General features: G+C 59.3%; 93 protein-coding genes, 2 tRNA genes, 1 pseudogene and 1 CRISPR repeat array (2 of these 97 cut by a window edge). Of the genes and pseudogenes, 33 read left to right on the top strand and 63 right to left on the bottom strand.

The genetic code is table 11. The features are described 5' to 3' along the window. The 4 genes from J5W70_RS12250 to J5W70_RS12235 form a co-directional block, all read right to left on the bottom strand. Positions 1-751, bottom strand: the 5' portion of a protein-coding gene (locus J5W70_RS12250) for a zinc-dependent alcohol dehydrogenase (protein ID WP_022397348.1). The gene continues 356 nt to the left of window position 1, outside the view; the window shows 751 of its 1,107 coding nt (coding positions 1-751); the start codon lies at positions 749-751; its stop codon lies off the left edge, out of view. A 547-nt stretch (positions 752-1,298) separates the two neighbouring features. Beyond that, entirely contained in the window at positions 1,299-2,264 is a 966-nt protein-coding gene (locus J5W70_RS12245; RefSeq protein WP_146019382.1) for a hypothetical protein, read from the bottom strand. A gap of 86 nt (positions 2,265-2,350) precedes the next feature. Beyond that, positions 2,351-2,515 (bottom strand): hypothetical protein, encoded by a 165-nt coding sequence (locus J5W70_RS12240; RefSeq protein WP_215832848.1) that lies wholly within the window; start codon positions 2,513-2,515, stop codon positions 2,351-2,353. After that, positions 2,512-2,955 (bottom strand): hypothetical protein, encoded by a 444-nt coding sequence (locus J5W70_RS12235; protein WP_146019383.1) that lies wholly within the window; start codon positions 2,953-2,955, stop codon positions 2,512-2,514. Before J5W70_RS12235 ends, J5W70_RS12240 begins: the two co-directional genes overlap by 4 nt. 156 nt (positions 2,956-3,111) lie before the next feature. On the opposite strand from J5W70_RS12235, the gene serS reads away from it, so the two are divergent. Together serS and J5W70_RS12225 are read left to right on the top strand one after the other, a co-directional pair. Continuing rightward, entirely contained in the window at positions 3,112-4,392 is a 1,281-nt protein-coding gene (serS, locus tag J5W70_RS12230) for a serine--tRNA ligase (protein ID WP_022397345.1), read from the top strand. Between the two features lie 36 nt (positions 4,393-4,428). Next, positions 4,429-5,208 carry a hypothetical protein gene (locus J5W70_RS12225; RefSeq protein WP_022397344.1) on the top strand — a complete coding sequence of 260 codons (780 nt, stop codon included), beginning with the start codon at positions 4,429-4,431 and terminating at the stop codon, positions 5,206-5,208. A gap of 242 nt (positions 5,209-5,450) precedes the next feature. Here J5W70_RS12225 and J5W70_RS12220 read toward each other — a convergent pair whose 3' ends face one another. The 4 genes from J5W70_RS12220 to J5W70_RS12205 all read right to left on the bottom strand — a co-directional run bounded on the left by J5W70_RS12220 (position 5,451) and on the right by J5W70_RS12205 (position 10,884). Continuing rightward, positions 5,451-5,786 carry an RNA recognition motif domain-containing protein gene (locus tag J5W70_RS12220; protein WP_022397343.1) on the bottom strand — a complete coding sequence of 112 codons (336 nt, stop codon included), beginning with the start codon at positions 5,784-5,786 and terminating at the stop codon, positions 5,451-5,453. Positions 5,787-6,005: 219 nt separating this feature from the next. Beyond that, positions 6,006-7,115, bottom strand: coding sequence for a radical SAM family heme chaperone HemW (gene hemW / locus J5W70_RS12215; RefSeq protein WP_022397342.1), 1,110 nt, complete (start codon positions 7,113-7,115; stop codon positions 6,006-6,008). Positions 7,116-7,130: 15 nt separating this feature from the next. Continuing rightward, entirely contained in the window at positions 7,131-10,046 is a 2,916-nt protein-coding gene (locus J5W70_RS12210) for a hypothetical protein (RefSeq protein WP_022397341.1), read from the bottom strand. Between the two features lie 190 nt (positions 10,047-10,236). After that, the gene (locus J5W70_RS12205) at positions 10,237-10,884 is read right to left on the bottom strand and encodes a L,D-transpeptidase (RefSeq protein ID WP_022397340.1); all 648 of its coding nucleotides are present in this window, start codon (positions 10,882-10,884) and stop codon (positions 10,237-10,239) included. 132 nt (positions 10,885-11,016) lie between these two features. Between J5W70_RS12205 and pyrE the strand changes: the two genes are divergently transcribed. Continuing rightward, positions 11,017-11,586, top strand: coding sequence for an orotate phosphoribosyltransferase (gene pyrE, locus J5W70_RS12200; RefSeq protein WP_022397339.1), 570 nt, complete (start codon positions 11,017-11,019; stop codon positions 11,584-11,586). Between the two features lie 13 nt (positions 11,587-11,599). After that, the gene (gene nagZ / locus J5W70_RS12195; protein ID WP_022397338.1) at positions 11,600-12,664 is read left to right on the top strand and encodes a beta-N-acetylhexosaminidase; all 1,065 of its coding nucleotides are present in this window, start codon (positions 11,600-11,602) and stop codon (positions 12,662-12,664) included. An 88-nt stretch (positions 12,665-12,752) separates the two neighbouring features. Here the strand turns inward: nagZ and J5W70_RS12190 are convergent, their stop codons facing one another. Together J5W70_RS12190 and J5W70_RS12185 are read right to left on the bottom strand one after the other, a co-directional pair. Continuing rightward, positions 12,753-13,718, bottom strand: a complete 966-nt coding sequence (locus J5W70_RS12190; protein ID WP_022397337.1) for a family 16 glycosylhydrolase — start codon at positions 13,716-13,718, stop codon at positions 12,753-12,755. A 208-nt stretch (positions 13,719-13,926) separates the two neighbouring features. Next, positions 13,927-18,309, bottom strand: coding sequence for a DUF6288 domain-containing protein (locus tag J5W70_RS12185; protein ID WP_022397336.1), 4,383 nt, complete (start codon positions 18,307-18,309; stop codon positions 13,927-13,929). A 174-nt stretch (positions 18,310-18,483) separates the two neighbouring features. Here J5W70_RS12185 and J5W70_RS12180 point away from each other — a divergent pair, with 174 nt between their 5' ends. Beyond that, complete coding sequence (locus J5W70_RS12180) at positions 18,484-19,794, top strand: malic enzyme-like NAD(P)-binding protein (RefSeq protein ID WP_102722480.1); 1,311 nt, start codon at positions 18,484-18,486, stop codon at positions 19,792-19,794. A gap of 309 nt (positions 19,795-20,103) precedes the next feature. Here the strand turns inward: J5W70_RS12180 and menD are convergent, their stop codons facing one another. The 33 genes and pseudogenes from menD to J5W70_RS12010 form a co-directional block, all read right to left on the bottom strand. After that, positions 20,104-21,699, bottom strand: coding sequence for a 2-succinyl-5-enolpyruvyl-6-hydroxy-3-cyclohexene-1-carboxylic-acid synthase (gene menD, locus J5W70_RS12175; RefSeq protein ID WP_215832847.1), 1,596 nt, complete (start codon positions 21,697-21,699; stop codon positions 20,104-20,106). Between the two features lie 5 nt (positions 21,700-21,704). Beyond that, positions 21,705-23,312, bottom strand: a complete 1,608-nt coding sequence (locus J5W70_RS12170) for a class I tRNA ligase family protein (RefSeq protein WP_257228293.1) — start codon at positions 23,310-23,312, stop codon at positions 21,705-21,707. A 391-nt stretch (positions 23,313-23,703) separates the two neighbouring features. Next, complete coding sequence (locus J5W70_RS12165; protein WP_215837075.1) at positions 23,704-24,828, bottom strand: hypothetical protein; 1,125 nt, start codon at positions 24,826-24,828, stop codon at positions 23,704-23,706. A 479-nt stretch (positions 24,829-25,307) separates the two neighbouring features. Then, positions 25,308-26,503 (bottom strand): annotated as a pseudogene (locus J5W70_RS12155) (MalY/PatB family protein). 27 nt (positions 26,504-26,530) lie between these two features. Then, on the bottom strand, positions 26,531-26,950 hold the full coding sequence (gene fucU / locus J5W70_RS12150; protein ID WP_022397329.1) for an L-fucose mutarotase: 420 nt from the start codon (positions 26,948-26,950) through the stop codon (positions 26,531-26,533). 71 nt (positions 26,951-27,021) lie between these two features. Beyond that, positions 27,022-28,170, bottom strand: coding sequence for a phosphotransferase enzyme family protein (locus J5W70_RS12145; RefSeq protein WP_102731389.1), 1,149 nt, complete (start codon positions 28,168-28,170; stop codon positions 27,022-27,024). Positions 28,171-28,242: 72 nt separating this feature from the next. Next, positions 28,243-29,163, bottom strand: coding sequence for a hypothetical protein (locus J5W70_RS12140; protein WP_022397327.1), 921 nt, complete (start codon positions 29,161-29,163; stop codon positions 28,243-28,245). Between the two features lie 89 nt (positions 29,164-29,252). Beyond that, on the bottom strand, positions 29,253-30,359 hold the full coding sequence (locus J5W70_RS12135) for an acyltransferase (RefSeq protein WP_022397326.1): 1,107 nt from the start codon (positions 30,357-30,359) through the stop codon (positions 29,253-29,255). A 79-nt stretch (positions 30,360-30,438) separates the two neighbouring features. Continuing rightward, on the bottom strand, positions 30,439-30,804 hold the full coding sequence (locus J5W70_RS12130) for a hypothetical protein (RefSeq protein WP_022397325.1): 366 nt from the start codon (positions 30,802-30,804) through the stop codon (positions 30,439-30,441). A 605-nt stretch (positions 30,805-31,409) separates the two neighbouring features. Next, positions 31,410-32,375 carry an acyltransferase family protein gene (locus tag J5W70_RS12125; RefSeq protein ID WP_215840653.1) on the bottom strand — a complete coding sequence of 322 codons (966 nt, stop codon included), beginning with the start codon at positions 32,373-32,375 and terminating at the stop codon, positions 31,410-31,412. Between the two features lie 128 nt (positions 32,376-32,503). Then, positions 32,504-34,813 carry a polysaccharide pyruvyl transferase family protein gene (locus J5W70_RS12120; RefSeq protein WP_022397323.1) on the bottom strand — a complete coding sequence of 770 codons (2,310 nt, stop codon included), beginning with the start codon at positions 34,811-34,813 and terminating at the stop codon, positions 32,504-32,506. Next, positions 34,800-36,335, bottom strand: a complete 1,536-nt coding sequence (locus tag J5W70_RS12115) for an oligosaccharide flippase family protein (RefSeq protein WP_022397322.1) — start codon at positions 36,333-36,335, stop codon at positions 34,800-34,802. Before J5W70_RS12115 ends, J5W70_RS12120 begins: the two co-directional genes overlap by 14 nt. Positions 36,336-36,342: 7 nt before the next feature. Then, complete coding sequence (locus tag J5W70_RS12110; RefSeq protein WP_022397321.1) at positions 36,343-37,365, bottom strand: glycosyltransferase family 2 protein; 1,023 nt, start codon at positions 37,363-37,365, stop codon at positions 36,343-36,345. Further along, complete coding sequence (locus J5W70_RS12105) at positions 37,362-38,399, bottom strand: acyltransferase family protein (RefSeq protein ID WP_022397320.1); 1,038 nt, start codon at positions 38,397-38,399, stop codon at positions 37,362-37,364. The genes J5W70_RS12110 and J5W70_RS12105 overlap by 4 nt, the downstream gene beginning before the upstream one ends. A gap of 49 nt (positions 38,400-38,448) precedes the next feature. Next, positions 38,449-39,453, bottom strand: a complete 1,005-nt coding sequence (locus J5W70_RS12100) for a glycosyltransferase family 2 protein (RefSeq protein ID WP_022397319.1) — start codon at positions 39,451-39,453, stop codon at positions 38,449-38,451. Between the two features lie 23 nt (positions 39,454-39,476). Then, positions 39,477-40,325: a glycosyltransferase family 2 protein gene (locus J5W70_RS12095; RefSeq protein WP_022397318.1), complete on the bottom strand. Its 849-nt coding sequence runs from the start codon at positions 40,323-40,325 to the stop codon at positions 39,477-39,479. 3 nt (positions 40,326-40,328) lie between these two features. After that, entirely contained in the window at positions 40,329-40,868 is a 540-nt protein-coding gene (locus J5W70_RS12090) for an LbetaH domain-containing protein (RefSeq protein WP_022397317.1), read from the bottom strand. A 34-nt stretch (positions 40,869-40,902) separates the two neighbouring features. Further along, positions 40,903-42,483, bottom strand: a complete 1,581-nt coding sequence (locus J5W70_RS12085; protein ID WP_022397316.1) for a hypothetical protein — start codon at positions 42,481-42,483, stop codon at positions 40,903-40,905. 22 nt (positions 42,484-42,505) lie between these two features. After that, positions 42,506-43,687 (bottom strand): glycosyltransferase, encoded by a 1,182-nt coding sequence (locus tag J5W70_RS12080; RefSeq protein ID WP_022397315.1) that lies wholly within the window; start codon positions 43,685-43,687, stop codon positions 42,506-42,508. After that, positions 43,684-44,820, bottom strand: a complete 1,137-nt coding sequence (locus J5W70_RS12075) for a glycosyltransferase (RefSeq protein WP_215832845.1) — start codon at positions 44,818-44,820, stop codon at positions 43,684-43,686. The genes J5W70_RS12080 and J5W70_RS12075 overlap by 4 nt, the downstream gene beginning before the upstream one ends. Further along, complete coding sequence (locus J5W70_RS12070; RefSeq protein ID WP_215833033.1) at positions 44,817-45,950, bottom strand: glycosyltransferase family 4 protein; 1,134 nt, start codon at positions 45,948-45,950, stop codon at positions 44,817-44,819. Before J5W70_RS12070 ends, J5W70_RS12075 begins: the two co-directional genes overlap by 4 nt. Positions 45,951-45,954: 4 nt before the next feature. After that, the gene (locus J5W70_RS12065; protein WP_022397311.1) at positions 45,955-47,166 is read right to left on the bottom strand and encodes an O-antigen ligase family protein; all 1,212 of its coding nucleotides are present in this window, start codon (positions 47,164-47,166) and stop codon (positions 45,955-45,957) included. 16 nt (positions 47,167-47,182) lie between these two features. Then, positions 47,183-48,166, bottom strand: a complete 984-nt coding sequence (locus tag J5W70_RS12060) for a hypothetical protein (protein ID WP_022397310.1) — start codon at positions 48,164-48,166, stop codon at positions 47,183-47,185. After that, positions 48,163-49,335: a glycosyltransferase gene (locus J5W70_RS12055; protein ID WP_022397309.1), complete on the bottom strand. Its 1,173-nt coding sequence runs from the start codon at positions 49,333-49,335 to the stop codon at positions 48,163-48,165. Before J5W70_RS12055 ends, J5W70_RS12060 begins: the two co-directional genes overlap by 4 nt. A 22-nt stretch (positions 49,336-49,357) precedes the next feature. Next, a complete protein-coding gene (locus J5W70_RS12050; RefSeq protein WP_022397308.1) occupies positions 49,358-50,497 on the bottom strand; it encodes a glycosyltransferase in 1,140 nt (379 codons plus the stop codon). 14 nt (positions 50,498-50,511) lie between these two features. Then, the gene (locus tag J5W70_RS12045; protein ID WP_215832842.1) at positions 50,512-51,717 is read right to left on the bottom strand and encodes a glycosyltransferase; all 1,206 of its coding nucleotides are present in this window, start codon (positions 51,715-51,717) and stop codon (positions 50,512-50,514) included. Beyond that, the gene (locus J5W70_RS12040) at positions 51,702-52,850 is read right to left on the bottom strand and encodes a glycosyltransferase (protein ID WP_022397306.1); all 1,149 of its coding nucleotides are present in this window, start codon (positions 52,848-52,850) and stop codon (positions 51,702-51,704) included. Before J5W70_RS12040 ends, J5W70_RS12045 begins: the two co-directional genes overlap by 16 nt. A gap of 42 nt (positions 52,851-52,892) precedes the next feature. Beyond that, positions 52,893-53,669, bottom strand: coding sequence for a glycosyltransferase family 2 protein (locus tag J5W70_RS12035; RefSeq protein WP_022397305.1), 777 nt, complete (start codon positions 53,667-53,669; stop codon positions 52,893-52,895). A gap of 54 nt (positions 53,670-53,723) precedes the next feature. After that, positions 53,724-54,329, bottom strand: coding sequence for a tyrosine-protein phosphatase (locus J5W70_RS12030; protein ID WP_022397304.1), 606 nt, complete (start codon positions 54,327-54,329; stop codon positions 53,724-53,726). Between the two features lie 66 nt (positions 54,330-54,395). Then, positions 54,396-55,121 carry a tyrosine-protein kinase family protein gene (locus J5W70_RS12025; RefSeq protein ID WP_215841922.1) on the bottom strand — a complete coding sequence of 242 codons (726 nt, stop codon included), beginning with the start codon at positions 55,119-55,121 and terminating at the stop codon, positions 54,396-54,398. Further along, entirely contained in the window at positions 55,075-56,766 is a 1,692-nt protein-coding gene (locus tag J5W70_RS12020) for a GumC family protein (protein ID WP_215841921.1), read from the bottom strand. Before J5W70_RS12020 ends, J5W70_RS12025 begins: the two co-directional genes overlap by 47 nt. Positions 56,767-56,837: 71 nt before the next feature. After that, the gene (locus J5W70_RS12015; protein WP_022397302.1) at positions 56,838-57,620 is read right to left on the bottom strand and encodes a polysaccharide biosynthesis/export family protein; all 783 of its coding nucleotides are present in this window, start codon (positions 57,618-57,620) and stop codon (positions 56,838-56,840) included. Beyond that, complete coding sequence (locus tag J5W70_RS12010) at positions 57,617-58,309, bottom strand: sugar transferase (RefSeq protein WP_022397301.1); 693 nt, start codon at positions 58,307-58,309, stop codon at positions 57,617-57,619. Before J5W70_RS12010 ends, J5W70_RS12015 begins: the two co-directional genes overlap by 4 nt. Before the next feature lie 537 nt (positions 58,310-58,846). Between J5W70_RS12010 and J5W70_RS12005 the strand changes: the two genes are divergently transcribed. The 5 genes from J5W70_RS12005 (at position 58,847) to J5W70_RS11985 (ending at position 65,571) form a co-directional block, all read left to right on the top strand. Beyond that, positions 58,847-61,372 (top strand): FtsK/SpoIIIE family DNA translocase, encoded by a 2,526-nt coding sequence (locus J5W70_RS12005; protein WP_215832840.1) that lies wholly within the window; start codon positions 58,847-58,849, stop codon positions 61,370-61,372. Between the two features lie 22 nt (positions 61,373-61,394). Then, the gene (locus J5W70_RS12000; protein ID WP_022397299.1) at positions 61,395-62,021 is read left to right on the top strand and encodes a hypothetical protein; all 627 of its coding nucleotides are present in this window, start codon (positions 61,395-61,397) and stop codon (positions 62,019-62,021) included. Between the two features lie 84 nt (positions 62,022-62,105). Beyond that, positions 62,106-62,681, top strand: a complete 576-nt coding sequence (gene rbr / locus J5W70_RS11995; protein ID WP_022397298.1) for a rubrerythrin — start codon at positions 62,106-62,108, stop codon at positions 62,679-62,681. Between the two features lie 50 nt (positions 62,682-62,731). Continuing rightward, positions 62,732-65,422, top strand: a complete 2,691-nt coding sequence (locus J5W70_RS11990) for a cytochrome c biogenesis protein CcsA (protein ID WP_146020063.1) — start codon at positions 62,732-62,734, stop codon at positions 65,420-65,422. A gap of 74 nt (positions 65,423-65,496) precedes the next feature. Next, positions 65,497-65,571, top strand: a tRNA-Val gene (locus J5W70_RS11985). A gap of 93 nt (positions 65,572-65,664) precedes the next feature. On the opposite strand, the gene J5W70_RS11980 is transcribed toward J5W70_RS11985, so the two are convergent. The 4 genes from J5W70_RS11980 to katE form a co-directional block, all read right to left on the bottom strand. Beyond that, the gene (locus J5W70_RS11980; RefSeq protein WP_022397296.1) at positions 65,665-65,853 is read right to left on the bottom strand and encodes a hypothetical protein; all 189 of its coding nucleotides are present in this window, start codon (positions 65,851-65,853) and stop codon (positions 65,665-65,667) included. 273 nt (positions 65,854-66,126) lie between these two features. Beyond that, the gene (locus J5W70_RS11975) at positions 66,127-66,360 is read right to left on the bottom strand and encodes a hypothetical protein (protein WP_022397295.1); all 234 of its coding nucleotides are present in this window, start codon (positions 66,358-66,360) and stop codon (positions 66,127-66,129) included. A 176-nt stretch (positions 66,361-66,536) separates the two neighbouring features. Continuing rightward, complete coding sequence (locus J5W70_RS11970) at positions 66,537-67,676, bottom strand: hypothetical protein (RefSeq protein ID WP_102731318.1); 1,140 nt, start codon at positions 67,674-67,676, stop codon at positions 66,537-66,539. A gap of 450 nt (positions 67,677-68,126) precedes the next feature. After that, on the bottom strand, positions 68,127-70,382 hold the full coding sequence (gene katE, locus J5W70_RS11965; protein WP_102722440.1) for a catalase HPII: 2,256 nt from the start codon (positions 70,380-70,382) through the stop codon (positions 68,127-68,129). 191 nt (positions 70,383-70,573) lie between these two features. Here katE and J5W70_RS11960 point away from each other — a divergent pair, with 191 nt between their 5' ends. The 5 genes from J5W70_RS11960 to J5W70_RS11940 all read left to right on the top strand — a co-directional run bounded on the left by J5W70_RS11960 (position 70,574) and on the right by J5W70_RS11940 (position 78,310). After that, positions 70,574-71,209, top strand: coding sequence for a hypothetical protein (locus tag J5W70_RS11960; RefSeq protein ID WP_102731317.1), 636 nt, complete (start codon positions 70,574-70,576; stop codon positions 71,207-71,209). 240 nt (positions 71,210-71,449) lie between these two features. Then, positions 71,450-71,899: a Jag family protein gene (locus tag J5W70_RS11955; protein WP_022395960.1), complete on the top strand. Its 450-nt coding sequence runs from the start codon at positions 71,450-71,452 to the stop codon at positions 71,897-71,899. A gap of 14 nt (positions 71,900-71,913) precedes the next feature. Continuing rightward, positions 71,914-72,903: a hypothetical protein gene (locus J5W70_RS11950; protein ID WP_022395959.1), complete on the top strand. Its 990-nt coding sequence runs from the start codon at positions 71,914-71,916 to the stop codon at positions 72,901-72,903. 159 nt (positions 72,904-73,062) lie between these two features. Further along, positions 73,063-76,644: a bifunctional proline dehydrogenase/L-glutamate gamma-semialdehyde dehydrogenase gene (locus J5W70_RS11945; RefSeq protein ID WP_022395958.1), complete on the top strand. Its 3,582-nt coding sequence runs from the start codon at positions 73,063-73,065 to the stop codon at positions 76,642-76,644. 511 nt (positions 76,645-77,155) lie between these two features. Continuing rightward, positions 77,156-78,310: an acyltransferase gene (locus J5W70_RS11940; RefSeq protein ID WP_022395957.1), complete on the top strand. Its 1,155-nt coding sequence runs from the start codon at positions 77,156-77,158 to the stop codon at positions 78,308-78,310. A gap of 398 nt (positions 78,311-78,708) precedes the next feature. Continuing rightward, positions 78,709-80,359: a CRISPR direct-repeat array (repeat unit 31 nt; unit sequence GTCGCACTCTCACGAGTGCGTGGATTGAAAC). A 178-nt stretch (positions 80,360-80,537) separates the two neighbouring features. Here J5W70_RS11940 and J5W70_RS11935 read toward each other — a convergent pair. Continuing rightward, complete coding sequence (locus J5W70_RS11935) at positions 80,538-81,488, bottom strand: AraC family transcriptional regulator (RefSeq protein WP_022397215.1); 951 nt, start codon at positions 81,486-81,488, stop codon at positions 80,538-80,540. Positions 81,489-81,658: 170 nt separating this feature from the next. On the opposite strand from J5W70_RS11935, the gene J5W70_RS11930 reads away from it, so the two are divergent. From J5W70_RS11930 to J5W70_RS11920, 3 genes are all read left to right on the top strand, one after another. Then, a complete protein-coding gene (locus tag J5W70_RS11930) occupies positions 81,659-82,723 on the top strand; it encodes an alpha/beta hydrolase (protein WP_022397216.1) in 1,065 nt (354 codons plus the stop codon). Positions 82,724-83,000: 277 nt separating this feature from the next. After that, positions 83,001-83,561 (top strand): sugar O-acetyltransferase, encoded by a 561-nt coding sequence (locus J5W70_RS11925; protein WP_022397217.1) that lies wholly within the window; start codon positions 83,001-83,003, stop codon positions 83,559-83,561. A 702-nt stretch (positions 83,562-84,263) separates the two neighbouring features. Next, positions 84,264-85,094, top strand: coding sequence for an aldo/keto reductase (locus J5W70_RS11920; RefSeq protein WP_022397218.1), 831 nt, complete (start codon positions 84,264-84,266; stop codon positions 85,092-85,094). Between the two features lie 450 nt (positions 85,095-85,544). On the opposite strand, the gene J5W70_RS11915 is transcribed toward J5W70_RS11920, so the two are convergent. From J5W70_RS11915 to J5W70_RS11870, 10 genes are all read right to left on the bottom strand, one after another. Beyond that, positions 85,545-87,962: a tetratricopeptide repeat protein gene (locus J5W70_RS11915; protein ID WP_215832839.1), complete on the bottom strand. Its 2,418-nt coding sequence runs from the start codon at positions 87,960-87,962 to the stop codon at positions 85,545-85,547. Positions 87,963-88,012: 50 nt separating this feature from the next. Then, complete coding sequence (locus J5W70_RS11910) at positions 88,013-90,454, bottom strand: vWA domain-containing protein (protein ID WP_215833032.1); 2,442 nt, start codon at positions 90,452-90,454, stop codon at positions 88,013-88,015. A gap of 18 nt (positions 90,455-90,472) precedes the next feature. After that, positions 90,473-91,459 carry a VWA domain-containing protein gene (locus J5W70_RS11905; protein ID WP_022397163.1) on the bottom strand — a complete coding sequence of 329 codons (987 nt, stop codon included), beginning with the start codon at positions 91,457-91,459 and terminating at the stop codon, positions 90,473-90,475. A 6-nt stretch (positions 91,460-91,465) separates the two neighbouring features. Continuing rightward, positions 91,466-92,080, bottom strand: a complete 615-nt coding sequence (locus J5W70_RS11900; RefSeq protein ID WP_022397162.1) for an MMPL family transporter — start codon at positions 92,078-92,080, stop codon at positions 91,466-91,468. 17 nt (positions 92,081-92,097) lie between these two features. Continuing rightward, entirely contained in the window at positions 92,098-92,988 is an 891-nt protein-coding gene (locus J5W70_RS11895; protein ID WP_022397161.1) for a DUF58 domain-containing protein, read from the bottom strand. Positions 92,989-93,083: 95 nt separating this feature from the next. Next, positions 93,084-94,067 (bottom strand): AAA family ATPase, encoded by a 984-nt coding sequence (locus J5W70_RS11890; RefSeq protein ID WP_012420813.1) that lies wholly within the window; start codon positions 94,065-94,067, stop codon positions 93,084-93,086. A 55-nt stretch (positions 94,068-94,122) separates the two neighbouring features. After that, entirely contained in the window at positions 94,123-95,535 is a 1,413-nt protein-coding gene (gatA, locus tag J5W70_RS11885) for an Asp-tRNA(Asn)/Glu-tRNA(Gln) amidotransferase subunit GatA (RefSeq protein ID WP_022397160.1), read from the bottom strand. Positions 95,536-95,590: 55 nt separating this feature from the next. Further along, complete coding sequence (gene gatC, locus J5W70_RS11880; protein WP_022397159.1) at positions 95,591-95,884, bottom strand: Asp-tRNA(Asn)/Glu-tRNA(Gln) amidotransferase subunit GatC; 294 nt, start codon at positions 95,882-95,884, stop codon at positions 95,591-95,593. Between the two features lie 43 nt (positions 95,885-95,927). Further along, positions 95,928-96,260, bottom strand: coding sequence for a hypothetical protein (locus tag J5W70_RS11875; RefSeq protein ID WP_022397158.1), 333 nt, complete (start codon positions 96,258-96,260; stop codon positions 95,928-95,930). After that, complete coding sequence (locus J5W70_RS11870) at positions 96,257-96,874, bottom strand: hypothetical protein (RefSeq protein WP_102733284.1); 618 nt, start codon at positions 96,872-96,874, stop codon at positions 96,257-96,259. Before J5W70_RS11870 ends, J5W70_RS11875 begins: the two co-directional genes overlap by 4 nt. Positions 96,875-97,233: 359 nt before the next feature. Here J5W70_RS11870 and J5W70_RS11865 point away from each other — a divergent pair, with 359 nt between their 5' ends. From J5W70_RS11865 to J5W70_RS11850, 4 genes are read left to right on the top strand one after another with little or no spacing between them, the layout of a single operon-like run. Continuing rightward, a complete protein-coding gene (locus tag J5W70_RS11865) occupies positions 97,234-98,007 on the top strand; it encodes a hypothetical protein (protein ID WP_215832836.1) in 774 nt (257 codons plus the stop codon). Next, entirely contained in the window at positions 98,004-99,218 is a 1,215-nt protein-coding gene (locus J5W70_RS11860; RefSeq protein ID WP_022397155.1) for a tetratricopeptide repeat protein, read from the top strand. Before J5W70_RS11865 ends, J5W70_RS11860 begins: the two co-directional genes overlap by 4 nt. Continuing rightward, complete coding sequence (locus J5W70_RS11855) at positions 99,218-100,753, top strand: SUMF1/EgtB/PvdO family nonheme iron enzyme (RefSeq protein WP_215832835.1); 1,536 nt, start codon at positions 99,218-99,220, stop codon at positions 100,751-100,753. The genes J5W70_RS11860 and J5W70_RS11855 overlap by 1 nt, the downstream gene beginning before the upstream one ends. A 35-nt stretch (positions 100,754-100,788) precedes the next feature. Then, positions 100,789-101,634 carry a hypothetical protein gene (locus tag J5W70_RS11850; RefSeq protein WP_022397153.1) on the top strand — a complete coding sequence of 282 codons (846 nt, stop codon included), beginning with the start codon at positions 100,789-100,791 and terminating at the stop codon, positions 101,632-101,634. A 92-nt stretch (positions 101,635-101,726) separates the two neighbouring features. Here J5W70_RS11850 and J5W70_RS11845 read toward each other — a convergent pair whose 3' ends face one another. Genes J5W70_RS11845 through J5W70_RS12865 form a run of 3 tightly spaced genes read right to left on the bottom strand, consistent with a single transcriptional unit; the run spans position 101,727 to position 103,664 of the window. Further along, positions 101,727-102,770 carry a S1C family serine protease gene (locus J5W70_RS11845; RefSeq protein WP_022397152.1) on the bottom strand — a complete coding sequence of 348 codons (1,044 nt, stop codon included), beginning with the start codon at positions 102,768-102,770 and terminating at the stop codon, positions 101,727-101,729. Between the two features lie 12 nt (positions 102,771-102,782). Next, positions 102,783-103,523 (bottom strand): S1C family serine protease, encoded by a 741-nt coding sequence (locus tag J5W70_RS11840; protein WP_022397151.1) that lies wholly within the window; start codon positions 103,521-103,523, stop codon positions 102,783-102,785. A gap of 12 nt (positions 103,524-103,535) precedes the next feature. Continuing rightward, the gene (locus tag J5W70_RS12865) at positions 103,536-103,664 is read right to left on the bottom strand and encodes a hypothetical protein (RefSeq protein ID WP_022397150.1); all 129 of its coding nucleotides are present in this window, start codon (positions 103,662-103,664) and stop codon (positions 103,536-103,538) included. A gap of 188 nt (positions 103,665-103,852) precedes the next feature. Here J5W70_RS12865 and J5W70_RS11835 point away from each other — a divergent pair. From J5W70_RS11835 to J5W70_RS11825, 3 genes are all read left to right on the top strand, one after another. Then, positions 103,853-103,927 (top strand) — tRNA-Gly (locus tag J5W70_RS11835). 238 nt (positions 103,928-104,165) lie between these two features. Then, complete coding sequence (locus tag J5W70_RS11830; RefSeq protein WP_180973612.1) at positions 104,166-104,327, top strand: hypothetical protein; 162 nt, start codon at positions 104,166-104,168, stop codon at positions 104,325-104,327. A 389-nt stretch (positions 104,328-104,716) separates the two neighbouring features. Further along, positions 104,717-105,697 (top strand): hypothetical protein, encoded by a 981-nt coding sequence (locus J5W70_RS11825; protein ID WP_215841920.1) that lies wholly within the window; start codon positions 104,717-104,719, stop codon positions 105,695-105,697. A 115-nt stretch (positions 105,698-105,812) separates the two neighbouring features. Here J5W70_RS11825 and J5W70_RS11820 read toward each other — a convergent pair whose 3' ends face one another. Together J5W70_RS11820 and J5W70_RS11815 are read right to left on the bottom strand one after the other, a co-directional pair. After that, positions 105,813-107,000: an acyltransferase family protein gene (locus J5W70_RS11820; RefSeq protein WP_022397148.1), complete on the bottom strand. Its 1,188-nt coding sequence runs from the start codon at positions 106,998-107,000 to the stop codon at positions 105,813-105,815. A gap of 371 nt (positions 107,001-107,371) precedes the next feature. Then, a complete protein-coding gene (locus tag J5W70_RS11815; protein ID WP_022397146.1) occupies positions 107,372-108,178 on the bottom strand; it encodes a LexA family protein in 807 nt (268 codons plus the stop codon). Between the two features lie 102 nt (positions 108,179-108,280). Here J5W70_RS11815 and J5W70_RS11810 point away from each other — a divergent pair, with 102 nt between their 5' ends. From J5W70_RS11810 to J5W70_RS11775, 8 genes are all read left to right on the top strand, one after another. Then, the gene (locus tag J5W70_RS11810; protein ID WP_022397145.1) at positions 108,281-108,607 is read left to right on the top strand and encodes a hypothetical protein; all 327 of its coding nucleotides are present in this window, start codon (positions 108,281-108,283) and stop codon (positions 108,605-108,607) included. Positions 108,608-109,031: 424 nt separating this feature from the next. Continuing rightward, positions 109,032-110,219 (top strand): iron-containing alcohol dehydrogenase, encoded by a 1,188-nt coding sequence (locus tag J5W70_RS11805; RefSeq protein WP_257228291.1) that lies wholly within the window; start codon positions 109,032-109,034, stop codon positions 110,217-110,219. A 17-nt stretch (positions 110,220-110,236) separates the two neighbouring features. Further along, positions 110,237-110,773 carry a flavodoxin family protein gene (locus J5W70_RS11800; protein WP_022397143.1) on the top strand — a complete coding sequence of 179 codons (537 nt, stop codon included), beginning with the start codon at positions 110,237-110,239 and terminating at the stop codon, positions 110,771-110,773. A gap of 402 nt (positions 110,774-111,175) precedes the next feature. Further along, on the top strand, positions 111,176-111,529 hold the full coding sequence (locus J5W70_RS11795; protein ID WP_022397142.1) for a cyclophilin-like fold protein: 354 nt from the start codon (positions 111,176-111,178) through the stop codon (positions 111,527-111,529). Positions 111,530-111,712: 183 nt separating this feature from the next. Next, positions 111,713-113,032: a DUF418 domain-containing protein gene (locus tag J5W70_RS11790; RefSeq protein WP_022397141.1), complete on the top strand. Its 1,320-nt coding sequence runs from the start codon at positions 111,713-111,715 to the stop codon at positions 113,030-113,032. Between the two features lie 21 nt (positions 113,033-113,053). Then, the gene (locus tag J5W70_RS11785; RefSeq protein WP_022397140.1) at positions 113,054-114,064 is read left to right on the top strand and encodes an EamA family transporter; all 1,011 of its coding nucleotides are present in this window, start codon (positions 113,054-113,056) and stop codon (positions 114,062-114,064) included. 275 nt (positions 114,065-114,339) lie between these two features. Then, positions 114,340-115,212 carry a DUF3737 family protein gene (locus J5W70_RS11780; protein WP_022397138.1) on the top strand — a complete coding sequence of 291 codons (873 nt, stop codon included), beginning with the start codon at positions 114,340-114,342 and terminating at the stop codon, positions 115,210-115,212. Next, positions 115,209-115,343: the 5' end (the start) of a MalY/PatB family protein gene (locus J5W70_RS11775; protein ID WP_102731870.1), read on the top strand. It continues 1,041 nt past the right edge of the window; the window shows 135 of its 1,176 coding nt (coding positions 1-135); the start codon lies at positions 115,209-115,211; its stop codon lies beyond the right edge, outside the window. Before J5W70_RS11780 ends, J5W70_RS11775 begins: the two co-directional genes overlap by 4 nt.

The following is a 115,343-nucleotide window of genomic DNA, read 5'->3' as shown; positions in this document are numbered from 1 at the left end:
CGCCGTTATCCTTCTTCACCGCGTCAAGGAGGCCGTCCAGGTCCGCGTAATGGGTGAAATTGTAGGTTCGGGAGGCGCCCATTTCCCTGGCCAGTTCCAGGCGGGAATCATTGCCGTCCACGGCGATGATGGTTTCAATGCCCAGCGTGCGCAGCGCGGCGATCTGGAGCAGGCCGATGGGGCCGCAGCCCTGCACAAGCACTACGGAATTGAACTTGAGCAGTCCGGTGGACTTGGCGCGTTCCAGGGAATGGACCACCACGGCGGCGGGTTCCACCAGAATGCGCTGGTCCAGCGTCATGCCGGAAACGTTGAAGAACGTGGAACCCTTGCGGATGACCAGGTACTCCCCGAAGTAGCCGTTCAAATGCACGTCATCGTCAGGCATCAGGCCGTACACGCCCACGTTCTCGCACAGGTTGGTGCGGGCCGGGGTATTCAGGCAGGCGTCACAGGTGCCGCAGGGAATGATGCAGGTGACGATCTTGTCCCCCAGGGCCAGGGGATTGCCCGCCGTGTCCTTCGTGATATTCTTGCCCATGGCCACGATTTCCCCCGTGCCTTCATGGCCCAGCACCACAGGGCAGAGGCCGAAGGGGTCCCGGTTGTACTCGTGGCCGTCCGTGCCGCAAACGCCGCAGGCTTCCACCTTGATCAGCATTTCATCATCCCCGATGGCGGGAATGGGATATTCACGGATTTCAAATTTCTTGGGAGCTGTCAGGACAGCGGCGCGTGCGGTCTGTTGCATAGTATATTCATATTACTATCCCTTCTCCGGCCCTTTCAAGTACAAATGTGAGTGGTCGTGGATTAGCGTGTTGCCTCATGATTCAGGACGCCGAGGAAAAGGGAAGCAAGAAGAAAAAAGCATTGCTTGCCTCAAAATACCCACCACATTTGGGACACGCTCCCTGAACGACACGACAGAGCAAAATGACGGGAAGAGAAACAAGAGAAGATCACGAACATAAATATCGCGACAGGAATGATTCAGGGTAGACTTATGACATTTTGGGCAGGAAAAACGACATCTCGCATCAATTCTAGGCTCGACTCGAATAGAGGAATTGTCAATCTTGGATTTCTTGACGATCTATTCCTTGCATTTTGCAACATAGGTTGTTGTTTGTAACGAGTGTTACAAGCCAGTGCTGGGAATGGGTCTCCTTGTTTGTTTTGAAGCTACGGTAGCCTTTTTCCTGCAGATTTGATGCAGAGCCCATGGAATGAAAAAAATGCCTTGTTCTAATTTGCGATACGAAAAAGAAGAATGATCAAAAGTATGATAACAATCCTTAGTCATTAGTACAAAGCTTCCAATCTAAAAATAGCGACGTTAATGGAGTCACCTTTTCTTCATTCATTCCGCCCCAATTACTAAATGTTTTCCTTTTCTCTTTGACATCATAAAAGAAGTACGAATAAACTAACTTATATGCATTAATGAAGTCCTTTTGATCAGCTATTTGGCAATAATACCAAACCATACTTCTTGTATATCGATCTGATATATTATTCACAAAATTGAAATTATAAATTTTATCTTCATCTGATAATTCAGAAGCATCTATATAAAGAAAAATTGATAAATACGAATAAACGAGCGATCTATAGTCATATACAAATAGTAGCATTCTCTCTATAATCAGTTTCGATATTAAATCAAGGTTCCATCTGTCATCGTCCTTTTTAAATAATTTGTATCGGTCAATATTTCCTATGCAATATTGCTCCTTGAGTGTTTGCAGCTCATTACTGTTTTTTGATAACGTGTAATCGTCCCCAATGCCGTCAACCATGCTATCTAGTAAAGTTTTTGCCTCATCAGTAATGTTTAGTTCCACATAAAAACAAAGGCATTGCTTCAAAAGAAGATTGATATCATTACACGTTTTCTCCAATTTTTTCCTACCCTGTTCTTTTTCTCTGAGAAAATTACTTAACCTTGGAGCAAAACCTGTTTCGAATTTCTGTCCTTTAATTTCATTTCTTGTTTGGATGAGTTCCTGTCGTTGATATTCAAGCTCCTTCCTCTGCATTTTGAGCGTGATAATCATCAAGGCAAAAGCCAACCCGGTAAACAAAGCCGACAGTGCTCCAAACATATCACCAAAAGAACTTCTGTTTTGGTCGTTAAGTAGCCATATGCAAAGGAACCCATAAGCAACACAGATCAGAGTCACACAAACACACCATAACGTAACTTCCATCGTCCTGCCTTCTTTTGCTTTTTCGAATATATCAGAATTCTTTGTATTCATGTTCATAACATGAACACCTATGCAATACTTGGTCAAACTAATTCGAAGAAACAGCGATTTTTTGGCAGATCTGACGTAGAACTGAATTAGTCTTCCGTGATGAAAAGGGAGCGGGTTTGATAGAGGCCGTCTTTCAGACGGAAGCGGTACTCGATCCTCCCCAGAGGCTTTCCGCTCCGTACGGATTCCACAGGAATAATGATGGAATCTGGCGTGAGCGCGGCCAGACGGGCGCGAATGGTCCGCCTCACGGCATGAAGGAATCATTCAGATCAACATGGAAAATTTTTCTCCATGAATCCGGGTTCTTCACCATCCTCTGGAAAAAGAAAATCTCTTCATGGTAAAGGCTGTCTCCGTAACGGTGGATGATGCAGGCTATCTCCGGAGCATCTTTGGGAAAATCCTTCGCTATGTTGAAACTGACGCCGTAATAAAATGAAGATTGCCATTGCCTCTCAGAATTTTCTCTCCTGCTTCCTGTTCTGTAAACGAGGAAGACTGGCGACATCAAATCGGGACGAAACTTGTTCGCCAGCTTTTCCTGTCCGGAGGGGGCCGTCATAATTTGTGCGGGAGGAAGTAGGAAAATGTAACTTTCCGGAACCGTTTCTGTTTCCTGAGAGGCAGAACCGGGTGTTCCGCACAAGGTGAAAGCTGTTAAACAAATGGGTAAAAGCCGTGAAATCATTCATTCAATATATCAAGGTTTGCGGGATAAAAAGTTACAAGCAGGTTACAAGTGCTGCACGTGTCTTGGCGGGGGATGGAAACGGGGAAATTTTTCCATAAGAGCCCGTTCATTTGGCTTGCGTGGCGGAGGGATGGAGTGCAAGCTGTGCGCGTTATGCTCGACATCCGTGTAATACGAGAAAATCCGGAAGGAGTGAAAGCGCGTTTGAAGCCCCGCAGCGGCGACGCGTGGAAGCTTGTTGATGACGTTCTGGCGTGCGATGAAGCGCGCCGCAATGCCGAAACGGAAAAGCAGGCCTTGCAGTCCGAGCGCAATGCCACCTCCAAGCAGATCGGCATGCTCAAGAAGAAGGGGGAGGACACCTCCTCCATTGAAGCGCGCGTGCGCGAAATCGGGGACCGCATCCGGGAGCTGGACCGCTTGGCGGAAGAGAATTCCGCCCAGCTCACCTCCCTGCTGATGAACATTCCCAACCTGCCGCATCCGGAATGCCCCGTTGGCGCGGATGAAACGGCCAACCCGGAGGTCAAGCTGTGGGGAGAGAAACCCGCCATTGAGAACCCGAAGGACCATGTGGAGCTGGCCGCGAACCTGGGCATGATTTCCTTTGAAGACGGCGCGCGGATCACGGGCTCCGGCTTTGTGGTATACCGTGGGGCGGGCGCGCGCCTGGAACGCGCCCTGATCAACTTCCTGCTGGACACGCAGACCGGGGAGAACGGCTATCAGGAAGTGGGCGTTCCCTTTGTGGTCAAGCGGGAGTGCATGGAAGGCACTGGGCAGCTCCCCAAATTTGAGGAAGACATGTACGGCACGGAAGACCAGCAGATGTTCCTGATTCCCACGGCGGAAGTGCCCGTGACCAACCTGTACCGGGACACCATTTTACAGGAAAGCGAGCTGCCCATCAAGATGGCCGCGTACACGCCCTGCTTCCGCCGGGAAGCCGGGAGCGCCGGACGCATCAACCGCGGCATGATCCGCGTCCACCAATTTGACAAGGTGGAGCTGGTCCAGATTCTGAAGCCGGAAGACTCCTTCCGGGAGCTGGAAGTGCTCCGCAGCCATGCGGAATCCATTCTTCAGAAGCTGGGGCTTCACTACCGCGTGATTGAACTTTGCACGGGCGACCTCGGCTTTTCCTCCGCCAAGACGTATGACATTGAAGTATGGGCTCCGGGCCAGGGGCAGTATCTGGAGGTTTCCTCCTGCTCCTGCTTTACGGACTACCAGGCGCGCCGCATGCGCCTGCGCTACAAGGACGCGGACGGCAAGAACCAGTTCTGCCACACCCTGAACGGTTCCGGCACGGCTCTGCCGCGCCTGTACGTAGCCCTGCTGGAAACCTGCCAGCAGCCGGACGGCTCCATCCGCATTCCGGAAGCGCTCGTGCCGTACTTCGGCGCGGACAGCATCCGCCCGGAACAGGGCTGAACCGGCATTTTCACGTCCCAACCCTGAATCAAGCCCATGCCTGACGAGGGCCCGCTGGAACACTACCTGACTGTTTCCCATGAGCCGGAGCCGGACGTTCCGGAACCGGCTCCGGAACGCAGTCCCGGACCGTGGCGGGAGAGGGGAATCATGCTGGGCCTGGGCTTTCTGCTGGGGTGCATCGGGGCGTATGCGCTGATTTATTCGGAAATGTCCGGCGGCATGCGGACGCTGAAAGAGTCGCTTTCAGAAGAACGCGATGCGAATGCTTCCCTGCAAAAGGAGCGTGCCCATTTGCTGGAAACGCTGGAGCAGATGCGCATGGACAGCCTGCTGACGGAACGTTCCCCCCTTTCCATGACGGGCAATGGCATTCCCGGGACGAGCCGTCGCCCCGTTCCCCAGCCTCCGCCGCTTACGCCGCTGCCTTCCCGCGGGCAGGCTCCCCCGGCTCCCGCGCCGGAACCCGGCTCCGTGGAGGACCGCCTGGTCAATCCCGGTCCGGAGGACTGGAAGGAACGCTACCAGTACGCCGCTTTGAAATACAACCGGGTGGTGGAGGATTACAACAGGCTGAGGAAGCTTTACATGAACCTGGTGGGCCAGGGGGGAGCCGCCAGCGGACTGGTAACGGGAGCCCAGTTTTACAAGGCCCTGCGGAAGGATACGCGGGTGGAGGCGCGCAAGCTGGATGAACGGTACATGAAGGGAGGGCTGCGCGGCAGCGAGCTCCGGGAACTGGAACGCAGCAGGGATGAAATGCGGCACCGGGACTGGTGGCTGAAAAAAATGGCGCGCCAGTTCCAGATAGATTGAACGGGGGGAAGACATTCCCGTTGTGAGGAATAATCCGGTGAAGCGGCTGGCTTGATGAAAGGCCGCACGGGGCAGGCAGCGCTCCGGGATTCCATGCAGCCATAAAAAGAGGCTTCCCGGAGAATGGCCTTTCCCGGGAAGCCTTGTATAAATAATAAGGCCAGGAGCATGAAAGCGCCGGGCCTTACTGGAAGTGTGGTGATCAGGAAGAAGCGAATGTTCTTCCCGCAATTTTACCGCTGTTAGCGGCGGTTGCGGCCATAGCCGTTATTGTCGCGTCTGCCGCCGCCATTGCCACGGTAACCGCCTCCACCGCCGCCGCCTGTGTTGGCCTGCGGTTTGGCTTCATTGACAACCAGGGGGCGACCCTGAAACTCATTTCCGTTCAGGGCGGAAATGGCATCGTTCATGGAATCGGTGGAATCCATGGTGACGAATGCGAAACCTCTGGGCCTTCCGGATTCACGGTCGGTTGGAATGAATACTTCAGTCACTTCGCCATGGGAACCAAACAAATCCCTCAGGTCCTGTTCGGTGGAATTGAAGGACAAATTCCCTACGTACATTTTTGTGTTCATATGATCAAAAGACAAGTGATCTGATTATTCTTAAATGCATTCCCGAAGAGCCGGGATTAGAAGTTAAAATCCGAATACGCAGACACCATTGTCTATAGGGCAGAATATCCTCTGGATATTGAAATGCCAAGAATAATATGGCTCATGCCTGATTATTTCAACATCCGGCTTCCATGGATGCCGGGAACCGCAGCCTTTTGAGAAGAAAAATTCCCCCCGTCAGCACAGTTCCGCCGCAATGGCGTCCACGAGCAGTCGGCCGCGGCCTTTCAGGATGAGCCTTTGTTCCGGGGAAATGTCCGCCAGGCCCAGTTCCCGGTATTGTTCCAGCAGGGGGCGGGATTCCGGAAGGATATATTTCAATGGCAGCCCTTCATCCGTCCGGAGCATCAGGGCAATGCGTTCCAGGCGGTAGTCTTCCGCGGTGACGGGTTCCTGTTCGGAGAGGGGGAGGCCGTTTTCCAGCGTGCTGCGTATGTAGGCGTCCGTGTCCCGCGTGTTGGAGTACCGTATGCCGTTGATGGTGCTGACTGCGCCGGGGCCTATGCCCACGTAGTCCTCACCCTTCCAGTACGCCATGTTGTGGGGGGAGCGGCAGCCCTCCCGGGCGTAGTTGGAGGTTTCATAGTGTTGCATGCCTGCCGCTTCCAGCATGTGTTCCGCCAATTCAAAGTAGGCTGCGTCTTCGTCCGGATCCTGCCTTTTTTCCTCCCGCAGCAGGCTCCGGAAGAATTCCGTGTCTTCCTCATAGGTGAGGTTGTAGGCGGAGACATGGTCCGTTCCGGCACGGACGGCTTCCCTGAGGGTGGCTTCCCAGGTGGAGAGGGTTTGCCCCGGAATGGCGAACATGAGGTCCATGTTGATATGGGGCATTCCCGCGTTTTTCAGCATTTCCACGGAGTGCAGGGCCTGTTCCGGGGTGTGTTCGCGTCCCAGCAGATGCAGAATGCCGGGGTCCAGGGATTGCACGCCCAGGGAGACGCGGTTCATGCCCAGGCTGCGCCAGAAGCGCACTTTTTTTTCCGTAAAGGTGGCGGGGTTGGCCTCAAAGGAGAATTCGTCCAGCCTGTCTACGGGCACGAGCCGGTCCAGGGTTTCCATGAGGCGTCCCAGGTGCGTGTCCGAGAGCATGGAAGGCGTTCCCCCCCCAAAGTAGAGCGTGGCCGTTTCCCCCCCGCGGTCCGTGGACAGGGCGGCGGCGCGGGATTCCGCCTCCCGCCCCAGCGCACGGATGAAGAGCTTCATGTCCGTGGAGGCCGGCGTGTGCTTGAAGAAGGCGCAGTACGGGCAGATGCGGTGGCAGAAGGGGATGTGGACGTAAAGATGCACGGGGTGCGGCGGGAATCAGCGTCTCCGGCGGCGTCCGGAGGTTCCTTCCCCGTCGCCCTTCTTGTTCTGGGAGAGCTCCAGAATCCTGTTGGAAGCCTCTTTCATTTCCGATTTGACGCGGGATTTTTCCGTGCCGTCCGCCAGGGACATGTAGTTCTTCGTCAGGGTGCTGTAGAAGGGGTGGATTTTCGTTTCCTTCTTGTTCTTGGGCTTGTATTTGAAGCCGTCCGGGCAGGTGTCCACCATGTTTTTCATCCAGGGTAGCAGCTCTTCCTTGGGAAGGGCCAGGCACAGGGCGTCCAGGGAGAAGGACATTTCCTGCTGGTCCACGTCCTTGGGCGCGTTCAGGGTGTTGTTTTCATCCCGGTAGAAGTTGAGGGCTTTCTTGAAGCCCCTGTCCACGGTCCTCTTGAGCCTGTCCGTGCCCTGGGCCTTGGCGTACGCTATCTGGTAGGCGGCCTGCGGTTCCGGGTAGGAGTTGCGCTTGGTCTCGGATTTGAGCCAGGACATGAGGTCCGCCCACTGGAAGGTTTTGTAGTCATGTTCCTGCTTCAGGGCGTTTTCCAGAATCACGGAACAGAGCACGTTGACGTATTCCTTGGCGTGGTTGGCCAGCATTTCCTTGCCGTTTTTGTCCCCGCGGCCTACGGAGGAGACGTATTTGCGCGTCTTCCAGAGTTTTCTGATGCCCATGCCGTCCGGAAGGGCTTCCCGCACTTCATCCACCATCTTGGTGGCCCCCATGAGGTCCTGGGGAGCCTGCTTGAAGAGCGTGTACCAGGCTTCCGTGTAGAACGGGTTGGCCTTGAGAACGGTTCTCATGGCGGTCTGCGTGAATTCCCTGGGCAGCGTGCCGGAGGGGTCTTGAGCCTCTTCCGTGGAAGAGTTCGCGCCCGCGAGCTTGTAGATATTCATGGCGAAGCGGCTGTCGATGAATTTCTCGTAGTCGATGTTCATGGACAGGGCCAGGCCGGACTGGTATTCCGCATTCCCGGTGCGCGGCGCCTTGGAGTCCCGGAAGTACCAGAATCCCGTGGTGGCTTTCAGGGTGTCTACGCTCTGGCCCACGCTCAGCCAGCAGCCGTTGCCGTTGAAGTTGGTGGTCATCAGGTTGCCGTGGCCGGGCTGTCCGGCAGGGGCGGCGGGGATGCCGCGGGCAATCTGGGAGTTGCGGGAGATGAGGGACATGGTGCCGCAAACGCCGCCTTCATGAAGCTTGCGTTCATTGGATTCCCGGGACCATTCCGGATCAGGGTCAAAGCTGAACAGGATGGGCGGCTCCTTGTCGTCATCCATGCGGTAGGGGCCGTACAGCCAGAGGCGCGTCGGGCCGCGCTGGCCCATGTAGCGTTCCCACACGCTGTCGCATTCCCGCAGGGGGCGCGTTTCCGAGAGGGCCATCATGGCCGGCCAGGGCGTTCCTTCCAGGGACACGCCGGTCCATTCCACGCGCTTGTGGTCCACGTCCCGCAGCTTGCTGCAGTTTTCATATTTGTCCACCAGGTAGGTGAAGAATTCCACCGGGGTGGGGAACGGGTCCCTCTTGCGCCTCAGCTGGCCGTGGCGGTACAGGTATTCATGCAGGAAGCCGGCCAGGTTGCCTTCCGTAATGGCGGTGTCCCCTATTTCCGAGACCGTGGGGTATTTGTTGATCCATGCCTGCTTGGGCGTGATTTTCTTGCGGTCCAGGTAGGCTTCCACCTTCTTGTAGCATTCTTCATCCACCGTGCGCGGAGCGTTTCCGTACCAGTTCACGGGGGGCTTGCCGGCGCAGTACAGGTCCGCGGGCGGAGGCATGACGCCGGAGGACCTCAAGCCGTTCAGCTTGCCCAGGGCGTCAATGTAGCGGCCCTGCTGGGTGAGGTCGAAGGCGCCCATGCCGAATTCGCGGCGTCCCACCGCAAAGGCCAGGACGAGCTGGTTGTATTTTTCCGTTGTTTCCAGGCCCAGTTCATCAATCATGAAGGCCACATTGGTGGCGACGCTGGGGTCCGGCGGGAAGAACATGGCGAAGACTTCACGGTTGTTCTTCGTGTTTTTCAGCCATTTTTCAAAGTCCGGGGAGAAGGTGCCGCCGCGCTTTTTCACGTAGTCGCGCACGTAGGCTTCCGCGTAAAGGGGGTATTTAGCCAGAAGCTTTTCAGAAAATTTGCCCTTGGAGGCCATGGCTTCCTCCCGCAGCGCCTTTTCCATGGCGATGACTTGCGGGGAGGGGGAAAGATCGGGCGCGACCGGTTCCGGCTCAGGCTCGGGCTCCGGTTCCGGAGCTACCACGATGGGTTCCGGTTCCGGGGCAACTACCACGGGTTCCGGCTTGGGCGGAGCGGGCTTGGGTTTGGGCTTGGGGGGAACCACCACCGGAGGCGCCACGGTTTTGGCGACGGGTTCCTTTTTGTCCTTGAGGATCTGGTATCCCAGGAAGCCGAAGAGGACGAGCATCCCGGTGATGATGACCGTGATGACGGGGAAGCCGCCGGAGCGCTTTACCTTGGGCAGCGGCGCGCCGGGCGTGACGGCGCCGATTACCGGCTTCCGGAGCTGGGGCTGCTGCGGCTTTTTGGCCGGGCGCAGGGCCTGGGCGTGGGCAACGGCCGGCTGGGGCTGTGCCGGAGCTTGAGCCTGCGGGTAAAGGAAGAGCACGGTGCCGAAGCCCCTCAGCTTGCCTTCCGCATTGGCGGAGTACTGGGTTTCAAAGGCTTCCTGCGCCTGGGAGAATTGAGCCCGGTTTTCCGGGGCCGCGGACAATTCCCCGGTAGCCAGGTCACGGGTGACGAGGCCCTGGGGGCAGAATTCACGTATCAGGACGGCCTGGCCTTCCGGGGAGATGGCCTGGTACAGGTTATAATCCGGACCGCTTTCTACAAGCGCCGTGATTCTATAGCCGCCTATGTTGAAATGGGACGGAAGGGCAGGGGTTTGAGGAACTGTCATGACGAATCAAAAGATCAAAGACTCATTTATTTAAGGAGGTCCGGAGCCTTTTGTCAATTCCGGAGTGTGGAAGCTGTGCCATGGCGTCCGCATAGCGCGGGCACCCGTCTGGAAGAAGGGGAAAACCTCGTTTCAAGGAAGCCGGAAGAGGGCCTTTTTCTCCCTGCGAGCAGGGAGCCGCCGGGAAGGGCTAGCGGATGGTGACCTTGGTTCCGAGAGGTGTGTGTTCAAAGAACGTCTTGGCCATGTCTGCCGGGAGACGCACGCAACCGTGGCTGACCGGGTATCCGGTGACAAAGCCCACGTGCATGCCGTAGCCGCCCGTAATCCGCATCCAGTAGGGCATGGGGGCGGGGTCGAAGTAGGTTCCTGCGGGCGCGCCGCCGGCCCTGGCGTTATAGTCCCCGTTGACGACGGCACCGGTGGATTTGCTGCGCAGAACGCCGTACGTGCCGGATTTGTAGTTGGCGTCCTTCTGGATAATCTTGTAGGTTCCCCTGGGCGTGCCGAAGCCTTCCTTGCCGGAGGACATGGGAGAGACGCCCACCAGCGTGGCCCCTACGTAGTAGAAGACTTTCTGCTGCTTGAGGTCAATAATGATGTGCTTTTCCCCCTGAATGCCCGAAGGCAGGTCCCAGTATCCCTGGCCCAGGCGGGCTTCCGGCGGCAGGTCCGTGTTCACGCCGGAGGTGGCGCCCACGCCGGACAGGTAGCTGTCCTGGCTGGACGCGCCCTGGATTTTCCCGGCGATTTTATCAAACAGGGGGGGCCTTCCATATGGATTGCAGGAAACGAGAATGGAACTGATAGAAGCTAATGCCAGTATGCCGGGTTTCATGGGAACGGGAGAATGACAGGCAGGTTATGGAGCCTGTCCGCCCTTTTGTCAAGATTTGCATGCTGTTATCCGTTGCTTATTCCGGGGGTATCTGTTATACACGGCGCAACCACCTCATCCATCCATATCTCCATGAGTGAACAATACGACCTTCTGAAAAGCATTCTTCTGGAAAAATCCGTGCGCACGGGAACCTTTACGCTGGCTTCCGGCAAGGTGTCAGACCTGTATGTGGACTGCCGCATGACCGCCCTGGACCCCGTGGGGGCCACGCTGGTGGGCGCGCTGGGCTGGAAGCTGGTGCAGGAGGAGATTCTGCCCCGTTTCCCGGAGGTGGCGGCCATTGGCGGAATGACCATGGGCGCAGACCCCATTTCCCTGGCCGTCGGCATGACCAGCGCTCTGGAAGGGGCTGAAAAGAAGCTCCAGGTGTTTACCGTGCGCAAGGAGCCGAAGGACCATGGCCGGGGACGCCGCATTGAGGGCAATTTCCAGGCCGGGGATACCGTGGTGGTGGTGGATGACGTCATTACGACGGGCGGCTCCACCCTGAAGGCGATTGACGCCATTGAGGCGGAAGGGGGCAAGGTAGCCGCCGCCCTGGTGCTGCTGGACCGCGAGGAAGGCGGCCGCCAGGCGATTGAGGAACGCGGCATTCCCGTTTATCCCCTGTACACCAGGACGTCCCTGCTGGGCAAATAATTTTTTTCCGTTCATGCTCCCCGCCCTGATCGGCATAAGCGGCCATGAAGTGGGCGCGGAAGAGGAGGCGGCCATCCTGCGTTTGCAGCCGGCCGGCTTCATCCTGTTTTCCCGGAATGTGGATTCCGTGGAGCAGGTGCGCAGCCTGACGGAAACGTTGCGGAAGCTCTGCCGCCACCATCCCGTCATTGCCGTGGACCAGGAGGGGGGCAGGGTGGTGCGCACCGCTTCCCTGGGCCTGAATTTGCCTTCTCCCGCTTCTCTGGCGCGGAGCGGCGGTTTTAACGGCATTGTGGAACTGGGCGCGGTGACGGCGATGGCGCTCCGGTACCTGGGGGTGAACCTGAATTTTGCCCCGGTACTGGATATTTGCCATGACCCGTCCGCGGCCAATGCGCTGCCCGGCCGCTGCTGGGGAGACAATCCCCAGGACGTGATTTCGCGCGGAGGCGTTTATTCCTCCAACTTGCGCCGAGGCGGCGTGCAAAGCTGCGGCAAGCATTTTCCCGGCATGGGGCGCGCCCAGGCGGACCCCCATTTCAGCCTTCCCGTGGTTGACCTGGATGAACGTGAGTTGTTCAAGACGGACCTGCTGCCCTTTCTGGCCCTGTGTCCGGAGCTTCCTTCCATCATGTCCGCCCATATCATGCTGCCGCAGATTGATCCCGATTATCCCGCCACCCTGTCCGAACGGGTGATCAGGGGGCTTCTGCGGGACAGGCTCGGCTTCCGGGGAGTGGTGTTTACGGATGATTTGTGCATGGGGGCGATTGCGGCGCGGCATGCTCCGGATGAAGCCGCCCTGCTTTCCCTGAAGGCCGGGTGCGATCTTCCCCTGATTTGCCATGACCCCCTCTCCTGGCTGGACGGCGTGGCTTCCCGCCTGGAAGGCCTGGACGCCTATGACCGGGATGATTCCTTCAAGCGGGTGGAGAAGCTGAGCGATTCCCTGTGCTTCCCGTTCCCGGAAAAGGCAGGACTGTGGGATTCCTGCCTGCGCCGCGCGGAGGCCTTGTGCCGCCTGGCGGAAGGGGAGGCGGATGAAGAGTCGCCTTCCTCTCCGGTTCAGAAGTATTGACGCGAATGCCGATGACGGCCTTATGCCGAAAGTGCGCCGGGAATGAAGCCGGGAGCTTTATCCCCGTGACAGGGGAGGAAGGGAGTGTTTAAAGTCTGCTCCTTTTGCGGCGAGTCAACAGGATGGCCGTTCCAACCAGGCTCAGCGCGGCTGTAGCCGGTTCCGGCACGAGGTGGTTGTATTTGCTTGATGAATAGACTTTAACGTAATCGATGTCGAACGCGGCTCCGGAGTTGGCCAGCGTATTCTGGTCAATTCCTTTATTGACCCCTGCATTTTCTACCCAGTTGCCTCCGATCTGCTGGTCGATGATCAGGTAAAATTCGTTTCCGTCTTTGTCAAAAGGCCAGTTTGCATTATTGGGCTTTTTAAAGGAGCCGGTTTCCTTTCCGTCCACATAAAAGGTGATGCCTTCTTCCGTCCATTCCATTCCGTAGGTGTGCCAGTTTGTTTTTTCAGCGCCGTCGCTCCAGCCGGGGGTGACCCCCTGGGATTTGTCTTGGTTTGGAACGCCGTTTTCAGACCAGTGGATCGTCTGGTAGACACGTCCTTCGTAATTCAAATGTTCCATGATGTCAATTTCCCCTCCTGCCGGCCATCCGATGCTGTCGGATTTGGGCATCATCCAGATAGCAGGCCAGACGCCCTGCACGCAATCGAATCTGGCGCGAACTTCTACGTAGCCGTATTGGAATTGGAAGGTTTTCAGAGAGTACACTCCTCCGCAGGCATAGGTCTGGGCTGGGGCGGTCTGATTGGTCTGGGTGGTGTAGTCTCCGTATTTTCCCCACAGGGTCATGGCGGAATTGCCGTCCTGTTCCCGGAATTCCACAAGGCTTTCGTCCTGGGATTGGTATTTGCGCCAATCCGGGGCGTTATGGTTTACGTAATCGATACGGCTCCAGTTGCGGGCATTCAGGGAGGGGCCGTCAAAGTCGTCTTCAAAAACAAGTTCCCAGTCTTTGCCGGAGACCCACGGGGTTGCCGCCAGGGCAGGCGGCCCGGCAAGGGAAGCGATGGGGAAAAGAAGAAGAAGCGTTGTTCTGATGGACATAACAGGGAGGGGTGGGACAGGAGGAAGAGGCGTCAATGGCCAAGAACCGGGCCTGCAGCCCGAATATCGTGTAAGGGGGCTTTTCCTCGCTGGAGAGGTAGAGCCCCTTTTCTTCACAGGGGCATAAGGAATGGATGCCCCTGTGAAGATTTCTTTATGGCAAGGATTGGTTTGTCATTGCAAGTTGGTTGTGGAAGGCTGCCCAATGTTAACGCGCAACGTTTCTGGCGGAATCCGCCTTGTACACGTGCAGTTCCGCCAGGCGGACTTTGCCCCCCTTCTGGAAGAGCTTGACGCGCAGCCTGTTGGTGGTGATAGGCTCAAACGTCCTCATGCACTTGATAAAGCCGTTGCCGGGGAGCTGGAGCATGCGCAGCACCTCCGGCTCATTGGCGTACATGGCTTTCTGCGCGTCGCTGACGCCGGCGGTAGCGGCTCCCAGGGAACCCCAGTGGATGGGAATCCACTTGCCGCCCTTGTTGGCTTCAATGACGAGGCGGTTGTACCCCTTTTCAATCTTGATGTCCACGGCGCGCAGGGAGGCGGCGTTTTTCAGGGAGAGTTCCAGCACCAGGGGATCGTCTTCCGTGGGGGAGGCGTCCAGTTCCTCGATGGTGGTGGCGTCCCGGTCCAGCAGCTTGGCGGTGTCCACATGGCCTCCGGTGGAGGCTTTCAGCTTGTAGTCCGTGACTTCCTCCGTGGCGCTGCCCAGCAGCTTCAGTTCTCGCACGCGGCATTCCAGGCCGTGCCAGTCCGTGGAAACGCGGAACAGGCAGCGGGAGCCTTGCGTCAGGCAGGAGTCGTTCGGGGAGACCCAGGTTTTCTCCTTCTTCTTGTCGGTTTCATCGTACACCTCTATCTGGTTGCCCTGGGAGGCGGCGGAGATGTAGGTGCCGTCCGGCAGGTGGAAGGAGCAGCCCCAGTTGCCGTGGTCGCGGATCAGGATGCCCGGCACCCACAGGTGGTTGCAGTTGGTGACCGGGTGGGCTTTTTCCCCGCAGCCCACTTCAAAGCCGCCTACGGCGATGGGGCGGTCATATTCCACGTCCAGGTCGTTCACGCGCCATTTGATTTTGGCGCTCATTTTCTGCACGCCCGGCTGGGTGGGGCCGCTGAGCTCCTTCTTGTAGGAGTACACGTTCCACTGGCCGCCGAATTTGGAGTCGGGGGTCCAGGAAATGGTTTCCATGGGGGAGAAGGTGGTGGCGTCACTGAATTGGACGGTGCCGGCAAAGTCGTACTTGTAGGCGGAATTGGCCTTTCCTTCCAGTTCCTTGTCACGCTGGAGCCCGAGGGCGCGGCCCCCCAGCGGCTGCTGGACGTCCACGTTCAGGGAGTATTCCCCGGGCTGGGGCTTGTCGTCCTTCCGCTTGGGTTCAAAGAAGATGCGCACGTCCATGCCCAGGATCATTTCCGCACAGGTGGCCTTGGTGAGCTGGTCCAGGCCGGGAATGGCCATGATGGCCTTGGCGACGGGAAGGGCCCGGGCATTGACGACGCTCATGAGCTTGAAGCGGCAGCCCTGTTCCACGGGGATGTTTTTCAGTTCCCGGATGGCGGATTTCAGGGAGCCGGGAGCCTTGGCGCCCAGCGCGGCGCTGACCATGGACCAGTTGCGCACATAGGTGTTCAGGAAGCGGGATTCCGTGTCAATGATGGGGGGAACCTTCCGGAAGGATTTGGCCTGGAATTCCGGCTTGCCCGTGATCGCCAGGTTCTGGCGTTCCGCGCACAGCGCCGTGATCCAGACGCTGGTGCGGATGTAGGTGCCGATGACCGGGTCTGCCGTCATCAGTTCCAGGCGGTTGGGGTTTTGCATCATGCCTCCGTCAAACGGGCGCAGGAGCGTCAGCTTCCAGCGGAACGCCTCCATGTTCTTGTAGTAGACTTCCGGGTTCGTCCGCCAGTAGGCGGGAAGGGCCCACATGATGGAGAGCGTCTCGGAGGAGTGGCCCTGGTCGCAGCCGCCGATGGGGCCTTCCCCGTACATGATGCGGCTGTTTTTAGTGTAGAGTTCCGGTCCCCCGCAGATGAGGGAGGCGATGTAGTACGGGCCGTGGCGGCCGGAGTAGGTGCCCCCGCATTCGCGGTTGGGTTCAAAGGTGAAGGCCTCCGTCATGCGGCCGTACGGGCCCATGCCGGTGGGGCAGATGGACTGGGCGTGGTCCATCATCTTGTCCAGCACGTCGTCTTCCGTGCGCGCCGGGGTCTTGCTGGCCAGCGCCAGGAACAGGCACATGTGGGAGCCGCCGATGCTGACGCCCGTGCCCGCATAGCCGGGGTGGATGCCGTGGCCGGTGACGAAGTCCCCGTAAAGAACCTCGTTTTTCATGCGCTGCACGCCGTTGCGGATGGCCGGCAGAACGGAGTTGTCCCGGTAGCGCAGCCAGTATTCGCACAGGAAGATGCCCGCGGAGGCCTGGGGGACGGCCCACCAGCACTGGGAGCCGGAGAAGGCGATGTACTGAGCCGCCTTTTTAATGACGGGATCATATTTCGGGTTGCCCGTGGCCATCAGGGCCAGCCCGGCCCAGCCCGTGTCGTAGTGGTTGCCGCAGTAGCCGCCCGGGCGTTCCCAGGAGCCGTCCTCGCGCTGCTGGGCCGCCAGCCATTCGCTCATCATGTGGACCACGGCCTTGCTCTTGGCGCAGTTTTTCGGGAAGCCGAGGGCATAGCTTCCCAGCTGGGGAATCTTGAACGTGACGTTTTTCACGTATTTCTTCACGGAGTCCGGCAGGGTGGCGGAACCGCCCACATGGACAGCCACGCCCACGGAGGCCGCCCCTCCGGGCGTTCCGGTGCCTTTCAGCTTCCAGTCTCCCTTGGGAATGTCAAAGACCAGGGAGGAGACGGCGTGAGCCAGCCACACCTTGCGCTCGGGGTCATATTTGGCCGCGCCGTAGCCCACGCTGTATTGCAGGGGCTTGAGCTTGGTCAGCGGAACGGGGCCACCGGGGCCTTCCAGCCTCAGGTCCGACCATTCGAAGCCGTCGCTGCCGATGCCGTTGCCGCCGTCATCCACATGAAGGCGCACCTGCTGGCCTCCCTTCACCGGAATGGAGAGGGAGACGGGCTTTTTGGCCCGTTCCTCCCGGAAGACTTCCTTCCAGAGCGGCTGGATGCCCTGGATTTTCTCCACATTTTCCGCAGGAATGAGGTTCAGGGTGATTTTTCCGGCGCCTTCCGCCTTGTCCACCAGCAGGCCCGCGTGCATGTCCAGGCCGCGCCTGTCCTGGTGCTGGTAGGGGCCGTAAAGCACATCCAGGCTTTGGGCCGTCTTGAAGGGCTGGCCGTCAATGCCCAGGATCAGGTCGCCCTCCTTCACGTATTTTTCAGCAGGGGAGCCTTCAATCACCTGGGTGACCATGTAGAGGTTCGCCACGGGTTCCCCATTGGGGTCCAGCAGGGTTTTTGGGAAAAAGCCCCGGAAGTTCGTGTCCGGCCAGGAGGCGTCCAGGCCGCGGGCGCGGAAGCCCAGAGGGCCGAAGGTGGTGATCCAGCCCTTGGCCACTTCCTCGGAGTTGCCGAACCAGCTCGTGTACAGGTTGGCGTACTGCTTCCTCCACTGGTTCAGCGTCATGGCCTTGGCGAATTTTTTCACGTAGGCGTTGACGTCTCCCATGTTGGTGGTCTGCCTGGCGGCTTTTCCGCGCGGACGGCCGGGGGAGGCGGGTTTGACGGCAGCTTGTGCCGCCAGGGCCGGAGCATCCTTCTGTTTGGTGGGAGTTTCCGGTTCCGGCTGTTCCGCAGACGTGGCGTCGTCTGCCGGAGCGTCCGCCTCTCCGGCAGGCTGTTCAGGTTCGGGAGCAGGTTCTTCCGCGGGAGTGGCGGAGCCGTCTTCGTCCTGTTCCTCAGGGGCACTGGCGGACGGCGTTTCTTCCGGCTGTTCCGCTGCTCCAGCCGGGGGGGCCTCCGCGGCGGCGCTTTCCTGTTCAAAGGGGTCTTCCACTTCCGCAGCAGGCAGGGCGGCTTTCTTTTCCGGTTTGGGTGCTTCCTTCTTCTCTTTTTTGGGCTGCGTACTGGACGGTTCCTGCGGGGTGGCGGGGTCCTCCGCAGGCTTCTGCGTGTAGTAATAAGCGGCGCAGGCGCCTCCCAGCAGAATCAGGATAAGGATCCAGATGCCGGCGGAGCTTTTCTTTTTCCGGGGCTGGGAAAGGGGTACCGCATGGACGGGGGGCGCTCCTGCTGCGGGAGTGGCCAGGGTTCTCTGGTCGCGCTGGAGGGGCTCCACGGGAGTAGCCGGAAGCGGGGACTGCTCCGCGGCGGGATGAACGCCGGGCAGGGCATAAACCAGGTACAGGGTGCCCAGGGCGGGGATTTCCCCCAGAGAGCCGATGCGGAACTGGGCTTCAAAATCGTTTTTCAGCGGAAGGACTTCCTGTTCGATGTCCGTAGTTTCCGGATAACGCAGTTTTCCGCTTTCCGGATCGCGCACGGCAAGGCCCTGCGGACAGAATTCACGGACCAGGTATTGCACGTGGTTGGCGTCCGACGCGTAATAGACATGGCAGAGGGCATCCGTCTGCTTCAGTGACTGGATAAGGTAGCCGTTGATATTAAATCCGGAAGGCAGTGGGGGAGTGGTTTCCATGGTCAGGAGGCAATTGATAATCCGGCTACTTATTACCACATCCGGAGAGCTCTTTCAATGTAAAAGGGCGCTTTCCGGCTGCGGCGTGTGACGCGATTAATTGATTATTTACTTGAATACATGGCTATTATGTGGTGCAAGCAAGGCTCGATTTTCCGTTTTTTCATTACGATCATGAGTTCCGACATTAGATTAGATGCCTTGCAGTACCATTCCCAGCCCCGCCCCGGCAAGGTGGAAACGCTGCCCTGCAAGCCCTGCTTTTCGCAACGGGATTTGACGCTTGCCTATTCCCCGGGCGTAGCCGAACCCTGCCTCCGCATCAAGGAGGATCCTTCCCAGAGCGCCCTGTACACAGGACGCTCCAACCTGGTGGGCGTGGTGACCAACGGCACCGCCGTTCTGGGCCTGGGCAACATCGGTCCGGATGCGGCCAAGCCGGTGATGGAAGGCAAGGGTGTTCTGTTCAAGGTGTTCGCGGACATTGACGTTTTTGACATTGAATTGAACGTCAAGGAGCCGGAAAAACTGATCGAGGTTATCAAGACCATGGAGCCCACCTTCGGAGCCATCAACCTGGAAGACATCAAGGCCCCGGAATGCTTCATGGTGGAGGAACGCCTCCGCGAGGAAATGAACATCCCCGTGTTCCATGACGACCAGCACGGAACGGCCGTCATCTCCGGCGCCGCCCTGCTGAACGCCGCAGAACTGACGGGACGCAAGCTGGAAGACATGAAGGTGGTCGTCGTAGGGGCTGGGGCCGCGGGCATTTCCTGCGCCAAGTTTTACATGACGCTGGGCGTCCGCCGCGAACATATCTACATGTTTGACTCCAAGGGGCTGATTCATACCGGGCGCATCGACCTGCACGCCACGAAGGCCCAGTTCTCCCAGTCGGAGGACTGCTCACTGGATGAAGCCCTCACCGGGGCGGACGTGTTCCTGGGGCTTTCCACCAAGGGGCTGCTCACGCAGGACATGGTGAAGCTCATGGCTCCTTCCCCCATCATCTTCGCCTGCGCTAATCCGGATCCGGAAATTACGTACCAGGACGCCAAGAAGGCGCGCCCGGACTGCATCATGGGTTCCGGCCGTTCCGACTGGCCCAACCAGGTGAACAACGTCTCCTGCTTCCCCTTCATTTTCCGCGCCGCCCTGGACGTGCACGCTTCCGTCATCAATGAACAGATGAAGATTGCCGCCGCCCGGGCGTTGGCGGATCTGGCGAAGGAACCCGTTCCGCAGGAGGTGGTTGACCTGTACGGGGGCGCTCCCCTCAGCTTCGGCATCGATTACGTGATTCCCAAGCCCATCGATCCCCGCATCATTGAATGGGAATGCCCGGCAGTGGCCCAGGCGGCCATGATTTCCGGCGTGGCCCAGTCCCCCATCCGGGACATGGAGGCTTACACGCTTGAACTGCGCAAGCGCATTGCCGCTGCCCGGGAGCGCGTTTCCGGCGTAGTGCGCAGTTATTTGTAAACGGCTCCGGCGTAAAGCCGGAAAATCCATGCCGCCGTGGTACGCGCCCGGCGGCTGCATTTGGCCGGGGGAGGTCCGTTCCCCCGGTTTTTTATGCCGGGTAGCGGTGAGGCGGTGTTGAGCCCTTCATTTGGAAAGAGGCCTTCAGGGGGGGGACGCCTCCGGCCTCTGCCGCTTCCGGATGAATAGGCGGTTGAAGGGCGCACTGGCTTTTCCAATGTTCGTTCGTCCGCGCTCCGTTTTTTCAGTTGCCGCAAGGGGTTGCGGCTCTCCATCCGGCTGATGGGAGGGGGCGTTGGGCGGAACGGTTCAGTGCTTAGCCAGCGCGTTTCTGACCTGTTCCGTCTGTTCCCGGTCCGGAATGAGTTCCGCGAGAACCTGGCTGTTTTCCTCCAGGGCGTCAAGCTGGTCGAAGTCTTCCGCCGTCCGGATAACCAGGTAGCGCATGCCCCATTGTTCCGCAATGGCCTTGAAGGAGTAGGCGTGGGGCTGCACAAGCAGGTTACGCATGGCTTCCGAATGGCTGGCCGCTCCGGGCAGGGCGCGGAAGATGCCGCCCCCGCCGTTGTTGATGACGCCGAGCACGCGGGTTCCCTTGTCCAGCTGGGGGAGGAGGGCCAGCGCGTTGGAGTCGTACATGGCGGTCAGGTCTCCTACGAGGGCCCAGGAACGGGAACACCGGGCGGAGACCCCCAGAAAGCCGGAGATTTGCCCGTCAATGCCGTTGGCCCCGCGGTTGGCGCGGACGTTTTCCGTGGGGACGGCCATCTGGGCGAAGCTGTTCCAGTACCGCACGGGCATGGAGTTGCCCAGGTAAATGCAGTCGCCGTCCGCGGCAAAGCAGGAGAAGGCGCGCACCATGGCCTGCTCGCTGTCCGGGCAGGTGATGAGCAGTTCCTCCATCAGGGCCTTCCTGCGCTTGTTCATGGCGCGCAGGCCGTTGACGTCCCCCACGGGGTCCACGTCGCCCAGAGCGTGCAGAATGGCTTCCAGGTCTCCGGTGACGACGGCGGAGGGCCGGGCCAGCCCGGAGAATCCGGTGCGGGTGACGGAGAAGACTTCCGTGGAAGGGATGTCCTCCAGGTCGCGCCAGAAGCGGGCCACGGGCACGTCCCCTATTCTGAGCAGGATGGCGGGCGGGTTTTCCCTCAGCAGGGCGTCCGCATCCGTCAGGGCCAGATGGGCCAGTTCCTCCCGGAGGCCGGAGGTGGCGTCCGCCACCACGGGGGCTTTCAGTTCATTCGCGAGCCACAGGGCAGGGGCCTGCTCCGTGGGGTCCAGTCCGCCGAGCATGACCACCAGCCCGCCGCGCGATTTGAAGCGCAGGGCTTGGGCCAGTTCCGCCAGGGAACCGCGGAATTCGCTGTCTTCCGGCGGTTCCGCCGGGTAAAGGTCGCAGTTGCCGGGATTCCAGGCGGGGTCCGGGTCCGGCAGGCAGACGTTGATGTGCAGGGGGGAGGCGTAATCCCAGTCTTCCAGAATGTCTTCCGGCAGGCTGTCCGGCGTTTCCAGATCAATCGTGGGCGCGTAAATGCCGAACAGGTCCGCCTGTTCGATGGCCTGCGGAGCGGCGGAGCCGCGGTAGTCCGCCGGGCGGTCCGCGGTGAGCAGGAGCAGGGGCCGGCGCTCATAGTACGCCTCCACTACGGCGGGGAGCAGTTCCGCCGCCGCCGTGCCGGACGTGGTGACCACGGCCACGGGAAGCCCCATGTCCTGAATGCGGCCCAGCGCGAAGAAGGCGGCGGACCGTTCGTCAAAGTGGGTCCATTTCACCAGGTCCTCCGCGGCGGCCAGCACCTGGAGCAGCGCCATGTTGCGCGCGCCGGGGCAGACCACCCATTCACAGATGCCGCCCAGGCAGCACTGGGCCAGCAGGGATTTGACGAAGGATGCGGAGGCACTCACGGGAATCAGCCTTGTTTTTTGGCCGTCCTGGCCGCTTTTTCAGCCAGCTTGGCCTTTTCCTCTTCCGAGAGAATGCGGGGGAAGACGGGGGCCGGATCATTGATGCGGTGCCCTGCGGGAAGGATTCCCCAGGCCAGCGTATCCGGCGTGCGGCCCCGGAACAGGTCCGCGGCGTTGAGCTGGTCCAGGATGCGGGCGGAAGCGTCCGGCAGGACGCAGCCGATGAGGTAGCCCGTCTGGGCGCAGCATTCCAGCAGGTGGCGCAGCACGCAGCGGAGGCGCGGCGCGGCGGCCTCATCCTTGGCAAGTTGCCAGGGCTGCTGCTGTTCAATATACGCGTTGCAGGCGGAAACCTGGGCGTTCAGGGCCGCCAGGGCGTCGGAGACCATGTTGTCATCCATGAATTTGGAGAACAGGGTGACGGCCTGGTCCATGGTGACGCGCAGGGCCTTGGAGGCTTCGTCATCGTATTCCTCCGCACCGGAGATGACGGAATCGCAGTAGCGGCGCGTCATGTTGATGGAACGGTTGCACAGGTTGCCGAGGTCATTGGCCAGCTCCGTGTTGTACAGCATGACCAGGCGGTCCGCGTCAAAGTTGGCGTCCTTTCCGGTGGTGATGTCTCGCACCAGGTAATAGCGCACGGGTTCCGGGCCGAACTGTTCCGCCAGCAGGTTGGGGTCCACCACGTTGCCGATGGACTTGGACATTTTTTCCCCGTTGATGTTCCACCAGCCGTGGACGAGCAGGGTGGGCATTTCCTCGTCGGAGAAGCCCATGGCATGCAGCATGGCGGGCCAGTACACGCCGTGGGCGGGCACCAGGATGTCCTTGCCGATCACTTCGCAGTCCGCGGGCCAGAGCTTGGAGAATTCCGGCAGTTCGCTGTCCGGTTCCGCCAGGTAACCGGCGAAGGAGACGTAGTTGATGAGAGCGTCAAACCAGACGTAAGTCACGAATTCCGGGTCAAACGGAAGTTCTATTCCCCAGGAAAGGCGGCTCTTGGGGCGGGAAATGCAGAGGTCCGAGTCAAAGTCAATGGCATTGAGCACCTCCGCCTTGCGGAAGGCCGGAAGAACGAAGCCGCTGCTCTTTTCCACGAACTTCTTCATCCACTCCACATGGTCGGTCAGGCGGAAGTACCAGTTTTCTTCCTCCAGTTCCACCACTTCCCCCCATTCCGGGCCGAAGCTGCCTTCCGCGTCCCTCTCCTTGTCCGTCAGGAATTGTTCCTGGCGCACGGAGTAGAATCCCTTGTAGGATTTTTTGTAAAGCTGCCCCCTGTCCTTCAGGTTCGTCAGGATTTTCTGCACGCAGGCCTTGTGGCGCGGGTCCGTGGTGGAGGCCCACCCGTCATTGCTGATGCCCAGGCGTTCCCACAGGGCCAGGAATTTGGCCGTGATGTTGTCCACATGCTCCTGCGGCGTAATGCCCAGTTTTTCCGCCGTCTGCTGTACTTTCTGCCCGTGCTGGTCCACCCCGGTCAGGAAATAGACTTCCTCCCCCTTCATCCGGTGCCAGCGCGCGAGAACGTCCGCAAGGACTTTTTCATAGGCGTGCCCGATGTGGGGCGGTCCGTTGGTGTAGTCAATGGCCGTGGTGATATAGTACATGCGGGGAACGATACTCCTTTCCTTCCGTTTTGCAAGCAAAGTCATGGCGGCGTCCAGCGAGTATTTTTAAAAGCATGAAATAGTAGAATAAGGAGTTGCAATGAATGAAGAAGGCGCACGGAAGTTCCTTTCCATGGAGTCAGGCGGCCTCTTTCTTTCTTGACATTCTGCATTCCGGACAGCGTGGAACGCGTCCCATGAAGATTCTGCGTCTTGGCGCTTTTCCCGGCGACGCATTCATGAGCGCTTGAATGGCATTGGCCAGATGCTGCTTGAGGTCTGGATGAAGCGGATGACGATTCTTCCGCACTAGTTGGCCACACAGGGAATGGCTGCATTTTCCCCATGGAACGTAGCCGGAAGCCCAATGAGCCTGAATGTCCGTGGTGTTTTACAGGGTAAGCGCCTCCTTCTCACATTTTTCTGGAAGGTCAGTCTTGTTGATTATAGAAAACATGTCGTTGATCATGTGATGATAGAGGGCTGCATTTTGGCGTATGATAGGGATAATGATCGTATGCAGCCCTTGGCAGGATTCCAGAGATGACGGTTCATAGATGTAGTGTTTGCAAAGATATGAATTAAGTCTTTCCGTACATTCCCTGTCGTGGTTCCAGTTCGGCGAATTTCCATAAAATGCAAATCCGCGAACTTTCAATGACAAGCGGCTGATTTCCTTGAAAATATCCGCAGGATCGCCCCATCGCAACAGAACGCTGCTGTAAGGCGGCAGGTTGCACGTTTCTATGTTTTCCCAGGACCATAACGGCCCTTTTCTAAGGTCGGCTGTTTTGCGATTCGCCACCCAAGGGCATCCCCATACTCCAAATGACAGCTCAGGGAATTTTTTAGATAAGCGAAAGGCCAAATACACGGCTGCCAGGCAATCTTTACACAATCCCGCAAGAAGGACTGATTTCAGGCATGGCATCTGCCTGATACGCTCAGACACGTCCTGATACATTTCCTGAAAATGAAGAAGCATGTCCCATTGCAGGTAACGGATGTTTATGGTCGGTCTGTGGTCATCCGTTAAGAGAAAGTGTTTTCCCGGACGGTCGAATGGGTTGATAATAAGTTCTTCTGCATTTACGTTTTCTGGGGTGATGGAATCCGTGCACTCGTAGAAGGTAAAATGATAAATATCGGCGGAACGCCGGATAAACCGTTCCTTTCCCCAATCATCCCATTTCAGTACCAGTTTTTCTCCATCATGGTAGAGTACGGTCGCGTGGTCATTGCGGTGAAGCCGGCATCCGCGGCTATGGGTGATTCGGAATTCGTCGTTCCATTGGGGATGGCTGATCGTGATGGTCCTCCCCGGTTGGGAAAGGACTGGGACGTTATTGTGGATAATGTTTCCGGAACCGGGAGGGCGTCCCTCATTGCACATGTTCTTGCAGGATGGAATTCGGAGAGGCGTTCCCGTTCCCGGCCCTTCTTGCAACACGGAACATGCTGCGGCAGGTGTTTGATGGGGTGATGCGTTCATCATAAAATGAATAGGTAATTTCATTATGAAGAAATAATCAATAACACCCCCTTTCTTCATTCAGCAACAGATAATTTTGGAAGTAAAACCCATGCAATACATGCCACCTGAAAAGGATAGCGCAGCGTTTTGCTCCTCAAATTATTTTTAAGAGAGATAATACCGGCTTTCAATAGAGTTCCGGGCACGGTGATTCCTGTTTTTCCCTTTTATTTCTTAGCGCACGGAAGAACCGTTTTTTATCATCCCGGCGTTTATTCCTCCACAGGGTATCCATGGATTCCCTCCCCCTTTCTTTTTAACAGGGCGGCTCCGGGGTGAGGGTCCATTCCTCCTGTGTTGGAAAATGATCTTGCTGCTTTCCGGGAAGACTTCAGGAGGAAATATTTCAAGGAGGGAGGAACGCTCCGGGGCAGGAGAACCGGCGATGTACGGCAAAGTTCATCAGTACCTGTTTCCAGGCAGGAAACATGCACCGCAGGAAAACAAAAAATGTTTTGATCCTATGCCTGATGCTGATGGAAGCCACGGTTCTTATAAGCCGCTTCCAGCTGGTTGAGCGCCCGTTCCAGGATGGAGCGCGGGCAGCCCGCGTTCAGGCGCATGAAGCCTTCCCCTTCCTTGCCGAAGATGGATCCGTCATTCAGGGCCAGGCGCGCTCCGTCCACAAAGAATTCCGCCAGTTCCTTCTGAGGCAGGTTCAGTTCCCGGCAGTCCAGGAAAACCAGGTAGGAGGCGTCCGGAAGCATGGCCTTGATTTTAGGCATGCGGCGGCGCAGTTCCCGGTCAATGTAGCGGATGTTTTCCTGGATGTAGTCCACCGCCTGCTTGAGCCATTCCTCCCCTTCCGGGCCGGAGTAGGCGCTGATGAGCCCTTCGTAGGCAAAGACTGGCCTTCCGCCAGTTCCCTGCCGCTGACGAAGCTCTGGTATTTTCCGAAGAGGGCCGGATTCTGGCAGATCAGGTAGGAGCTTCCCAGTCCGGGCACGTTGAAGGCCTTGCTGGGCGCCATGTACGTGACGGAGTTCATGCGCGCCTGTTCGGAGACGGTGGCGAATACGGTGTGCCTGTGGCCGGGAAGGGCTAGGTCCGCATGGATTTCGTCAGAGACGACCAGCGTGCCGCTTTCCGCGCAGATTTCCGCCACGCGGCGCAGTTCCTCCGGGCTCCACACGCGGCCGCCGGGGTTGTGGGGGTTGCACAGGATGAACATGCGGCAGCCGCGCACGGCCTCCCGCATGTGGTCAACGTCCATGCGGTAGCGCCCATTTTCCAGAAGGAGGGGGTTGTTCACGATTTCCCGTCCGTTTTCCCGGATAATCATGGCAAAGGGATGGTACACCGGAGGCTGGATCATGATTTTATCCCCCGGTTCCGTGAAGCACTGGATGGCGCTGGAAATGCCGGGAACAATGCCCGGGGCAAAGCCGATTTCCGAGGCGCGCACCTCCCAGCCGTGGCGGCGGCCCACCCAGTTCCGGATGGCGTCAAAGAAGGCGCGGGGCTTGACGGTATAGCCCAGTATTTCATGTTCGCAGCGGCGGCGGATGGCCTCCATGATGAAGGGGGGCGTTTTGAAGTCCATGTCCGCCACCCACAGGGGGATCAGGTCATCCCGGCCCCAGCGGGGCAGCAGGGCTTCATATTTCAGGGCGCCGGTGCCGCGGCGGTCGATTATTTCGTCAAAATCGTACTGCATGGAATGGTCTGTCTGCGCGGGCAAAGGTCAGGAAAGCGGGGTAACGCCCTTTTTCAGGATGATGTTGCCGTATTTGGCGGTTTCCCCGGTAATGACGACGGCATAGGCCTTTTTGGCGCGTTCATAGAAGGCGTAGCGCTCCATTTGTTCAATGTCCCCGTCATAGTTCAGCGCCTTGCGGTATTTGGCTTCCACCGCCGGGTCCAGGGAGTCTCCCGGCACCGGGGCCATCATGATGACGGGCGTGGCGTAGGCGTCCAGTTCAAAGAGGGGGATGACGGCGCCCAGCAGGGCGTCCGCCCCCAGTCCGTCCGCCCTCAGCACCGTGGGGTTGAAGGTGTGGCCGGGAAAGTGGGCGTCGGAAAAGACGATTTCATCGCCATGCCCCATTTCCGCAAGAATTTTCAGCAGGGAAGGGCTGATGAGGGGAGAGATGTTTTTTAACATGGTCCGCAGTATAGCACCTTCCCGCGTTCCGGTACTATCATAAAAGTTGAAGGAGCGCGGATGATTCTCCCTCAGCCGTTAACGGCATGAAAGCATTTACGGATGCATTCTTCCATTTCAGGCATCTGCTGTTCCATGCTTTCCACCAGCTTGAGCTGGGTGCGCGCCCGGTGCAGGTTGTGGCGCTCCCTTTCCGTTTTAAAGTAGACGTCCCCTTCCAGGTAGTCCGTCAGGAAGCGGATGCCGGTTTCCAGCGTGATGAGCAGGCCGGAAAAGGCGAGTTTGGAGATTTCCTGCGGTGTGATGAAGTCTTTGACGGCATCCAGGTAGCCCTTGACGACGGCTTCAAACATGGGCATGCGCAGGTAGGTTTTGTCCAGGTCTTCCTCATCTTCCGCCGCAGGAGAGGTCATGGTGCGCACCATGTCCCCGAAGTCGTACAGGATGCTGCCGGGCATGACGGTGTCCAGGTCAATGACGCAGACGGCCTTGTCCGTTTCCCTGTCCAGCATCACGTTGTTGATCTTGGTGTCGTTGTGGACGATTCTGACGGGGAGTTCCCCGCGCTCCTGAAGGTCCAGCAGCACGTCCACGTACCGTTCGCGGCGGCGGATGAAGTCCAGCTCCCTCCGGCAGGAGTCCAAACGCCCGCGGGAGTCCCTGGCAGCCGCTTTCTGCAACCGGTCAAAGCGCTTGCGGGTGTGGTGGAAGAACGGGATGGTTTCATGGATGTCCTCCGGGTTCATGTCGCACAGGAGCTGCTGGAAGGCGCCGAAGGCGCGGGCGGCCTCATACGCCTGGCGCGGATGTTCCGCCACGTCAAACGTGTGTGTGCTTTCAATGCAGTTGTAGCAGCGCCAGAAGCCGGAACCGGGGATTTCCAGGTACTTGCGGCCTCCACGGGCGGAGTACAGGTTCAGCGTCTGGCGGAAGGGCGTTTTCAGCACCCGGAGCATCTTCCAGCGGATGTGGTTGGTTACCTTTTCCACGTTGTGCATGACGTCCCTGGGGCATGGGAAAACGGCGTCATTCACGCGCTGGAAGATGTAGCGGTCCGTGGTGCCGTCCATTTTCCGGTAGGTGGCCCGGAAGGTCATGTTGATATGGCCGCTGTTGATGGTGTCGCAATGGAGGAATTCTCCGGCGATGGCGAAGGCGTCGCCCAGGGCGGCAACCTGTTCCTGGAGGGAATCAGTATGGAAAACGGCGGACAGTGGCATGAGCGGGGAAGGAAGAGGCTCCCGGCGCATGCGGGGAAGTGCCGGGAGCCGCGGGAGTAGGGATTGAAGGGCTTAGAAGGAGTAGGTGAGCCCCAGCCCCGCCACGAACGTGAAGTTGCGGTAAATTCTGGCGGGGATTCTGGAGGGGAAGCGGTCGGAAGGACCGCGGTAGTTGCCCGCCATGCCTCCGTTGCCCAGCCAGACGGTACTGACGAAGGGGGTGAGGACCAGGCGGTCCACCGCCTTGAAGGGCACGGCCACGGTCACGGAAATGCCCTGGGTTCCGTTGGCGTTGAGGGAGTCCCTGTCAAAGTAGCCGGCGGAGGCGTTCCAGGTTCCCGCTACAATCAGGGAGGAAGACGGGTTGAAGTCATATTTGTAGCCCAGCGTGTTGGTGAACCACCAGCCGGACATCCAGCGGAAGGTGTATTGCACGCGGCAGTCCCAGAAGAAGTTTTCCAGTCCTTTCCCGAAGTCGTGGTGGATGTCCAGTACAAAGCTGTGTTCTTCGGAACGGCTGTGTTCAAACGCCGGGAAGTCGCTGGAGGTCTGGCCCAGATGGACGTTCATCAGGCCCGGCAGGCCGCCGTTGACGAACTGGTAGCCCAGGGAGGCCATCGTATAGTCGCTGAATTTGCGGCTGACGCCCAGCAGGGCCGTTGCCTCGTCGGAAATGCCCGTGCTGTTGTGCGTCAGGTCATTCTGGGTCAGCCACTGGTATTTCACGCCGGCCAGGATGGAGTATTTTTTGTTGAGGTCGTAAGCGCCTATGGCTTCCACGGGAACCACATGGTCGCTGCCGGACTGCTGGAAAGCCAGTCCGCGGCTGACGTACTTGGTAGCGTAGCCCGTTCCCAGCAGGGCGGAAAACGGACGGGACGCGTCATAAGTGGAATTCAGCACCCGGAGGGGAACTTGAATATCGGCGGAAGCCATTCCTGAGAGAGCGAAGGCCGCCGTGCATGCCGCAGCGGTAATAGTTGTATATTGCATGGTTTGCCGACATAGTAATGGCGCCGTTCAATTCCGCAAGACAATCTTTATAAATTCGAAAGAATTTTCAGTTAAATTACAGGGGGAAGTTATAATGGAATGAGTCGGAGAATCCATTCCTTCAATTTTAACAGGGTTCCTTCCAATTTAAGGGACAGTTCGCGGATGTGCAGCAGCCGGAACAGGCCGCTCCGCACGTAGTCGATCAGGGAGCAGGCGAGGTAGATGCCCAGGCTGGCTCCCAGCGCCCCGGCGGCCGTGAAGTACCAGGGGCAGGCCTGCAATTCCGCAAACCGCGCCTTGATGATGTTTTGCCAGATGAGGGGATTGTTATGGATGAGGTAAACGGCAAAGGAAAGCGGGGCGAAGAAGGAAATGAGGCGGATGGCGGTTCCGCTGCTGATGCGCATGCGCGCGCAGGCCATGAGCAGGAAGAAGGAGGACAGGCAGCAGAACGGCGCCGTATAAGAGACAAAGAGTTTTTCCGCAATGCCCGGATTGAGGGGAAGATACCCCAACGCGATTACTCCGGCGGTGGGGAGGATGCAGCACAGGACGTAGTAAAGCGCGGGCCGCTTTAACGTGCTCCAGAGCTGGAAGTGCCCCAGGCAGCCGCCGACGACGTACAGGCAGACCAGCCAGATGGCGCTGTAGCCGCCCTGGCTGAGCCAGTTCCCGTAGCCGGATATGGTGGAAAAGAGGGAGAAGACAATCAGGACCAGCAGGCAGAGCCACCTGGCGGATTCCCTGCTGAGGGAACGGATGGCCGGATTAAGGAAGGGAATAAAGCAGAACAGGACGGCATAAGCCGTAAAGTACCAGTAGGCCAGGCGCAGCACGGGAAAGAATGCCTGGATCATTCCCTTAAAGCTTACACTGCCCGGCACGAGCCATTTAAATAAAAAGGTTATTCCAGCGGTGTAAAAGAAGACCTGAAACCATAAGTTGATAAAACGGGAAATCCGGTACGGCACATTGACGCCCACGTAGCCTGTGATAAGGGCAAAGCAGTTGACGGCGCAGTAGGCGCTGAGTTCAAGATACCAGGAGACGGCGTAATTGGGCGTTCCGAGGAAGCTGTTGTCCAGGTTGCCGCCCTCCCCCCATTTGAGCACATGAAGAAGGACGACGAAGAACATGGACAGGCACCGGAGAAGGTCAATGCCGTGATTTCTGGAATGGGCCGGGGCTGCCATGAGAAATGCCAAGGAAAAGGTGATGCTGCTGGGATCTTACGCCGGGACTGCCGCCATTGCCTGCAAACGCTTCATGATTTTATTTTTCTTCCTCAACGTTCTTCGCGGCTCCCTCCACGGCCCGCGCCATGAATTCCTCCAGCGTGAGGTTTTTCCGGACGGCGGCTTTCATGGCAAGATTGATGATCCGGTTTTTCAGGGGAACCGTGATGAGGGAAGATACCTCATTGGAGGCGGCCAGGGCTTCCTGGCCGTCCATGAACCGCTTGATGAGGATTTGGGCATGCCGGGAGAGCTTTTTTCTGACAAAGTAGTTGTCGATGGCGCTTCTGTTCATGCCAATGGCTGAAGCCAGCGTGGAGCGGCTGATATGATTTTCAGCCATCCAACGCCCCAGCTCCAGAATATCCACAAGAGGTTCTTCCATGTGGGGTACTTTGCTCATTGTAATGATGAATCAAAGATTTTGAGCGGAGTATGATTGATAATCGCTCAATGAATGTCCTTGTTGAACACAATAAAGGGTGGGTGCCATCAATGAGTGTTGTGGATTCCCCGGAGAGCCGGGTAATTTTTGGAGGGAGGCATGCGCCTTCCTTTCTTTTCTGGATACTTCATCCATTGGTCAGAAATGAATAAAAAATCATCGGCGGCGTTCTTGCCGCGGCCCGTAATCCTTGTTGATTCCGTTAGGGACATTCTCCATTCTCCGGAATCTTATTGTTTGAATTAAAGTTTCCTTGCCCTTTCTTAAATTCTGCCCTGCCGCATTTGCAGGGGCCGGAACTTGGCGAATGCATCCGGGACAGGCGGCCATGGAAGATAACAAGGCGGTCCCGGAGGGACATGGACGGACAGCGCATCAATTCATGGAGATGCATGCAGCCGAACGGATGAGGGCACATTCTTTTTCTGCGTAAGGAATGTGTTTTATCCCAGGCAGAAACTGGCGGAAGCTTCCCCCATGTGGCTTGGGCGGCATTTCTCCGGCTGTGACCGGGTATCCTTTCCCGGTGGACGGGGCGGATGTCTTTAATGGGTCTTTGCCCTTTAAGCCGACGGCTTTCCTGACGGCCGTTTAACATGGGCCAGATACGGCAGCAGGAAAGGGGTGAAACGTTTCAAGGCAAAATAGAACAGCACAATAGCCGTGAATGCCAGCAGCGGGGTGAACAGGGAGAAGGCACCAAATTTCATGGATGAAGGAAGGCATTCGTAAATGGGCAGGTGCAGCATGAACGTCAGAAAACAGGCGGGAGCCAGCAGGGCTATTCTGGCGGCAACGCCGGGCAGACGCTTTTCCATCCAGATGCCTGCGTACATAATCAGCATGACTCCCAGCAGCATGCCCGCGACCGTTTCCGTCCACAGGGAAAGGATTCCGGCGGAGTGCAGCAGAACCATCGCGGAGGAAACGAGAATGCTCACGCAGAAGACGACGCCGAATTTTTTGTTCAGCACCAGATGGATGTCGTCAATCCGGCGGGAACTGAGCACGACGCCCAGCAGGTAGAAGGCGCAGGACCCCACGGAGAGCGTCACCAGGGGATCGGGAGCCATGTTGCAGAAGGAGAAAAAGAGGAGCAGCGCGGGCAGCAGCAGTATTTTAATGCGGGCCAGCAGCGGCGTCAGCAGGGTAAGAATGATGATGTCCCGCAGAAACCAGGAGGGGCCGATGGGGGGAACGTCGGGGGACTCGCTCCCGAAGGAGAAGAGGTCCATGCCCGGCAGGAAGACGTCCCGGATGCCGGCCAGGTCCGCAAGCTGGAAGGAGCTGCCGGCAGGGAGGGAGAGAAGGAACAAGTACAGCACGTTCCAGATCATGTACGGGATGAACAGCCATAAAGCCCGGTCAACTGCCTTGTTCCAGGTGATGTTTCTTGCCAGAAAGTAGCCGGCCAGCACCAGGAAGAAGGGAACCCTGCCGTTGTAGAAGAGGTGGATGCCCGTTGTCTTGAGCAAGGGGGAGGACAGGTGCACGTACATGATCAGGAGCGCTGCAAGCACCCGCGACACGTCAATTCATGCGACACGTTTTTTAGGGATTTCCATGGGAAGGGAGTTTTTCTGCGGCATGAGCCGGATATTGAGTTGGCAGAGGGTTGAAGTTAATGAAGGGCGGAAGGTAGGGAACCGTCCGGGCGTCATGATCTGCGGATGCGGTGGTACGCCCGTGCCAGGAGTTTTCTTCCTTTTTTCCTGAGCCGCTCCCACCGGGACGGCGGTCTCCTGGTCAGTTTTTTCTCCGTCAGGCGGCTGTATTCTGCCAGGGTGGCATCCCTTTCCCCGGAGAACGCCTGCTGAAGCCATTCCCGGGATTGCGAGATTTTCTGTTCCAGCAGTTCATTGACGGGAGCGTAGTCCATCGTGAGCGGGACGTTCTCCGGCAGGGCTTCCGCGTCTTCGGGCAGCATGCGGTCCTGAAGCCGGAGAAGGTTCAGCAGGGAGTGGAAGCGCCCGGAGCCGCGCATGGGATTGTTGATGCACAAGAACGGCTTGTTGAAGATCAGGGCGAAGCAGACGCCGTGGAAGGAGTCCGTAATGAAAAACTCGCAGTGGAGGATGTTGCCGAGCCATTCATATAACGTGGCTTCCTTCATGGTATTGGGCAGGTTCAGCCTGCCGAGGTTGTCCACCTCCTTTTTCTGGATGTCCACCATGTTCAGCAGGGGGAGCCCGAGTTTGGAGGAGGCGTCCAGCAGGAGCTTCCTTTTTTCCGCCGCCGGGTCCAGGATGTAGGAGACGATGCGGCCTTTGGCCGCCGGAGGCGCCTGCCGTGCCAGCTCCTCCCAGCGTTCCCTGCCCAGCAGGAAGACGGGGTCCATCACCCAGGCGCTTTCACGCCCATAGTGCCGCTTGAGGTGCTCCACCATCGGTTTTTCCCGGACGGAAACGGCATCGAACCGTTTGAGCAGCATGGCCGTTTTTTTAAGATATTTCCCGGAAGGTTCCGTCAACTGCCCCATGGACGGCCCGTAGGCGATTTTCCGTTTCTCCCCTCTGGCGAAGTCCAGGAAGAAGAAGTGCCCCATGAAACCCTGGTTCCACACCTGGTCGGAGCCTACCATGAACGTGTCAAACTGGTCGTTTAAGTGGTAGGCGTAGTCCAGGGAGTGCAGCGGCGTTGTGGAAATGCGCTCCCGGACCAGGAATTTCCTGAATACCGTCGCAGGGTCTTTCTGCCGCTCCGTGAAGGAAAAATCAATCAGGGAAACGCTTTTTCCCATTTGCTCCAGCAGCCGGTAAAGGGCGAAGGAGGTGAGCACGGCTCCATAGTTGCACGTCATCCAGACGCCCAGCAGGCCCACCTCCGCACGGGGCTTGAAGCGGGCCGTGTGCTGCGCCACCGCTTCCGTGAAGGGTTTCTGCCGGAGGTCCCGGAGGAAGTTCCGGCGCGCCAGCCGGGAGGGGAAGGCAGCCTGCCGCCGGATGCCCCTGTTGGTGTGTTTGACGGCATGCCAGTCCTCCCGGTGCAGAAAGAGCTCCCTCCCGCATTGGTTTAAAAGTTCTTCCCCGCGGGGAGTGTTCGCCAGCAGCAGGGAGATTCCCCTGGAATCATCCCACTTGGGATGGAAGTATCCCGCGCCCCAGAAGTCGGCCAGGGTCAGGTCACTGGTGCGGGGGCCGGAAGCATGCGGGCAGTTGTAGCATGCTTCCCCCAGGCAGATGTCTGACAGGTACGCCTGCATGAAAAGGTCTTCCGTATAAATGCGCGCGCCGGAACCGGAGCCGTCCCGGTGGAATTTCATCACGGAGTAGTGGTTCCAGCCGTGGGTTTTGTCCCGGAAGTTGATGCAGCTTATCTGCCGGTCCGTGCTCCGTTCGTAATCCTGCCGGTACGCGTCAAAAAGGTTTTTGGAGGGTACGCCGTGGCAGGCGATGTCAATGATGAAGAGGCTGTCCCAGGGCTTTTTCAGATAGGCTCTCAGGGCCGCCGCCTGGCAGGGCGTCCCGGAAAACAGGACCGTTTTCCCCTCTTTCAGGTCCTTCTTGATGTCCCGGTAGGCGTGGCCGGGGTCCGCCTGAAGGTATTTGCTGCCGTTCAGGAGCTTGAGCTCCGGCAGGGAGTCCAGGCGCACATGGCGGACGGAAAGTTCCCCGTCCGTGTTCCACGCCACGCCGTAGACCACGCCTCCCTGTGCAAGAATATGCCGGGCCAGGATGGTGAAGACGCCTCCGCTGGAGGAGTTCAGGCGCACGGCCTCGTCCAGCGCCCAGGCCGCGTATGCCCTGGGCTCGTCAAACGCCTGGGGGGGCCGTGCGGGCGCATTCAGGTCCGGGCAGGTTTTGGTGCAGAGGCCGCAGTGGACGCACGCTTCCAGATTAACCGCGGGCGTTAAGAAGCCGGAGGGGCTCCAGTTCATGGAAATAGCGTCCCTGGGGCAGATGTTGGCGCAGGCGGAGCAGCCCGTGCACAGGGTGGAGAGCTCAGGCGGGGCATCAGTTTTTATCATGGCGGGAAGGAATCAGTTTTTGCAGGGGGCCGAGAAACATGTCCCGTTCATCCCGGTTGAGGTAGAAGAACCAGATGGTTCCCACGGCCAGGAGGCCGTAGCAGAAGGCGAAGGCCAGGAAGGAGAACCAGTTGTCCAGCGTTAGCAGGGCAACCGCTCCCAGCCCCGCCAGGATCATGACGGCGGAGGGCAGCAGCAGGGGCCCGTAGGTGCGGCGGAAGAAGAGCCTCATGTCCAGACCGGCGGTGCGGGCGTAGTAGCGGTTGATCATCAGCACCTGGCCGATGAACAGGGAAATGGCGGTGCCGATGAACATTCCGATGGTGCCGTAGTACAGGGAGATGAAGTAGCCCAGGATGACGCAGAGCAGGGAGGAGTAAAAGAGGATGATGGCCCTCCCCTTGTGGATGTTGAGGGCCTGGAGGATGGCGAGTCCCGTGTTTTGAGTCAGCGGAACCAGCAGGGGGAGTAGCACGATGACGGCCCCCACCCAGACCGTGCCTGTCTGGTCCCCGATGGTTTTCCCCACCCACAGGTGCAGGAAGTCGTGGCCGCAGCTGATGAAGGAAACCAGGATGACGCTCAGCAGGGCCAGTTGAAGGCGCCCCACCCGTATCATCATGCGGGTGAGCTGCTCCTTGGTGGAATCCAGGGCCACCATCTGCATGATTTTGGGGGCAATGACTCCGGAAATGGCGGTGGAAGCCGTCATGAAGTACTGGGAGAACGAGATTCCCAGCGTGAACAGGGTGACCGCCTGGGCGCCCGCCGTCCTTGCCAGGATGGGAGTGCCCGCCCGCCAGTAGAACAGGTCCATGAGCTGGTTCAGCAGAATCCAGAAGGAAAAGGTGAACATCTCCCGGTACAGCTTCCAGTCAGGCTTGCGGAAAATGATGCGCACGCCCAGGCAGCGGATGGTGTAATACGTTCCCCACGCCAGGCTGGCTACGCCGATGCCCACGCCCAGGACGGTGAGGGCGATCGCCTTGTACCCCCAAACCAGAAGCAGAACAGTAAGAAGCGTATTGAAGAGGGAGAGGCCCAGGCTGACCAGCCCGGGAACGATGAATTTCATGTAGGACCCAGGCACGCAGGACAGCGGCCGCAGGGGAAAGGCCAGGATGATGTTGCCCAGCGTCAGCAGGTACAGGATTTTCAGGGTGTCAAGCTCCGGCCCGGACAGATTGGGGAACAGGGCGCCCAGGTTTACATAGCAGATCATGCCCGCCGCGAAGGTGAGCAGCCCCAGGAAGGAGAACAGCATCATGGCCTGTCCCAGGAAATGGGCCTCCCGGTCGTTCTCCTTTTTCGCGTGATAGGTGGCGATGTATTTGTTGACGGTCACCCCCAGGCCGAAGTCCGTCAGGGACAGCCACGCAATCACGGAATTGCTGAGCATGAAAATGCCGTATTCATTTTCTCCCAGACTGGACAGGGTAAACGGGGTCAGAAAGAACTGCGTCGCCAGCCTGACGATGATGGATATGTAATTAATGCAGGCCCCCGTCTTGATTTCATTCATGTGGAATTTATTTCTTGTTGGCCAGCAGGTTCCCGAGCAGGTGCCCGTAATTTGATTTGAGGGAAAAGTAAAGTATCCGCGGCAGGTTGGCAAGCGTCACATATTTTTTTAAGGCGGAAAAAGCTTCTTTCCGTATGGCCTTTTCCCGGTCGGGGTAAAGGCTTTTTATTCTATCCGCAAGAAGTTTATAGTTGGCATAGCAAAGCCTGAACAGGACCAGGAGGCTCCGGCTCCGCTGGAAATAGTTGCTGCTGTACGGGGAACGCCCGTCAATGCAGTTGCTCAGGTCCAGGATGGCGCGAAGGGCGTTCATGTAATCCTCCAGAGGCCTTTTCCGGTTGAAGAAATTGCTGGTAACCCCTGTTTCCCCGTCGGCGGAATATTGATAAAAAGGCTTGTTGATGACGGTTACGGAGCTGCAATGGCAGAAACATTGCGCCGTGAAATAAAGATCTTCCGCAAATTTGACGTTTTCCGGGAATTTAATTTTATTTTTAACCAGAATTTCCTTTTTATATATCTTGGCCCAGCAGGCCGGAATGTTGTTGTTTTCCACAAACGGTGTTCCCGCGTGGAAAACAGCCGTGGAATCCGGAGGCAGGGGGCGGATGGAGGGGGACATGAAGCCCGTCCATTCCGCCGCGCAGGAAACGAGGCTTGCGCCGAAGACGACCATGTCCGCTGCGGTCTCCCGCATCGTTTCATGGCAGGCCTGGAGCGTTTCCGGGAGGAGCCGGTCGTCCGCGTCCACAAACGCCAGATGCGGGGCATGCGCCAGGCTTATCCCCAGGTTGCGCGCCGCGGACACCCCTTCATTCCGCTTGTGGATGACGCGGAAGCGCGCGTCCTTCCGGGCGTATTCATCCAGAATCGCGCCGCTGCCGTCCGTAGAGCCGTCGTCAATGCAGAGGCATTCCCAGTCCGCCAGGGTCTGTTTCCTGATGGAGTCCAGGCAGGCCGCAAGCTGCTTTTCATTCCGGTACACCGGGATGATGATGCTGAACAGGGGGATGTGCGCGTCCGGGGTCATGAAGGGAAAGTCAGGGGGGCGGCGGGTTCAACGGAAAGGGCGAGGGGGGAGTACATCTTCTTTTTGAGGAACAGGAACCTGCTCCAGCCCAGGGCATCGCATAATCTGGTGACTCCCAGGCAGGCCGCCAGCACCAGCGCCACGGACAGGGCGGCAAAGCAGATTCTGCTGGAATCAAAGGCCAGCACCGGTACCAGCGGCTTGCACAGGAGCGTGAAGGCGGGGGAAAAGATGACGATGGACAGGGAATTCCTGCCCAGGTAGGCGAACAGTTCCCGGATGGCCCTGCCTGCGGAATCGCAGGTTTTTACCAGAAAGCTGAGCGTGAGCATGCAGAGGCAGAGCCCCAGCATGCTGTCCCGGGCGGGGAGGGGGAAAAGGAGGCAGAGCGCGGCGGCGGGGACAGCCGCCCACAGGGTGGGGAAGAAGCATTTCAGGATGGGGAGCCCGGTCATCCGGAAGAAAGCCCCCAGGAGAAAGTAAGCGGCGTGAATTATTTGGAACGCCGGATTGAACCAGGAGACGGCGGCCAGGAGGGCGGCGCATACGACCAGCCGGGCCGGAGGGGACAGGCGAGGAATGCGGGAGACGGCGTAGTAAACGGGCTGGCACACGGCCAGCAGGTAGAGGTACCAGTACGTTCCGGCGGGGGCCAGCAGCAGCGCCTTCCAGAAGGCGGGGAACGCCGGGTCCAGCCGGTTGCTGGCGGGAACGGAGGCGGGCAGATGGGACAGGGCCAGGTAGTACAGCGATTCAAAGACCAGGTACGGCGCCAGAATGCCCAGCCACGTTTTCAGGAACTGGCCCGGAGTCTTGCCGGTATTGGCGAAGAAGCCGGAAAGGATGATGAAGCCGGACATGTGGAAGACGTACACGTACCGCGTGACGTCCAGGTAGTGCGTGGAGAACCAGGACAGGTGGAAAAGGACCATCAGGGTGATGAGAATTCCCTTGAGGTAGTCCACTTGCGGAATCCGGCCCCTGCCGGGCGCGGCTGCGGGCGGGGGAATGGCGCTGTCAATGGCTGCTTGCATGGCTGGAAAATGGGCGGCGGAAAAAAACGGTTGAGTGGCGCATGAGGCGTTAAAGATGCCTTGTTTTCAGCAGGAGATGGGCCATGCGGTACCTGCGTGCGGCCAGCAGGCGGCAGACCAGGTGGAAGTAGGGGCCGCACAGGCGCAGGTCAGCTCCGCGCGCGGCCAGTCCGCTGGAGAGGAAGTCCCGGAACACCGCCTTGCGGGCGGCGTAGGACTGCTGCTGGAGGGCGTGGAAGATCACGTTGATTTTTTGCAGGATGTAGCCTTTGACCACGGGAACGTCTTCCTGCGGGAGGGCCAGCGTGTCCGTCCACGCCAGGAATTTGGCTGCCAGCATGTCTATGTCCTGCACGAGGTTGAAGCGGCTGCGCTTGGCCGCGCCGTTTTCCTCCTCCCGCGCCCGGTAGTGGTAGAAGGCCCTTTTCACCAGGCTGATGCCCGGAGCGCAGGCGGAGAGGTAGTCCAGGACGAACTGGAAGTCCTCAAACACCACCGCGGAGGCGTTGAAGCGGATGCCGTTTTTTTCCAGAAGCTCCGTGCGGAACAGTTTGTTGCAGGAGGATTCCATGTCCAGGCTGGTCAGCAGGTAGCGCAGGAAGGCGCCCGTTTCTTCCGCGGGAATGTACTGGTCCCGGCTGGGCAGCGCGGTTTCCGTGCGGGTAAGGCGGCAGCCCGTGTGGAAGTCCTTGCTGATTCCGTAGCAGTGGAGCGCGGCTTCCGGCGTGCGGAGGGCGGCGTCATGAAGGCAGGCCAGCATGTCCGGCTCCACGGAGTCGTCCCCGTCCACGAAGGCGGTCCAGGTTCCCCGCGCCCGGGAAAGGCCCGCGTTGCGGGCGGCGCTCACGCCGCGGTTTTCCTGGTGGATGGCAGTGAAGCGCGCGTCCTTCCGGGCGTATTCGTCCAGAATGGCGCCGCTCCCGTCCGGAGAGCCGTCATTGATGCAGATGCATTCCCAGTCCGTCATGGCCTGGTTCCTGACGGAATCCAGGCAATCCCGGAGAAAGGGGCCGGAACGGTAAACGGGAATGATGATGGAAAAGAAGGGATTCATGGAAAAGCGGGAAGAAATGGGGGTCAGCGCGCCGTCTTGCCGGAGCCTTTTTTCTGTTTCTCAAATTGCCGGGCGTCCACGAGGGTCCTGTACCACCAACCCTGCATGAAATGCCACAAAAATCCTTCCCGTCCGTCCAGAAAACCCAGCTTGAGGAAGTAGCGGTAGCAGAAGTAGGCGAAGGAGCGCCAGAAGAGAGGCTGCCGGGCGTAGCGTTCCTTCATGGCGCGCTTCCTTTCCGCCTGCCCGTTGATGCCGGAGTCCGCCGCAGCGGAGGAAAGAATGTCTTCCAGGTCAGCCAGCTCCCGGGCGGAGTAGTCCACGTGCTTGTGCGCCCACCAGCCCAGTCCGTTCAGGTTCTCGTCCACGAAGTCGTGCTCGAATTCCACGGCGCGCCCGCGGCTGAGCTCCATGTGCTCGTCCATATGGCGCTGTTCGCATCTGGCCGCTCCGTAACGGAACAGGCGCAGCAGCTTGACCGGGTAAACGCCGTGCTTCATCCACCGGCCCAGGAAGATGTGCCTGCGCTTGTGGATGACTCCGGTGACGTCCGGGGGAAGGGCGGGCAATTTTTCCTTCAGTTCCTCCAGGGCTTCCGGCATGAACCACTCGTCCGCGTCCAGGCGCAGAACCCAGGCGGTGGTGATGGGGCAGTGGTCCAGCGCCCAGTTGAACTGCGGGGCGTAGAGGCCGGGCCATTCGTGCTGGAGGACCTGCACGTGGGGGTATTCCCGGCAGATGGCGGCGGTGTTGTCCGTGGAAAAGCAGTCAATGACGAAAACTTCTTTGGCCGCCGGGAGGATGTTCTCCAGGCAGCGGCGGATGTGAAGTTCCTCATTCTTGGCAAGGATGATGACGGAGAGGTCGAGCATGGTTCAGCGGAGCGTGCGTTGTTTGATGAACTTGGCCGGATTCCCGCCCACCACCGTCCATGGGGCCACGTCCCTGAAGACGGCGCTGCGGGCTCCCACCACGGCTCCCGTGCCTATTGTCACCCCCATGCCCACGAAGGCCTGCGCCGCCACCCAGGCCCGGTCTTCCACGGTGATGGGGGCGGTGACGAGGGCGTGGCCGGGGTCTGAAATGTCATGGGAGGCCGTGCAGAGGAAGGTTCCCTGGGAGATGACGGCGTGGCTGCCGATGGAGATGGGGGCCTTGTTGTAGATTTCCGTATCTGGGCCGATGCAGGCGTATTCCCCCATGGAGAGGTTCCACGGCGCCCATATCCTGCTGCTGGGGTACACGAGGGAGACGAGCGGTATTTTTGCCCCGAACAGGCGCAGCAGCAGATTCCGGGGCACCTTCATGGCGTTGGTGGCCATCATCCGGAAGAGGGTCCGGTTGATGACGTACCAGCCGTACCGTTTGAGGCGGTGGCTGAGGGAGTAGTGTTCCTGGTAACGGGACAGGTTCATGGCGGGAGGATGTCGTTTGAATGGTGAAAGGCGTTCAGGGCCGGGAGGCCGGAGCGGCGGAAGGTTCCGCGTCTGTTCTCATTCCGGTGGAGAAGGGGCGCAGGGGGCCGTCCGCGGATTCCCCTGCTTTCTGGAAATAGGCGGCCCGGAAGGCGGCTCCCTCTCCGCTGCCCCATAGCGGGGCGTTCCAGGGATGCTCCGGGTGGTGGAGGTGGCCCTCCCACAGACGCTGCATGTTGGCAAGCCGCGCGGATTCCGTGAAGGCGAGCGTGGGCGCGGCCTTGGCGAAGACGGAGAGGCTGGGCAGGGCCGCCAGCGCCAGATAGCAGACGCACCATGCGCGCCACGGGCGGGTGCCCACCGGCTCCGCAAAGATGCGGGTGAAAAGGAGGGCCAGGCAGAAGAAGCTGACGCTTGAGGCCTTGTAGCAGAACTCATTGTAGCCGCCCACGGAACCTATGTAAATGAAGTAGGTGAGGGTCAGAACGGCCAGCGCGGTCCAGAAGAGGTCGTCTTTTTTAAACCGGCGGAACAGGAGGACCGCCGGAGCGCCGACCGTCAGCAGCCAGGACCCGGCCAGCGCGCCCCAGAATTTCCAGCCGCCGTGCCGGAGCAGGTCAAAGGGGGAGTCCTCCCAGGTCAGGCGGATGCGGTTGTTCCCGTTGCTGCTCGTGAAGTAGATTCCGGCCAGCAGGACGAGCGCGCCGCCCGCCAGCACCGTCCAGGAGGAGAAGTACTGCCTGGCGGGAATGCGGCGGACCAGCGCGCGGACGGCAATGAAGACCAGCAGGCCCAGCGAACCGATGGGGGAGGCCAGCAGGCACAGGGAGGCCAGGAAGAGCTGGTGCCGTGGCGGTATGTCCCAGGCAACCGCCATGGCGAGGAACAGCCACAGCAGCGTGGTGTGGTGGAAGGTGTAATGGAGCTGCATGGTGGGGGCCACGCCGCCGAAGAAGGCCAGCACCGTCAGGTAGAGTTCATGGGCCGTCTGCCCCTGCGGGTTGAATAAATGAACGCTCCATCTGACCACGCCGTCCAGCGGGCCCTGGAAGATGAGCAGGACCAGGAAGAGCAGGGTGGCCATGCGGAATTTGCCCCAGAGGACCGTGAGCGCCAGCGCCAGGCCCAGTTCAATCCAGGCGGTCAGGACATAGTTGACGATGAAGACGTCCGACCAGGAGAAGCATTTGCATATCAGGGCCGGAGGCAGCCAGAAGGCGAGGTAGTAGATGAAGTGCCTGCCGTCCGCTTCCGCCAGCGGCCAGTCGCACCGGATGAGTGTTTCGTAAATGGGGTTGCGGACCACGAAGTCCGCGTGCTGGAGGGCCACCCCCGTTATTCCTCCCGCCAGCAGCCACAGGAGGGAAAGAAGAAGGGCGCAGAGGTAAACGGCCAGCTGCCGCCTGGTGAAGTGAAGCGTGGGGACCGGGAGCTTCACGCACAGCAGGACGGAAGCCGCCGCCACGGCCATGGCCGCCGGAACGGAGAACAGGGGCCTGACCCAGCCCAGCAGGAAGAGGATGGTGGGCAGAACCATATAGGCCACGGCGCAGGAAGCCAGGAGCCTGCCGCTGATGGTGAACGCTGTGTCCGTGTTTTTCCGTGTCTGTTCCATGAGGTGGCTGAATGAAGTTCTGCTAGGGGGTGGGCGTATTATTGCGGAAGACTTCCTCCCACTGGCGGACGACGTGTTCCCGAGTGAATTTCCGGCTTTTGGCGGCGGCTGCCCGCGCCATGGCGTCCAGGGCGGCGGGGGACTGCATCAGCCCGGCGGCCATGTCAGCCATCTGCCGCGCCTGGAACCCGCCGGACGCCGGCAGGATGCAGCCGTTCTGCCCGTGGTCCACCAGGTCATACGCGGAAGAGAAGCTCCCGTAGAGAAGAGGCACGGCGCCGAAGGACATGCCCTCCACCACGGCGAGCGGCAGTCCCTCGTATTCCGAGGCCAGAAGGAGCAGGGAGGCCTGTTCGTAATACGGGGCCGGATTCCGGAAGCCCTCAAAGGAGACGCGTTCCAGGCGGCGCTCCGCGCAGAATGCCTGAAGGGCCTCCTTTTCCGGGCCGTCCCCCACCAGGCGGAGGGTCCAGTCCGGGAAGCGGGGTTCCAGCAGGGCCCACGTTTCCAGCACGCGGGAGACTCTCTTCTGGTTGGGTTCCAGCCGCCCCACAAAAAGAAGCTCCTTCTTCTTGAAGGCCGGATCATAGCGGAATTCCCGGTTTTCCACGGTGACGGGGTTGGGAATCGTCAGGAGTTTCCCGGTATTCTTCAGTCCGGTGATGTTCCGGAAGGCCCGGTGGAAGCTGTCGGAAAGGAGGATGTAACGGTCGCTATGGGCATAAACGTAGCGCAGGCTGGCCCCGGTAGCCATGGCGCAGCCTTTCAGCAGGAGGCGCAGGAAGGCCCTGTTTACCGGATTCCCCGCCCGGGCCATGCGCATTCTGAGGCCTTCCAGCCGCGCGTTGCAGTCCGGGGCGTTGTGGTGCACGGCCAGCAGGCGGCAGGAGAGGCCCCGCATGGCCTTCCGGCACAGCCGGGTGACGTGGAAGGGCAGGCACCACTGGTTGATGACGATGTCAATGCGGCGGGAGGAGAGGAGGTCCCGGAGGGCGGCGAGATTGGCCTGGCTGGAGACAGGATAGCCCAGCCGGTGCAGGGTGACGCGGCTGTCCAGCGCGGGAGAGGGCGTCTCCGTCACTTGTTCAAAGGAGACCACATGCACCTCATGGCCCCGTGCGGAGAATTCATTCGCCAGAATGGCGGTGACGGTTTCCACGCCGCCTATGGAGGGGAATTTCCCAAGCAGAAAGAGGAGGTTCATGAAAGGTCGACGAATTCCGGTTTGGGTTCCTGCCCCAGCAGGTAACGGTACAGGCGTTTCATGCTGGCGGCCACCTGGGGCGAGGCGTAGGTTTCCATGATGAGGCTGCGCCCGCGGTCCCCCATGGCGCGGCTTTCCTCCGGCGTGAGGTTGAAGGCTTCTTCCAGCGCGGCGGCCAGGGCGGCGGGGCTGTTGTCGCGCCACCAGCCGCATCGGCGGGTATCCAGCTCCTCCCACGGCGTTCCTTTACTGGCGATGACGGGCGTTCCCGCCAGCAGACCTTCCGCAATGCTCATGCCGAAGTTTTCCTGATGGCTGGGAGCGCAGAGGACGTTGAGCGAGGCGAGCAGTTCGTATTTCTCCCTCCCCGCGGCGAAGCCCGTAAAGCGGATGCCGGGGCCGCCCACTTCCGCCGCCAGCCGTTTCAACTGCGCTGCGTAGTCCTCCGGGCCGTCCCCGATGAGAAGGAGCTCCGCGTCCCGGAGGTTGAGGCTGCCCCAGGCCCGGATGAGGCTTTCCAGATTTTTAATGGGGTGGAAACGGCCCAGGAACCCGGCGCGGAAACGCTCTCCCTCTCTCCGCCGGATCTGGTCAATCCATGAAGGCACGGCCACCGGATTGGGGATGACCGCCATGGGGTTGGCAAAGCCCAGTTCGCGCAGGTGCCGCGCTTCCTCCCGGCAGGTGGCGTGAAGGCAGTCCGCCTGCGCCAGGTCCCGGCGGTGGCCCAGCGCCAGCATGAGCTTTTTCCTCCACGGCTTGATGGCCAGCGCCTGCGGGTAAAGCATGCCGTGGGGGGAGGCCACGCAGGGCTTGCGCGTTTTCCGGGCTTGCGCGCAGGTAGCGTGGTTGACGTCCAGCCACAGGCCGTTGGTGTGGTAAAGGTCGTAGTCCCGCCAGGCTCCGAGCCGGCGGCGCAGATTCATGGAAATGCCCAGAGGGGTGCGGAGGTCGTTGGGGACGGCGCGGATGAAGGAGCTTTCCTCCTCCGCGGGACTCCCGGCCCTGTCTTCCACGGTGAGGATGTCCGTAGCGCAGCCGAGGTCGTTCAGGGCCTGCACCAGTTCGCGGGTGCAGGCCGTGGTTCCCCCGGACTGGGAGGCCATGGAGGCGATGGTGTGCAGGATCTTCATGATGCCGTTTCCTTGAGGGGAGCCCAGGGAGCTGCGGGGCGGTTTTCTTCCCGGCCTTCCGTATAATGAACAATATGGACCAGATAGCGGGCCGCCGCGGCTCCGCTGATGGTTTGTTCCGCCCACGCGGCGATGGCCTTCCGTTCCGCGGAGGAGAGGCGGCCCTTGTCCAGCCATTCCCGCAGGGCGCGGCGCAGGCTTTCCGGACGGTCCGGGTCAAAGGAGCCGCCACGCAGATGGCCGTCCAGCAGGCTGGCGGCTCCGCACGCGGTGGAGCATAACACCCTCATTCCGGCCTGGAGGGCCTCATTCACCACGGCTCCCCACCCGTCAAACAGGCTGGGGAGGACGAGCAGGTCGCACTGCCGCATCAGGCGGCGCGTTTCTTCATTCCCCAGCGTGCCGAGCAGGGAAATCTGCGCGCAGCCCTGCGCCTCCAGGGCGGCCTGTTCCCGCAGCGGGCCGTCCCCCACCACGAGGCAGCGGCGGAAGGCGCCGCGGCATTGCCGGGCCGCGCGGAGGAAGGGCAGGAGGTTCTTGCGGGGGATGAGCTGGCCCACGAACAGGAGGTCGGGCTTTTCCCCGGGAGCGGGGGGAGCCATGGCGGGAGTTTCCGCGCCAGCCGCGGATGCGGCTGATTCCGTGAAATAGCCCCATTCAAAGACGGAGCCCGCCGGGAATCCGGCGCGGCGGTAGCATTCCACACCCAGCCGCCCCGTCGCCAGCAGGGCCGCGATTTTTTTCCCGTACCGCAGGCGGAGAAAGCGGTACTTGACGCTCCTGAGCAAGCCGCGCCAGCCCTGGCGGCGGTAGGGTTCCGCGTACACCATGGTTTTCAGGCCGCGGCGGACGGCCTGCTTGAACGCCGCGTAAACCATCGGGTAGGTGCTGATGCCGGAAAAGACGTGGACGGCCGCGGGATGGGCGCGCAGGGTTTCCTTCACCGTCCGGGCGTCCGGGGAGATGAGGATGCGGGCGTTCCCCATGTCCGGCACCGTCCAGCCGCTGGATTCCCTCTCCCCTTCAAAGTCCGTCTGGACCGCCAGCAGGACGCCGTGCTCCCGGGCCAGCGCCTTGATGAGGGCTGACTGGTGGATGCTGATCATGTTTTGCCAGAAGACGAATTGCATGGTGTTATTTTCCTCCATTGGGCAGGTTGCGGTACGCATGGGCCCCCCCGATGACGGCCCAGAAGACGGCGGAAAGTCCGGAACCGGCTGCAAAGACGTACCCTTCCGCAATCATGTGGACGGCGAAGAGGGCCAGGGCCGCCTGCGCCGGGGAAACGGGCGGAGAGCCCGGCGCGCGGAACGGGCGTTTGAGCAGGTTGCCGAACAGGATGAAGAGGAAGGGAATTCCCCCCAGCAGGCCCGTCATGGCGAACACGGCCCCGTAGGACGTGCCCGGTTCAATGATGCCGGTCACCAGGGATTGCTTGAATGAAATGATTTTCTGTGAGGCGAACCCCACGCCGTACAGGGGGGAGGAAAGGAACTCCGTCGCGCGGTCTTCCCACAACTGGGTGCGGGAGGACATGGCGCTCCCCATGCTCAGGTTGGCCTGCTGCTTGGCAAGCGTGTTGGCGCCGAAGTGCTGGACAAAGGGCACCAGCAGGATGCCCAGGAAGAACAGGGCGAGCAGCGCCCGGAAAAGCTTTTTGGGGGCATGCCTGAAGTACATGAAGAAGACGTACCCCACCCCCATCAGGGTGGCTACCAGGGCGGAGCGGGAGGCGGAAAGCAGGATGGAGCCCAGGCACGCGACCATCAGGCCCAGGCGGAGCTTGGTCTCCTTCCTGCCGGAATCCCGGTTTTCCAGATGGAGGACGGTCAGATAAACCAGCCCCAGCCCGGCGAGCAGGCCCAGCGTGATGGATTGCCAGACCAGCCCCCCGAAGAGGCCCGCCACATTGATCATCTCACTGGTATTGTAGCGCATGTAGTTGATGCCCAGGAAGTAGCCGATGAAGGAGCCGGCTCCGATGAAGACGCAGAAGCGCATGAGCCAGAGGAACAGGTTCAGGCGGAACGCGTTCAACAGGCGGGAGGAAGTCAGCGGGGTAAGCGCCAGCAGGAGGAGAAGGAAATAGGCCAGGCGGTACCAGGGCTTGAAAATGGCGGGCGGATGGTTGAACGCCAGGCTGAGGACGCATGCCGCCGCCATGATGACCAGGGGCATGCTGGTCTTCTTCATTTTCGTCACGCACACCGCGGCGGCCACCGCCAGCATCACCGGATACAGGGGGGCAAGAAAGGAGATGGCGCCCGTCATGGTGGAGGCGATCGCCGCCATTACCAGGAATGACCAGGTTCCGTGTTTCTTGATGTATTGCAGAAGGGATGCCATGCTGTTCAGGGGAAATTCATGCGGACGGGGAAGGCGTTCCTATCCGGTAGCCCAGGCGTTCCAGCTGCGGGAGCAGGGAGGCTATCCGCGCTTCCCAGGGAGCGTGCTCGCAGGCCGCCCGGTAGTTTTTATCCACCAGGTCCTGATAGGAGGAAATGTTCGTTAAAAGGTTCGTGATTTGTTCATGGGCGTTCCGTTCGCTTATTTCAACGACGGGATTGTACCCCAGCAGGTTGACCAGTTCCTGCGGGGCCCTCCCTGCCGGGAGCGTGCGGGACAGCATGCATTCCCAGTAGCGCTGGGTCAGGGTTTCCACCTCTCCGGCCATGGCCGGGTGCGTATCGCAGCGGGGGTAGGAGACGGTGATTTTTGCGGAGGCCAGCCCCTCGCAGAGGGAGCGGAAGTCCGGGAACAGGAGGGGACCCTCCGCGGCGGGGAACAGATGAACCCATTCGGGATGTTCCCGGCAGGCCCGGACGGCGGCGCGGTGGAAGAAGGGCATCTGCCTGCCGAGCTCCAGAATATCGGCGGGCCTTTCCCGGAGGTCCTTTCCGGGCAGGTAGCCCGCCGGGTCAATGCCTTCCGGAACGTGGACGGTCCGGATACGGGGCAGTTCCTTCCGGACGTGTTCGCAGACCTGGGAGGAGGTGCACAGGAAGGTGCGGACGCGGTGGCGCTTCAGGGAGGAGATGAGGCGCGGCCAGTACCGCGGCCAGACGTCCCACAGCATGGGGATGATTTCATGCGTGTAGGCATGCGGCCATGCGAAGGAGTCCGGATAGCCCGCGCCGGGGACCAGCAGGGCGTTCCGGCGGGAGGAAAGCGGGGGCAGGTTGGCGGACAGCTTCAGCCGGGCCACGGCCAGCAGCGCGGGCCAGGGAAGGGGGCGCCTGCGCTTGATGCCGCCCCCGCAGGCCTGCCACGCCCGGGCAAACCAGTCCATGAAGAACTGGTGGTTCCCCTTTTTGCGGACAGGTTCCAGCAGAAGAAGCTCTTTCATGGGTTCACCTCCTTGAGCATGCCGTTCCATTCGCGGATAATCCGTTCCAGCGTGAAAAATTGTTCCTGCGCGCGCGCCTTCCGCGCGTACGGGGCCAGGTCCTCCCCGGCCATGGCGTGCATGGCTCCGCACAGGGCGCGGCTGTCCCCGGCGGGGAATAGGCGCCCCGCTCCGCTGTCCCGTATGAGTTCCCGGCAGATGGGGATGTCTGCGGCGATGACGGGGAGGCCGCAGCTCATGGCTTCAATCTGCACGAGGCCGAAGCCCTCGCACCGGGAGGGGAAGAGCAGAATGGCGTGTTTGGGGTATTCCCGCTCCATGGCTGTGTGGCTGCCGTGCAGGCGAACGCGGGATTGCAGGCCGTGTTCCCGGATGAATTCCTCCATCCACGGGCGCAGGGGGCCGTCTCCGTACACGTGCAGGTTCCATTCCCCGTTATTCCTGCTGAATTCCCCGAATGCCTCCAGGGCCAGGTCCGCCCCCTTGTGGGAGGACAGGGAGCCCGCGAAGACGAACGTTTTTGACGTCAGCGCGGAATGCCGTTCCGCCGTGAAGCTGGCCGGGTTGTAGATGCGCCGCGTTGCCAGGTGCTGGCGCGTTTCAAAGTTCCGCCTGTCGTGGTCCGACAGGACGACGATTTGGTCGAAGCGGTGGTAGAACCGCTTGAGCGCATGGCGGAAGTAACGGGAGAAATGGGGGCCCTTGAACCCGAAGTAGTCTTCATAGGCCGCGTGGGACCAGGAGATGATTCTGGTGCGGGGGGAAAGCCGCGGCCGGAGCAGGGCGAGCAGCAGGGAGTCCTCAAAGCCGGACCCGAAGACGACGGCGTCATATTGGTGGCGGTTGATATGGCTGGTGAGGCGCTTTTTAAAGGAATGCGTGTACCGCAGGAAAGCGTACGCGCGGGCGCCTGCGGAGGAGGAGAACAGGGGAGTCCGGGTGACGAGCCTGTCCATCACGGAACGCCTCATTTTCTCGTAAACGTTCATTTCATGGTGGAAAAAGCGGATGTTCTCCAGGTCCAGCCCGTACGCGTTTTCCAGCGGTGGGCGCCGCAGGCAGTACACGCTGATTTCATGCTCCCGGCACAGCGCATTCATGATGCGCGTCAGGACGCGGGAGACTCCCCCCACGCCGAAATGTTCCCAGGCGATGAAACAGATATTCATGAGTAAACGGAAAGGGTTCGGTTCATCTGGGCTTTTCCGCCAGCTTGGAGAGCAGGTTTTCCCACAGTCCGGCGATGCGGGATTTGCCGAATTTCCCGCTGCTCCGGAAGCAGGCCGCGGACATGGCTTCCCTCTTCCCTCCGTCCCTCATCAGGTCCAGGAGCCGGGCGGCGTACTGCTCCAGGTCAAAGGGAGGGACCAGGATTCCGGTCCGGTCCGGTTCAATGATGTCCCGCACGGCGGTAAAGGATTCAAAGGCCATCGGGATGCAGCCGTGCTGCATGCCTTCAATCAGGACCATGCCGAAGCCCTCAAAGGTGGACGTCATGCACAGGATTCCGGCTTTGCGGTAGTATTCTTCCGGATGGTCCGTGGCTCCTTCAAAGGAATAGTTGGTGCAGCCGCATTCCTCCGCCAGCGCGGCCAGGTATTCCCGGTCCGGTCCGTCCCCCACGATGCGCAGGAACCAGCCGGGTTCCCGGCGGCAGACCATGCTCCATATCTTCAGCAGGCGGTCCACCCCCTTCACTGGATTGTCCAGCCTCCCCACGAACAGGACTTCCCTGGCCTTTCCGGAAGGGATGCTCCCGTTCTCAAAGGAATTCATGTTGGGGATGGCGGTGATTTTTTCCTTCCGGACTCCCGGCAGAAAGTCGTAAAAGTCCTGTTTGAAGGACTCTGACAGGACGACGAAGGCGTCCGCCTGCGAAATGCGGAGATAGAAATTCCTGCGCCACGTGACGTTGTAATACATCCTTTTCAGGAAAGGCGCGCGGAGGCGGCCGCGGATGTCCGAGTGGTGCATGTCGACAATGGCGGGAGTTTTCCCGGAAAAGGCTTCCAGAAGGCGCTTCCTGCCTGCCGGACCGGGGAACAGGGCTCCCGCCCCCAGCAGTTCCCCGTCATGAATGATGATATCCGGCTGCCGTTCCTCCAGGGCCTGCCTGAAAGCCGCCTGCCGCTCCTCCCTTATCCGGGAGGAAGGAGTGGGCAGGATTTTCTGAATCCCGGAAAAGGGCTCATAGGGGGTGTTCCGGTACCAGCTCACGATGGCGCATTCATGCCCATGGGCCTGCAATTCATGAATCAGATTGCACATGGTGCGCTCCACCCCGCCGCAGGATGGATTGAGCGTGCCCATGAAACAAAAGAGAATCTTCATTGAAAGGTGGACGGTTAGTGCTGAAGCAGGGAGTTCCATTCCCGCACGACGTTCGCCGGGGAGAAAAGGGCGGCATGCTGCGGGCCTGCCTGCGCCATGGCGGAGCGGAGGGGGTCGTCCTGCATCAGGCGGAGGAGCTGGCGCGCGTATTCCTCCTCGTCAAAGGGGGGGGCCAGGATGCCGGTTTCACCGGGGATGACGAGGTCGCGCACGGAGGCGTAGCTGTTGAAGGCCATGGGAACGCAGCCGTGCTGCATGGCTTCCGGCAGAACCAGCCCGAAGCCCTCAAACGTGGAGGTCATGCAGAAGATGGAGGCCCGCCGGTAATAGGGGGCCGGGTTCCGGAAGCCTTCAAAGGAAACGTTGGAAAGTCGCAGGCGTTCCGCCAGTTCTTTCAGGGCGGCGGCGTCCGGGCCGTCTCCCACAATGTCCAGGTGCCAGTCCGGCAGGGATTTTCCGGCGCGCGCCCATATCCTCAGCAGTCTGTCCACGCCCTTGACGGAGTTGTCCAGCCTGCCGACGAAGAGGACGCGTTGTTCCTTTTCCTGCGGCAGGGGCGGCGCTTCAATCGGCGGGACGGGGTTGGGAATGGCCGCCAGTTTTTCCGCAGGCGTGCCGGGAGCCAGCAGCCGGAATTCCTCCATGCCGCCGCGGGAAAGAGTGACGATGCGGTCATAATTGGCCGCCAGTTCCCGGAACAGGCTTTTTTGCAGCCGCCGCGCCCGGAGCCGCTTCACGGGGAGCGCCAGTGCGTTGAACAGGAAGTCCCTGCATTTTCCGGAGAAGGAGGCGGCGCCCCGGCGCTTGTGGACAAGATGGTAATAACGCAGGGCGGAGTATTGGGAGCTGTGCTGCACGGCGACCAGCTTCACGGGAGCCTCCTCCATCTGGGTGCGCGTGCGGAAGATGCCCCAGCGGCCCGTGACGCCCCCCTCCGTCTGGTCAATAAGCACGTCCGTCTTTTCCTCCCGCAGCAGTTTCAGCAGGTAGTCCCTCTCTCCGCTGCGGGAAAGGCCGGAAGGAAGGAAGGCGAGGGGTACGGGCGCAAAGTACGTTTCCCCCAGCCTGTTTTTCTCACGGCAGAGCAGCAGAACCCTGTGTCCGGCGTCCCGCAGCATTTCAGCCAGGCCATGGGTGGCGCGCTCCATGCCGCCCTGCTTGCCCAGAGGCTCGTAAGGGAGATAGATGACGATGTTGCTCATGGTTATTCTTGCAGGCATTCCATCCAGAGGGGAATCACTTTTTCCGGTTGATAATTGGTTAATACCCTGGTGCTGGGCGGCACGTAGGGGCCGCTCATCAGCTCATCCAGCTCCCGGGCGAAGAGGCGCAGGCTGAAGGGCGGAATGAGCCGCCCCGTCTCCCGGTCCGGCAGCATATCTTCAGCAGCGTGGAAGCTGTTGAAGGCGATGGGGGTGCAGCCGTAGGAAAGGGCCTCGTTAATCACCATGGGCATGCCTTCGTGCGTGGAGGTGAGGCAGAGTATCCGGGCCTTCCGGTAGTAGGGCGCGGGGTCCTGCACTCCTTCAAAATGGACGTTTTCCAGGTTCAGCCGTGCCGCCAGCCGTTCCAGGTTGCCGCGTTCCGGGCCGTCCCCGACCAGGTACAGGCGCCAGTCCGGATGCAGGGGCTGCACCCTTTTCCAGACCTTCAGCAGGCGGTCCGCCTTCTTGGGGGAATCCACCAGCCTCCCCACGTAAAGAACGGCTTTTTCCTTCCCGGAAATGCCGGGCTGCACGGGATCATAGGTCAGCAGGTTGGGAATGGCGTACAGGCGCGCCCTTTCCGGTGCGCCCGCCAGTTGAAGGGCGTCTTCCGTGTAGCGAGGGGAAAGGAACACCACCTTGTCCGAGCCGCGGAACATGTCCCTGTATTTCCTCCTCTTGTTGCTGACGGCCACATGCTTTTTGTACGGCAGGAGCGCCCGGCGCAACAGCGTTTTCACGGTGTTGCCCCAGGTGCTGAAATCCTTCCGGAGCAGGGCGGAAAAGTAATCCAGCCCGGTATGGACGTCAAAGGAGATCCAGGAGACGATGGACGCCTGGACGGAAAGGCGCTCATGGCTGAAAAAGAAGGAGTCGTCCTGGTTGGCTCCGCAGTTGATGATGCAGTCCGTCTGCTGCCCGGCGCACAGGGTTTCCACGTACTCCCTGTTTTCCGCGCAGGAGAGCGTGCCTGTGCGGGGAAGGAGGAAATAAGGCGGTTCCGCAGGCAGTGAATCCGCGCCCCGGAGGGACAGGAAGGAAACCCGGTGGCCGTGCCGTGACAGGGCCTGCGCCAGAAGATACGCCGCCCGTTCCGTTCCGCCCGCATGGGGCAGGATGGGATGGTCAAAATAGAAGAGCAGGTTCATGGCGGCGGAACGGGAAGGCAAATGGGACAGTGAAAGGGGATATTACCGGGTTTGGAAAAAGTAGCGGACGGGATTGCCCGTGGTACCCGCCTTGGACAGCAGCCGGGTGACGCCGTAGTGCCACGGGCACGGAAGGCTGTTTTTCCTGAAGGCCTGCCTGTTCTGGCGCGTATTGCGCAGGATGGCCCGCAATCCCGCCGTGCTGGAACCGCCGGTGCGCATGAAAACCATGTTGCGGTCGATATAGGCTGTGGAGACGCGGTTCTTTTCAATAAAGCGGAGCATCAGCTCAAAATCCGCCGCGCTGCCGATGGAGGGGTCAAAGCCGCCATAGCGGGTGAAGCAGTCCTTTTTGCAGTAGAACGTGGGGTGCGCCGGGCACCATCCGCGCTGGAAGGAGCCGGGCTTGTAGTCCGTTCCGCGCCATGTCCGGACGACTTTCCGGGCCGCATTGATGTAATGCAGGTTGCCGTGAACGGCGTCCGTCCCGTGCTGCGCGAAGGCTCCGGCAATGGTTTCCAGAACGCCGTTGTCCTGGTAATAGTCGTCCGCGTTCAGAAAGCCGACGACGTCTCCGGAACTCATGCGGACACCCTTGTTCATGGCGTCGTAAATGCCGTTGTCCGGTTCGGAAATCCATTTCAGCCGCCCGTGGAAGCGCCCTTCAACGTCCTGAAGCATTTCCAGGGTGCCGTCCGTGCTGCCGCCGTCCACGACCAGGTATTCATAGCCGGTCCAGGACTGCGCCAGCACGCTTTCCAGGGTGTCCTGGAGAGTGGCGGCGCTGTTGCGGCAAACGGTGATGACGGTGATTTTCATGGCGGCGGATGCAGGGAAAAAGCGGGCGTCCCGCCCTTCCCGGCGGAGAAGGGGTTACAGGCGGAGTTTGGTGAGCATGTTGGCATTGTGGGCGTCTGTTCCCCACCACAGGTACAGGTTTTCCTTCTGGAATTTCCGGGCGGCCGCCTGGCAGGATTTCCCGTAAAGCCCGAACAGGGAGCCTATGTTCCCCTGGAAGCTGATTCCCTGTGAGGCCAGGGCAGCCAGTTCCTCCGGAGGCATGATCTTCCCGTAGCGTTCCGGATGGGCCAGGACGGGAACGAAGCCTTTCTCCTGGACCAGTTGGAGCCTGTCCCTCCAGGCGCTGGGAAGGCGGAACTGGGGAAGCTCCACGAGCAGGTGGCTGCCGTCGTGGCTGAGCGGCTCTTCCTCCTCAAGCGCCTGTTCAAAATGGTGGTCCAGCATGTATTCCGCCGCCAGGCGCAGGTCGAAATCCCGGTCCGGCAGTGCATCCAGAAGCTGCTGGAAGCGGGCCTTCAGGCGGGCGGGCGTGTTGGAGGGATAGCGGCTGCTGATGTGGGGGGTGCAATAGGCTCCCCTGAATCCTTTTTCTTTCAATCGGGAAATGATTTCCAGACTGTCCCGGAGGATGTGCGCTCCGTCGTCCACGCCCCACAGCAAATGGCAGTGCATATCCATTCCGTCCGGACAGAGCGCAGCGGTTTTAAACCTGGGTTGAAAGAGGGAGGAAAACAAGGCCGGGAATCAGGAGGGGTTGTTCTTGGAGGTGTTGCCGTAGTGGTAGCCGTAGCCGTAATAGCTGTAGCTGCTGGATTTGAAATCCACGGCGTTGATGACGAAGCCCATGTTCGGAAGCTGGCCGGATTCCGCAAGCTGCTGGACGGTGGCGATGTGCCGCTTGTCTATCCTGTTGCTGCGGATGACGTACAGGGAAATATCCGCGTGGCTGGCGAGGATGGCCGTGTCTGCCAGGATGCCGTATGGCGGGGAGTCAATGATGACGGCGTCATAGCGTTCCTTGAAGAGGCGGATGAGCTCCTCCATTTCCGGCAGGGAAAGGAGGGTGACCGGGTTGGGAACCTGGGGCCCGGCGTACAGGATGTCCACTCCGGGATGTTCCGGCAGGGTGCGGATGACGGAGAACGGGTCTTCCACCTTGCGGAGAAGGATGGTGCTCAGCCCCTTGCGGCCCTTGCCGTCAAGCTGCTTGGACAGGGAGGCCTTGCGCAGGTCCCCGTCAATGACCAGGACGCGCTTGCCGATGTTGGCAAAGGACATGGCGAGGTTGGCGGAGATGAACGTTTTCCCTTCCCCCTGCATGGTGGAGGTGAGGAGGATGACGTGCCCCTGGTTCCGGGTGACGGGGAGCATGGAGTCCGCATTGTGGCACAGGATCTGGAAATACTCAGAAATGACGGAGTGTTCATCCGTGAACATGCGGGCCACCTGCCGCTGCTCCTTCTTGGTCATGGCCGGAAGCTCCGCGACCACGGGAAGGTGCGTGACGGCGTTCAGGTCCTTCCTGTTCTTTATCTTGTTGTTGAGCAGGGCCAGCCCCAGGAAGCCGAGGATGCAGACGATGGCGCCCCCCCGCCGCCGCGGTCAGCACGGATTTTCTGGTGTTGGGGGAGATGGGGTAATCCGTGCCGTGGGCGGATTCCAGCACGCGCGCGGAGGATTCCGTCAGGGCCAGCGTCAGGTCGTTTTCCAGCTCCTTGCTTAAAAGCGTCAGGTAAAGTTCCTCCTTCACCCGGTGTTCACGGTCCAGGGGGGTCAGCTCCCGGGCCTTTCCGGAGGTGGCCGTCAGCCGCTTGGCGATGTCCTGCCTCTTCCTGGTGAGTTCCTGGAGTTTCAGCTCCAGATTGTTGCGGAGATTGTCCAGGGACCTGGACGCCGCGCTGCGGGTGGCGTCCATCCTCTTCGTGAGGGTGACGACAATGGGGTTCTGCCCCCCGGCACTTCCGGCGACCTTCTGGTATTCCAGGTAGGCGGCGTTGTAGGCTTCAATCTGCCGGGAAACCCCGGAATCCGCAATGCCGGTATCCAGGGAAATGAGACCCGCCTTGTGGCCCAGGGCGTCCAGGTTTTCCTTCAGGCCGTCCGCCAGCTTCATCTGCGTCTGGAGCTCAAAGATGGAATTGTCCAGGGTTTGGGCCGCGTTGAAGTCTGCGGAGATGGACGCTTCCGTGTCTGCGATGATGTCGTTTTTGATTTTGATATCATCCATTTTCTGGTCCACTTCCTTCAGGTCCGCGCCGATCTGGCCGCGCTGCCGCCGGATGAAATCCTTCGTCTTCACCGCCTTCGTGCGGCGTTCCTCCGTGGAGTGGTCATTGTAAACCGCGATCAGCTTGTTCAGCGTGTCCGCGGCCTTGTCCGGATTGGTGGAGGTCAGCGTCATTTGCAGGATGCTGGATTCCTTGGCGTCCGGACGCGTGACCGTAAAATTGGCAAGGAGCTGGTCCGCAGCGGCGTTCACGGGAATGCGGCGCACGGTGATGGTGGTCCCGGAAACGGTTTCCGGCATGTTGGAGGTGGGGTAAACCGTGACGGTGGCGAAGGGGAGGGAAATGGGGGCGTGGAGCTTCCCTTTCTCCTGGATGGGGTTGCCGGCGGCGTCATGGTACGTCAGCGTCACGGCGTTTTCCGGCTCCAGCGTAACGTCAAAGGTGCAGAAGCGGTTCTCCGCGATGTCGTCAAACGTCACGGTGATGGGGCTGTCCTTGTACAGGTCTATTTGGCGCAGGTCCTGCTGCTTCCAGTAGGAGACGTTCAGCGTCAGGTCCTCCACCGTGTTCCGCATCACTGTGCTTGAGCGGAGGATGAAGCTTTCATTGGCCAGGTTGGCGGCTCCGGAATCCATGCCCAGTTCCACCTTGATGCGGTCCGAGGAGGAGGAATCCTTGTTGGATTCCCGCATGATGACGCTGGCCGTTTTTTCAAAAATGTAATTCTGCTTGCCGGTCACGTAATAGGCTCCGGCGCCTCCGAGAAGGGCGAAGAGCAAAATCCAGTACCAGCGTCTCAGAAGGATGCTGGTGATGACATCCAGTGACAGGGAAGATTCCGGTTCCTCGGCGGGAGGGGCTGCGGGGGGAGCAGGAGTATCTGGCATAAAAAGGAATCAATCAAAGAAGGCTCCGCCTTTCCGGAGGACGGAAAGGCGGGAAATGGGGGGATGTGCGCTTACAGGGCGCACAGGGCAACGATGCCGATAATCAGGCCGAGGCCGGAAGCCGTCCAGCCGATGTATTGGACGGTATCGCTGCGGGTGTTGATCTTGCGTTCGGCAGGCGTCACGTAAATGGTGTCGTTCTGCTGAATGTAATAATAGGGGGACTGGAAGAGATCCTTGCTGCGGAGGTCCACGGTGGCGATCTGGCGGCGTCCGTTGGTTTCACGGATCAGGGTGATGTCCCGGTTGCCGTCGATGTTCAGGTCTCCGGCGCGGCTGAGGGCTTCCAGAATCGTCAGGCGCTGGCCGTCCACGTTGTAGGTGCCCGGGGAGGCCACTTCACCCAGGACGGAGAACTTGAAGTTGGTGATCTGGACGTTGACGGAGGCGTCGCTGATATAGTCCCTGTTCCGCAGGGTGGCGGCAATTTCATCCCCCAGCCGGGAGCAGGTCTTGCCGGCCGCCTTGATCTTTCCGATGACCGGCAGGACGATGTAGCCGTTGGCGTCCACCAGGTAACCCTTCCGTGAGCTGGTGCCCTGGCTGCTGGACCCTATTTCGGAGACGGCAAAGGGGGCGGCCAGTTCAGGCTGCTTGCTGCTGACGGTGATGGATAACTGGTCGTCCTTCTGGATGACGGTCTGGTAATTCCCCTTGATCTTTTCATTGGTCTGTCCGGAGACGTCCTGGATATACAGGACTTCCTTGGGGCTGACGCAGGAGGGCAGGAGGGAGGAAGCGGCCAGCGCTGCGGAGCAGAGGGCGGCTTTGCTGATTAGGTTGTTGATGTTCATTGGTTGGAGAGAGGTTGGATGGAGGTATTCAGAATGATCTTCTGGGAAGGGGGGGAGGAGGGCAGGGAAAGGTCGTTATGAACGAGGGTCTGCCCCAGCTTGCTCTGGAACGCCTCGTTGCACTGCTGGATTCCTTCACGGATGACGACCGTGCGGGCCGTCTGGAAAAGGAGGGAGAGATCCATTCTCAGATTGACGTTCTGGACGTAGATCAGGTCATAGCAAAGGCGGCGGCAGAAGGGGATGCCATTGCGGCCGTGGATCTGGGCCATGCCGGTGATGCCGGGGCGCACGGAGCAGCGCTTCCGGCAGTAGTTGGGCGGGAATCCCGCCATCTGGGTGGGGATCCAGGGACGGGGGCCCACAAAAGCCATGTCACCCTTCAGGATGTTGATGAGCTGGGGAAGTTCGTCCAGGGAGGAGCTGCGGAGGAAGCGCCCCAGCGGGAACAGCCTCTGCTCATCGGGCAGGAGCTGCCCGTTTTCATCCTTCCGGTCGTTCATCGTTTTGAATTTGATGATCTTGAACAGTCTTCCCCTGTACCCTACGCGCGTTTGAAGAAAAAACGGGGATTTCCCTGTAGAAAGTACAAGAAGTACCGAAACGGTCAGCAGCAGCGGAATGAGGATGATGAGAGCTATTCCGGCAAGGAGGCTTCCAAGAAACGGTTTGCAGATATGTATGTACATAAGCGGCGCGGCAGAATTACCGGATTGCAAATCCGATGTCAATAGTAATCATTAAAGAAAAAATACTTATTTATCATTCCCGCGCCTTAAAAAACTAAAAAAATTTAACTCAAACTATTGTTTTCTGTATATAAATATATGTAATTAAGTGTGTTATGATGGAATTTATCGTACCCTATTATTTTGATAGGATTTGCAATCCGCTGGATATTTTATTACAGGTGCCCAAGTATTGAATAACATGTCTTTTTATAATAGAAATATGGTTGAATTAGTGTAATCAATAAGATAGGAAGGTTGAATTGGTTATTGCTGTATTTGTGTTGGTTTGAAGGGGAATGAAGCCGTTTGCGCAGGTAAGGGAAGGACTATGCATGACGCTGTTCGGTGGAGTCCGGAAAGGAGGCTCTTCCGGGTTTTTCCTTCCTGAAATCTGTCATTTCCACCGTAATCGGGAGAAACCTGCGGCCTTCCGGACCCCCTCCTTTTGTTTAGCCTTGAGTTGGGGGCGCGGAGTTGTTAGGATAGAAGGCAGGTATGGCATTGGATGTGCAGGAGCATCATGCATTTGAGCGTGAAGAGGGGCGTCCCCCTGTTTGGATAGGAATGGCGTGGGGCGTCGTGTCCCTGCTGGGCGGGGCTGCGCTGCTTGCGGCCATGCTGACGTTTGACGTGCGGGAAATAGGCTGGAGTTATTTAAATGATTCCGGGCAGGTGATTCCGGGCGCCTCCAATGTGCTGGGCGTGGCGGGATTGTACGGCGCGGGGATTCTTTATTGGGCGCTGGGCGGCATGGCCTGGATGCTGGTCATTCTGTTGGAATGGTGGGGGCTTTACCGTCTGCTGCACCGTGGAAGTCTGCCCCGCAGCGTGGTGTACGGCGGCCTTTTCCTGCTGTTGTTCGGCTGCCTGTTCCTGACGGCCGGGCATGTGCCGGGTGACGCATGGGTGGCGCGCCACCAGATTCAGGGCGCCGGCGGCCTGGCGGGACATCTGCTGGGAACGGGGCTGCTTCTTCCGTTGACCGGCACGTCCGCCGTGCTGGTTCTTTCCGGGCTGGGCTATCTGCTGGCCCTGGTTTATGCCGCGGGAATGCATCCCCGCCCGCTGTTCCGCGCCATGCTGCGGGAGTGGCGCGCCTGGCGCATGAACAGGAAGGAGAAAAGAATGGCGCGCCAGTCCGCGCAGCTTGCCAGGGAGGCGGCGCGCGTAAGGGCCAGCATGGAAGATGCGGCCCTGTCCGCCCCCAGGCCGGCCGGAAAGGGCAGGGCATCCTCTCCCCGCCTGCAGCGCACCGGGGACGACCTGGAAGGCTTATATAATGAAGTGGCCGCGGCTTCCCCTGGCAGGTCCGCAGACCCCGCTCCCGCCCCCCGCGCACCGCGTACGCAGGGGCATCTTCCGCTGACGCCGCGCCCCAGGATTACCGTGGCGAAGCCGGCGGAAATCAAGCCCGCTCCCAGGGAGCAGCCTTTCTCCAAACTGTCCACGCCGCCTACGGAGGAATTCCGGGATTACGAGCTTCCTCCGTTTGAGCTGCTGCATTACGAAGAAAAGCCGGAAGGCCCTACGGAAGAGGACAAGGATGAAATGCTGGAAATCCAGCAGAAGATCATTGATACCCTGACGACGTTCCGCGTGGACGTGACGCCGGGGGACATTACCCGCGGCCCGACCATCACCCGCTATGAAGTTTACCCCGCGCGCGGCGTGCGCGTGAACACCTTTGACCAGTATGCGAAGGACATCGCGCTGGCGACGAAGGCGGAGAGCGTGAACATCGTGGCGCCCATTCCGGGCAAGGACACGGTGGGCATTGAAATCGTCAACCGCAACAAGGTGGCCGTGCCATTGCGGGAACTCTTGCAGGACCCCGGCTTCTGCTCCCCCAAGAAGAAAATACCGCTGGCCCTGGGGAAGGACGTGTATGGCCGCACCGTGATCGGGGACCTGGCATCCATGCCGCACCTGCTGGTGGCCGGGGCCACCGGGTCCGGCAAATCCGTGTGCATCAACAGCATTATCTCCTCCATGCTTCTGAAATTCCGGCCGGATGAGCTCAGGCTCATCCTGGTGGACCCGAAGGTGGTGGAAATGCAGCCTTATTCCAAGCTGCCGCACCTGATTGTGCCGGTGGTGACGGACCCCAAGAAAGTGCCCAATGCCCTGCGCTGGTGCGTGAATGAAATGGAGCACCGCTACCACTGCTTTGCCAAGGTGGGCGTGCGCAACTTTGAAGCCTTCAACAAGCGGCCGCCGGACGCGCCTGCGGAAGAGGCGGAGGAACCGGAAGACGGGGAGGTGGATGAAGCCCTGGCGGAATCCATTGCCCGTGACCTGGAATCCCAGGGGGAATGGCCCGCGGAAGAGGATGATGAACTGGACCTGGAGGACGACGGCGTCATCCCTGAACGCTTCCCCTATATCGTCATCATCATTGACGAACTTGCGGACCTGATGCAGACGGTGGGCGCGGACATTGAAACGAACATCGGCCGCCTGACCCAGAAAGCCCGCGCCGCGGGCATCCACCTCATTGTGGCGACGCAGACGCCCAGAAGGCAGGTGGTGACGGGGACGATCAAGGCCAATATTCCCACGCGCATCGCCTTCCAGGTGGCCAGCGGCACGGACAGCCGCGTGATTCTGGACAGGCAGGGTGCGGAAAAACTGGTGGGCAAGGGCGATCTGCTGTACCTGCCGCCGGGTTCCGCGCAGGTGGAGCGGGCGCAGGGCGCCTTTATCTCCGACGACGAAGTGGAAGCCCTGGTGGCCCACTGCGCCTCCCAGGCCAGGCAGAAATTCCATGAAGAGGTTCAGAAATCCCTGGACGAACCCTCCCGCGGAGGGGCGGACAGCCCGCTGGACGACGCGGAGGAGGAATGCTACGCCAAATGCCTGGAAGTGGCTGTCATTGAGCGCAAGGTGAGCACCTCCCTGCTGCAGCGGCGTTTGAGCATCGGGTACGGACGCGCGGCGCGCATGATGGATTTGCTGGAATCCCGCGGCATCATTGCCCCGGCGGACAATACCAACCGTCCGCGCAAGGTGCTGGTGGAATGAAACGACGAGAAAAGCCCCTCCCATGAAACGAATCCTTTCCCTGCCTGCTCTGGCGGCGTTCGTGCTGCTGGGCGCCTCCTGCTCCCAGCAGGTGCGGCCCGTCAAAAAGACCGCCCGGCCTCCCGTGTACGTGGGGAAGGTGGAGCAGGTGTACCCCAGCCACAACTATGTGCTCATTGCGCTGGCCGGGAACATTTACGAGCCGGGAACCGTGCTCATTTCCCAGTCCCCGGGCAGGGAGGAAAATCGCAGGGTCGCGAACCTGATCGTGACGGAGGAACGTATGGGCCGGGCGCGCATTCCGGCGGACATACGCAGCGGAGCCGTGGAGGCAGGGGACCTGGTGTTCCTGTACCGGAACCTGGCCGCTCCGGAAAGCTCCGGAAAAAAGGATAACCCGGACCCGGACAATCCGGAACCGAAGACGGATGAAGACGGCAAGGAGGTTACCCCGCCGATTTCCCCGGACGGCGGCAAAACGCCGGACGGGCTGCTTCCGGTGCCCGGGGAGGCCCCCGCGCCGGATCCCGCGGACCAGGAGCGCATTTCCCGTGAGCGGGAGAAAATCCTCCGGGAGCTGGAAAGCGTTCCGGGCAAGCTGGATGACCCGTGGCGCGAGGCTTTTTCCGGAAAATCGGCAGGAAAATGATTTTTTAGATTCATTCAATAAAAGCTTGTTTTTCAGCAAGCCCGGATTAGGATAATCCCGCTTACGCAACCAGATGACTAATTTATGAAATCCATCAAAGGAACAGAAACAGAAAAGAACCTTCTCAAGGCTTTTGCCGGAGAATCCGAAGCGCGCAACCGCTACACCTACTTTGCCGGCGTGGCCAAGAAAGCCGGTTATGAGCAGATTGCCGCCATCTTCCTGGAAACCGCCGACAATGAAAAGGAACATGCCAAGGTGTTCTTCAAGCTGTTGAAGGACGCCTGCGTTGAAGTAACGCACACCGTTTGCACGGCTCCCCTGGAATCCACGGAGGAATGCCTGCTGGCCGCCGCTGCCGGCGAGCGCGACGAATGGTCCGAAATGTACCCCACGTTTGCCGAGGTGGCTGACCGTGAAGGCTTCCCCGCCATTGCGGAAACCTTCCGCCAGATTGCCACTGTGGAACAGCACCATGAGGCGCGCTACCTCAAGCTGGCTGAAAACGTGCGCGAAGGCAAGGTATTTGCCAAGGAAAAGGAAATCCAGTGGAAGTGCCGCAACTGCGGTTACGTGCACACCGGCTCCACCGCCCCCAAGGTGTGCCCGGCCTGCGTGCATCCCCAGGCGTTCTTTGAAGAACTGGCGGACAACTTCTAATCGTCCTTTCTCCAGAAACATGATTGGGGCCGGTTTCACGAGCTGATCGTGTGATCGGCCCTCTTTTTACTTACGGACGCCTTACGCTGATGGACTGGAAACGCACGGATGCGGTGTGGATGAGATATGGGCGCAGCCTCTGGAAATTCGCCGGAAGCTACGGGCTGGGCATCGCCCTGATGCTGATCCTGCTGGTGCTGACGTTTGCCGGAACGCTGCATCAGGTGCGGCTGTCTTCCTCCATGGGGCCGGAGGCGGCCATAGAATCCTTCTTCGGCGCGCCGTATGTGCTGATGCCGCTGGGCGGGGAAAACTCCCTGGTTTCCCTGCCGCTGCCCGGCATGGGCATTACCTGCGCCCTGCTGTTTGCCAACCTGCTCATAGGCGGGATGTTCCGCGTCCGGTGGACCTGGAGGCACGCGGGCGTGCTGGTGGCCCACGGCGGCATTCTGCTGCTGCTGGCCGGCATCATGCTGGGCAATAAAATGACGGTGGCCGTGGACCAGGTGGAACTGCCCCAGGGCGACCGGGTGCACGAGCAGTCCCTGCCGTTTGACCTCCGCCTGAACCGTTTCGTGCCGGAATTTTATCCCGGCACCTCCAAGCCCAAATCCTATGAATCCCAGGTAACCGTCTTTCCGGAATCCGGCGGCCAGTATGATGCCGTCATCCGCATGAACGAGCCTCTCCGCCTTTCCGGCTGGACGCTGTACCAGATGAGCTGGGGGCAGGACTCCCTGCATCCGGGCAGGCTCATCTCCGTCCTCCGCGCTTCCCACAATCCCCTGGAGCAAATGCCCAAATGGTCTTCCTACATCATTGCCGCGGGACTGCTGTGGCACTTTGCCTGCGTCTTCGGAAGGTACCTGCGCCGCAAACCCGGCCAGGCTCCCGCCGGAGCGGAGGCGGCGGACGACCATCTGGAGCCGCCCGCTCCCGGCGGCAAGCGCCGCCTGCGACTGATAGGCATTTGCGTGCTGGTGGCGGCAATCTTCGGCGTCGGCATGCTGGCGGCCCGGCCTGCCTCTCATCCGGTCCGGGTGGAGCATTACGTGCCCTGGTCCTCCTTCCTGGTGGAACGGGCCGGGGCAATGGCCGTCCAGGACGGCGGCCGCCTGAAGCCCGTCTCCACGTACGCGGGCTTCCATCTGCTCCGGACCCTGGGCAAAAGAAGCTTTGCCATGGAGACGCCGGAGGGGAAAAGGAAACTCTCTCCGGTGGAATGGATGCTGGACTGCATGTTCCGCCCGGAATTCGCGGAACAATACCCCGTTTTCCTGGTTAACCGGGAGGAAGTGGTCAGGCGTCTGCACCTGCCGGACCAGGCGGACAAGCGGAAAAAATACTCCTACGCGCAGATTGCGGAACACTGGGAGGAAATGACCCGCGCCGTCCGGGAAATCCGGCTGCTGGGAGAAACGGATTTGACGGAAGCCCAGAAGGAAATCCTGGCCCTTTCCCGCAACTTTGACGTGGTGCGCGGCTGGATGCTCGGCTCCCGTATCATGCTGGAAGACCCCTCCGCCATGGAACGGATGGAATTCCCCCGCTGGTTCCCCTCTGCGGGCCAGAATGGGGAGCGTCTCTGGACGGCTGCCCCGGACAAAGCCACCGGAGCCTTTCTGGCAATGGCCTCCCTGCTGGAACGCAAGGCCATCGGCATGGAAGGCGCGGAAGCCTCCGGACTGCGGATGAAGGCGGAAGGACTGCTGCTGGAAAAACTGGCGCAGCCCAATGAAGCCGCCTCCGCCGGGGAACGGCACAGCCTGGAAAGGGAAATCTTCTACTACCGCCTGGACCCGCTCTATGCCTCCCTGGCCGTCTTTGTGGCGGCGTTCGTGTGCCTGCTGCTCTGCGCCCTCTTCCGTCCTGCCGCCAACGCTCCCCTCTGGCGCCGTTTTCTGCGGCCCGGCGGGTTCAGCCCTGCGTGGCTGCTGGGTGCGGCGGGGACCGGCGTGCTGGCGGCGGCCCTGGTCATCCGCGTGCTCATCACCATGAGGTCCCCGGTGGGCAACACGTATGAAACCATCGCCTTCATCGCGTGCATGGGCGTGCTCTGCGCGCTGGTGGCGGAGCTGTTCAGCAAAAAGGGCATCGTGCTGGCGGCGGGGCTTCTGCTGGGGGCCTTCTCCTGCCAGATGGGCATTCTGTACGAATCCTCCCAGGCCGTGGACCACATGGACCCCCTGGTAGCCATCCTGCGCTCCAACTTCCTGCTCTCCACCCATGTCATCACCATTGTGCTGGGGTACGCGGCCGGGTTGCTGGCGGCGGTGCTCTCCCATGTATACCTGCTGGCCTCCCCCCTGCGCCTGATCGGCAGGAAAACGGAACAATCCCTGGACCGCATGGCTTACGGCATCCTGTGCTTCTCCCTGGTATTCACGCTGGTGGGAACGGTCTTCGGCGGCATCTGGGGCAATGAATCCTGGGGGCGCTTCTGGGGCTGGGATCCCAAGGAAAACGGGGCCCTGATGATTGTGCTGTGGCAATTGACCGTGCTGCACGCGCGGAAAGCCGGGTGGCTGTCCCCCTGGCTGCTCCACTTCAGCAACGTGGTGGGCGGCGTCATCATCGCCTTTGCCTGGTGGGGCGTCAACATGCTGGGCGTGGGCCTGCACTCTTACGGCTTCACCTCCGGCCGTGACGCCCTGGACATTTTCTACTGGTCTGAAGCCGTCCTGTGCGTCCTCTTCGTCATTCTGCATTACCGCGCGCTCCGGCGCGTGGACATCAGGTAGGGGGAGAAGGACGCATTTTTCTCATTTTCTCCTTGCCGGTCCGGGTTCTCCGGTATATATTCCCGCCACCTCATGCACGGATAGCTCAGTGGTAGAGCGGCTGTCTTACACACAGTTGGTCGGGGGTTCGAATCCCTCTCCGTGTACCATTAATAAACCCCGCAAGCTTAATGGCTTGCGGGGTTTTCTTTTATAGGTGGTTTACCAGGCGGATACACTCTGGCCTTGGTCGGGTGCGATATTTATTTTTGAGTTTGGTGTTCGAGATTGGAAAGGCGTAAATTAATTTCGGTAAGGGTGCGGGTTTGTTCATTGATGAACGTCCGCATGTCGGCATACATGATTGCAGCGGCAGCAAAGCCTACAATCATGACAATCTCGGCCTTGTACTCTCTCAGGAGCGTCAGGTAAGCGCGGGTTCTGGTGCACATGATTACTTGCTTGCATGTTGCTGCATAACGGACGGCATGTCCGTTCCCGGCTGTGCCCGGGAATAGGGAATATGCCTTGATTCCCGGAGCAGGGCGGCGGCATGGCAGCTTGCCGTGTATTCCGCCCCCGCATCCCCGGAATGTCTAACGTATCCACTGGCGCCCGATGCTGCCATGGTTGCCGCCATCAGGTATTTGACCCGCCTCCGCCTCCCCCAGCGGCCAGACTCCGCCTGTTTATCTTTTTTAGTATCTTGTTTGTTGATGTTCAATCTATTGTTTAGTAAAATACTTGAAAAAATCTACAGCGGCGGAGTTCATGAGCACAAAATCCGGATAATGGACGGAGGTGAATCTCCGGTGTCCTCCGCTCTCATTGACGGCGTCAACCGTCAGGACTACACCCTCCGTCATCTCAATAGGACTTTCCTGCTCTCCTTCCGGAACGTTGGAAATGAACTGCTCCACTCTAGCCCACACCTGTTGGACCTGCCAGGGCGCGCCCATGGAGACAAGGGCTTACACCACAGCTTCCAGGGCCGGAGCATGAGAAGGAGGAATGTCGTTCTCCGTGTAAATGCGGGACTCTATAAAACCTCCGGAAGAGGGGAAAACGGCAGTCATGTTCAATTTGTCCCATTCTCCCAACAATGGGAATTGTATTTGTATTTGTGCTTTCATCTTTATTTAACCTCCATCATTTCACACCATTCCGCCACTACGGATTTTTGTCCGTAAAGTCCTACGTAAGTTTTTAACGGCTTAACTCCGACTTCCAGCGCTCCTCTATTGCATAATAGCCTTATATTTTGTAGATCGACACAATTGTGATAGGAGTCGGTAATCCAGGTGTTTTCACAAACGCGGTATGCCTCCAGGCGCCCGCCATTGGAATCATTGGCTCCAACAACCCAGAGGCCTCCGTTGCCGTCTTTCCCCCATCCTATCGCAATCCCGCGCAGCCGGAAATTGTTCGGCAGCGATGCATAGCCAGTCAATAGCTCTACTTGATTCGTATTGTAATTATAGCGGCAAACGCGCCCGCGCACGGGAATCTTGTTGCCATCCTCCGGGTCATAGTCTGCAAAATAAACATCCCACCACATGGAAACGCCATCTGCAGGTTCGGAAAAAGGATAATCATCTGGTCCATTCCAGGCCTCATTCAGCGTAACGTCCAGCAATCCCCCTGCCACTACCTGAAACATGCGCTGATACCCCAGACTGGCAGACAGGGGCAAAAAAGCTCCGGTTGAGTGGGAATAAGACCCTTCACGGTCGCTTTCATGGCCAAAAGGCACACACCGGAAATTAAAATCTACCCAGCCGTTTTCCGTTGCCGGTTTAGGCCAATAGGTAGCCAGCCAGGAAAACGGCGTTAACAATTTACCAAACGGAGGAGTGGAAAAATTGAAATAGTTCCGAGCGGCTCCATTGGAAATCTCGTTAAGTACCCTGACCTCATGTTTTCGCGCCGCGTCCGTTTCCGTGACAGGATCAACGGGAATATTGATGCCACCGTTGGCGTTGTAGGTCCCTGCCGTCGTCAGACTTCCGGCAAGCGTCATATTGCCGCTCTCATCCAAGTGGGGAGCGGTATTCCATCGGTTGCGCTCCTCTTCCGTGATATGGACTGACGCGTCCGCTTTGTGGGCATCGAATGTTTCCGTGCTTACTTTGGAATTAACTTCAGATGCTTCAGCCTTGGAGTTCCAGGCCGTTCGTTCATCCTCTGTGATGTGAACGGAATTATTTTTTTCATGCTCATAAAAATCATTATGGGCCGTCAGTAAAATTCCGTTGATAGAGGTAATTTTATCCATGATTTTTGTTTATTATTGGTTGTAGTGAGGTAGTTGAACAACTTTGGCGCCTCCTTATCCATGATGAATTCCGGCTCATCCGGCATGGAAGGCTTGCACCTTCCATGCGGGTTGGCTTCTTCAACGGTCAGGGCAACTCTGGACGGGGTTCATGAGAACCTCCCCTTCCTTCGGTTGCGGATGGGCTGAAATTTGATCCAGCGGCGCCCTGGCTTGAAGTGCCTTACATTCCCCGGATAAAATGGAAACGGTTGAAACCCACTTCGGAAAAAATCTACGGCTGTCCCGGAGAAAGGTCATCCCGCATGGAACGTTAAGACTGCATGAATGCTGCTTTTGCCTGGAGCATCATTTGGACGTCTGCCGTTATGGATAAAAAAGCTGCCGCACCTTTCGGTGCGGCAGCCCCTGTTTAATGATGTATTGAATCGGTTTCTGAATGGGAATGAATCAGGCGCCGAAATCCAGCGCCTTGGGTTCGCGGGCCCAGACGCGGTGTTGTTTCATGGCCGTGATGAAAGGTTTCATCAGGGCCTTGGTGTCTTTCGGCGTGAGCAGCCCGGCGTCGTCCATATCCCGGGGCAGGTCCGTTGCTTCCAGCATTTCACTGGCGTCGCCGGGCAGGCCGATGGCTTTTAGGTGCCGGTATGCCTGGCGCAGGTGGTACTTGGCGTCTCCGTTCATCAGGAGCGTTTTAATGCTCTGCTCTCCTTCCGGCACGATGACGGCGTCAAACACGACAGAGGGGTTGCCGGACAGGGTGCCGTCCACAAGCAGGTCTTTCCCTTCCTCCGTATTCACGCTTCCCATGTGCGGGGCAAGAATCTGGGGGTGCACGCCTTCCTTGTGCAGGGCGCTGCAGATTTCCTCCACGGATTTCAGGCTGACGCCGTCCGCCGCCAGCAGGGAGACGCGCATGCCCTTGAGGTTGCCGTCCGGGTTGGCGTACAGGCTCAGCGCCGGGTCTTTTTCCAGGCCGCAGACCGGTTTGGGCAGTTCCCGGTTAAGCTGTTCCTCCGTGAGTTCAATGCCCAGGTTTTTAGCTACTCCGGCTGCCAGGTTTGGGTCAATGCGCGTCAGCAGGTCCACTACCCGTTCCCGGATGTACGGGCGCGTCACCTTGCCTACTTCAAAGCTGAAGGCGTCAATGATGTGCCTTTGCTCCACGGGAGTCTGGCTCATCCAGAACAGGCGGGGCTGGGCATAGTATTCCGCGAAGGAGGGGCTCCTGAGACGTTCCTTGACGCCGCTCACCGGCTGGGGGGCGGTGGAGAAACCGCCTTCTTCCGGGGGCGTTTCACGCGGCCAGTTGTCCCCGATGGAGTTGGGATCGTAATTGGCCGGAGCGGTGTCTATCTGCATGCGGTGGAAGCCGTCCCTCTGGTTATTGTGGAAGGGGCAGACGGGGCGGTTGATGGGGATTTCCGTAAAGTTGGCTCCGCCCAGGCGGTGCCGCTGGGTGTCGCTGTAGGAAAAGATGCGGCCCTGAAGCAGCGGGTCGTCGGAAAAATCGATGCCCGGCACGATGTTGGCGGGGCAGAAGGCGACCTGTTCCGTTTCCGCAAAGAAGTTGTCCGGGTTGCGGTCCAGCACCATCTTGCCGACGATTTCCACGGGAACCAGCGCTTCCGGAATGAGCTTGGTGGCGTCCAGAATATCGAAGTCGAATTTGTCTGCGTCCTCTTCCGGAATGAGCTGCAAACCGAGTTCGAATTCCGGATAATCCCCGGCTTCAATAGATTGCCAGAGATCCTTGCGGTGGAAGTCCGGATCGCGTCCTGTCAACGCCTGGGACTCATCCCAGATCAGGGATTTTTTACCATACGCCGGTTTCCAGTGGAAGCGGACGAAGGTGCTTTTCCCTTCTTCATTGACCAGCTTATACGTATGAATGCCGAAGCCTTCAATGGTCCGGTAACTCCGGGGAATGCCGCGGTCGGACATGAGCCACATGACGTTGTGCAGGGTTTCAGGCTGGAGGGAGACATAATCCCAGAAGGAATCGTGGGCCGTCTGCCCCTGAGGCATTTCATTGTGGGGCTCCGGCTTGACGGCATGGACGAAATCCGGGAATTTGATGGCGTCCTGAATGAAAAAGACGGGCGTGTCGTTGCCCACCAGGTCATAGTTGCCTTCCTTGGTATAGAACTTGGTGGCGAAGCCGCGGATGTCCCTCACCGTATCCGGAGATCCTCGGAAGCCCTGCACGTTGGAAAAACGCACAAAGACCGGGGTCTTTTCTCCCGGATCCTGCAGAAAGCCCGCCTTGGTGTACTTGGAAAGGGACTTGTATACCTGAAAATAGCCATGTGCCCCGGAACCTCTTGCGTGAACCACGCGTTCCGGTATCCGCTCCTGGTCAAAATGAGCCATTTTTTCCAGAAAGTGGAAGTCTTCAAGCAGAGAGGGGCCTCTGCTTCCGGCTTTAAGTGTATTTTGGTCATTGGCTATTTTAACTCCCAGGTTGCTTGTGAGCGGCTGGTCCATGCCGTTGGAGCGCATGGTGTCCAGATCCTTGATTTTTTCCGTGGTATTGTCCGGCATTTTCATGGAGCCGGGAGCGGAGGGTTCCGCATTGGGCGGCGTAGGCTTCGGAGTGGGCTTGATCAGCTCCGGATCAATCGTATCCGTGTAATGGGGTTCCGCTTCCTTTCCGTCGGTGAAAGGAGCGAGGCTGTCTTCCATGGGCGGCGTCTTTTTTTTCATTTGCTTGTTCATGATGGGACCGAATTTCTTCTATACGGGTAAGGGTTCGACTTCTCTTTTTCCGGTGATGTTCTGTCATGTTTTGTCAGCAGCCTCCGTTCAGGGATGATGGAGATTCGTTGAAAAGAACTCGACTTGAAACGTTTATATGATAGAGAATGGCATCTATGGAAAAGGCTTGTTTGATTGGCATGGCTTTTCTGCCTGTGGTCCATGCTTCATTCGCAGCAGGGCAGCAGGCGGAAGACCGCGGGGATGTAGCCGTGGACACGCGGACGGCATTCGGGAAGCCTCCGCGTTCCCTGCATCTGGAACCGGTGGAGAGCCTCTCAGTGCCGAAAAATCCGGATATTCCCTACGGCATGATTAGCCGCGTGCATCTCTATGCCGACCGCTCCCATGGCTCGGGTGAAGATTCCATTTATCTGGTGGCGGAAATGAATTTCTGCGGGGAAGACGGGGACCAGCCCCATATTGTGGGAATCTTTGCCGGTTCTCCCGCAGAGGAACCGTGCATGAGGCTGGCGGACCTGGACAGGGACGGCATTCCTGAACTGGTTCTGGTTCATGAAGCGGGAGCAGGAGCTTCATATATGCGCATTTTCCGCATTTCCCAAGAACCGAATGTCTACGACGATAAGAGCTGCATCTCCGCCTCTGCCATGCTGAAGCAGGTGGGCTGCTGCCGCACGGGAATGGGAACCGTCAGGCTGGAGGATGACGGAACGGTGGTGGTAAAGACTTATCCGGAAGGAGGAAAGATTCCGGCATCCGTGAAAAAATACCGTCTGGAACAGGGGGCGGACGGAATGAAGGAGGTGGAATAAACAGGAGCGGAGCAGGGGAAGCCGGAATAGGAGGGAGAAGCGCAGCGGCGTTTCCGGCGCAGCGGGACGGGGGTACGCTGCGTACATGAAATGGGACGGAACTTCCACAAATTTTCATAGACGCGGGGAATAAATAGGTTATGATTTTTATGTCAATCGGGTATTGGAAAAAAGGCTCATGCCGTTATGGCGCGGAGCGGCTTTTCCGGTATGGAACCATTTTCCTATTGAATTAAAGTGATGACGGTGCAAGAAATAGCTGAACAGAGTTTGAAGAGCCTTCTGGCCTCCCTGGGTTTTTCCGCGGATATTGAAGTAACGGAGGCGGACGGCATCGTGTGCCTGAATATTTCCTCCCCGGATTCCCAGTACATCATCGGGGGAGACGGGGACAGGCTGGACGACCTCCAGTACCTGGTCAACCGCATGATCCAGCGCAAGATGGAGGATGCACCCCGCGTGAAGGTGGATTGCGATCACTACCGGGAACGCAACGAGGCCCGCCTGCTGGAAAAGGCCCGTTCCCTGGCCGAACGCGTGCAGGAAAGCGGCAAGCCGATGAAGATGCAGCCGCTGAACGCCTACCACCGCCGCCTGGTGCACAATGCCCTTCAATCCATGGAAGGCATTGCGACGGAATCTGAGGAAGGCGACGGCCGTTACAAGCGCATTACCATCCGGCGCGCCTGAAGCCGGCAGTTTTCATGAAGGTTGCAGCGGTTATTGCGTCTGTTTGCCTGGCGCTGGTGACGGCGGTTCCGGGCCGTGCGGAAGCGGAGGATTCCCCCGCTTCCTGCGCCGCGGCTCCTTCTCCGCCGCCGCCTGTGCTGGTGGTGTACGGTTCTGCGGAGCCCGGCGCGGCGGAAGCCCGCTGGCTGAAGGCGCTCCGTCCAGGAACGGAAGAACGCCGTGCGCTGGATGAACATGTCCGTGACGTGCAGTTTGTCACAGTGCCCAAACGTCCCTCCGTGAAGGATTGGGAAGAAGGCGGCAGCCTGTTCCGTGCTGCGGAGCATGGCGTGCGCGTGCTGCCTGCGGTGGTTTTGCTTGATTCCAGGGGGCGTGTATTTGACTTGGTGGAAGGGGGAGCGCATGCCGCATCCCTGCGGGAAAAGGCGGCCCTGCTGGCGGATAAGGCCCGGCGCGTGCGCCCGGTGACTTTGGTGAATGACGTTCCGAAGGGTGGAGACCCTGCGGAGGAGGCCGCCGCCATTTGCCGGGCGTTGGAACCGGTGCCGGCGGAAGCCTGGTTCCGGGATTATCCGGGAACGATGAAACGCCTGGAAAAACTGAATTGCACGGTTCCGGCCTTTCTGAACGCCCGCGCGGCAGCCCGCCGCCTGGAGAAAAACCGGGAAACGGCGGCGCTCCTCTGCGAATCCTTCCAGGCCTGTGATGCCCCTTCCATCCGGAAATGCCTGGAAGCGTGGCGGAAAAGGGCGGATGATCCCTCCCTTCCCGTGGAAGAACGCCAGTTGATCCTGCTCTCCATGGTGCATCCCCTCTGGGTCCGGCTGGAAGAAGCGCTGTACCGGGACGCCCACACGGCGGAGAGTGAGGAGGCTTTCAACCGGGCGGTTGCCGTTCTGGAGGAAGTGCGGGACATGGACCGCGCCAGCGTTTGCGGCAGGCGCGCGCACCAGCTCCGGGAAGAGCTGAGGAGGGCTCGCCTGGCTGCCGCGCGGTATGATTGATGCGGTTTTCCGGAGCTTCCGGAAACGGACAGGAAGGCTTCCCGGTTGCCGTCACGGAATCAAGGGACGCGTTTTTTCTTCGTGATTCCCTTCTCCACAGGAAGGGCCCGGCAAATTGGCTTGATTTTGCCCCTGTCCGGGGCTAGTCTTCGGACCGTTATGACAGACTCATCCATCCCGGACATGATGGCGGCGGCGCGCCGTGACAAATGGACTGACCAGCAACTGGCCGCCAAGGCTGTGGAACTGGCGGAATCCATTCTGAAACAGTCGAATGCCGGGATGCGCAGGAAGGAGAAAAAGCAGGCGGAGCAGATGGAGCGCATGATGAACGACCCTGCGGGCAAGGCCTTTACGCTGGCGCTGGCGGACCGCGTGTTCCGCCCTTCCTCGCCGGCGCGGGGCGCGGAGCTGTTCCGCTACCTGCTGGACGGCTACGGTATTCCCCGTTATTTGTCCGCCGCGGACCGGTTCGCCATGAAGCTGGGGGACAAATTCTCCGTACAATTTCCCGGCGTAGTGATGCCCATGATTACCAGCCAGTTGCGGAAGGAGAGCTCCAACGTGATTCTTCCGGCGGAGGATGGAAAACTGCGCTCCCACCTGCGCCGCAGGCGCAAGGCCGGCATCCGGATGAACATCAACCAGCTGGGAGAGGCCATTCTGGGTGAAAGCGAGGCCCACCACCGCCTCCAGCAGGTCGTGGACCGCCTGGCGGACAAGGACTGCGATTATATTTCCGTCAAGATTTCAGCCATTTTCAGCCAGATTCATCTGGTGGCCTTTGAAGAAACCGTGCAGCTGATTCAGGAGCGCCTGCGCATCCTGTACCGGGCGGCCATCACGAATGCGGTGACACTGCCGGACGGCTCCAAAAGACCCAAATTCGTGAATCTGGACATGGAGGAATACCGTGACCTCCACCTGACGGCGGAAGCGTTCAAGCGCACGCTGATGGAGGATGAATTCATGCAGATGGAAGCCGGGATTGTGCTCCAGGCTTATTTGCCGGACTCCTGGGAGGAACAAATGAAGCTGTGCGCCTGGGCGAAGGAGCGGGTGGAGAAGGGCGGCGCGCGCATCAAGATACGCCTGGTGAAAGGCGCCAACCTGGCGATGGAGAAAGTGGAGGCCTCCATGCATGACTGGGCGCAGGCCCCATACGGCACGAAGGCCCAGGTGGACGCCAACTACAAGAGAATGCTCCATTACGGCTGCATGCCGGAGAACGCCAGATATGTGCAGTTCGGCGTTGCCTCCCACAACCTGTTTGACTTGTGTTATGCCATGCTGCTGCGTGAGCGGGAAGGCGTCCGGGACCATGTGGAATTTGAAATGCTGGAGGGGATGGCGAACCATCAGGCGCGCGTCATCCGCCAGGCGGCGGACGGCCTGCTGCTGTATGCCCCTGTGGTGCTGAAGGAAGACTTCCACAGCGCGATTGCCTACCTGGTGCGGCGGCTGGATGAAAACACCAGTGAGGAAAACTTCCTGCATGACCTCTTCGGCATGACGCCGGGCTCCCGGAGCTGGGAGGCGCAAAAAAAGCGGTTCTTAAAAGCCTGCCAGGAGAAGGACGACGTGAAATACGGCCCCAACCGTACGCAGAACCGCGCTACGGACCCCGTGCAGCCCACGCATTACCGGGACGCCTTTGCCAATGAGCGTGATACGGACTGGTCCCTGCGGCAGAATGCGGAATGGATCAACGGCCTGATTGCCGCGGAAAAGGAAAAATCCGGCGAGGAAATTCCCCTGGTCATCAACGGTGAGGAAATCACGACCAACCTGTGGGGCGTGGGGCGCGACCCGTCCCGCCACAATGAAGTCTCCTACAAATTCGCGTATGCGGACTTTGACCAGATTGAACACGCGCTGGACACGGCGGACAAGGCCCGCGCCTCCTGGGCGTCCAAGAGCGTTGGCGAACGCGCTGAAATCCTGCACCAGGCGGCGCAGGAGCTGTCCAGAATCCGGGGGGAGGCCATTGCAGCCATGGTGAGGGACGCCGGAAAGGTGCCCACGGAGGCGGACGTGGAAGTGAGTGAGGCCATAGACTTCTGCCGCTATTATGCGGAAGGGCTGGACCGCGACGGCATGAACGACGGCGTGGAAATGACCCCGCTGGGTACCGTTTGCGTGATGTCTCCCTGGAACTTCCCCTTCGCCATTCCCACGGGCGGGGTGGCCGCCGCGCTGATGGCGGGGAACACGGTGGTGTTCAAGCCGTCCGAGCTGGCCGTTTATACGGCCTGGCAGATCGTCCAGGCGTTCTGGCGCGCCGGGGTACCTAAGAGCGTGCTTCAATTCGTGCCGATGCCGCGCAATGAAATTTCCCACAAATTCCTGATGGATCCGCGCCTGAACGGCATCATCATGACGGGCTCCTACCGCACCGGGAAAATGCTGCGTGAACTGCGGCCGGACCTGCATGTGCTGGCTGAAACCAGCGGGAAGGACGCCATGGTCATCACCGCCACGGCGGACCCGGACCAGGCCGTGAAAGATTTGGTAAAAAGCGCCTTCGGCCATTCCGGGCAGAAATGCTCCGCCGCCAGCGTGGCTATTGTGGAGGCCTCCGTCTATGACAACCCGGCCTTCTTGCGCCAGTTGAAGGATGCCGCAGCCAGCCTGAAGGTGGGGGGCTCCTGGGAGGTCAGCTCCGTGGTGACGCCGCTCATCAAGGAACCGGAAGGCGACCTGCTCCGGGCGCTCACGCAACTGGAACCCGGGGAGGAATGGCTGCTCAAGCCGGAACCCTCGGAAGACAACCCGTGCCTCTGGTCGCCCGGCATCCGGTTGGGCGTGAAGCCTGGAAGCTGGTTCCATCAGACGGAATGCTTCGGCCCGGTGCTGGGCATCATCCGTGCGGAAAACCTGGAGGAAGCCATTGACATCCAGAACGACTCCGAATTCGGCCTCACCGGGGGACTTCAGTCCCTGGATGAACGGGAAATCGCCCTGTGGAAAAGCAAGGTGCAGGTGGGCAATGCGTACATCAACCGCGTCATCACCGGCGCCATCGTGCGCCGCCAGCCGTTCGGCGGGTGGAACCACTCCTCCATGGGGCCCGGCTCCAAGGCCGGCGGCCCCAACTACCTCACCATGCTGGGAAGCTGGGAGGAAAAGGCGCTCCCGCAGAAACTGCGCACGCCGGGGGAACGCATCACCGGGCTGGTGGAAAAGCTGTGCTCCGAACTGCCGGACTGCGCCAAGCGCATCCGTTCCGCGGCCGGTTCCCAGGCCAAGTGGTGGATGGAGGAATTCGGCGTGGAGCATGACCCTTCCCATATCTACGGGGAAAACAACACATTCCGTTACGTACCCGTGAAGGGGATACTGGCCCGTGTGGAAAACATGTCTGACGCTGACGCCGCCATCCTGCTGCTGGGCGCGAAACTGTGCGGAGCAGCCCTGCACCTGAGCGTGGAGGAAGGCCATCCCTGGATTCAGAAAATGAACGGTTACTATGCGTCCCTGACGGTGGAGACGGAAGCCGAACTCATCGACCGGATGCCGGAGGCAGCCCAGGGCGTGAAATTCCTGCGTGGAACGGGCATCTCCGAGGCTCTGGCGAATGCCGCACGCGCCCGGGATGTGGAAGTGCTGGACCGGCCCGTGCTTGCCAACGGACGCCTGGAACTGCTGGGCTATTTCCGGGAACAAGCCGTTTCCGAAACCGTTCACCGCTACGGCAACATCATCCCGCCTCCGGGCAGTTTCAAGACGGCCGGGGCGTGAGGGGAGCCTTGAACCCTGGCTCCCAGGCGGCGTGATTATGAGTATAAAGACAGCGCAGGAAAATGCCCCCGCAGTCCAAACGGAAAACGCCCTCCTGGGAATGAAGGCCGGGCGGCCTTCATTGGATGAACTGCCGCCGAAGCCCTGCGGAGGGATTTTTCTTGCAAGGGCGGGAAAACCGGGCTTACCCGGTTGGGTAAAAGATAAACTCTGCCGGATACAAGAAATTCCCTCCGGCAAACGGTGAAAAGTTAAAGTAGCACGGAAGAGGGCCTGCGGCGTTTATTGCGCCCTTCGGGCGGCAAAAAAGTTGAAATCCACAGGAAACGCGGCCTCTTCTGACTGGCTTGCCGCTGTTTTTAGCTTCTTCCCGGGCTTTCTTCCGCTCTCGTAGGCCTGTTCCTGGGCGCTTTTGTTTCTTTTCCCCATTTTGTGATAGAACGTTTCCGGGAAACGGGTATATTTCCTGGAACGTCCGCGACGATGCGGCAATTTTCCCTACCACACATCCATGAGCACCAACCAACCACTGACCTCCCACGGCACCCACATCGCCTGGGTTGACTTCCTGCGCATCCTGGCCTGTTTTCTCGTTGTAGTGGCCCATTGCTGCGATCCGTTCGTAGGCAGTTTTGACGGCACCTTCAACTTTAAATCCGCCGTCTTCTGGGGCAGTCTGGTGCGGCCGTGCGTGCCGCTGTTCGCCATGATCTCCGGCGTGCTGCTCTTTCCCGTCACCATGGAAATGGGCGCTTTTTACTCCAAGCGCCTCAAAAGGGTGCTGATTCCGCTCGTCGTCTGGTCCCTGGTGCTTCCCTTGCTCTACTTCGGCTACTTTGCCGCGGGCGTGCATACGGCCAGCCCCAACATCGTGATGGACAACTACACCTGGAGCGCCACCGTCGGCAAGCTTTACACCTTTCTCTTCAACTTCAACTATGACACCACGCCCCTGTGGTACGTATACATGCTGGTGGGTCTCTACCTCTTCATGCCCATCATGAGCGCGTGGCTGACGCAGGCCAAAAGGAAGGATGTGAAAATCTTCCTGGGCATCTGGGTATTCAGCATGACTCTCCCCTACCTCCAGATGCTTGCCCCGGCGCTGGGCTATGAAGGCAATTACGGCAACATGGGCATTCTGGGCGTTTGCGACTGGAACCCGTACGGCATGTTCTATAACTTTGCCGGCTTCCTGGGGTACATGGTGCTGGCCCATTACCTGGCCAAATACCCGCTGGCCTGGAGCTGGAAAAAGATGCTCGCCATCACTGTTCCCCTCTTCCTGGTCGGCTTTGCCGTCACGTTCTTCGGCTTCCTGGAAACGCAGAAGCACTTCCCCGGCCAATATTCCAAGCTTGAGGTACTCTGGTACTTCTCCGGCATCAACGTCTTCCTGATGACCTTTGCCATCTTTGCCATCGTCAGCAGGCTCAGGATCAAGCCCAGCCCGGTGCTGGGCAAGGTGGCGGCGCTCACCTTCGGCGTGTACCTGTGCCACTTCTTCTTTGTCCAGTGTTCCTATGACTTCGTGAACTTCATTGGAATGGGGGGGCTCCCCGCCGCCGTGAAAATACCGTTGCTGGCCTGCCTGGCCTCCGCCGTCTCCCTGGCGCTGGTATGGCTGTTGAGCCTGAACAGGTGGACGCGCAAAAGCATTATGTAAACCGCGGATATTTTCCGCAGGGCGCTTCGGGACCACGGCAGTCCCGGGGCGCCTTTTCTTTTGTGGAAAAGAGAATAAGGCGGTTTCCGGGGAGGGGCCTGCAAAATTCTGGACGGGAAAGAGGGAACAGGCTAGGATATTCCTGCATCGTGCACAGGCCCTGGTTGCCGGAGATGTGGGCTTTTTAACGCATGAAAAGCGCGTCTCCCGGTCTCCCTTCCGCCAACCCCAAGCTCACAGAAAATTCCCGGGACACCGGCGATTTACGTAATCCGTTGGGGTTCTAATCTTGACAACTATCATCTCTTTTTTACGGCCTGGAATATGTGTGCCTCCATGGGAGGTTGGCGCAAAACACCCGTTGCGCTGTTGATACTCAAGCCATAGGCGTCCAGGCCGTCGCACTCTCACGAGTGCGTGGATTGAAACCTCCAACGGCGTCCAACTGGTGCATGTCATCCAGGTCGCACTCTCACGAGTGCGTGGATTGAAACCTCCAACGGCGTCCAACTGGTGCATGTCATCCAGGTCGCACTCTCACGAGTGCGTGGATTGAAACTCCTAACACGCTAGCATTTAAAGCGTTATAATGGTCGCACTCTCACGAGTGCGTGGATTGAAACAGCGATTTCAATGCACGTCTGTTCCCGGTTTGCCGTCGCACTCTCACGAGTGCGTGGATTGAAACCTTGTTTTTCCGCTTGGCAAGCTTTTTCAAGGTGTCGCACTCTCACGAGTGCGTGGATTGAAACTTCGTAAAAATCCCCGCGCCGTACCCACCAGGACGTCGCACTCTCACGAGTGCGTGGATTGAAACCGCCGTGGCATTTTTTAAACACTTCACAGAACAAGTCGCACTCTCACGAGTGCGTGGATTGAAACTGTTTGGCATGGGGCGTTTTTGCTCTATCCAGTTGTCGCACTCTCACGAGTGCGTGGATTGAAACAGGTGCTGACGTGGCATTCTTTCGGCCAGGACGGGTCGCACTCTCACGAGTGCGTGGATTGAAACCGTTTTTGGGGCGTCATGGTCAACTTCGTTCCCGGTCGCACTCTCACGAGTGCGTGGATTGAAACCCTTCGGAGGCTTTCTATCACCTCGGCCAGGGATGTCGCACTCTCACGAGTGCGTGGATTGAAACAACTTTATCTCCTACCTTCACCCGCATGATGGGGTCGCACTCTCACGAGTGCGTGGATTGAAACAGGAAATACCTTGAAAAATATCTCACCGGAGAAAGTCGCACTCTCACGAGTGCGTGGATTGAAACTCTGCGGAGAGCATCATGCGGCCATATCCGCCGCGTCGCACTCTCACGAGTGCGTGGATTGAAACAATAACCCATACCCACTGATTCAGATTAATGGAGGTCGCACTCTCACGAGTGCGTGGATTGAAACATCTACCTGGATTTCCGCGAGGTGGTGAAGGAAGTCGCACTCTCACGAGTGCGTGGATTGAAACTTCCACGTCCACTTTTTGCGGCTTGCCGTGTCCCGTCGCACTCTCACGAGTGCGTGGATTGAAACTGTTATCGGATAATCTGTTTTTAGATATTGGCGCGTCGCACTCTCACGAGTGCGTGGATTGAAACACGCACCCGCGCCTTGTACACCCCATCATAATAGGTCGCACTCTCACGAGTGCGTGGATTGAAACAGCAGTATTCAGCCATCCGGCTTTATCATCATCCGTCGCACTCTCACGAGTGCGTGGATTGAAACCAAAAACGCGTGGACGACGCCCGCGCCAGCCTCGCGTCGCACTCTCACGAGTGCGTGGATTGAAACGATAAGCTTGTATTCCGCCAGGGTGATAGCCTGGTCGCACTCTCACGAGTGCGTGGATTGAAACCGAAAATGAAAGTCCCCTGGCTTATATGGCCTGGTCGCACTCTCACGAGTGCGTGGATTGAAACTTTTCATCACTTCCGCGTCGCCGGAATTGGTGATGTCGCACTCTCACGAGTGCGTGGATTGAAACGGTTCCGGCGGCCCTATCCGTGAAAGCATCTTTAGTCGCACTCTCACGAGTGCGTTAATTGAAAGTCCACATGTCTGCGCGGGGCGCAAGCCGCTCATGCACTGCTTCTTGAAAGAGGAGCAGATCAAAGCTTTATTTTCCGCAACCGTATCGTTTGGTGTTTGGTCTGTTCCCCTGTTATTTTAAGAAAGGACGGTAAGAATCCGTAGTGGAACGGGATGACGGCTCTCTTCCGTTTACCTCTCAGATTGGCATGGTTTGCAGCCTTTTAATGTCCGTCCGCGGCGGGTTGCCGAACATGCGCTTGTATTCCCGGTTGAATTGGGTAGGGCTTTCGTACCCAACGCGGAAGGAGGCGTTTCCTGCGTCCATGTTTTCCACAAGCATCAGGCGGCGGGCCTCATTGAGGCGGATGCGTTTCTGGAATTGAAGCGGGCTGATGGCCGTGAGGGTACGGAAGTGCTGGTGGAAGCTGGACGGGCTCATGCCGGCGCGGCTTGCCAGTTCCCCGATGCTCAACGGCTGGTCGAAGTGCTTTTTTATCCAGTCAATGGCTTTTGCTATCTGGCTGCTATGGCTTTCAGCCACGACGATCTGTCTCAGGCGCCCTCCCTGTTCGTCCATCAGGAGACGGTAATAGATTTCCTGCCGCACCAGGGGAAGGAAGACGGGGATGTCCGCGGGAGTTTCCAGCAGTTCCATCAGGCGTTCCACTGCATTGAGCAGGGCGGGAGTCATTTTGCTGATGCCGATGCCCCGGTCTGTGGGGCATTCCGGACGCGTGGCCACGCTGTCGTGAAGCATCAGTTGGGAGATTTCCTGTAAATCCAGTTCCAGCGTCAATCCCAGGTAAGGTTTTTCCGGGCTGGCCTCCATGATTTTAGAGACGAGGGGAAGCTCCACGGAGGAAACAACAAAACTTTGCGCATCATATAGGTAGGCTTCGTCCCCCAGCAGGATCTGCTTGGTTCCTTGTGCGATCAGGCAAAGATGGGGGGAAAACATATAGCTGTGCGGTTCCGTGGGGGATTCCCAGCGGTGGAGCTCCAGCCCGGGAATGGCCGTGCTCACCTGGTGTTTCCCATACGTCCAGCCTGCAATCATTCCGGCAAGGCGCAGCGGTTTCCGTTGACGGCAAGCAGGAGTTGGCAGGGAGGCGGACGTTTCCCCCTGTTCCTTTTCTTTTTCCTTCATGAAGGCTTCATGTTATTCAAGGCAGGGTGCGGGAGCAACTTCATTTTGTTTCATTTTGCAGGATCAGGCAATAATGCAGGAGGACCGGGCTACCTGTTTTTTCCTCTGCCTGTTAATATTGGCAGGGTCCGGTGGGAACGCCGGAACAATAAAACAGGAAAGAACAACCAATGAATACGAAATTTATCATCACCCGTAACGCCGGAATTCTGGCGGCAACCGCGCTGGGCGCTTTTGCCGTGTCCGGCAGCATGGCTTCTCCGGCGGACAAGCCCTCGGACGCGGACAATTTTTACAAGAGCGGCCGGGTCTCCCAGCAGGAGGTTAAGTTCAATAACCAGTATCGCATGAAGGTGGCCGGGAACCTGTTCCTGCCCAAGGACATGGATAAGGAGGCCAGGTGCCCCGCCATTATCGTGGGCCATCCCATGGGAGCGGTGAAGGAGCAGAGCGCGAACCTGTACGCCGCGAAGATGGCGGAACGGGGATTTGTGACACTGGCCCTGGATTTACCGTTCTGGGGCGGGAGCGACGGAGAACCCAGGAATTCCGTTTCTCCGGATATGTATGCGGAGGCGTTCAGCGCGGCCGCGGATTATTTGGGCACGCGGCCTTTTGTGGACCGGGACCGCATCGGCGTGATCGGGATATGCGGTAGCGGCAGTTTTGCCATCAGCGCCGCCAAGATTGATCCCCGCCTGAAGGCCATTGCGACCGTCAGCATGTACGACATGGGAGCTGCCAGCCGGAACGGTCTCCGGAATTCGCAGACACCCGGTCAGAGAAAGAAGATTCTGGCGGAAGCGGCGGAGCAGCGGTATGTGGAGTTTTCCGGCGGACCCGTCAAGTATACCGGCGGGACTGTGCATGAACTTCGCGAAGATTCCAGTCCCATTGAGCGGGAGTTTTTTGAGTTCTACCGCACTCCCCGCGGCGAGTTTACTCCGGAGGGACAGTCGCCGGAGCTTACCACGCATCCGACGCTTGCCAGCAACGTGAAGTTCATGAATTTCTATCCGTTTTCCGATATTGAGACGATTTCTCCCCGCGCCCTGCTTTTCATCACCGGGGAGGAAGCTCATTCCAGGGAGTTCAGCGAAGACGCCTACAAGCGCGCCGCCGAGCCGAAGGAGCTTTACCGGGTGCCCAGGGCCGGGCATGTGGACCTGTACGACCGGGTGAATATGATCCCTTTTGACAAATTGACGGATTTTTTCAGTAAAAACCTGAAGTAAGGCCGGTGCTGCCCGGGAGTATCCCATGGAAGCTTTTTCCCGGTAATGTTCCCGGAGCACACGATTAGAGAACGGAAGGAAAGGTTTTATTGGGACCGTGTGAACGGGAGAGCCTCTTTTATTGCATCATTGGCAGAAGGCCATGGCGTACAAGAAGAGTAAGTGGATGGATTTTATTCAGGGTTCTCCGCTTTCCCGTTGCCGGGGCGCCCGGTAGTTCCATGGGCGCGGAATGGTCCATGGATATTGTCACTTGAAGAATTGAAAAGAAAAACAGATGGATATATTGGAAAGAATGCGCCGGGGAGAGTTGATACGGCTGGACGATCCCGAGTACCCGGTCATAGAAGAGTTGATCACGAGGGCCTTCCGCATCACCGGAGAGTTGAATGCGGGCTACCATGATGCCGCAGAGACGCGGGCTGTCATGAGCGAATTGACGGGGGAGTTGATCGATGAAACGACTTGGATCGTGCCGCCTTTTTATACCGATTTCGGCCGTTTTACACGGTTCGGCAGGAACGCGTTCGTGAATTGCGGCTGCACGTTCATGGACCGTGGCGGAATCACGATTGGTGACGGCGTGCTGATCGGTCCGGGAGTGAAGCTGATTACGGAGAATCACGCGGAGGAACCGGAATTGCGCCGTCATGTTTATGGGCTCCCCATCGTGATAGGACGGAAGGCGTGGATAGGGGCCGGGGCTACCGTTTTGCCCGGCGTGACGGTGGGGGAAAATGCCATCGTGGCCGCCGGAGCCGTCGTCACCGGGGATGTTCCGGCCAACGCGATTGTAGGCGGCGTTCCGGCCCGGGTCATCAGGAATATCAGGCAATGACGATTCAGGGCGAGCAACCGCAGATCCCGGGAAATAACGGCGTTGAAATGCCCGTGGAGGGATTAAGGCGTTGACGGATGCCGGCGCCGTGATAAGAAATGGCGTGGACTCCGGTTGATTGATTTTACCTTTGCAGGGCTGAACGGAGAGGGGGCGGCTGCGGTTGTCCGCAGAGGCGGATTTTCCCGGAAGGTACTGTCGCCACACGGAAGGAGGACGGTTATGGCCTGGGCTATCGGCACCGGCAATTTTCAGCCTGAATGGTTCGGAGTACCTCTCCCGCCGTGCGGCTGCCGTTCCTGTGAAGAGCCGGGAGAAATTCTTTTCCGGAAGGAGCGGAGGGATAAAGTTCACGGGAAAGAGGGGAAGTGCCGGAGGGGCGGCCTCCTGCCGAAGAGGGACGGAAAAGATTTTTTCAGGCAGGAGGCGGGGTGCCCCCGCAGCACGTATGACAGGACGGTTGCGCGGGTTTTTTGATGCCGGCATGCCCGGATGGGATGGGAGGTTGTTTTAAAATGCGTTCACCAGTAGCATGTTGAGTAATGTTTTAATGAGGGGTGTTTTGCGCCGCGCCGGGAGAAGGGGAGAAGAAGTTGGATGAGGCGGCCATGGGAAACGTCCTGATTCTTGAGCTTTTTTTCTCGCATGCTGTCAAAGGTTTATACAGCATGGAATTGTACGATCAGGTAGAAAGAATAGTTGATGATGGAACACTCAGTAATTTTTCCGGACCATCGGAAGGTTTGCGCCCTGGGGCAGGGAACTTGGAAGATGGGAAAATCCGCCTTGAGGGAAGCCGAAGAAGTAGAGGCGCTGCGTGCGGGCATTGAGCTTGGCATGAGCGTGGTTGACACGGCGGAGATGTATGGCAACGAGGAGTTGGTGGGAACGGCAATCCGCGGATTGCGCGACCGTGTTTTCCTGGTTACCAAGGTTCTGCCCGGCAACGCCAGCAGGACCGGAACCAAGGCCGCCTGCGAACGGAGCCTGAACAAGCTGCGGACGGATTACGTGGATTTGTTCCTGCTTCACTGGAGCGGTCCCCATCCCATTGAAGATACGGTTGCCTCCATGATTGAGCTGCAGCAGGAGGGTAAGATAAAGGCCTGGGGCGTCAGCAATATGGATGTTCCGGAAATGGAGCGTTTTTATGCCGTCCCGGGGGGAGTCTCCTGCGCCGCCAACCAGATTCTTTATAATCTGGCCCATCGCGGCGTGGAGTACGACCTGCTGCCGTGGTGCCGGGAGCGCCACATTCCCGTGATGGCCTATTCGCCTGCGGATGAAGGGCGGCTGTCCCGCAATCCGGTTCTGATGGAGATTGCGCAGAAGCATGAGGCCACCCCGGTGCAGATCGCGCTGGCCTGGATTCTGCGCCGCCCCGGAATGATTGCTATCCCCAAGGCCGGTTCCGTCATGCATGTTCAGCAGAATTACCGGAGCTTGTCCATTAAGCTGACTGCGGAGGATGTGGATTTGCTGGACGAGGCTTTTCCGCCTCCGGGCAGGAAGGTGCATCTGGATTCCTGGTGAGCCATGGTGCGGGCCGGCCCGCGGGCGAAACGGGGCGCACGGATTTTTTCCGCATCATCAGGAGCGCCGCAAGCCCTTGCGTCAACTTGGGCGGAAGGGCGCCAGCGAACGGTTTTTAACACACGCGTGCCCTGTGGATATGATGGGGCATTGGCTTTTTTTGTTCATGGAGACCGGGGAATCGCCTGTGCGTCTCCGGAAGGGGACCTTCCGGAGATTTTTTCTACTTGAAATGGAAAAGGAAGCAGGGAAAGGCGGCAAATCTCCGTGCCACATAGTGGAAAAGGGAGGAAAACGCTCATGAACGGTGCATCAGAGGTGCTGCCATTTTCTGGTTCCAGCCTCTTCCGGTTGCGAAGAGGGTTTTAACGCAGCCGTAAAAAAGGCCGCCCTTCCGGAAATACGGTGTTCCGGGAAGGGCGGCCCATGGTGAGGGCGGGATAAAAAGCGTTACAGCGGCTGCGCGTCCGTCCTGGGTATCCAGACGGGCGTGTTCTGGAAGGTGCTGGCGTAGTACCAGGAGCCGCGTTCCGCGCGCAGGATGAGCGGGGTGGATTCCGGCAGGGTGATGACCGCCGGGCTGTTCATGTCCGCCGCGTGCCTGCCGGGCGTTTTCTGGGTGACGACCAGCAGCCGGTCCGCCGGGATGGATTCCGGGGTTTCCGGGTACATGATGTAGTTCATGATGGCCGCCACGGTGACCAGTCCGCTGAGGGTGGCCAGGATGGTCAGCAGCGCCCCGTGCCTGCGGGTGACGGTCAGGAGCGCCAGGAAGGTGAGCATGACGGCGCCGGACAGGATGGAGATGGGGCCGAGCGCATCATGGCTGATGTAAGTGAGCCACTGGTTTTCCGTGGTATTGGCGGGGAGGATGGCCCCCTCCTTGCGTTCGATGAATTGCAGGTTGTATCTGGCTTCCGTGAAGTACGGGGAGAGTTCCAGCGCGCGGCGGTAGTTGAGGGCGGCCAGACCGGGCTTGTTCATGCGGTAGTAGGAGTTGCCGATGCCGAAGCTGGCATAGGCGCGTTCCGACTTGGAGAGGTCCGTATCGTTGCTTTCCCTGCTGAAGTAGTCAATGGCCTTGGCGTATTCTCCCTGTTCATAGGCCTGCACGCCCAGGTTGTCCGTTTCCGCGGCGTTTCCGGCTGCTCCGGCCACGGACAGGGCCAGGACGGCGGCCATGATGAGCACGGGAAGCTTGGCGATGGCTTTTTTAATGGCCTGGAGCATGTGCTGGCGTTCCGCGTGCGGCAGTTCGTCCGAAGAGCCGGAGGGCTTGAACGCCCTGTCATCCCGGAGCTGAAGGATGGTTTTCATTTCTTCATTCTGCTTGGAAGGAGGAATGTAGGATTCGATGAAGTTGCCGGCGGCTCGCAGGAATTCCGTGGGGCTGGCCTGGCGCGGCGTGGAGGAGAGCCTCCGGAAGGAACGCATGCGTTCCCGGGCCGTGAAGCTTTCCTTCTGGACTCTCCGGATGTAGCGGATCAGGGCCATGCCCAGCAGGACGACGGCGGGGATGTAGGCCAGGAAGTACCATCCCCAGTGAGCCGGAGCGGTGAGGGCGTTCATGACGGCGGCGGGCATGATCCCGTAAATGTCCGTCATTTCCGCTACCGGAATGGTGCCTGCCGGGGGCGGCGTGGCGGGAGCGGCTCCGCCGGCCGCCGTTCCGGTGATGGCGGAGGCCTTCCATTCCAGGGGAATGGGGGAGGTGGTTACGGTTTTGTACTGTTGCGTGCTGGGGTCAAAGAAGGTGAGTTCAAAGGGCGGGATGGCGTCCGTCTGGGCAATCGGGCGCATCATTTGCTGGAATTCCACGGTTCCCTGGATGGAGCGCGTGTTCTGGCCCGGGTCCAGCTTGTTGGGCGGGTAAAGCTTCCAGTTGGAAGCGTCCGTGAGGGCCGGGCAGGCAATGCTGTGGATGTTGCCCGTGCCCGTCACCTTGATTTTAACGGTGATGGGTTCATTGGCGCTGAGGTCCCGGGCATCCGTGCTGGCGGAGATGCGGAAGTCCCCCACGGCGTTGGTGAAAGAGGCGGGCGCTCCCTCCGGGAGTTCCTGGGCCGTGATTTTCACTTCCGGAATGGACATTTCCACCAGTACCTCCGAGCGGATGAAGTTGGCGATGAGGGGATCCGCTTCCGGCAGGGCGGCGCGTGCCGTGACAGTGCCCGCCGCCGTGACTTCCCCGGCGCGCAGCGGGAATAGAGTGCTCTGGAAGGTCATGACGTTCCAGTTGACGCCTTTATAGAGCACGGAGCCGCGGGGCTGGCCGCGGAGCAATTCCACCAGCGTGGGTTCAAAGCGCCATGTAGCCAGGTTGGAGGTGGTGATGGTGGGCGCCGTGTATTCCAGAATGTATTCCGGAGCATAAATTTTCAGTTCGCAGCGGTCCGGCTGGTGGACATAGGGCTTCTGGTTGTCCACATGCCACAGCATGCCGTACGGAACCGTAGTGCCGTTCAGGTTCAGCGTGTTCCACTTGATGGCGCTGTACGGGTAGACGGTCAGCGTCTGGGGAAGCGTGGTATAGGAGCGGCCGTTGTTGGCTTGCAGGGTCAGGGACGGGATTTCCACGGTGCCCACTTCGTCCGGAGTTACTTCAATAGCCATCAGGAAGGCGGACTGGTTGGGGGACCCCGGCCAGCGGATATAGTTGCCCTGGCTGACCCAGCGCAGGCTGGCGCCCTTCACCCTGGGAAGCGGGTCCTGGCGGGCGATGCTGCCGTCCGTCAGGATGATGAAGAGGCGGGTTTGTTCTCCCGGCACAACGGCGTCGGACAGCCAGGTGGTGACCACCTGCTGAGCCATGAGCGTGACGGTCATGCAGAAGAAGAGCGAAAGAATGGCGAGCAGTTTTTTCATCATGTTGCGGGATATGTTTGAAGGGTTGGCATCGTGGATGCGGGCGGAACGGGTTAATAATCCTTGTCCGGAGGAATTTCCGGCGAACGCTGGGGAACGGGGCAGCCGGGTTCAATGTCCCTGCGTTCCATCAGGATGGCTCTTGCCTCCCGGCGTTCCTTTTCCTCCTTGCTTTCCTTTTGCGTGGCTACCGGTACGGGCTTGTCCCCTTCCGGCTGCGGCTTGGGCTGCGGTTTTTCCATGCCGGGCGTTTCAGGCAGCTTGTCTTTTTCCGGAGAGGAGGGGAGCTGGGCGTTTTTCATTTCATTTTCGTCCCTCTTGTTTTCCTTGCCCGCGGCGTTATCCTTGTCTTGGTCCTTGTTCTGGTCCTTGTCTTGGTCCTTGTCTTGGCCCTTGTCTTGGTCCTTGTCTTGGTCCTTGTCTTGGTCCTTGTCTTGGTCCTTGTCTTGGTCCTTGTCTTGGTCCTTGTCTTGGTCCTTGTCTTGGTCCTTGTCTTGGTCCTTGTCTTGGTCCTTGTCTTGGTCCTTGTCTTGGTCCTTGTCTTGGTCCTTGTCTTGGTCCTTGTCTTGGTCCTTGTCTTGGTCCTTGTCTTGGTCCTTGTCTTGGTCCTTGTCTTGGTCCTTGTCTTGGTCCTTGTCTTGGTCCTTGTCTTGGTCCTTGTCTTGGTCCTTGTCTTGGTCCTTGTCTTGGTCCTTGTCTTGGTCCTTGTCTTGGTCCTTGTCTTGGTCCTTGTCTTGGTCCTTGTCTTGGTCCTTGTCTTGGTCCTTGTTCTGGTCCTTGTTCTGGTCCTTGTTCTGGTCCTTGTTCTGGTCCTTGTTCTGGTCCTTGTTCTGGTCCTTGTTCTGCTGCTCTTGTTGTTTTTTCTTTTCCTCTTCCAATTTCTTCTTTAATTCCTCCAACTGCTTGCGGTATTCGTCCAGAGATTTGTCGTAACGGAGCATTTCCTCCTTGTTGGCGGCCGCTCCTTCATGGGAGCCGTAGGCGGAGAGGGCGTCGTCAAAGCGCTTGACGGCTTCCTTGACGTGTTCTTTCGCCACGGGTATTTTTGCCAGGCGGGCGTCAATTTCCTTGATCTGGTCATCAATGGAAGAGGGCTGCGCCTGCGGTTGTTCCCCTTCCGGCCGGGAGAAGATCATGGTTTTACGGGCCTGGGCGGCTTCCAGGTTGCCAAGGTTGAAGTGGGAATCCGCCTGAAGGGAGGCTTTGGGAGAAAGGAGCGCCTGGGAGAATGCTTCCGCGGCTTCCTTGGGGTTGTCCGCTTTTTGTTCCAGGCAGCCTTTGGCGAATTCCAGGGCCTGGCGCGTTTCTTCCGCCAGGTCCGGAACGGCGAGCATTTCATCAATGGCCTTGACGGCTTCCTCTGTCTTTCCCGTCCGGATCAGGTCCGTGACGTTGTCCAGGGCGCTCGTGTCCGCGCGCGCTTCCGTGCCCAGCAGTCCGGCGCAGAGCAGGGTTGCGGCGGCCAGGGCGGTCATGCCGCGGCGTCCGGAACGGCGGAAGGAGCGCCAGCGGGTACCTGCCAGAAGAGTGAGGAGCAGGCAGATGAGGGCCGGAACGGCAAAGATGACGTAGCGGTCGTTCGGCACGCGGCGCACTTCCTCCCGGCCTTCCGTGATGTCCAGGCGGTCCGCGATGTCCCTGACGAAGCGGTTCAGCGCCGCTCCGTCGGAGAGCTGCACATACTGGCCGTCCGTCTGCCGGGCCAGGTATTGCAGGCTTTCCGGATTGAGCTTGGAGACGACATGCTGGCCGCGGCGGTCCCGGTACAGGCCGGAGGGGGATTGCTCATCCGGAATGGTGGTGCCGATGGTGGTGCCGATGCCCGCCGTTACGATGATGAGCTGGTGCTGCCTGGCGGCTTCCGCCGTCTTGTAAGTGATGTTGACGGTGTCTTCCCCGTCGCTGAGGATGACCAGGGCGTTTTTGGCGTCCGCCTCCTTGTCCCGCTTGAAGGTCTGGAGGGCCAGCCGGACGACGTTTTCCAGATTGGTGCCTCCCTGGGAGACCCAGCCGAATTGAAGCTGTTCGATGGTTTCCTTCAGCGCGTTGTGGTCATGGGTAAGGGGCATGAGCAGGACGGCGTCCCCGGAGAAGATGATGATGCCGAAGTTGTCCCCCGGCAGGGCGTCCAGCAGGTCGTAGGCGGCGGTTTTAGCCCTTCCCAGGCGGGTGGGGGAGGCGTCCTTGCTGAGCATGGAGCGGGAGCAGTCAATGGCGATGAGGATATTGCGCGATTTGGGAATCTCCTTTACCTCCGTGTAGCCGTCCACCGGACGCGCGATGGAGAGGATGGCGAAGATGGAAGCCAGCACGGCAAAGATGACGGGGAGCACCCGGTGCCAGGTGGCCGGAGCGTGAACCAGCTCCTGCCGGTATTCCGGGGAGATGAGCACTTCCCATTTTCTGGAACGGCGGCGCCACAGCCACCAGGCCGCCGCCGCGAGCAGGGCCGGGAGGATGAGCGCGTACAGAACGTTGGGATAAAGGAAGGTCATGGCGGGAAAGGGATGGTGTTACGGGGCGGGGGCCGGTTTGAGCACTTGCAGGGAGAGGCCCAGAAGCGTCAGCGCGGCGCCCGTTACGAGGAAGTACATGAAGTATTCTTCAATGTGGCGGACGGTCTGCACCTTGGCCTCGCTTTTTTCCAGCTTGCCGATGGAGGCGAACGCCTTGTTGAAGGAGGCCATGTTCGTGGCCCGGAAGTGCTCCCCGCCCGTGAGCTGGGCTATTTTCCGCAGGGTGGGTTCGTCAAATTCGCTCTGCACCACCATCCCGTTCGCCAGGGTGCCTTCTTCCGTGCCCACGGCGATGGTATAAATCTTGATGCCCAGCTTGGCCGCGTTTTCCGCCGCCACCAGCGGGGATATCTGGCCGGAGTTGGAGGCGCCGTCCGTCACCAGGATGATGATTTTGGATTTGGTGTCCTTGCGGTCGTCCAGCCGGGTGGCCGCCGCCGCAATGGCGGAGCCGATGGCCGTGCCGTCCGCCTGGATCATGCGAGGATGGAAGTCCCGGATGATGCCGTTGACCAGGGCGTGGTCCAGCGTGAGCGGACAGAAGGATTTGGTTTTCCCGGCAAAGCCCACGATGCCGATGCGGTCGTCCGGACGGCTGTCGACGAATTGGGTGATGACATGCTTGGCGGCCACCAGGCGGTTGATGGGCATGCGGTTGAGGACCATGTCCGGCGTCTCCATGGAGTAGGAGAGGTCAAAGGCGATCATGATGTCAATGCCGTTGACGGTGCGGAAGGTTTTATCCTCCACTTTTTGGGGGCGCGCCAGCGCGATGGCGAGGGCCGCCGCCGCCAGCACGAAGCAAATGGCCCCTATTTTTCCGGCCAGGGATTGGGGATTGCGCGCCAGGGAGGAGATGAAGCGAACGGTCGGGTAGGTGATGGAGCCTTCCGCCCCCCGCCTGCGGCGGAGGATAATGAGGCACAAGATGAAGGGAAGGACATAGAGCCATTCAGGTTGTGCGAATTGGAAGTGTTCCGTCATGGTGTGCTAGCGTTGGTTGGGGCGTGGGGAAGGTTTTTTGACGACGAGGTCCGTTTCCTCCTTCGTGCGGTGTGCGTCCGCTTCTATGTCGTTGATGAGTTGGACCGTGTCGTCCGCCAGTTCGTTGACCAGGGAGTCGTTTTCCGGAGTGTCCGGCTCATATTTCAGGGAGGCCATGCGGTCCAGCAGGTCGCGCGTGGGACCCTGGAGTTCCGAGGGGAGCGCGGTGAGCGCGTCCGCCCGGCGGTTGAATTCCTGCTGGGTTTCATACAGCGCCGGGTCTTTGGTTTCCCCCACCAGGTATTTCCGGAGGAGCAGGGAGAATTCCACGGCGGCCTGCCTGAGGGAGGGGTGGGTTTCCCGGAGCATCGTGATGTCCCGGATAGCGGTTTCCGCCGGGCTGAGCGGCGCGGCGGGGGTGCGCCCTTTCCTGCGGATGAGCACGATGACGGCTATGGCGACGGCCAGCAGGATGGAGGCGAGCATGATCCAGATGCCCCACGTATCCCAGAAGCCCGCTTGAAGGTAGGCGTCCGGGGACTGCGTTTCCATCAGCGTAGGGAAGGCCGGCGGTTCCGGAATGGCCGTGGGGGGAGTCTGGAAGGTGGCGGGTGCTGGCATGGCTGGCGGAGAAGGGTTTAGCGTGAGAATTTGCGGGACCTCCTGGTGAAGAGGGCCTGGAGGGGCGGCATGAAGTTGTCCGTGGTCTGGAGGTCCAGGAAATCGATGCCCAGGCGGCGGAAGTCCTGCGTCCATTTTTCACGGTGCAGGTGCACGACGTTGGCGTGGGCTTCCCGGACGTCCTGGCGGGCGAGGTTCAGGAACATGCTTTTGCCGGTTTCCGGGTCTTTCAGGATGACGCGCCCGGCGTCCGGAAGGTGCAGCTCCATCGGGTCCGCGATGCGGATGGGGATGAAGTCGTGCTTGAAGTTGAGCTGTCCCAGGGCGGCCTTGTTGTGCTCGCTCCAGAAGTCGCTGAGCATGATGACCATGGCTGCCTTTTTCTGGGAAAGGACGAGCTGCCGGGCTACCTCCGCGATGCTTTGATCCGCCCCGTCGTTTTTACTGGCTACGATTTCACGGACGATGCGCAGGGTCTGCTTGATGCCCTTGGCCGGGGGAATGTAATGGGAGTGGCTGTTCCCGTAAATGAGAAGGCCGCACTTGTCCCCGCTCTGGGCCGCGCTGAAGGCGAGCACCGCGGCCACTTCCGCCGCATAGTCCAGCTTGGAAGCCCGGGCCGCGGAGGAGGCGTAGTGCATGGAGCCGCTGACGTCCACCGCCAGAATGACGGCCTGCTCCCGTTCCTCCCGGAAGCGACGCACGAAGGGGGAGTTCATCCTGGCCGTCACCTTCCAGTCAATGAAGCGGGGATCGTCTCCCGGCGTGTATTCCCGGAAGTCGTCAAAGTCCAGCCCCTGGCCGCGGAAGCCGGACTGGTATTGCCCGGCGAAGTTTTCCGTGGCCAGATGCCTGGCGCGCAGTTCAATGCGGCGCACGCGCTTGAGAATGTCTGAGGCTTTATCCATGAAGTGATCCTCCCTGTTTGAATTCAATCAGGTTCCGGTGAGGCGCCCCGCGGGGGCTGAAGGATAAGGGCGGACGGGGGAGCCGCCTCCTGCCGTCACGGCACGGGAACCTTCGTCAGGATGTGGTCGATGACGTCGTCCGTGGAGATGTTTTCCGCTTCCGCCTCATAGGAGAGCAGGATGCGGTGGCGCAGGATGTCATGGGCCAGGTCCTTGATGTCCTGCGGGGTGACGAAGGAGCGGTGGTGCATGAAGGCGTTGGCGCGGGCCGCCAGGGCCAGGTTGATGGTGGCGCGCGGGGATGCGCCCGCGCGGATGAGGCCGCGCAGTTTCACGTCCACCGTTTCCGGGAAGCGGGTGGCGCGCACCAGGTCCACGATGTAGCCGCGCACGGCGTCGTCAATGTAAATCTGGTTCACCAGGTCGCGGGAGGCCGCCACCTGTTCCGGCGTGGTGACCGGGGAGGTTTCCGGCGGCTTGGCGGAGCTGGCCATGAGGTCCAGCACCTGGAGTTCTTCTTCGCGCGTGGGGTAGGTGACCAGAACCTTGAAGAGGAAGCGGTCAAGCTGGGCTTCCGGAAGCTGGTAGGTGCCTTCCTGGTCAATGGGGTTCTGCGTGGCAAGCACCAGGAAGGGGTCCGGCAGGCGGTAGGTGGTTTCCCCCAGGGTTACCTGGCGTTCCTGCATGGCTTCCAGCAGGGCGGACTGGACCTTGGCCGGGGCGCGGTTGATTTCGTCCGCCAGGATGAGATTGGCGAAGATCGGGCCTTTCTTGGCAGTGAACTGCCTTTCCTCCGGATTATAGATCATGGTGCCCAGCAAGTCCGCCGGCAGAAGGTCCGGCGTGAACTGGATGCGGGCGAACTGCGCGTGCAGCGTGCCCGCCATGGCTTTTACGGAGAGCGTCTTGGCGAGGCCGGGCACGCCTTCCAGCAGGACGTGTCCCTTGCAGAGGAGGCTGAGGATCAACCTGTCCACCAGCGCCTGCTGGCCGATGACCACCTTGCCTACCTCCGTTCTGAGAGCAGAAATCCACGATGAGTTCGCGGCGATAATTTCGTTGAATTCTCGGGTGTCCATGATTCTTAATAGCGGGTGAGACAGTCTGCCGGGCGCTTGCGTTGAAAAATTCCGATTATTTCCCAAGGGCAAATCCGGTTTTCAAGAGAAGGTCTTCCCGGAAATGGGGGGCCGTCATCTGGAAGCCCACGGGGAGCTCCATGCCGCCTTCCTTCACGGTTCCGCAGGGGATGGACATGGCGGGCAGCCCGGCTAGGTTGGCGGGGATGGTGTAGATGTCCGCCAGGTAGGTCTGGAGGTGGTCCAGCGCGGAGTCCCCGATTTTGGGGGCGGGGGCGGGAGAGGTGGGGCCTACGATGATGTCCGCCCTGGAAAAGGCTTCCGCGAAGTCCCTGGCGACCAGGGAGCGGACCTTCTGCGCGCGGGAGTAGTAGGCGTCATAGTAGCCGGAGCTGAGGACGTAGGTTCCCAGGATGATGCGGCGCTTGACTTCAGGTCCGAAGCCTTCTTCACGGGTGCGTGAGAAAAGTTCCACCAGGCCGGCGGCGTCTTCCGCCCGCTTGCCGTAGCGCACGCCGTCAAACCGGGAGAGGTTGGAGGAGGCCTCCGCGCAGGCGATGATATAATAGGCGGCCACCACGGCGTCCGCGTGGGGAAGGCTGATTTCCACCAGTTCCGCGCCCAGGCTTTCCAGTTGCTTCACGGTGTTCTGCACGGCCTCGGAAATGCCCGGATGGTTGCCGGAGGTGAAATATTCCGCGGGGATGCCCACTTTCAGGCCCTTGACGTCACGGCCCAGCGCGGCCTCAAAGTCCGGCACGGGCTCGTCTGCGGACGTGGAATCCTTCGGGTCGTGCCCGGAGATGGCCTGGAGCAGGATGGCGGCGTCTTCCACCGTCCGGGTCATGGGGCCTATCTGGTCCAGGGAAGAGGCGAAGGCCACCAGCCCGTAGCGGGAAACGCGCCCGTAGGTGGGCTTGAGGCCCACGATGCCACAGTGCCCGGCGGGCTGCCGGATGGAGCCGCCCGTATCCGAACCGAGCGCGGCGATGGCTGTAGCGGACGCGACGGCGGCGGCGGAGCCGCTGGAAGAACCGCCGGGGATGTGGTCCGGAGCGTTCGGGTTGCGCGTGACGCCGTAGGCGGAGTTTTCACCGCTGGCGCCCATGGCGAATTCATCCATGTTCGTGCGGCCCAGGGGAATGCCGCCCGCCGCCTTCAGCAGGCGGATGGAGGTGGCGTCATAGGGAGAAGCATAGGGAGCCAGGAGGCGGGAGGCGCAGCGTGTCGGCTGGCCCAGGACGTTGATGTTGTCCTTCACGGCGATGGGGATGCCGGCCAGGGGGCTGGACGTATCGGCCGCGGCCGCGGCCTTGAGGGCGGCCTCGCGGTCAAAGGAGATATAGGCGTTGGTGGTCCGGTCCGCCTCAATGGCGTCCGCCGTCAGGTTGACCAGTTCGGCGGGGGAAAGTTCCTTGCGGCGCAGGCGGTCGCGCCACTGGGCCAGGGTGCCTTGAATGCTTGACATGGAAAGAAAGGGATAAGAACGGTTGAAACGTGAAAAGGGAGGGACCGGGAGGATGTCAGGCGGATTCCACCACCTTGGGCGTGCGGAACTGCCCCTGGGACTGCTGGGGGGCGTTGGAAAGGGCTTCCTCCTGGGAAAGGCCGGGTTCCGGAACGTCCTTGCGCATTACGTCCATCGTGGGCAGGGGATGGTTCATGGGGGCGATGCCTGTGACGTCGTAGGATTCCAGCTTGGTGATGTAGGCCAGGACTTTGTCCAGGTCCTTGGAAAAGAGGGCGGCTTCTTCCTCCGTCAGGTCGATGCGCGCCAGTTTGGCAATGTAGGCTACGTCGATTTGGGGCGTGCTCATGATGGGAACGTGCGTAATATATAAGAGAAAGGGAGGGTGAGGCCTATTGCTGTTCCAGCAGGCGGACGATCCAGCAGAAGGAGGCGGCGATGGCGCAGACCAGCAGGCCCAGCAGCATGAAGTTTTCACGCAGCTCCCGCCTCATGTTGGTGGCGCGGCCGTCGCGGGCCACCACGGCGCGCAGGGCGCGGTTCTGGGTGCCTTCCCGCACGCGGTCCGGCGGGGGCATGGTATTGCGGTCCAGGCGCATGCGCGTTTGCTGGGCCGGACGTTTGAGAGAGGCTTCCAATTCCTGGATGCGGTTCTCAATTTCCCGTGAGGCGCGGTCCAGTTCTGCCAGTTCGGAGGAACGGCGTTTGGTCTTTCTTTTAATCATGATGCGGAGGGGCTGAAAATCCAGATGAAGAAGAGGATGATAAGGGCAATCAGGAGCAGGGGAAGGTGGAAGGAAAGGCCCTGGAGGAACTGAGTCATGAATTCGCGGGAGCTGATGCGCACTTTGCTGGAACGGCGCACGCCCGTGAGCACCTTGGTGTGCTGCATGCGGGCGCACTGCTGGACGGCGTCCGCGAATTCCTCCTCGCAGCGGTCGATGACCTGCTGGCCCTGGTTGATGAGGTTGTCCGTGTTTTCAATGGGCCATTCGTCCGGGCGCACGGTGCTGAGCATTTTCAGGCTCCGCGTCAGGGCCATGTGAATCTGCTCCAGTTCATTGCTTTCCTGGCGAAGGCTTTCCACCTCCCTGCCGATGAGGTCCGCGGCGTTGACCATGCGGTCGCCCAGTTCGTTCTGCTGGTCCATGAAGCGGGCCTTGCGCAGGTGGGTTTCCTCCAGGCGGCGGCGGGAGCTTTCCACCTCCTCCTTTTCCTTCCGCAGTTGTTCCAGTCGGAGCTGGGCCTGTTCCATGTCGGCATCCACCTGGTCGTCTTCCTGGGGATGGTAGCCGGGATCGGCATCCATGCGGCGGTATTGGGGATTGCTTGGTTTCATACGCGGTAAAAATGATGCGGCCGGTGTGCGGGATTGCAGCATTCCCGGCCGGTATGGCCGTGCCGGGGAATCCCTGCGCGTGTTATTATTTAACTTTCACAAAATAAATCAAGCCAAGAAGAAGGTAAAAAGTGATTTTTCAAGTATGTTTCCGGCGGGGAATGCCGGGGCTTTTTTTCTTCCGGAGCCGTGCGTCCGGACTGTCCTCCGGGCGGCATGGCGCCCCGCTTTCCCGCAAAGGTGGATGCCGTGCACTTTTTTTATGGTCAAGGGCATGGAATTGCTGGTATGTAAGAAACATGCAGTCTGACACGGTAGAATGTAAGCCGACCATGTGGTTTACCGGCAGGGCGGTTATCATGGCTCTCATGTTCCTGGGGTTCGGAGTGTATTTTTATTACGATGCTTCCACCGGGTATCCCCAGAAGAACCTGGAGTTTTTCATGCACAAGGCGTTTGTGGACGCGGGAGCCCTCTTTGACCGTGAGGTGAGCGGGAACGGGGCCTCCCCGCAGGACTGGGAGCGCACCGTTCTGGAGCGCACGGTTGAATTCCCGGAAGGGTACCAGGTCCCGTCCGGCGTGGACCGGGACGCGACGCCGTGGCCCGACGTTCTGGCGGATTACAGGCTGATGTCCGCCCCCGGCAAGGGCTGGAGCGCCGCGTGGCAATCCTATTCCGGAGAAAAGCGCTACCCCATCAAGCCGGTGGACCACCCGTATGACGCCTCCAAGATTTTTGAACAATGGGTGGCCGGAAGCATCTGCATGGTGCTGGCCCTGGTGGCGCTGTTTTTCCTGGTGAGGACGCGCGGCAGGAAAATGGCCCTGAAGGAAGGGCAGGTAACGGCTGCCGGCAGGGTCTTCCGCGTGGATGACATCGCCCGGCTGGACTTGCGCAGATGGAAGATGAAGGGGCTGGCTATTGCGACGCTGAACCCGGGATGCGGAGGGGACCGGATCAGGCTGGACGGCCTGACCTACGGCGGCTTCCGGAAGGAGGATTCCCCCAATAACGCGGAAGATTTCATGAAGGCCCTTCTTTCCCTTTACCGGGGTGAGGTAGTTGACTATGAAGAAGCTCCGGAGTCCGGCGGCACGCCTGCCCGGAAGGATGACGAGGATGCCGTATGAGCGAATCCCTTCCACCGGAAAAGAAGGCCCGTGACCGCGCGTTCGGCATCGCCTGCTGGACGCTGGGCGCGCTGGCGTTCGTCCTGCTGCTGATGGTGGGCGTCTCCTTCAGCCTGACCGCCCGCACCGTGGTGGTGGAAAAAGTGGTGGAAACGCCCGTACCCGTTCCGGTGCAGCAAAATCCGGAAGGGCCGGCGGCTGTTGAAGAAGGGGACGAACCGGATACGGCAGGCATTGCGGCCGTTCCGGCGGGTTCTTCTGAAAAACCCCGTTCCGTGGAGGAAATGCTCCGGGCCGCCGATTTGTCGGATCCGGCGGGCGACCCGGTCCCTGCGGCAGTGGCAGCCCCAGTCCCGGGAGGGGAAGGCGTCTCCGGCCAGTCACCCCTGCCGGCTGAGAACCCGGCGGAAGCCATGCCGCCCATGACGGAGGAGGTGGCGGAGCTGGTCAAGGCGGCGCGGTATGCCCAGATTGACGGAGACCTTAAAGTAGCGGTGGTGAAGCTGGAGCAGGCCATGAGGCTGGAGCCGGACAACCCGGTGGTGCTTTATTACTACGGCCTCACCTATGAATGGCTGAGGAATGCGGATAAATCCCGGGAATTTTTTCTGAAAGTATACACCCAGCGGGAAAAGGCGGGGAAATACTTTGCGCGCGCGGCCCAGCACCTCCAGGCCGGTTTTTCCAGCCCTGCGGACCTGCGGGGCGATATGTCCTTCGGCACCATTCTGGAATACCGGGACCCGGAATGCCCAGCCGGGGAGCGCGTCAAGCTGATCGTACCCATCCTGATGAAGGATGGCCTGAACGTCAGGCCGGAGGACCTGCGCGTCATCGTCCAGTTCTTTGACAAGGTCAACGGCAAAAAGGTGGAAAAAACGCACGCTCCGGAACCCTCCTCGCGGTGCGTCACGGAACCTGCGGACTGGGCGGACGGAGAGGAAATCATGGAGGTGACCTACTATATGCCCCCCCTGACGGAGGAGGAGACGATCGCTTACGGAAGCCTCAAGTACTACGGCTACACCGCCAAATTGTACTACAAGGGTGAACCGATGGATTGCCATGCCTCCCCGCCTGTGCTATTTTTGCTGGAACAGATGAACCAGAGTTCCCCTTCCGGCATGCCTGAAATTTATGACGGCGGCCTGCTTCCCCCGGTGGAGGCGTCTCCGGTTTCCGACTCCTATGACTCCCTGCTGCCTCCCTGATGCCTGAATCGTCCATGTTCGACCTCCCCCACAACTTCGGCGACTATACGCTGGTGGCGTTCATTGGCCGCACGCGGGGGGGGATGCTCTACCAGGCCATCCAGCAGGGCATGGACCGCTCCGTGTTCCTGGAGCTGCTGGAGCCGGACAACCCGGAAGGCGTGGGCGTGGAGGATTTTCTGATGAAGGCCCGCACGCGCGCCGCCGTCAGCGCGCCGGTGCTGGGAACCGTCTATGAGGCATCCCAGGCCCAGGGGTACTGGTTCGTCACCAGCGAGCAACTGGGGGGGGCCTCCCTCCAGTCCATGCTGGACCGCGGGCAGACCCTGTCCATGAAGGACCTGCTGAAAGTGATTGAAACGGTCGGCGGCATGTGCGGCAGGTATGAACGCCTGCAAACCGCCTTCAACGTCATGGAGCCGCGCCACATCTTCCTGGATGACAAATCCGCCGTGCGGCTGATGAATACGGCCATGCCCGGCGACTTTCATGAAGAAATATCCCGTGCGCAGATGAAACGCCTGGGGGCCGACCTGCTGCCCCTGGTGATGCCGGACGTGCCCGGAACCACCCGCATGCGCACCCTGCTGGAATGGATGCGGGAGGGCCAGAACGGCAAGCCGATGCAGTGGGACCAGGTCATGGAGCTGATTGCCGCGGTCCGCGAACAGCTGGGGCTTTCCCCTCGGGCCACCACGCACCGCTATACCGTTCCCGTGGAACCCCGCAGAAACTCCGGAAAATGGATGCTCTGGACTGGAACGGGCCTGCTGGGCGCAGGAATAGCCGCGGCTGCCGTTTTTCTTTTATTCCCCCGGGAGGAAGCCTCCGCGCCTGCTCCGCCCCCGGCGCCGAAACACTATCCGGATTTCTCCGCCAGCGACCATACGGAAGTCCGCGTGAACCTTCCCGGCGGCGGGGAACTGATCGTGGGGGCCCATGAAATTACCCTGGAATCCTACCGCCTGTTTCTGGACCAGTGGGAGCGCCTTACCCCGGAACTGAGGGAGGAATACTCCCATCCGGACCAGCCGGACAAGCAGACCGCCACCCATATCCCCGAGGACTGGGAAGCCATGTGGAAGGCGGCCTCCACTCCAGGAGGCAAATGGAAGGGCAGGAAAATAACGCCCCGCTCCCCCGTCGTCAACGTCACCTTCTGGGATGCCTGGGCATACGCGAGCTGGAAGCCCGTGGCCCCCGGAGAGCCGCGTTACCGCCTGCCCGCGCGCGGGGAATGGATGGCCCTGGGGAACATGCTGGAAACGGGTGAAAAGGGAGACAAGACCCTGGTGATTGACAGATACAGCAATGATTACGACTTAAAGACGGGCATTTGCGGCATGGCTTCCGGCGTGATGGAATGGACCTCTTCCATGGAAAAGGACCCCGCGCGCGTGAAGGAGCCGCCGGGCCCGGTGGCCTGCGGCGGGGACTGGAGGCAGCCCGGCATCACCAACCGGGTGGAATACCTGCGCTCCCGCGGTGAAAGCCGGGACAACCTGGGCTTCAGAATCGTGCGGGACGTCCGCTGACCTGTTTAAAAACACATACTCGACAAACCAATACCATGAAACACATCCTTGCAATGCTGCTGCTGGCCCTGATGGGGGCGTCCGGGGCCCTGGCCCAGATCTATGTGAAAGTAGTTCCGGAAAAGAAAACCTTCCTCAGCGGGGAGGCCATGTACATGAGGCTGACCATCACCAACAACTCCGGCGTGCCCGTGGAACTGAAAAGCCAGGAATATTCCTCCTGGCTGGACATCCATGTGGAGCACTCCACCGCGGGCGCGGAACTCCCCCAGTCCAAATTCGCCATGTTCCCTCCGCTCAAGGTGCCGGCCGGCATGAGCGTCTCCCGTAAAATTGACCTGCGGCACTTCTATGACCTGTCACGTGAGGGGAACTACCATGTGCAGGCCGTCGTGAAAATGCCCAACCAGAAGGACATGTTCGCCTCCCAGAAATCCCTGTTCGCCGTCCGGACGGGCACGCCCATGTGGTCCCAGACCGTAGCCATTCCCTCCAGCGCCAAGCGGTGCACCTTCTCCATCTGCACTATTGCCGTGCGCGGAATCCAGAAACTGTACGTGCAGACGAAGGACCCGGATACGGGCGTGGCCTACAATGCCGTATGCATCGGGGACTGGCTGGGCACCACCCGCCCGCAGTGCATGGTGGACGGCAAGGCGAACGTGCACGTCTTCTTCCCCACCACGCCCATGCTGGGCGCGTATTCCCGCATCAACTACCGCGGAACCATGGAAAAGCTCCAATACTACAAAAAGGTGATGGGCACCCCCTCCATGGTCTTTCTCCCGGACGGCAGCGTGCGCGTGACGGGAGCCGTCCATTATGACCCCACCGTGCAGCCCAAGACGGTGCCGGACGCCGCGGACGTTCCGGGCATGTAATCCGCCCGGTGTTGCCGGTTGTTGCGCGGGAGGAAAAACAAGAAAAATGGACGCCGGGCCGTTCCCTGCGCCGGAAAGGAGTGGAAGACGGTTCAGGAATCCCCCTGCGGCTTCCTTTCCGGCTGCGGCGCGTTTTTCAGGATGCGCTGCACGCTCTCCTGCACCACGCTGATGGGCAGGGCGTAATTTTCCGCCCGGTTCACTCTGGCGATGTTCATGCCGATGAGCTCCCCTTTCAGGTTGAGCAGCGGGCCGCCCATCAGCGTATGCCGGGAAGGGGTGTCATGCTGGAGGACCATCGGAAAATCATCCCTGCGTTTGCTGAAGCCCCCGCTGATCAGGTCGTTGGAATCCTCGGGAGCGTCTTCCCCCAGGGCCTGCCGCCGGGAGCCCAGCGTGATGGCGTAGGAAAGCTTTTTGCCCTTGCGCCTGACCTTCAGCGTCACTTTTTCCCCGATCTCCTTCTTGGACAGGATGGGGGAAACGGCTTCCAGCGTGGTGATGGGCGTGCCGTCCACCTCCAGAATCTCGTCTCCGGCCATGGCTCCCGCCTTGGCGGCGGGACCGTCCTTGACGACCTCCTGAATGGAGCAGGGAGTGCCGAAAATCACGCCCATGTAGGCCGTGTCTCCGTTCGGGATGGGCCGCCGCGCCGCGCTTAGGGTGCCCAGCTGGGGGCGCCTGGAAGTGCGGGTGGTGGAGCCGTTGCTGACCACCATCATGCCCATGGCGGCCTCATTGCTGACGGGGCCGGGGGCGGGCAGGCTGGCGGCGTCCACCTTCACCACGGCAATGTCCGTGGCCGGGTCCGTGCCAATCTCCTTGAAATGGCCGTACTTGGAGGAACCTATCCGGACCACCAGGTTCTGGTGGTAATGGAGTTCCGAGGCCTTGGTGGCGATGTAGCCGTCCGGACTCAGTACAATGCCGTAAATCACGACGTCATGGCCGGAAAAGAAAACCGCGCTCAAATCCTGGAGCCGTTCCCGGATGGGCTCAATGGTTTTCAGAACGGTTTTCCCGTTGATGCGCTGTTCAAAATCCAGGCTCCCGTTAAACCCTTCCGCCAGGGCGGAGGGAAGAAGGGAACAGGCCAGGGGCAGCAGGCAGGCGCAGGAGGAGAGTTTCATGACCATGGAGGGAAAAAGCTAGCCGTCCCGTTCCGGTGACGGAGGCAGGGGGGCCTTTCCGCCTGCGGGAGATTCCATCAGTGCGTCGAAATCCTTCATGGGAACGTGGAGATTGTCTTCAAGCCCGGAACCCACCCGGCTGTGAATGCCGATCAATTCCCCGTTCAGGTTGAAAAGAGGGCCGCCGGAATCCCCGCGGATCAGCTTGCAATCCGTCTGAATGACGCCGTGCTTGAGGGAAACCACCCTCCCCAGGCGCACCATCGGGCCGCGTTTCTGGTCCAGGCCGCCTCCGTGCCCCAGCGCGAACACCCAGTCCCCCACGCGGGGCAGTTTCTCCGCCTTCTCCACGCGGGGAAGGTTCTTGTTCAATTTGGTCGTGATTTCAGCCGTTCCGGCGTCCGAATCGCTGTTCTGCGCCGTGGTTTTTCCCGGCAGGCGGGTGCCGTCCGGCAGGATGATCTTGAGCACGGTTCCTTGTTTATCAACGACATGGGCCGCTGAAAAAATCAGGCCTTTTTCCGAAACCAGAATGCCGGTGCCGCTGCCGTTGTTCACTTCAATGCAGACCAGGGCGGGGAGCACCCGGGGAAGCACCTGCTGGAGCTGGTGTTCAATCCGCTGGAGGTCCTCCACGGACTGCGGCGTGGTGGAAAGGATTCCGGCGCTGTCGGCGGACTGCGCCCGCGCCTGCGGAGCCAGCAGGGCCGCTCCGCAGAGAATGGCGGAAAAACAGGGTTTCCGGAAAGCCGTGTTCATGATTGCCGGGGACTACTGTTCAGAGGCGGGAGCTTCCGCCTTCTGCTGGTCTGCCTGTCCGCCTCCCACCAGGGAATCGTGATAATACACGCCGATGAACAGGCCCGCCAGCGTGATCAGGGTAATGAGCAATTCTTTCATGCCGCCACAGCATAGAATGTGTCTTTCATTCTGACGAGAGAATTTCATTTATAAGCCACACTTTGATGCAGTTCGGCAGAAAAAGGATGGATGGCGTATGGGGAAATTGCCAAAATAAAGGTTGCTTTTTCCCGCAACGGGCGTATAAACCTCCCCAGCGGTCGGTTCCGGTCCGCTGACCCATCCAAGCGGATGTAGCTCAGGGGTAGAGCGCAACCTTGCCAAGGTTGATGTCGTGGGTTCGAATCCCATCATCCGCTCCATTTTTAACTTCCTAATTTCAGGAAGTTTTTTGTTTTCAGAGAATAACAATTGCGGGCCATTCTAATAGTATCCTATTATCCCGAGTAACCGGAATTATCGTCAAAACCGTTACTGCCTGCTGAAACCTGAATGTTACAGTCAATAAAATCAAGGCTGTCTGTTGTATATTTAGAAAATCATTGACGATGAATGTTTTAAGATAGGGTGGAGAAATATCCTGGAGGAAGTTGACGCTTCATGCAGGATGCTATTTTTCTGCAACAGATACAGGATTTTTTTGAAGTGGCAGCAATGATTGCTGTGTATTCGGAAAATGGAGGACACGTTAAACCAGGGGATGGCTGGATCAGATTCCTGTTGTCCCGGCTGGAAAAAAGGGCTCCTGTGGAAACACCATAGAAGCCATCTAACCGTTGAAACTGTCAAAATCCGGGAAGACCGCAGGCTTTTCGCGAGTGAGAATGTTTTCGGAGTTACCATCATGGATATGAAGGCAGCAGAGTCGTCATGCCACTTCATTACAAGTAACAATAATAAACAAAACCATGAATACTATTAATATTCTCAATGGAGTCACCCTGGCATCCCAGGAGGAAGTAACCGGACATACCGGGAATACAACGATGCATCTTACGGAAGAAGAGCGTACGGCCTGGAATTCCGCCGCCGCTATTCCTGACGCATCCGGCACTTACACCGGCAACAACACGCACGCAGGCGTGGAAACATTCAACGGGGCTGTCGTTCTGAACGGCCCCGTAACATCGGACGCACTGGAAACCGGGCGCATGCTCGCGAAGGTGACGGCTTGTTCCTGCATACCTCTGATAAGCGCCTTCAACGCGACGGTTAAGCAGAAGGGGCCTATGGGGTTCAATATCTCCAGGCCTGCCGACGGAAGGCCGGTAAAAGTGGGAGGCACCGGAAACCCGTGGGGATGGTGGAGCAAGGACAAGGTTGTCGTACAAATCAATTTTGTTCCGGATGAACGGGCCGTTTTTGAGGTGAGCTCATGCACGTTTGCGGATTTTACCGCTCCTCCGGAAGATCATTATGCCTATGCCCATACCATACGGCAAACAGGCAATGCCGCCGGCATTTATATCAGTCTTCAAATCGACAGTGCTTTGCGCAAATTCCGGGTGAAATATCATTCCAGGCTTTCGAATTCCGCCGTGGCTCCGGGGGTGCTGAGCGTTTATGAATGGGATATGCCGGAGGAATTTTACAATGTTAAAATGGCACGCCTCATTTATGCCTACCGCCACCAGTATCTGGACGTGTATTACGTGACGCCCTCAGGAGAACTGAAGCTTATCGCCGCTACGCCGGCCTCACAGGGTTACGCTATCACTGAAGCTCAATTGCTGTTTCATGGTAACAGTGAAATTTATTCCGCCATAGCGCACGTGGAAGATAACAAGCTGAGGGACTGGCTCGGCAAGCAGCCGCTTCCCTATTCCCGTTCCAAATGGGTTGAGCGCAATTCGAATGCTCCTTTATCCGGTATTGATCTGCCTTCTGCCGGGGGAAGCTCTTCGTTGACGCTGAATTCCGGCGCCGGTTCTGCATGGACGCTGGTTTCAAAGCCCGACTGGCTGGACGCAGGTGCGGAGCATTGGGAGAACGGCGCTGTCGTGACCGTATCAGCCGGAGCTGCGGAAGAAACGCGGCATGGCTCGCTCATCCTTGCGACGGATGGCAACCATGAGGCGGCCGGAGTCAAAGCCTATGAAAAAGTCGTCATCACGCAAACTGTCCAAGCGTGAGGCAGGCGTAAATAACGGTCATGGCCTGCTCTGGACTGATGGACAGTAACGCTTGAAGCGGCTGTCCGAATCAAACGACAGCAGGAACATTGGTTCGCATTCAGACGGGCGGCTTTTAGCCGTCCGTCTTTTTTTGGAGTACGGAAGATGAAGGCTCAAGGCTGCGGTTATTTTTCCGTTTCAGGAAATGCTTTGCCAGGAAGCTCCGGACCGGTTCATCGTAGAATTTCAGGCACAGCCAGGCCAGCAGGATGCTCCCGATGACGACGGCCAGGGCACCGGGGAGGGATTCAGAGAAGGAGAGGTCTCCGTTTTTCACCCACGCATAATACAGATAGATGAACGGGTAATGCACCATGTACAGGGGGTAGGAGATTCTGCCCAGGAACCGGCATATTTTATCCGTATAGGGATCAGTGATTTTTCCGGAAGCGCCAAAGAGGAGGATAAGGGGGAAGAAGACCGCGAAGCACACGGTTTCATAGAGGCTGTTCATCCAGAAAGCGTCTTCTCCTCCCAGGCGGGGCATGGCCAGCAGGATGGCGAGGGAGATGCCGCATAGCCAGAAGGAACCCTTGATGTTGAAGGGCTTGAACAGGCGGAACAGAAGCAGCCCGGCGGAGAAGGAGTACAGCAGGCGCAGGGAGCCGCCTGTCCATTCCGTGCCGGTCATGGCGAAGCCGGAGCATATGTCTCCATTGGGCCCCCAGAAGCTGAAGGAAGCCAGGCCGCATCCGGCCAGGATCACCAGCGCCGCCAGGGAGCGCGTGGAGAGTTTCCGGATGAACAGCGCATAGAGGAGGTTGCCGATGTATTCAAAGAATAGCGACCAGCTTGGCCCGTTGAGCGGGTACATCTCTCCCAGTCCCCGGATTTCCAGACCGGGAGGCGACGGAATCAGCAGGACATTGACGAAGGTGGCGACCAGCAGGGAGATGACCGTGACCTGGGACACATCCCATACGGAACAGCCCTGGAAATAAAAGATGAGCGCGCCGATGACCGCCCCGATCGCCACCATGGGCTGCAGGCGTATAAGGCGGCGCTTGATGAATTCCCCGGTCGTCATCGTTTTCCACCGGTTGTCGTAGGCATAGCCGATGACAAAGCCGGACAGCATGAAGAAGAAGTCGACGGCCAGGTAGCCATGGTTGATGATTTGGTCCACATGGCTGGTGGCGTAGGCTTCAAAGATATGGAACCACACGACGACAATGGCGGCCACCCCGCGCAATCCGTCAAGAATGTGGTAGTGATGTTTTTCACTTCCGGGTGGGATGGGAGAGTTCTGTGGGTTCGACATAGGAGAAGCTGTTTTTAATGTTATTTTCGTTTTGCTTTGAGAGAGTTTCCGCCGTATCAGCCCATTCCCCGCTACGGATAGCCCCGTACAGGGGAGAAATCATCCGGAGGCGCAGAGTTTTCGCGTTACCTAATCAAATACCATTCCACCCTGCAAGTTCTTTCATCCATTGTCCTTTATCATAGGGCTTTATAGGGGGAATAGGGGGAATAGGGGGAATAGGGGGAATAGGGGGAATAGGGGGAATAGGGGGAATAGGGGGAATAGGGGGAATAGGGGGAATCACCGCCGGGCAGGGAGGGAAGACGGCTTTGGAGGCGGGAGTGGATGGGGAACAGGGAGCGCCTTTTCCTGTATGATGGGGCAGAAGGCTACCCCTTGCGGTAGTTCGCGAGCGTTTCCACGTATATTCCGGAGATGCTGCCTCCCTCCATGGGGGCAATATCCTTGAACGCGGGATTGAGGGGCTGGAGCAGGTATTCCGTTTTTCCGGTTTCCGCATTTTTCCTCCGGATCAGTTTTTTCAGGGTCACTCCGCGTCCGTCGTTGTATTCCACGATGGTTCCCGGTTTCGGGACGGGCGGGGCCGTATGGCGCCGCATGACTACCAGCGCGCCGTCCGGGATGAGGGGTTCCATGGATTTTCCTTCTACGCGGACCACGTATTCGTTTTTGCCTAGGGGCCTTTCCATGTAGATGGTGGACGGGACGGTATCGCTTTCCGAAAGGGAGCCCGCGGCGATGTTGCCGACAATCTGCGTGCTGTACTCGCGCCCGGCATGTCCGGCAAGGGACGGGAGTTGTTCCGCCAAGGGAATGAAGGAGCTTTGCTCCGTCCGGAGCTGGCGCACGTCCGCCGCTTCATCCGCCAGCTCGGTCAGCCACTGGCGCAGGGGCATGCCCTTTTCAGAAGCGGCCCTTTCGTATTTCCGCATGCGTTCCTCCGTGATTTCCAGCACAAGGCGGTTGGTCTGGATAGCCTCATTTTCCGGCTGAGCCGGCCCGTATTGGGACATCAGGGAGTGGATTTTCAAAATGGCGTTGGAGGGGAAGGGGCCGGAGGGGGAAAGCCAGTTGTTGACCGTTCCTTTCTCCGTGCCGCATTCCCTGGCGAGCCAGTCACGGTCCTTTCCGATGGCTTTCAGCCAGTTTTTCACGTCCCCTTTTGTCGGTGTCATGGCTTGATGATACACGATTTTCGTGAATTGTCGATAGAAAGAAGTAAATTAAATCCGTGAAAAATATGTTGACTGATTAACGAATATCGTTAAAAAGAAGTCATGAAGTACATGCCTTTGGACATTTCCATGATGAAGCCGGAGCCGTTCCCGTATTCCGTGATGATGAGGTCCGACCTGCATCCCAAAAGACAGCCCTCCGGGGAAGAAGGATGGCGCGGCCGCCTCGGGGCAGTCTGCGGCGCACTGCAAACGCTGGTCCGTCAATGCAGGGCAAAGGCGGAACGGCAGAAAATGGTGATGACCGTTCTTTCCGTCGCGGGGGCTTGTGCTTTCGGCCTGTTGGCCGTCGGCGTGTTCTGGCTGGCCGTAGAAATGGACAATTCCGATTTGCAGGCATCCAAGTCTTCCTGTTCCATAAGGCCGTAAGCCGGACCCTGGCCGGAGTTCCTGAGCGGTTTTTTGTGGCGCCGCTCCCGGAAATAAACAGGGGCCGCGTTTGATGAAGCCGGGTCCGTTTTCCCCCGGTTGAAACGGCTTGCGAAAGCATGAAAGGTTCCAGTGGGGAACCGGAGTCCGGATGAGCTTCCATTGTTGCGGAGCTTCTCCGTGGCGGTGGGGGAATGAATAGAAATCGGCTCTTTTTTGAGGAGGAAACGGCAGGGGTTAATTATTTTTTTTGTGTCGGAAATATTTGGTAATAAGTTATTTGAAATGAAGATAAAATTATTTTTAAGATTTTTCTTTCATTAGAGCAGGTGTAACCTTTTAGATGATAGGTAGTGTGTTGCTTCTCGTTTCCGGACGGGTGTTCCGGGAGTCCGGGAAGCGGCCCTTAAACCAACCTGTCATCATGTCAAACCATACCCATTCCGCCTTTCTCATGCATGTGCCCACCCGGCTTCTTTTCGGGGCCGGGCAACTGGAGAACCTGCATGCGGAAGCATTGCCGGGCCGCAAGGCCATGATCGTCATTTCCAACGGGAAGTCCACCCGGGCCAACGGTTATCTGGACCACCTCACGGGGCAACTGGACAAGGCCGGAATCGCCTGCGCCGTCTTTGACCGGGTGGAGCCCAATCCCCTGAATTCAACCGTCAATGCCGGAGGCCGGTTCGCCCGGGAACACGGCTGCGATTTTATCATCGCCCTGGGCGGAGGGAGCTGCATGGACGCCGCCAAGTCCATCGCGCTGATCGCAGTGAATGACGGCGATTACTGGGATTACATTCCCTCCGGCACGGGGAAGGGGAAGCCGGTTTCCAACAGGCCCCTGCCGATCGTTGCCATTACCACCACCGCCGGCACCGGATCGGAGGCGGACGCGGGCACTGTCATCACGAACGAGAAAACGCATGAAAAGACGGGCTTTGTCCATCCGGACCTGTTTCCGGCGCTTTCCATCGTGGACCCGGAGCTGATGCTTACCGTTCCTCCGCTGTTTACGGCCTTCCAGGGCTTTGACGCCCTGTTCCACAGCGTGGAGGGCTACGTTTCCAACGGCACGAACCTGATGAGCGACATGTACGCCCTGGAGGCCATTAAGCATATCAGCCGCTACCTGCCCAGGGCGGTGGCCGACGGCTCCGACCTGAAGGCCCGTACCCATGTGGCCTTCGGCAATACCCTGTCCGGCTACGTGATGTGCGTGGGCCGCTGCACCAGCGAGCATTCCCTGGAGCATGCCTTGTCCGCCTACCATCAGGAGCTGCCCCACGGGGCCGGCCTCATCATGATCAGCAAGGCGTATTTTACGCACCTGATTGAACGGCATGTGGCGGATGAACGCTTTGTCCGCATGGCGCAGGCCATGGGAATGCCGGAGGCGGCGGACCCCATGGATTTCATCACCATGCTGGACAGGCTGCAACGGGATTGCGGCGTAAGCGGCCTGCGCATGAGCGATTACGGCATTGCGCCGGAGGAGTTCGGGAAAATGGCTCACAATGCGCGGGAAACCATGGGGTTCCTGTTCCAGTGCGACCGCGCGGAGCTGTCCGTGGAGGATTGCGTTTCCATTTACCGGAAGTCTTATCTGTAAGCCGGGGAGCCTGTACCATGAGCAAGAAGATTTTAATCATTTCCTCCAGTCCGCGCAAGGGCGGCAATTCCGACCTCCTGTGCGATGAGTTCATGAAGGGGGCGCGGGGCGCAGGGCATGACGTGGAGAAGGTGCGCCTGGCGGAGAAGCGCATCGGCTATTGCCGCGGCTGCGGCGTGTGCCATGACACCCACGCCTGCCTCCAGAAGGACGATATGGAAGAGTTGCTGGACAAGCTGCTGGAAGCGGATGTCATCGTGCTGGCCACTCCCGTGTATTTTTATACGCTGTGCGGCCAGATGAAGACGTTTATCGACCGCACGGTCCCCCGTTATCTGGACATCCGTGACAAGGAGTTTTACTTCATTCTGGCCGCGGCGGAGGATAACCGGGCCAATATGGAGCGCACCGTGGAGTGCTTCCGCGGTTTTCTGGACTGCCTGGAAGGGGCGGTGGAGAAAGGCGTGGTTTACGGCACCGGGGCCTGGAAGATGGGCGGCATCAAGGGCAATCCGGCCATGAAGCAGGCCAGAATCATGGGGATAGGGGTTTGAGCCTTTTTCCCCACTAAAGAAGATCAGCCGTAAAACCGCCCATGGAATAATATCAACCGGATTTCATATAGAATGTTTTTTGCGCCCAGCGAGGATAGGTGAGACAGCTTCCCGCGGCGTCCGATTTCCCGGGTGGGGATGAGGGCGCCGCGGGAAGAAAAGCTCCGGCAATGTTTCCGGCTTTTCTTCTGCCCGTGGTGCGCCTTCCGTTGCCGGAGAAGGCCGGCAGCCGTTTTTTCCTTCTTCGCGGGGATTCCCGGTCCCGTTCAATCCTGCCGGGCAGCCATTCCTATTAAAATATAGACGATGAAAAAATTATTACCATATTTGTACGCGGCAGGGGCTTTCCTTGCCCCCTGTTGCGCCGCGGAGCCGGAGATTCCCCAGCCATCCCCGAACACCATGAATATTACGATTAAAGCAGGAGAAAAGGAAATTGCCGCCACTCTTCAAGACAATGCCGCCGCCAGGGATTTCGTGGCCCGGCTTCCCCTGACGCTGACGCTGGAGGATTACGGCGATACCGAGAAGATCAGCCCTCTGCCCGGCAAGTTGTCCACCGCCGGGTCTCCGGCCATGGGGAAACCCTTCCGGGGGGCCATCGCCTATTACGCCCCGTGGGGCAATTTGTGCATTTTCAGGAAGGCCTTCGAGCCGTCCCGCGGCTTGGTGATTCTGGGGAGCGTGGACGGGGAAGGGATGAAGGCGCTGGATGTTTCCGGAAAGATCCGCGTGACCATTGACGTGAAACGCTGACCTTCCGGTTTGTCCGGCAGGTTTTTATCCCGGTTTTCCGGGATGGGGCAGCGTTCCTTTTTTAAGGAATCGGGAGAAGGCTGTTTTTCCCGGGCGGGGGCCTGTTGCCTCATTTTTTTGGGAGAAAAGATATTAAAGATACATGAGATTTTTTTAATGATATGAAAATAAAATATTTATTGAATGCGTGCGCTGCGGTGCCCGGTGATGGGAAAGGAGGGGCGGATGCCTCCCGTTGACAGGATGGGCCCCGTCAGCACGCGGGAGCGTTCCGTGATTCTGGACGCCTTGAGGGGACTGGCGCTTTTCGGCATCTGCCTGGCGAATTTTCCGGAGTTTTCCCTGTACACGTTCCAGAGTCCGGAGGTTGTTTCCGCCATGCCCACCGCCGGAATCGACCGGGTGGTCCGCTTCCTCCAGTACGTGTTTATTGACGGCAAGTTTTACAGCCTGTTTTCCCTGTTGTTCGGCATCGGCTTTTCCATCATGATGTCGCATTCCATGGAGAAGGGGCGCGACGGCATCGCCGTTTTTTACCGCAGGATGGGCCTTCTGGCCCTGATCGGGCTGCTGCACCTGATGCTCCTGTGGAGCGGGGACATCCTGCTTCTGTATGCGCTGGCCGGCCTGCTGCTGCCGCTGTTCCGGAATGTGCCGGACAGAAAGCTGCTGGCGATTGCCGCCGCGCTTGTTTTCTGCCCTGTTCTCATGGATGCCCTGAAGGTTTTTTCAGGCTACCGGTTTGACCTCGCCGCTCCGGTGGGGGGCGCAGTACGGTATTTCAACGGCCTCAGCGGGATTACGGACGCGAATTTCGGCAGATGGCTGGTGGACGGGGAACATTATTCCGACGTTCTGAAGTTCACCCTGTCCGGGGCGTTCATCCGCGTCCAGGAGCTGCTGGAGAGCAACCGCGTCTTCAAGGTGCTGGGCTTGTTCCTGCTGGGGCTGTATGTGGGAAGGAACGGAATTTATGCGAATCTGGAGAGGCGGCGGACGCTGTTGAAGAGGGTATGCCGCTGCGGTTTTCTGGCGGGGCTGCCCCTTTCCTTCCTGTACGCCGCCCATGCGCTTCACCTGCTGGGCGGCGTACCCGTGGCCGTGGCCTTCCTGTATGCCGTCAGCGTTATTCCCCTCAGCCTGGCGTATGTGTCCGTTTTCTGCCTGTGGTTCCTTCGCCGGAAGGACGCTCCCTTGTTCCGGGCGCTGGCGGCTCCCGGGCGGATGGCGCTGACCAATTACATCGGGCAGTCCGTGCTGGGCATCGTCCTGTTTTACGGAATAGGCTTCCGCCTGGGGGCCCGGCTGGGGCTGGCGCAGGTGGAACTGGTAGCTGCCTCCGTCTTCCTGTTCCAGGCGCTGTTCAGCCGCGTCTGGCTGAAGTTCTGCCTGTTCGGCCCCCTGGAATGGGGCTGGCGCATGCTGACGTACGGGAAAAGGCTCCGGTTGTTCCGGAAGACTCCGGTTTTCCCCGGAAGGAAGGCGGCTCCTTTTAACAAGTAAAGAGTTCATGGAGGTTTTCCAATGGCTGTTTATCCAATCACGGAGCCGCCGGGCCGGCTGGGAGTCATCACCGCGTATCTGATGATTTACGTGGTGTGGGGGTCCACCTATTATTTTATCGGGACGGCGCTGCAGGGGTTCCCTCCGTTTCTGCTGGGCGGAATGCGCTTCTGCACGGCGGGGCTCCTTCTGCTGCTGGCCGGGCGGGCAAGGGGGGAGGATATTTTCCGGGGTCCCCTGGTCCGGAAGTCCGCCGTCAGCGGCATTATCCTCCTTTTCGTGGATATGGCCGTCGTCATGCTGGCCCAGCAGTATTTGAGCAGCAGCCTGGTGGCGATCATCGCATCGTCCACGGCCATCTGGATTATCGCGCTGGATGTTCCCATGTGGCGCAGGAATTTCCGGAGCATTTCCGTTTTCGCGGGGATAGCGGCCGGATTCCTGGGAGTGGGCCTTTTGTTCGCGGAGCAACTTGGACGGGAGGAAGGGGGGGGCCAGGGCGCGCACGGTATCCTGCTGCTGGTTTTCGGCTGCGTTTCCTGGGCTTTGGGGACGCTGTACGCCAAGTACCGTTCCTGCGCGGAGGAGGCGGTCAACAATGTGGGCGGGGCGGCGTGGCAGATGCTCGCGGCGGGGGTGATGTTCTGGTGCTGGGCCCTCGTCCGGAAGGAGCCGGAGAACATGGATTGGGAGGAAGTTCCTGCTTCCGCGTGGCTGTCACTCCTTTATCTGGTGCTGTTCGGCTCCGTCCTGGCGTACACCAGCTATATCTGGTTGCTGAAGGTTCGTCCGGCGGCGGAAGTAGGCACGCACGCCTATGTGAACCCCCTGGTGGCCGTCGTCCTGGGGTGTGCGGCGGGAGGGGAAGGGATGACGTGGGCGCGGATGGCCGGGCTGTTCGTCATCCTGGGGAGCATCGCGCTGGTGAGGAGAACGCCTCCGGAAGATTCCGCCGGGAAAGGGCGCGCGCTTTCCCCTGCGGCCGCCATGGCGTACAGAAAGGGAATATCGTGCCGGGAATCTGAAAAATGAAGTTTTTTTCATGATTTCACGGTTCATGAAATGATTTTTATGACAGTTAATATTTATTAATTATGAATACATTACAAATGATGAACGAGAAAATGCTAAAAATCCTTTGCATTACAGTTACTATAAGGAATAGCCTGAAGGAAGAAAGAAGAAGGCCGGGAATGCGGAGAATGCCGCTCCCCGTCTTTTTCCCGGTCTTCCTTTTCCGGATGCCGATTGCCGCCGCTTAAACGCATATGATGAATTCCAAAAGAACATTTTACCAACCCATCACCATGACCAAGAAAATGATTAAGAATACTTCCTACGAGGGGGAGCGCCCCTTGTTTGCCTCCCATCATCTGAGGCTGGAAGACGTCACGATTTATCCGGGAGAGTCCGCCCTGAAGGAATGCTCCGACATTGAAGCCGTACGGTGCGAGTTCCGGGGAAAGTACCCTTTCTGGCACAACGACGGCTTGCTGATTGAGAATTGCCTGTTCAGGGAAGGCGCCCGAGCCGCCATCTGGTATTCCCGGAACCTGCGCATGAAGGATACGCGGGTGGAAGCCCCCAAGATGTTCCGGGACATGGACGGGATGGTTCTGGAGAACGTGGTCCTGACGGACGCCCTGGAATGCTGCTGGCACTGCCGGAACGCGGAGCTGCGCAACGTGCAGGCGGACAAGGGCGATTACCTGTTCATGCACGGGGAGAATATGGACATTGACGGTTTCCGCCTGAACGGGAACTACTCCTTCCAGTATTGCAGGAATGTGGTGATCCGGAATGCGGAGATTCATTCCAAGGACGCCTTCTGGAATACGGAGGGCGTGACGGTGTACGATTCCGTGGTGGACGGGGAATACCTGGGCTGGCATTCCAGAAACCTCCGCCTGGTGAATTGCCGTATTTCCGGCACGCAGGCGTTGTGCTACGCGGAGAACCTGGTGCTGGAAAACTGCACGTTCGGGGAGGATGCGGACCTTTGTTTTGAATATTCCTCCGTGCAGGCGGAAATCAAGGGGCGCGTGCACAGCGTCAAGAACCCGCGCAGCGGACGCATCGTGGCGGAAGAGTACGGGGAGGTTATTCTGGACGAGCACTGCAAGGCTCCGGCCAACTGCTCCATTGAAACGGGAAAAACGCAGTCGGGAGAAGCAGCATGAAGTACGATTTTGACACCCTTGTGCCGCGCCGGGGAACGAATTCCTACAAGTGGGATTCCATGCCCCGGGCGGACATTCTGCCCATGTGGGTGGCGGACATGGATTTCCGCACGGCTCCGGCGGTGACGGAG

Source organism: Akkermansia massiliensis (genome assembly GCF_018847375.1).
In the GTDB taxonomy this organism is placed as follows: Bacteria; Verrucomicrobiota; Verrucomicrobiia; order Verrucomicrobiales; family Akkermansiaceae; genus Akkermansia; species Akkermansia massiliensis.
The sequence above is the reverse complement of the archived record's forward strand: the minus strand, read 5'-3'. Positions and strand labels throughout refer to the sequence as shown.

Coding starts and splice junctions, on each gene's coding strand:
- J5W70_RS12245 (WP_146019382.1), bottom strand. CDS start 2,264: ATGAATACAAAGAATTCTGATATATTCGAAAAAGCAAAAGAAGGCAGG.
- J5W70_RS12235 (WP_146019383.1), bottom strand. CDS start 2,955: ATGATTTCACGGCTTTTACCCATTTGTTTAACAGCTTTCACCTTGTGC.
- serS (WP_022397345.1), top strand. CDS start 3,112: ATGCTCGACATCCGTGTAATACGAGAAAATCCGGAAGGAGTGAAAGCG.
- J5W70_RS12225 (WP_022397344.1), top strand. CDS start 4,429: ATGCCTGACGAGGGCCCGCTGGAACACTACCTGACTGTTTCCCATGAG.
- J5W70_RS12220 (WP_022397343.1), bottom strand. CDS start 5,786: ATGAACACAAAAATGTACGTAGGGAATTTGTCCTTCAATTCCACCGAA.
- J5W70_RS12210 (WP_022397341.1), bottom strand. CDS start 10,046: ATGACAGTTCCTCAAACCCCTGCCCTTCCGTCCCATTTCAACATAGGC.
- J5W70_RS12205 (WP_022397340.1), bottom strand. CDS start 10,884: ATGAAACCCGGCATACTGGCATTAGCTTCTATCAGTTCCATTCTCGTT.
- pyrE (WP_022397339.1), top strand. CDS start 11,017: ATGAGTGAACAATACGACCTTCTGAAAAGCATTCTTCTGGAAAAATCC.
- nagZ (WP_022397338.1), top strand. CDS start 11,600: ATGCTCCCCGCCCTGATCGGCATAAGCGGCCATGAAGTGGGCGCGGAA.
- J5W70_RS12190 (WP_022397337.1), bottom strand. CDS start 13,718: ATGTCCATCAGAACAACGCTTCTTCTTCTTTTCCCCATCGCTTCCCTT.
- J5W70_RS12185 (WP_022397336.1), bottom strand. CDS start 18,309: ATGGAAACCACTCCCCCACTGCCTTCCGGATTTAATATCAACGGCTAC.
- J5W70_RS12180 (WP_102722480.1), top strand. CDS start 18,484: ATGAGTTCCGACATTAGATTAGATGCCTTGCAGTACCATTCCCAGCCC.
- J5W70_RS12170 (WP_257228293.1), bottom strand. CDS start 23,312: ATGTACTATATCACCACGGCCATTGACTACACCAACGGACCGCCCCAC.
- J5W70_RS12165 (WP_215837075.1), bottom strand. CDS start 24,828: ATGAAATTACCTATTCATTTTATGATGAACGCATCACCCCATCAAACA.
- fucU (WP_022397329.1), bottom strand. CDS start 26,950: ATGTTAAAAAACATCTCTCCCCTCATCAGCCCTTCCCTGCTGAAAATT.
- J5W70_RS12145 (WP_102731389.1), bottom strand. CDS start 28,170: ATGCCACTGTCCGCCGTTTTCCATACTGATTCCCTCCAGGAACAGGTT.
- J5W70_RS12140 (WP_022397327.1), bottom strand. CDS start 29,163: ATGCAATATACAACTATTACCGCTGCGGCATGCACGGCGGCCTTCGCT.
- J5W70_RS12135 (WP_022397326.1), bottom strand. CDS start 30,359: ATGGCAGCCCCGGCCCATTCCAGAAATCACGGCATTGACCTTCTCCGG.
- J5W70_RS12130 (WP_022397325.1), bottom strand. CDS start 30,804: ATGAGCAAAGTACCCCACATGGAAGAACCTCTTGTGGATATTCTGGAG.
- J5W70_RS12120 (WP_022397323.1), bottom strand. CDS start 34,813: ATGATAAAAACTGATGCCCCGCCTGAGCTCTCCACCCTGTGCACGGGC.
- J5W70_RS12115 (WP_022397322.1), bottom strand. CDS start 36,335: ATGAATGAAATCAAGACGGGGGCCTGCATTAATTACATATCCATCATC.
- J5W70_RS12110 (WP_022397321.1), bottom strand. CDS start 37,365: ATGACCCCGGACGCGCACATCCCCCTGTTCAGCATCATCATCCCGGTG.
- J5W70_RS12105 (WP_022397320.1), bottom strand. CDS start 38,399: ATGCAAGCAGCCATTGACAGCGCCATTCCCCCGCCCGCAGCCGCGCCC.
- J5W70_RS12100 (WP_022397319.1), bottom strand. CDS start 39,453: ATGAATCCCTTCTTTTCCATCATCATTCCCGTTTACCGTTCCGGCCCC.
- J5W70_RS12095 (WP_022397318.1), bottom strand. CDS start 40,325: ATGCTCGACCTCTCCGTCATCATCCTTGCCAAGAATGAGGAACTTCAC.
- J5W70_RS12090 (WP_022397317.1), bottom strand. CDS start 40,868: ATGAACCTGTCCCGTTACCAGGAACACTACTCCCTCAGCCACCGCCTC.
- J5W70_RS12085 (WP_022397316.1), bottom strand. CDS start 42,483: ATGGAACAGACACGGAAAAACACGGACACAGCGTTCACCATCAGCGGC.
- J5W70_RS12080 (WP_022397315.1), bottom strand. CDS start 43,687: ATGAACCTCCTCTTTCTGCTTGGGAAATTCCCCTCCATAGGCGGCGTG.
- J5W70_RS12075 (WP_215832845.1), bottom strand. CDS start 44,820: ATGAAGATCCTGCACACCATCGCCTCCATGGCCTCCCAGTCCGGGGGA.
- J5W70_RS12070 (WP_215833033.1), bottom strand. CDS start 45,950: ATGCAATTCGTCTTCTGGCAAAACATGATCAGCATCCACCAGTCAGCC.
- J5W70_RS12065 (WP_022397311.1), bottom strand. CDS start 47,166: ATGGCATCCCTTCTGCAATACATCAAGAAACACGGAACCTGGTCATTC.
- J5W70_RS12060 (WP_022397310.1), bottom strand. CDS start 48,166: ATGAAAGAGCTTCTTCTGCTGGAACCTGTCCGCAAAAAGGGGAACCAC.
- J5W70_RS12055 (WP_022397309.1), bottom strand. CDS start 49,335: ATGAATATCTGTTTCATCGCCTGGGAACATTTCGGCGTGGGGGGAGTC.
- J5W70_RS12050 (WP_022397308.1), bottom strand. CDS start 50,497: ATGAAGATTCTCTTTTGTTTCATGGGCACGCTCAATCCATCCTGCGGC.
- J5W70_RS12045 (WP_215832842.1), bottom strand. CDS start 51,717: ATGCCTGCAAGAATAACCATGAGCAACATCGTCATCTATCTCCCTTAC.
- J5W70_RS12040 (WP_022397306.1), bottom strand. CDS start 52,850: ATGAACCTGCTCTTCTATTTTGACCATCCCATCCTGCCCCATGCGGGC.
- J5W70_RS12035 (WP_022397305.1), bottom strand. CDS start 53,669: ATGAAAATCACCGTCATCACCGTTTGCCGCAACAGCGCCGCCACTCTC.
- J5W70_RS12030 (WP_022397304.1), bottom strand. CDS start 54,329: ATGGATATGCACTGCCATTTGCTGTGGGGCGTGGACGACGGAGCGCAC.
- J5W70_RS12025 (WP_215841922.1), bottom strand. CDS start 55,121: ATGACCAAGAAGGAGCAGCGGCAGGTGGCCCGCATGTTCACGGATGAA.
- J5W70_RS12020 (WP_215841921.1), bottom strand. CDS start 56,766: ATGCCAGATACTCCTGCTCCCCCCGCAGCCCCTCCCGCCGAGGAACCG.
- J5W70_RS12015 (WP_022397302.1), bottom strand. CDS start 57,620: ATGAACATCAACAACCTAATCAGCAAAGCCGCCCTCTGCTCCGCAGCG.
- J5W70_RS12010 (WP_022397301.1), bottom strand. CDS start 58,309: ATGTACATACATATCTGCAAACCGTTTCTTGGAAGCCTCCTTGCCGGA.
- J5W70_RS12005 (WP_215832840.1), top strand. CDS start 58,847: ATGGCATTGGATGTGCAGGAGCATCATGCATTTGAGCGTGAAGAGGGG.
- J5W70_RS12000 (WP_022397299.1), top strand. CDS start 61,395: ATGAAACGAATCCTTTCCCTGCCTGCTCTGGCGGCGTTCGTGCTGCTG.
- rbr (WP_022397298.1), top strand. CDS start 62,106: ATGAAATCCATCAAAGGAACAGAAACAGAAAAGAACCTTCTCAAGGCT.
- J5W70_RS11980 (WP_022397296.1), bottom strand. CDS start 65,853: ATGTGCACCAGAACCCGCGCTTACCTGACGCTCCTGAGAGAGTACAAG.
- J5W70_RS11975 (WP_022397295.1), bottom strand. CDS start 66,360: ATGGGCGCGCCCTGGCAGGTCCAACAGGTGTGGGCTAGAGTGGAGCAG.
- J5W70_RS11970 (WP_102731318.1), bottom strand. CDS start 67,676: ATGGATAAAATTACCTCTATCAACGGAATTTTACTGACGGCCCATAAT.
- katE (WP_102722440.1), bottom strand. CDS start 70,382: ATGAAAAAAAAGACGCCGCCCATGGAAGACAGCCTCGCTCCTTTCACC.
- J5W70_RS11960 (WP_102731317.1), top strand. CDS start 70,574: ATGGCTTTTCTGCCTGTGGTCCATGCTTCATTCGCAGCAGGGCAGCAG.
- J5W70_RS11955 (WP_022395960.1), top strand. CDS start 71,450: ATGACGGTGCAAGAAATAGCTGAACAGAGTTTGAAGAGCCTTCTGGCC.
- J5W70_RS11950 (WP_022395959.1), top strand. CDS start 71,914: ATGAAGGTTGCAGCGGTTATTGCGTCTGTTTGCCTGGCGCTGGTGACG.
- J5W70_RS11945 (WP_022395958.1), top strand. CDS start 73,063: ATGACAGACTCATCCATCCCGGACATGATGGCGGCGGCGCGCCGTGAC.
- J5W70_RS11940 (WP_022395957.1), top strand. CDS start 77,156: ATGAGCACCAACCAACCACTGACCTCCCACGGCACCCACATCGCCTGG.
- J5W70_RS11935 (WP_022397215.1), bottom strand. CDS start 81,488: ATGAAGGAAAAAGAAAAGGAACAGGGGGAAACGTCCGCCTCCCTGCCA.
- J5W70_RS11930 (WP_022397216.1), top strand. CDS start 81,659: ATGAATACGAAATTTATCATCACCCGTAACGCCGGAATTCTGGCGGCA.
- J5W70_RS11925 (WP_022397217.1), top strand. CDS start 83,001: ATGGATATATTGGAAAGAATGCGCCGGGGAGAGTTGATACGGCTGGAC.
- J5W70_RS11920 (WP_022397218.1), top strand. CDS start 84,264: ATGATGGAACACTCAGTAATTTTTCCGGACCATCGGAAGGTTTGCGCC.
- J5W70_RS11915 (WP_215832839.1), bottom strand. CDS start 87,962: ATGATGAAAAAACTGCTCGCCATTCTTTCGCTCTTCTTCTGCATGACC.
- J5W70_RS11910 (WP_215833032.1), bottom strand. CDS start 90,454: ATGACCTTCCTTTATCCCAACGTTCTGTACGCGCTCATCCTCCCGGCC.
- J5W70_RS11905 (WP_022397163.1), bottom strand. CDS start 91,459: ATGACGGAACACTTCCAATTCGCACAACCTGAATGGCTCTATGTCCTT.
- J5W70_RS11900 (WP_022397162.1), bottom strand. CDS start 92,080: ATGCCAGCACCCGCCACCTTCCAGACTCCCCCCACGGCCATTCCGGAA.
- J5W70_RS11895 (WP_022397161.1), bottom strand. CDS start 92,988: ATGGATAAAGCCTCAGACATTCTCAAGCGCGTGCGCCGCATTGAACTG.
- J5W70_RS11890 (WP_012420813.1), bottom strand. CDS start 94,067: ATGGACACCCGAGAATTCAACGAAATTATCGCCGCGAACTCATCGTGG.
- gatA (WP_022397160.1), bottom strand. CDS start 95,535: ATGTCAAGCATTCAAGGCACCCTGGCCCAGTGGCGCGACCGCCTGCGC.
- gatC (WP_022397159.1), bottom strand. CDS start 95,884: ATGAGCACGCCCCAAATCGACGTAGCCTACATTGCCAAACTGGCGCGC.
- J5W70_RS11875 (WP_022397158.1), bottom strand. CDS start 96,260: ATGATTAAAAGAAAGACCAAACGCCGTTCCTCCGAACTGGCAGAACTG.
- J5W70_RS11870 (WP_102733284.1), bottom strand. CDS start 96,874: ATGAAACCAAGCAATCCCCAATACCGCCGCATGGATGCCGATCCCGGC.
- J5W70_RS11865 (WP_215832836.1), top strand. CDS start 97,234: ATGGCTCTCATGTTCCTGGGGTTCGGAGTGTATTTTTATTACGATGCT.
- J5W70_RS11860 (WP_022397155.1), top strand. CDS start 98,004: ATGAGCGAATCCCTTCCACCGGAAAAGAAGGCCCGTGACCGCGCGTTC.
- J5W70_RS11855 (WP_215832835.1), top strand. CDS start 99,218: ATGCCTGAATCGTCCATGTTCGACCTCCCCCACAACTTCGGCGACTAT.
- J5W70_RS11850 (WP_022397153.1), top strand. CDS start 100,789: ATGAAACACATCCTTGCAATGCTGCTGCTGGCCCTGATGGGGGCGTCC.
- J5W70_RS11845 (WP_022397152.1), bottom strand. CDS start 102,770: ATGGTCATGAAACTCTCCTCCTGCGCCTGCCTGCTGCCCCTGGCCTGT.
- J5W70_RS11840 (WP_022397151.1), bottom strand. CDS start 103,523: ATGAACACGGCTTTCCGGAAACCCTGTTTTTCCGCCATTCTCTGCGGA.
- J5W70_RS12865 (WP_022397150.1), bottom strand. CDS start 103,664: ATGAAAGAATTGCTCATTACCCTGATCACGCTGGCGGGCCTGTTCATC.
- J5W70_RS11830 (WP_180973612.1), top strand. CDS start 104,166: ATGCAGGATGCTATTTTTCTGCAACAGATACAGGATTTTTTTGAAGTG.
- J5W70_RS11825 (WP_215841920.1), top strand. CDS start 104,717: ATGCTCGCGAAGGTGACGGCTTGTTCCTGCATACCTCTGATAAGCGCC.
- J5W70_RS11820 (WP_022397148.1), bottom strand. CDS start 107,000: ATGTCGAACCCACAGAACTCTCCCATCCCACCCGGAAGTGAAAAACAT.
- J5W70_RS11815 (WP_022397146.1), bottom strand. CDS start 108,178: ATGACACCGACAAAAGGGGACGTGAAAAACTGGCTGAAAGCCATCGGA.
- J5W70_RS11810 (WP_022397145.1), top strand. CDS start 108,281: ATGAAGTACATGCCTTTGGACATTTCCATGATGAAGCCGGAGCCGTTC.
- J5W70_RS11805 (WP_257228291.1), top strand. CDS start 109,032: ATGTCAAACCATACCCATTCCGCCTTTCTCATGCATGTGCCCACCCGG.
- J5W70_RS11800 (WP_022397143.1), top strand. CDS start 110,237: ATGAGCAAGAAGATTTTAATCATTTCCTCCAGTCCGCGCAAGGGCGGC.
- J5W70_RS11795 (WP_022397142.1), top strand. CDS start 111,176: ATGAATATTACGATTAAAGCAGGAGAAAAGGAAATTGCCGCCACTCTT.
- J5W70_RS11790 (WP_022397141.1), top strand. CDS start 111,713: ATGCGTGCGCTGCGGTGCCCGGTGATGGGAAAGGAGGGGCGGATGCCT.
- J5W70_RS11785 (WP_022397140.1), top strand. CDS start 113,054: ATGGCTGTTTATCCAATCACGGAGCCGCCGGGCCGGCTGGGAGTCATC.
- J5W70_RS11780 (WP_022397138.1), top strand. CDS start 114,340: ATGACCAAGAAAATGATTAAGAATACTTCCTACGAGGGGGAGCGCCCC.